Genomic DNA, 112,880 nt, shown 5'->3' on the forward strand with positions numbered 1-112,880 from the left:
CGACGCACGGGCCTACGGCCCGTTGCATGCGAATTACTCCGTAATTCGCATGTGCAGGCACTCCGTGCCTGCACGGAATTCCTCCGGAATTCCAGAACAATTCCTCCGGAATTGTTCACACATCGCTAACGCCGATAATGGATAATCTTAGTGGCAAGCTACCTAAAGCCAAAAGCAGCTGGCTAAAACCAGCACGACTCACTCCGCCCGAGGGCGGAAGCGGTAACCAGTTTCCGCTTACCAAAACAGTCATCCTACCTGCCACTAAAGCAAGCACGGGAAGACTCGTAAAACCTCAATACTAGATATCCACAGGCAATTCAGAAACGCCAACAAGTAAAACTTGCCGCAGCGACAATAAACACCAACAAACCCTCCCCAAGCCCGACGTCAGCAATTCCTCCAACCCCACCAAGCCCGCGTACCCGTACAATCCCCCAACTCCGCCACCTACTTCCCCAGCTCCCCATAACGGCCAACTCAACACGCTGCAAAGAGAGTTGGTGCCCAGGAACAATCCAACCCCACGTGCTGCTCGATACAGGAAAACCTGCCCTAAAAGCTGAAACACCACCCACCTAAAACCCCTTTCAGTCGAGTTGCTCAAAAAGGGATAACCGACCACCCTGACACTGCTATCCAACTTCCCCGCATCCAAGCTTTCTGTGATCCCAACTACTCCCAAAGCTCACCACTTAAAACAAAAACACAACTTTCACCATCGAAGAATGACACCCACCACCTCTAGAAACCCACAACCAATAATGCCAACACGAAACGTCCCACCTCCACACCACCCCTGTTCTCATTCCCCGCTAATCCCAGCACCGTCAAACGCATCCAACCAACACTCCACATAAACGACACAACGCCAATCCATAATCAACCGCACCAACACAACACTTCATAAGCTGCCCACCACTACTTCCCCTAACCCACCACAACGCCCGCCTCAACTCGCCGCTCAGCAGCGGCAGTTGTTCTTACCCACACAGGCGGTTCCTTCACCCGTCCGCCGCGCGCCCACCGCGTGCCAACCTCACGCCCAACTTCGACCGCCGCCCTCACCTATCTCCTCGGCCGGCCTCCCCCGATACGAGCAGTGCACCGAGAACTGCCTAAACCGATAAATCACCCATATGCATACAGCGAACCTTTCACACCTTCTGTGAAGCTGAGAGACAAGTCTGCCCGCATCCACTCCGGGAGTGCTTCGTGGTTCTCTCTGTCTCCGGTGTCCTCCTCCTCGGCATCGTCGCGTTTCTCTTCTTCCGCAAGGACGGCATGAAGCTGTCGCACGCAGCGGTGTGCGCGTTGCTCGGCTTCTACCTCGCCGAATCGGCCATCGCTCCGGGTATCGAAGCCGGCGGTACGACGTTGGCCAACCTGCTCAGCGGCCTGAACATCTGACCTTCGCTTACACGGAAAGAGAGCCTCCATGTCCTGGCTGCCGGCACTCCGTACACATCGACTGACCCGGGCGCTGGGGGCCGCGGCGGACGGGGCCACCGATGTGCTCCAGCCGCTTCTGGTGGTGGCGAGGGGATTGCTGCGGTTGGGCCGTTCGGCGCGTGCCTGGTGGGGTCGTACGCCTTCCGATCGTCGAGGTCCGGCGGTCTTCCTCGGGGCTGCCTGTGCATTGGTCGTCGCGTTGACGCCTTACGGCCCGTGGCTGGCCGTGGGGGCACTGGTCTGTGCGGCTGCCTGGACGGGGCGGGAGGCAGCCGAGGAGGCGCCGACGGGTCCTACCGCGGAGCAGTGCGACCGGTTGCAGGCTCTCTACGACGCGGTGGCGCCGTGCTTCTGCACGGAGGACGATCCGCACCCGCAGCCGCTGTACACGCCGGACGGCACGTGGGAGCAGGCCTTCGTCGCCCACGCTTTCGCTCCGAACGAGCGGTTGGAGCATGTGGAGTTGCGCTATCCGCCGTACTTCCCGGATACCGACGCCGCTGCACGCGGCCGGGTCCAGCAGGTTCTGGCGACGAAAGCCGGCCGCGACCGGGAGTACCGCTTCGACTGGGACGAGGAGCACAACCGGCTGCGGATGACGGTGCGCGAGGCGCTTCCGCACCCTGTCGACGCGCAGCGCTTCGTCACCGCTCCGACGGAGTCGGTTCTCGGTTTCACCGACCCCGAGTCCACCGCGCGGCGGTTGCCCGTCGTCGTGGACGGGCAACCGTGCGAGCTGCCGCCGGTGGTCTGGCGCACCGGTCCGGCGTCGACGGAGTCGCACCTGCTGGTGGTGGGGCCCCCTGGTTCGGGGACGTCGAATCTGCTGCGGTCGCTCGCGCTCCAGGCCCTTGCGCACAGCGATCTGATCGTCGTCGACGGTACGGGTGAGGGCGCGTACTCGTTTCTGAGCGGTCGCCCCGGTGTGCTGGCGGTGGAGACCTCGCCCACGGGTGCGCACACCGCTCTGCAGTGGGCGGCGCACGAGACCTCGCGGCGGTTGCACACGCCTGCGGAGCTCTCGCAGAGCAGGCCGCTGTGGGTGATCGTGGATCGGCCGACGCTGCTCAGTCATCTCGCGCACGACCAGGGGCACTGTGATCCGCAGGACTTGTTGGAGACGCCGCTGCGGCACGGCAGGGCAGCGCGCGTCACGGTGGCGCTGGCGGACCAGCTGCCGGAGGCCGAAGAGGGGTTGAGCGCCACGGTGCGAAGTCGTACGCGGGCAAAGGTCGTGCTGGGACAGGTGGGTTCAATCGACGGCGACCGTATTAATCCTGTTCTCGGCACGGCGCCGGCTCAGCCGGGGCAGGGTCATGTTCGGCTGGGTGACGGGCCGACGCATCGCATCGTCGTTCCCCACACGCCCGACCCGCAGAATCCGGCCACCTCGCCGGCGCTGCGTACGGCTGTGGAGGAGTTGCTTCCCGCCGTACCCGAGCCGGACGCGACTCCTGTGACCAACGTCTGACCGCCTCCTGGCCCGGCACGGTTCACCGGCTCGGGAAGCGGGTCCCCGTTCCTGCTTCCCGAGAGCCCGACTGTGACTGTGATTCCTGCGGCACCGGCGGATCCCGCCGTCGAACTCGCCGCTCCTGAGTTCTGGCAACTCCCGTGGAGTCAGCGGGAGTTGACGTTCGCGGCACTGCGTGAGCGGGAGGGGCCGACTTTTGTGCGGGACGGCTCGGCGGCCGGGGGGTTCTGGGCGGTGGTGCGGCATGCGGACGTCGTCGAGGCGAGCCGCAACCGTGAGGTCTTCCGCAGTGCTCCGGGCGCCACCACTCCCCCGCCGCCGCGGTGGGTGCGATGGGCCTTCGGGGATTCGATGGTCAATCTGGACGACCCGGAGCACGCCGTGCTGCGCCGTGTGGTGGCGCGGTCCTTCACTCCGAGGCTGCTTGCGCGGGCCGAGGAGGACGTGCGGAGCACCGCGGTTGCGCTGGTCGATGCGGTGCGGCGGGAGCGGCCGAGCGACTTCGTGAGCTCGCTCGCCGGGCCGATGCCGTTCACGGTGATCTGCTCGATGATGGGTGTTCCGGTGGAGTTGAGGCCCAGGATCCTGGCGCTGGTGGAGGTGGCTGCCCGCTCGGCCGGGGAGCGCCGGGGGCTGCGGCGGTGGGCGCGGGTTCCGGGGCAGGGGCTGCGGGCGCTGGCTTCGTTGCAGCGCATCATGGTGGTTCTGGCTCGGGAGCGGCGACGGCGGCCGGCCGACGATCTGATCACCTCGCTGGTGACGGCGGACGTGCGGGGCGAGGCGTTGACGGGGCGCCAACTGGGCGCTTATTTCTCGTTGTTGCTGGTGGCAGGGGTGGAGACGACGCGCAATGCGCTGGCGCACGGTCTGTGTCTGCTGACCGACCATCCGGAGCAGCGGGAGCGGCTGTGGGCCGATCCGGAGGGGATGCTCGACGGGGCGGTGGAGGAGATCATCCGGTGCAGTGCGCCGATCACGCAGTTCCGCAGGACGGTGGCGCGGCCGTACACGCTTGGTGGTGTGCGGCTCGGGGCGGGTGACCGGGTGGCGTTGTTCTACTGCTCGGCCAATCGCGACGAGCGTGTCTTCGAGCGGCCGGAGCGGTTCGACATCGGCCGCTCGCCCAATCCGCATCTGGGTTTCGGGGGTGGTGGCGCGCACTACTGTCTGGGTGCGCATCTGGCGCGGCAGGAGATGCGGGCGCTGTTGGGTGAGTTGGTGCGCCGGCTGCCGGAGGTGCGGTCCACGGCGGAGCCGCGGCTGGGTTCGGCGTCCTTCGACCACCGGGTGGTGGGGTTGCCGTTCACCTTCTAGGCGGGGGTGCTTCCGGGTGGTCGGTTTCGGGTGGGCTGGTCAGACGACCAGGCCCGGGGGCGTTGCGGTGGTGGCGGTGCCGCCGCCTGCGACGAGGCGGGAGGCGGCGGCGAGGCGGGAGGCGGCTTCGACGGCCTGGGCGCCGGAGACGGTGAACGGCAGGCGTACGTAGCCCTCGAACGCCCCGTCGATTCCGAAGCGGGGGCCGGAGGGGACTCGTACGCCGAGGCGTTCGCCGACTTCGGCGATGCGTGAGCCGGACAGGCCTCCGGTGCGCGCCCACAGGGTCAGTCCGCCGTGGGGGACGGTGAACTCCCACTGCGGCAGTTGTTCGCGGACGGCGGTGACCAGTGCGTCGCGGTGGCCGCGGGCGCGGGTGCGGCAGACGTCGACGGCGTGGTGCCATTCGCCGGAGCGGAGCAGGTGGGTGAGTGCCAGTTGTTCCAGTACGGGGCTACCGAGGTCGGCGGATCCGCGGGCGACGGCGAGGCGGCGGATGAGGTCGGGGGCGGCGCGGACCCAGCCGAGGCGCATTCCGGCCCAGACCGCTTTGCTGGCGGAGCCGAGGGTGATCACGGAGGAGCCGGCGGGGTCGAAGGCCGCGACCGGGCTGGGCATGGCGGTGGCGGTGGGTTCGTCCAGGGCGAGGTCGACCATGGTTTCGTCGACGACCAGGAGGGTGCCGGCGGTGCGTGCGGCGGTGACCAGTTCGCGTCGTTGGCCGGTGTCGGCGAGGGCGCCGGTGGGGTTGTGGAAGTCGGCCATGACGTAGGCGAGTTGGGGGGCTGCGGCGCGCAGGGTGCGTTGCCAGGCGGGGAGGTCCCAGCCGGTGTGGTCGGCGGCCATGGGTACCGGGACGAGGCGGGCGCCGGCTTCGCGCATGAGCTGGAGGATGTTGGCGTACGAGGGGTGTTCGACGGCGATGCGTTCGCCGCGGGCGGCGAGGAGTCCGCAGATGGCGGAGACCGCTCCCATGGCGCCGGTGGTGACCATGATCTGTTCGGGCATGGTGGGTACGCCGCGTGCGGTGTAGTGGTCGGCGAGTGCTTGGCGCAGTACGGGCAGTCCTGCGGGGTAGTCGCCGTGGGTGCGGGCGTAGGGCGGGAGTTCGGTGAGGGCGGCGGCGAAGGCGCGGCTGAGCCAGGGTTCGGGGGCCGGGAGGGCTGCGCCGCCGAGGTCGATCATGGTGTCGGTGGCTTCGGGCGGGAGGGGGTCGAGGCCGCGGGTGGGTACGGGGTTGCCGGCGGGGACGGTGGTCCAGCTGCCGGCGCCGCGTCGGGATTCGAGGAAGCCGTCGGAGCGCAGTGCGGCGTAGCCGGCGGCGACTGTCGTGCGGCTGACGCCGAGGGCGGTGGCGAGTTCGCGTTCGGCGGGCAGGCGGGTGGCGACGGGGACGCGGCCTTCCAGTACCAGGAGGCGGATTCCGTCGGCGAGGTGGCGGTAGCCGGGGGTGCCGGTGCGTTCGGGGCGTTGGGAGTGGAGCAGTCGTACGAGTTGTGCGGCGCCCACGCGCGCGGTCCATGCAGACACTGCCGACTCCGCCTCTCGCGTTGACCGGCCTGGTCATCGGCCCGGGTTCACCAGGGTGTCATGGGTGGTGGCGGGGCGACGAGGCGGCGAGGGGCGGGGCCGGTCGGGGTGGCGGTGGGGGGCGGGGCCATAATGCGGCGGTGACAAGTGCGGTGCATCCCTTCCTGGACGTTGCTCCTTTGGCTTTCGCTCATCGTGGCGGCGATGTCGGGGGCTTGGAGAACACGCTGTGTTCCTTTCGGCATGCGGTGGGCCTGGGCTACCGCTATCTGGAGACGGACGTCCATCTGACGGCTGACGGGCGACTGGTGGCGCTGCACGACGCCACGTTGGACCGGGTGACCGACGGCAGTGGCCGGATCGCGGAGCTGACCTGGGAGCAGGTGCGGCGGGCGCGGGTGGGCGGACGGGAGCCGGTGCCGCTGCTCGGGGAGTTGTTGGAGGCGTTTCCCGGGGCGCGGTGGAATCTGGATGTGAAGTCGGAGGCGGCTCTGGTCCCGCTGCTGGCGGAGTTGGAGCGGCTTCAGGCGTGGGATCGGGTGTGTGTCGGCTCGTTCGACGAGGGTCGGGTGGCGCGGGCGCAGGCCATGGCGGGTCCTCGGTTGGCGACGTCGTTGGGGTCGCGGGGTGTGCTGGGGCTGCGGTTGCGTTCGTGGGGGCTGCCCGGGGCGGTGCGGCGCAGTGCGGTGTGTGTGCAGGTTCCGGTGCGGCACGGCGGGGTGCGGGTGGTGGACCGCCGGTTCGTGGCGGCGGCGCACGAGTTGGGGCTGCAGGTGCACGTGTGGACGGTGAACGATCCGGGGCTGATGCGGCGGCTGTTGGATCTGGGGGTCGATGGCATCATGACTGACCGCACGGAGGATCTTCGTGCGGTGCTTCGGGAGCGGGGGGCCTGGAGTGGCTGACGCCTTCGCCCCGGGATGTGCGGCACGAGGAGGGGACCGCGGGTGGATGCGCAGTCGGTGGGTCTGAGCGGACCGCAGAGCGATGCGGCGGAGCGCAGGCGTGAGCAGCGGGGCTGGTACTTCTACGACTGGGCGAACTCGGTCTTCTCCACGAGTGTGCTGACGGTCTTCCTCGGTCCGTATCTGACGGAGGTCGCGAAGGCGGCGGCGGACGAGAACGGCTATGTGTACCCGTTGGGCATTCCGGTGCGGGACGGGTCGTTCTTCGCGTACGCGGTGTCGGCGTCGGTGCTGCTGTCGGTGCTGGTGATGCCGTTGGCGGGGGCGGTGGCGGATCGCACCGGCCGCAAGAAGCCGATACTGGCGGTGTCGGCGTACGTGGGTGCGGGTGCGACGACGGCGATGTTCTTCCTGGAGGGGGACCGCTATCTGCTGGGCGGTTTCCTGCTGGTGGTGGCGAACGTGGCGTTCGCGGTGGGGATGGTGGTCTACAACGCGTTCCTGCCTCAGATCGCGTTGCCGCACGAGCGGGACGCGGTGTCCTCGCGGGGTTGGGCGTTCGGGTACGCGGCGGGTGCGCTGGTGCTGGTGGTGAATCTGGGGCTGTTCCTGGGGCACGAGTCGTTGGGTGTGTCGGAGGGGACCGCGGTGCGGATCTGTCTGGCTTCGGCGGGCCTGTGGTGGGGGATCTTCACGCTGGTGCCGCTGCGGCGGTTGCTGGAGAGGCCCGGTGCGGGCGGGGGAAAGGCCCCGGCGGGGCGGCGGGCGTCGTGGGGGCAGGGCTGGCGGCAGTTGGGGAGCACGGTGCGGGAGCTACGGCGCTACCCGTTGACGCTGCTGTTCCTGGCCGCGTTCCTGCTGTACAACGACGGTATTCAGACGGTGATCACGCAGGCGTCGGTGTTCGGCTCGGAGGAGCTGGGCATGGACCAGACGACGTTGATCGGCGCGATCCTGCTGGTGCAGGTGCTGGCGGTGGCGGGGGCGCTGCTGCTGGGGCGGTTGGCGGAGGTCTTCGGTGCGAAGCGCACGATTCTCGGTTCGCTGGTGGCGTGGACGGTGACGGTGGGTGCGGGGTATTTCCTGCCGTCCGGGGAGCCGCTGTGGTTCTTCGCGCTGGCGGCTGCGATCGGAATGGTGCTGGGCGGCAGTCAGGCCCTGTCGCGTTCGTTGTTCGCGCAGCTGGTGCCGGCGGGCAAGGAGGCGGAGTACTTCGCGCTGTACGAGGTCAGCGATCGGGGTACGAGCTGGTTGGGTCCGCTGCTGTTCGGTGTGGTGTACCAGCTGACCGGTAGCTACCGGGACGCGATCATCTCGCTGATCGTCTTCTTCGTGCTGGGTTTTGTCCTGCTGCTCAAGGTCCCGGTGGGTCGGGCGATGCGGGCGGTGGGCAACACTCCTCCGGCCCGGATTTAGGCGTGGGCCGCCGGGGGCGGTAGTGTACGCCTCTGGTCCGTCGGCTGGACCCGTTACTGCAGCGCTCTCTTCAGCAACTCAGGGCGACATATCTTGATTGATGTGACGAAACGGGCGTCGACGGGTACAAGTATGGCGGCACGACGGGCGACGTTTCTCCCGAACGGGAATCATCACCGCCGACCGGACGTTGACCGGATGACGACGACAGCGACATCTGTCCTGTGGGCGACAAGCCCGGGAGGCACTATTCATGAGTGAGCGAGCTCTGCGCGGCACGCGACTCGTGGTGACCAGCTACGAGACGGACCGCGGTATCGATCTGGCCCCGCGCCAGGCGGTGGAGTACGCATGCGAGAACGGCCATCGCTTCGAGATGCCGTTCTCCGTCGAGGCCGAGATTCCGGCCGAGTGGGAGTGCAAGGTATGCGGCATTCAGGCCCTGCTGGTGGACGGCGAGGGCCCTGAGGAGAAGAAGACCAAGCCGGCGCGTACGCACTGGGACATGCTCATGGAGCGGCGTACGCGTGAGGAGTTGGAAGAGGTGCTGGCCGAGAGGCTGGCAGTGCTTCGCTCCGGCGCGATGAACATCGCGGTGCATCCGCGCGACAGCCGCAAGAGCGCCTAGGCCCCAGGGGCCGCAGCCCTGTTGAGGTGTGAGGCAGTCAGCCCGCCGACCCGGTGAGATCCGGGTAGGCGGGCTGACTGCTGTGTGTCGGGCGGGCTGACTGCTGTGTGCACTGCGCCGGGTGCTCCCTGCGGGTGCTGCGCGGGCCGGAGGGCCGGACGCCGCCTGCGGGGCTGTGGGTGGGCGAGCGGCTCGGGCGGGTGCGGGCGTGCCGGGAGGGGCGCGGGCAGGCAGGCGGCCCCTGGGCGCAGCGTGATCGCGAAGAGACGCGCGGTGGGTGGGGCGCGGTCTGTCAGGGGCGGGTCGGGCCGTGGGCGGCGGGGCCGTCGCCGTCCTCGGGTTTGCCCCCGGGCTCGTCCTCGCGGATGACCTCGCCGGGCACGACCTTGCCGTCCGGGCGGTGGATGCGCACCTGCTCCTGGGCGCTGCGTGCCTGCTGGACGGCGTCCGCCAGGCCACCGCCGCCGAAGCTGCGGCCCGCGGCGCGGCGGATCAGCGCGGCGGTCGGCGGGAAGATGCACAGCAGGCCCAGTGCGTCGGAGGCCAGGCCGGGGAGCATCAGCAGCAGGCCGCCGAGCATGGCGAGGCCGTTGCCGCCGCCCTTGCGGCGGTTCTCGCCGTCGGCGGCGGCGCCGGTGGAGCCGGGTTGCAGCGTCTCGGCGAGGTTGTGCCAGGCCCTGCGGCCGGCGCGTTTGATGACCACCGCGCCCAGTACGAACCCGGCTGCCAGCACCAGCACAACACCGAACAGGCCGATGGGGCCCGCGAGTTGTATCAGCAGCCAGACTTCCAGCACCGCCCAGGCGGCCACCAGCAGCGGCAGGAACCGGCGAACGCCCCGGGGGCGGGGGTTGGCGCCGGAGGAGGCTCCCCGGGGTGCCCGGGGCGTGTCGGACTGCTCACGCGGTCTCTCGTACGGAGTGGGATCGCCTGTCGTCATGAATCAATTGTGCCTGCGTCCGAGCAGTCGGTTGACTCGGGAGGTCACGCCCCAGGCGGGAACCCGCCACAGTGCCTCGAAGACGATGTCCTTGCTCATCTTGCTGTCGCCGCGTTCGCGTTCGACGAAGGTGATGGGCACCTCCACGACCTGGAAGCCCTGGCGCACCGCGCGGTGGGCGAGGTCGACCTGGAAGCAGTAGCCCTGGGAGGCGACCTCGGCGAGGTCCAGGCCCTCCAGGGTGTGGGTGCGGAAGGCGCGGTAGCCGCCGGTGACGTCGCGCACGGAGACGCCGAGGAAGGCGCGGCAGTAGGCGCTGCCGCCGCGGGAGAGGAACTCGCGGGACTTGGGCCAGTTCACCACGCGTCCCCCGGGCACCCAGCGCGAGCCGAGCACGAGGTCGGCGTTGCCGAGCGCGGTGAGCAGACGGGGCAGTTCCTCCGGCTGGTGGGAGCCGTCGGCGTCCATCTCGACCAGGACGTCGTATCCGTTGTCCTTGCCCCAGGCGAATCCGGCGAGGTACGCGGCGCCCAGGCCCTCCTTGCCCTTGCGGTGCAGCACGTGGACGTGGTCGTCGGCCGCGGCCAGCTCGTCGGCGAGCTTGCCGGTGCCGTCGGGGCTGTTGTCGTCGGCGACCAGGATGTGCGCCTCGGGCACGGCCTTGCGCACCCGTCGCACGATGGGTTCGACGTTGTCGGCCTCGTTGTAGGTCGGGATGATCACGAGGACCTTGCCGATCGGCCCCTGCGGCCTGGCTCCGGCGTTCGTCACTGCTGCTGCCCCTTCTCTTGCGTACGTCCGCGTCGACCTGCTGCCACGGCGGCGGCGCAGGAGAGGAGGCCGATGAAGGCCGTGATCCACTCCGGTGCCGGGCCCACGCGGTCGGCGACGGTGATGTCGTCGCGCAGCGGAAGGCTTGCGGTCAGAACGTCCTGGGTGAACTCTTCGGTGCGCTGCTCGATTGTGCCGTCGGGCGCGACGATCGCGCTGATGCCGCTGGGCGCGGCGGTGACGATGGCCCGTCCGTGCTCCATGGCGCGGAGTCGGGACATGGCCAGCTGCTGCTCGGGCTGGCCGGTGTTGCCGTAGGTGGCGTTGTTGGTCTGGATGACCAGCGCCCGTGCTCCGGAGGTGACGGTGTCGCGGACGATCTCGTCGTAGGCCACCTCGAAGCAGATGACGTCGCCGAGCCGGGCGGGGCCGACCTGCAGCACGCCGCTGCCCTCGCCGGGCCAGAAGTCCCGGGGCACCCGGTCGAGCCGGGTGATGATCTTGCTGAGCTGCTCGCGGTAGGGGACGTACTCGCCGAACGGCACGGGGTGCTGCTTGGTGTACGAGGCACCGGGCCCGGTCGCGGGGTCCCAGACGATGCCCTGGTTCTCGACGTACCCCTCCTTGGTGGGGTGGTCGACGAGCGCGCCGACGAGTATCGGTACGCCGACTGCCTTGGCGGCCCGGTCGATCGCCTCACGCGCCTCGCTGAAGCGGTGCGGGTCGAGGTCGGAGGCGTTCTCCGGCCAGATGACGAGGTCGGGTTGTTCCGCCCGGCCGGCCTCGATGTCCTCGGCCAGTTGGACGGTGGGTTCGACGTGGTTGTTGAGGATCATCATGGGGCGCCCGAGGAAGTCCATGCCGGGTTGCTGGACGTTGCCCTGGACGACGGCGATCTCGACGGTGTCGTCGGCGGCCGTGGGGATCGGCACCAGGAGTCCGCAGGCGCCCACGACGAGCGCGGCCGCGGCGGGCGGTGCGGCGGTGCGCAGTGCCTTCGGACCGGGCTGACGGGCGGCGCCCTCGCGTGCGCGCCACAGGGCCAGGCCCGCGGCGGCGAGCAGTGCGCCGCTCAGTGCGACGGCGAAGGTGACCAGCGGGGCGCCGCCGAGAGCGGCGAGCGGGGTGAACGGCGAGCCGGTGTTGGCGAACGCCAGGCGGCCCCAGGGGAACCCGCCGAGCGGTATCCGGTCCCTGGCCCACTCCTCGGCGACCCACAGGCAGGCGGCCCACAGGGGCCGGGCGGGCAGCCGGGAGGTGAGGGCGAGGCCGACGGCCAGGGCGGTCAGGAAGAGCGCCTGGAGCAGGGAGAGGCCGATGACGGCGTCCCAGCCGATGACGTGCAGCCACTTCAGCAGGCCGAGGAAGAAGGCGAGGCCGAACACCAGGCCGGTCCAGGCCGCTTGGCGCAGTCCGCGGCCGTGGGTGAGCAGGCTCAGGGCCGCGACGGCGAGCAGCGAGAGCGGCCACAGGTCGTAGGGCGGGAAGGCCGCTGCCAGGGCGAGACCGGCCAGGACGGCGGCCAGGGTGCGGGGTGCGCCGGTGCGGCAGCGCCCGGCGAAGCGGGCGGCGCGGCTCCGGTTCGGAGCGCGCGGAGGCCCTTCGGCGGGGGGTGTGTCCTCGCCGGACGCGTCGGCGACGGCCGGGGGCTGGCGGTGGCCGTTGTCGGCGGTGGTGTCGGGGCCCGGTGGCACGGTCTTCCTTGCAGGTCGGTGAGCTGGTGAATAGCGACCGTACAACGAGGCGGCCCGTGCTGGGATCCGGGTGCCGTAACGACTGGGTGGAGGGTGGCGCGCCGAGAGCGCGGGAGAGGACTGCGGATCGGGGCCCGGTGCCCTTCGGGCCGACCTGGGACCCGCTGGCTGCGGGTCGACCGAGAGCCGTTGTCTACTGAGCGTCCGGGCCCCACCCGGGTCGCACCTGCCGACCGCTCGAAACGCTCCGCCCCCGGCCGTGGGCGCTGGACCTGGCTTTCTGTGGCGGTGTGCTGGTACCTCGCACCCCACGTTGGCCCAGCGGCGTGCGACGACTGCGCGGAGATTTCGCGGTCGGACGTCCTGTGGTGGACTCGCCGAACCTATCGGGCATCGACTGGCGTCTGTCAACACCCGTGTGAGCTGCGGCGTTTCGGCGAACCAGCAGGTCAGTGCCGAGTGGGTGGGGCGCAGGGGCTCGGCGTGGCGGCCATCGTTCGGCGTATCCGCCGGGCTGCGATCACTCGTTCGGCCGCCGGTGGACGGTTCTGCCGGCGACGACGGTGCGCAGGCAGAGGGGCAGTTCGCGGCCGGGGGTGAGGTCGGGCAGACCCGGGGTGCCGGACCTGGGGTCGGTGGACCAGTTGGCGACACGGGTGTCGGGGGTCTGGACGATCAGTTCGCCGACCTGCCACAGGGCGTAGTCGGCGGGTGCCCCGGGGACGAGGACGCCGGCGTCGTCCCGTCCCACGGCCCTCCAGCCGCCCCGGGTGTGGGCGGTGAAGGCGCCGCGCACGGAGATCCGGTGTTCGGGCGTGCGGTGGAACGCGGCGGCGCGGATGGTGCCCCAGGGGTCGAGCGGGGTGACGGGGCTGTCGGAGCCGAAGGCCAGCGGGACACCGGCGCGCTGCATGGCGGCGTAGGGGTTGAGTCCGCGGGCGCGGTCGCCGAGCCGGGTGGCGTACATGCCGTCCTCGCCGCCCCAGTGGGCGTCGAAGGCGGGCTGCACGGAGGCGGTGAGGGCGAGTTCGGCGAAGGCGGCGACGGCGGTGTCGTCGAGCATCTCGGCGTGTTCCACGCGGTGGCGCAGGGCGCGTACGCGTTCGAGGCCGGTTCGCCGCGCGGCTTCCCGTACGCCGTGCACGACGGTGTCCAGGGCGGCGTCGCCGATGGCGTGGAAGCCTGCCTGGACGCCTGCCTCGGTGCACAGGGCGACGTGGGTGGCGACCTCGTCCGCGGTGAGGTGGGCGGTGCCGGTGTGGTCGTGGTCGCTGTAGGGGGCGCGCAGGTGGGCGGTGTGCGAGCCGAGCGAGCCGTCGGCGAAGAGGTCGCCGGCGGCGCCGTGCGCGCCGAGGTCGGCGAGGCGGTCCAACTGGTCGGCCGCGGTGAGGAGTTCGCCCCAGTAGCCGACGACGCGGGGGGTGGTTCCCGCCGCGGCGAGGGCGAGGAGCGCGGTGAGGTCGTCCTCGCCGGAGATCTGCGGGCCTGCGCATTCGTGAAGGGTTCCGATGCCGAGTTCGGCGGCGCGGCGCAGGGTGGCGCGCTGGGCGTCGGCGCGCTGGGCGGGGCTGACGGAGTCCAGGGCGAGGGCGCGTACGCGGTGGTGCGCGTCGCCGGTCAGCGGGCCTTCGGGGTGGTGTCCGCTCTCTTCGGGGAGGCGGCCGGCCATGGTGCGCAGTGCGGTGGTGGCGAGGGCGGAGTGGACGTCGACCCGGCTGAGGTAGAGGGGTCGTCCGCCGGTGGCGCGGTCGAGTTCGGCGCGGGAGGGGGGCCGCTGCTCGGGCCAGGCGGTGGCGTCCCAGCCGTGGCCGAGGAGGATGCGGTGGTCGGGGTGGGCGTCGGCGTACTGCCGGACGCGGCCGAGGGCGGCGTCCAGGGTGGGGGCGTCGCCGAGGTCGAGGCCGGTGAGGGCGAGACCGGTGGCGGTGGTGTGCACATGTGCGTCCGTGAACGCCGGGGTGACCAGCGCCCCGTCGAGGTGCTCGACCTCGTCGACGCCGTCGGCGAAGGAGTCCGCCGCGCCCTCGGAGCCGACCCAGGCGATGCGGTCGCCGCGCACCACCATGGCGGTGGCGAACGGGTCGGCGGGGCTGTGCACCTCGCCGCCGCGCAGCAGGAGGGTTCGGGTGTCGCTGACGGGGGTGGTGTCGCTCATGGGGACAGTCTCCCGCCTGCGGCGCGCGCGGCGTTGCGCGGGTGGGGTGCGGGAGGCGTGCGGGATGCGTGCGGGAGGGGCGGAGTGCGGCGCCGGTTGGCGGGTGCAGCCTGTCGGTGGCCGTAAGGGCGGGGCTCGCGGCCGGTCGTTGCCGGGTGTCGCGGGGTCACAGGTGCGGTGGGGTCACAGGCGGCACGGGCTCACAGGCGCGGTGGGCGGGCCTCGTAGGGGGTGGAGAGGACGACGGTGGTGCGGGTGGAGACGCCCGCCACCGAGCGCACCCGGGCGAGGAGCAGTTCGAGCTCGGTGGGGGTGGCGACGCGCACCTTGAGGATGTAGTTCTCGTCGCCGGCGACGCTGTGGCAGGCCTCGATCTCCTCGATGCCGGCGAGCCGTTCGGCGATGTCGTCGGGGGCGCTGGGGTCGAAGGGCTTGACCGAGATGAACGCGGTCATGGCCAGCCCGACGGACTCGGCGTCGATCAGGGCGGTGTAGCCCTTGATGACGCCGCGCTGCTCCAGTCGCCGTACGCGCTGGTGCACTGCCGAGGTGGACAGGCCGGTGGCCTTGCCCAGGTCGGTGTAGCTCATCCGCCCGTCCTTGACGAGCAGTTCCACAATTTCTCGATCCAGCTGCTCCACAGCAGCAAAACCTACTGCGCCCGGGGCCGTCCGGCACACTCAGGGTGACGGGGGGACACACGTCAGCTGCGGCGCCGCTCATCGCGTGTGACGAAGGACACACGCAGGGTCCGGACAGCGGGCGCCCCGCGCGGGTTACCGGGGTGGGGCGACGGGAAGTGCTTCGGTTGGCCGGGCCGGGTGCCCGGTTCGGGAACCCAGAGGGGGAGCACATGCGTACGACGAAGTCGTCCCGGTCCGACGCCGCGGCAGTCGCCGAGCTGGTCGCGGACGTCGAGGAGGCTCACGAACTGCTGGAGATCTACCGGGTGTTGTGCCCGGAGTGCGGCCAGCGGATAGGTCTGCTGGCGGACGAGGAGCAGCTGCCGGAGCACGCGCTGCTGCCCACCGCCCGCGAGCCGTTCGGGATGACGGTGTGCCGGGCCTCGGGTACGGCCGCGGCCCGGGCCGAGACGAGCGACGAGCGGGAGGTCGCCGAGCAGGACGCGGGGGTGCTGCTGACGCTGCCGGCCGGGCTCGACTGGCGCACGCAGCCGTTCTCGCACGCGGGGCCGGTGGTGCCCGCGCAGTCGCGGCGCGGCTGAGCGACAGGCCGGGTGCTGCGCGGCCCGGCCGCGGGTCGCGGGTCGCCGGTGGCACGGTGCCGGGGTGTCGGCGCTCGCGTGGGTGCGGACTTCGCGCACGGCTGTGCGGGGTGCGGCAGGGCCCGGGTGGATACGAAGTGTTCGGTCGGTGAAGCTCGGAGCGGTGGGGCCGACCGGGGTCGGCGCGGGCGGCTCGGACTCCGCCCGACGCGCTCCCGGAACGCGGTGACACACCCGGCCGGCCGGGTCGCCGCCAGGGGTTGAGTCGCCGTCACGGACGCGAGCGCGAACCCGGGCCGTCGCCCGAGCGGCTGACGGGGCACTGGCCGCACGAACGGGGCGGCGGGCACCGATCAGTGCCGCACCGCCCCTGTCGCGTCTCTCAGCGGCTTTCGGGGCCCGCCAGGTGGCGGGCGATGACCATCCGCTGGATCTGGTTGGTGCCCTCGACGATCTGGAGCACCTTCGCCTCGCGCATGAGGCGTTCGGCGGGGAAGTCGAGCGTGTAGCCGTAGCCGCCCAGGAGTTGGACGGCGTCGGTGGTGACACGCATCGCGGCGTCCGTGCAGAACAGCTTGGCCATGGCGGCCTGTCGGGAGAACGGCTCGCCCTGGTCGCGCAGTCGTGCGGCCGCGAGGTAGAGGGCGCGGCCCGCCTCGATCTGGGTGGCCATGTCGGCCAGCATGAAGCGCAGCCCCTGGAAGTCGGCGACGGGGCGGCCGAACTGGTGGCGCTGCGCGGTGTAGGCGAGTGCCTCGTCGAGCGCGGCCTGGGCGACGCCGATTGCGCAGGCGGCGATGCCGAGCCGGCCGGAGTCCAGGGCCGCGAGCGCGATGGAGAAGCCCTGCCCCTCCTCCCCCAGGCGGCGGCTGTCGGGCACGCGCACACCGTCGAAGTTGAGCTGGGCGGTCGGCGAGCCCTTCATGCCCATCTTGCGCTCGGGGGCGGCGGCGCTCAGCCCCTCGGCGTCACCGGGGACCAGGAAGGCGGTGATGCCACGGGGGCCGGGCTCACCGGTCCTGGCGAGCACGGTGTAGAAGTCGGCGACCCCGCCGTGGGTGATCCAGGACTTGGTGCCGTCGACGACCCAGTCCTCGCCGTCGCGCACGGCCCGGGTGCGCAGGGAGGCGGCGTCGGAGCCGGAGGCCGGTTCGGAGAGGCAGTACGCGCCGAGCAGGCCGCCGCCGAGCATGTCGGGCAGCAGGCTCTTGCGTTGTTCCTCGCTGCCGAAGCCGGCGAGAGCGTGGCAGGCCAGAGTGTGGACGCTGACGCCCAGTCCGACCGTCAGACGGCCGGCGGCGAGCTCCTCCAGCACCTGGAGGTACACCTCGTAGGGCTGTTCGCCGCCGCCGTGTTCGGCGGGGTAGGGGAGGCCGAGCAGACCGGTGCGCGACATGAGGGCGAAGCTCTCGCGCGGGAAGCGGCCGGCTTCCTCCTCCTCGGCGGCGGGTGGTTTGATCTCCCGCTCCACCAGATCGCGGACGAGCTTGAGCAGATCCCTGGCTTCGTCGGTGGGCAGTCGGCGTTCCACCGGCTGAGGACCGTGGTCGGGCATGGTCGGGCTTCCTCCCTGTGGGGCGGAGTGGACGGGCGGTACGGGCCGGGTGGGCCCGGGACGCCCGGTGGTCGGGCAACCGGTCGCGCGTTCGGGTCGGCGAACGGGCGACCGGTGCCGTGTGGCCCGTGGAGTATGCCCGATGCGAGGACGGGGCGTCACCGCATCGGCTGGAAGCCGCCGGTGCCCCCGTCCGCGCGGCGGAGCGGGGGCCTTCCGGCGGGCCGCCCGTACGGGGTGCGCGGGCCGCGGGTGCGCGCGCTGTGGTCGTGCGGGCCGCGCGTGCGCGGGGGTGCGCGGGCTGCGGTCGTGCGTCAGAGGACGATCACGGAGCGCAGGACGTCGCCGCGGTGCATCCGGTCGAACGCGGCCTCCACGTCGTCCAGGCCGATGCGTTCGGTGACGAAGGAGGCGAGGTCCAGACGGCCCTGCTGGTGCAGATCGATCAGCATCGGGAAGTCGCGGGAGGGCAGGCAGTCGCCGTACCAGGAGGACTTGAGCGCGCCTCCGCGGCCGAAGACGTCCAGCAGCGGCAGTTCGAGCTTCATCTCGGGGGTGGGCACACCGACGAGGACGACCGTGCCGGCCAGGTCCCTTGCGTAGAAGGCCTGTTCGTAGGTCTCGGGGCGGCCGACGGCCTCGATGACGACGTCCGCGCCGAAGCCTCCGGTGGCCTCCCGGATCGCCTCGACGGGGTCGGTGGCGGTGGCGTCCACGGTGTGGGTGGCGCCGAAGGTGCGGGCGGTCTCCAGCTTCCGGGGGTCCACGTCGACCGCGATGATCCGGGCCGCTCCGGCCAGGCGCGCTCCGGCCACGGCCGCGTCGCCGACTCCGCCGCAGCCGATCACCGCGACGCTGTCGCCCCGGCCGACCTGCCCGGTGTTGATGGCGGCGCCGATGCCGGCCATCACGCCGCAACCGAGCAGACCGGCGACGGCCGGGTCCACGTCCGGGTCGACCTTGGTGCACTGCCCCGCGGCGACCAGCGTCTTCTCGGCGAAGGCGCCGATGCCCAGTGCCGGGGAGAGCGGCGTCCCGTCGGTCAGGGTCATGGGCTGCCGGGCGTTGTGGGTGTCGAAGCAGTACCAGGGGCGGCCCCGCTCGCAGGCGCGGCAACGGCCGCACACAGCACGCCAGTTGAGGATCACGACGTCGCCGGGGGCGACCTCGGTGACCCCCTCGCCCACCGACTCCACGACACCGGACGCCTCGTGGCCGAGCAGGAACGGGAACTCGTCGTTGATCCCGCCCTGCTTGTAGTGGAGGTCGGTGTGGCAGACGCCGCACGCCTTGATGTCGACCACCGCCTCGCCGGGCCCCGGGTCGGGCACGACGATGGTCTCCACCCGCACCGGCTCGTTCTTGCCCGGCGCCACCACGGCTCGTACTTCCTGCGTCATCAGCGCTCCTCGTCCAGGGTCCCGGTCACCGGCCCACTGCGACGAGAAGACCCAGGTCACGGCGTGGCCGGCACAGCCCTCCCAGGCTCTCACGAACGTCGCGGGCGCGGGCGGGCGTTGCGGCACCCGGCAGGGGGCCGGGTGCCGCGCGGAAGCCCGCCGGTACGCCGGTGCGGGCGGGTCCGCTGCGCGGTGCGGCGGACGGGCCGACGAGGTGGACGGGGAGGGACGGTGAAGCGGGACGGGGCGGCGGGGCGGTGAGGCTCAGCCGGCCTCGCGCACCGCCGAGACGGCCTTGCGGGCTGCCACCAGGACCGGGTCCCACACGGGCGAGAAGGGCGGCGCGTAGCCGAGGTCGAGCATGGTCATCTGCTCGACGGTCATACCGGCGGTCAGCGCCACCGCCGCGATGTCGACCCGCTTGCCCGCGCCCTCGCGTCCGACGATCTGCGCGCCCAGCAGACGGCCGGTACGGCGTTCGGCGAGCAGTTTGACGCGCATGGGGGCGGCGCCGGGGTAGTAGCCGGCGCGGCTGGTGGCCTCGACGGTCACGGTGACCCAGCGCAACCCGGCGGCCCGGGCCTGCGCCTCCAGCAGCCCGGTGCGGCCGATCTCCAGCTCGCACACCTTGCTGACCGCGGTTCCGACCACGCCGGGGAAGGTGGCGTAGTCGCCCCCGATGTTGCGACCGACGACCTGTCCCTGCTTGTTGGCGTGGGTGCCGAGCGGGATGTGCCGGTGGGCGCCGGTGATTCGGTCCAGCACCTCGACGCAGTCGCCGGCGGCCCAGATGTTGTCGTGTCCTCGCACCCGCATGGCCAGGTCGGTCAGCACTCCCCCGCTGTCGCCCAGCGGCAGGCCGGCGTCCCGGGCGAGGTCGGTGAGCGGCTGCACGCCCATGCCGAGGACGACCAGTTCGGCCTCGTGGCGGTCGGTCTCGGTGGTGACGGCACGTACCCGGCCCTGTGCGTCGGTCTCCAGCGCGGTGACGGCCGAGCCGAGGGCGGTGGCCACCTCCATGCGGTTCAGTGCTTCGCGGACGTGGGCGCCCATGTCCGGGTCGAGGGTGGTCATGGGCTCCTCGGCCCGGTCGACGAGGGTGACGCGGTAGCCGTGCCGCAGCAGGGCCTCGGCCATCTCCACCCCGATGTAGCCGGCTCCCACGACCACGGCGCTCGGCTGCTCGTCGGCGCGGCGCCGGTCCAGCGCGGCGAGGTCGGCCAGGAGGCGTTCGCCGTCGCCCAGGGTCTGTACGGCGTGCACGCCCTCGGCGTCGATGCCGGGCAGCGGCGGCCGGATGGGCCGGGCGCCGGTGGCCAGGACGAGTTCGTCGTAGCCGGTCCACTCCTCCCGGCCGCTGTCGCGTTCGCGGGTGCGCACCCGCGAGCCCTCCACGTCCAGCGTGGTGACCTCGGTGCGGGTGCGCACGTCGACACCGCGTTCCCGGTGTTCCTGCGGGCTGCGGGCCACCAGTTCGTCGCGGTCGGTGACGTCGCCGGCGACCCAGTACGGGATGCCGCAGGCGGAGTAGGAGGTGTGGTCACCGCGTTCGAAGGCGACGATCTCCAACTCCTCGGGCGGGCACAGCCGTCGGGCCTGGGACGCGGCGGACATGCCGGCGGCGTCGCCCCCGACCACCACCATTCTTCTGGGGCTCGTGGTCCTGCCGGGACGGCTCATCCGCGGTTCCTCTCGGGTGGTGGTGCCGGTCGCACCTGGTCCGCCGACCGTACCCGGGCGCTCGTGCGGTCGGCGGCGCCGCGGGAGGGCGGCCGGGGCGCAGGGGCGTACGGGCCTGCGGGCGACGCGAGTTGACGCTCCGGCGGCGCGGCGCGGCAGTTCGTGCGGCACGTGCGGTGGGCTCGGTGGGCTCGGAGTGGGCCGCTCGCGTTGGGCCCCGCCGTGAACGGGACGGTCCGGCCGGTGCGCGGTCCGCCGGCGCGGTGCAGTGCCGGGACGCGGGACGCGGGACGCTGCCCGCGGGGGCCGAGGGCCGCGGCGGTAGCGTCTGGCGGTGCGGGCCGCCGAGGTTGTCGGCGGGCCTGTTTCAGAGACGACGAGGGAGCGGGTGGCGATGGCGGCGCGGGCGTATGTGAACGAGCAGCAGGTCAGCTGTGTCTTCTGCCGGTTCGACCGATTCGACCGGCGCGAGATAAAGCTCAACACCACGGGCATGTCGTTCATGGGGTTGGACTGGGCGAACAAGGCGGCCACCGGGCTGGTGTGCGCGCAGTGCGGCTACATCCAGATGTTCCTGGACCCGGCGATCCGTTACGAGGACGCCTGAGCCGGGCCGGGAAGCGGTACGGCGCGGGGTTGCGGAGTCGGTACGGCCGCGGCGGCGCGGGAGCGGTGCGCGGGAACGGCGGCACGAAGCCGGTTCCGCCTCGCACGTCTGTGCCCTCTTCGGCGGTGTGAGCCCTGCCCAAGACCCTTTGGCGGTACCCGCGTTGAGCCGGTGCGACTACTGCGGGTGAGTGGAGCGACACAGGTGTCGTACGCTGCTCGTCTGCAGCAGGGGGATCACTTTTCCGCGCTCCACAGGAGGATCAGCACCATGTCACGACGGGGTACTTCGGGTATCGCAGTCGCCGCCGCGCTCACCGCCGTTCTGCTCTCGGCCTGCGGAGGCGGTGAGGACGGGTCGAGCGGGTCCGCCGACAAGGGCGCCGACGCCGGGGGCCGCTCCGCCGAGGAGCTGGTCAAGGCCGTGAACAAGGAGATGGGCGCGACCTCCTTCCGTGCCAAGGGCAGCAGCACCGCGTTCGACGGCGGGCAGCAGGAGATGTGGGTGGACCCGGAGCAGGGTCTGCGCATCCGGGTGTCGGCACCGGAGTTGGCGACGACCGACATGTTCTGCTCGGAGGGCACGCTCTACACCAGCACCGCCCTGGTCTCCGCCCAGTTGGCGCAGAAGGGCCAGAAGGTCCAGGTGCCCAAGGACCTGGAGGACAAGTACGTCACCACCACCGCCGGCGGCAGCTGCAACCGGCTGTACGAGATCTTCCCCGGTGCGAAGCTGGACGAGAAGCTGAACGACGAAGTCGGCGGCAGGGCCACCACCGCTCTGGTGGCCGAGTCCCAGGGCAACAAGGACGTGTACCAGGTCGCGGCGAAGGGCAAGGCGCTGGTGCTGCGCATGGACTCCGAGCACGGAGACCGCAAGAGCACCACGCGCTACGACTCCTTCGGCGAGGAGCTGCGCATCACCATGCCGCAGAAGGACTCGGTGATCGCGATGAAGGAGTTCCAGGACGCGGTGAAGTGACCCTCCCCGTACGGCACTTCGGGGCGCCCCGGCTTTCGGGGCGCCCCGAAGTGTGCGGCGGCGGATGCGCGGGTTCACCGCGCGGCGCGGGCGGCGGGTGTGGCGCGGTGCCGGATCAGCGCAGTCGGAGGGTGACCTTGCCGGTGGCGCGACGCTCGTCGAGCAGGGCCAGGGCGTCCGCGGCCTCGTCGAGGCTGTGGCGGGGGCCGGCCGGCGGGACGATCTCACCGGACTCCAGCAGTGGCAGCAGCTCCTGCCACTGTGCGCGCAGGTAGTCGGGACGGGCCAGCCAGAACGCGCCCCAACCGACCCCGACCACCGAGATGTTGTTCAGCAGCAGTCGGTTGACCTTGACGGTGGGAATCTCGCCGCCGGTGAAGCCGACGACCAGCAGCCGTCCCTCGGGGGCGAGGCTGCGCAGCGAGTCGGTGAAGCGGTCGCCGCCGACCGGGTCGACGACGATGTCCACTCCCCTGCCGCCGGTCGACTCGGCGACACGGGCCCGGAATCCGTCCGCGAGTACGGTCTCGTGCGCCCCCGCGGCCCGCGCCGCCTCGGCCTTGGCATCGGTGGAGACGACGGCGATGACATGGGCGCCGAGTGCGCGGGCGAGCTGCACGGCGGCGGTGCCGACTCCCCCGGCGGCACCGTGCACCAGTACGGTCTCCCCCGCGCGCAGACCCCCGCGGCGGGTGAGGGCGAAGTGCACGGTGAGGTAGTTCATCGGCAGCCCGGCGGCGGCAGTGAAGGAGAGCCGGTCCGGCAGCGGGAAGACGGCTCGGCTGTCGACGGCGACCAGTTCGGCGAAGCCGCCGAACCCGGGGAAGGCGGCCACCCGGTCGCCTGCGCTCAGTCCGCTGTCCTCGGGGGCGCTGCGCACCACTCCGGCGACCTCGGAGCCGGGGCTGAACGGGGGCTCGGGCCGCAGCTGGTACTCGCCGCGCGTCAACAGCACGTCGGGGTAGGCGACTCCGGCCTCGTGGACCTCGATCAGGACCTGGCCGGGTCCGGCCTGCGGGTCGTCGACCTCGGCGACCGCGACGGACCGGGGGCCGTCCAGCGTGGACACCTGTACTGCGCGCATGGGCGGTTCTCCTCTGGTGGGTGTGGACGCGGGCTGGGCCGGCGGAGGGCTGTGGGACGGTCGTGGGGATGCGGGTGGGCTGTGGCGAGTGTGCCGAAGTGCGGGCGGGCTGTCAGCGGTAGGTGCGCAGGGCCTGCTGCTCGCCGCTGAGATGGGCGTGGTCGTTGAGGGCGAGCAGGGTGGCGCCGGAGCGTCCGATGAGCACCGTGGTCACGGCGGCGTTGAGCATCACACGGTTGACGGCCACCACCGCGGGGGCGGGCAGCGACAGCAGTCGTCCGCACAGTGCGGCCAGCACCCCGCCCGAGGTGACGACGATGGCGTCGCGTGCGGCCGGTGCACGGTGGGCATCGGGGTCGGCGACGGCGTCGGCCGGGGCGGTGACGAGGGCGGCGGTGAGGTCCGCCAGGGCTTCGCCCGCGCCCTGGCTGAACCGCTGCCAGCCGTCCTCGTCCGCTGCCGGCGCGTCTGCCTCGATCCACCGCAACAGCGCCGCGTCCAGCAGCTGTTGGACCTCGCGCGAGCTGCTCGGAGCGGCACTGTGCGCACGCTCGCGCGCGGCGCCCCCGGTGGTCGCGGAGCTGCCGGGGCTCTCGACGGCCGCAGAGCCGTGACGGTCGAGCAGGCGCAGGTGGTCGTACTCGTTCCACCGGGCGTCGGTGCGCAGTGCGCTGCCGAAGTTGCCTGCACGGGCGAGGAGTTCGGCGGTCTCGCGCTGCCTGCGCAGGGTGCCGCAGACCAGCAGGGGGTCGCGCGGCGCCCGGCGAGCCAGCTCGCGCCCGACCACGGCGGCCTGGACCCGGCCGGTGTCCGAGAGCGCGTCGTAGTCCTGCGCGCCGAAGGACGCCTGGCCATGGCGCACGAGGTGGATGACGGGCATTGCCTGGTGCCTTTCACGAGGTTGCGGTTGGCCTCCGGCCCGCGTCAGCTCCTGCGCGCGGAACCGGACTTCGCCGAGCGGATGCTCGAACGGCAGCGGTGGTGAAGGTAGTTGACGGCGAGCCACAGATGCCGGAAGGCCGGGTTGCGGGTCTGCCCGTGGTGGTAGCGGTGGTAGATCTGCTGGGCGATACCGGCGAGCCGGAACATGCCGAACACCTCGTAGAAGACCCAGTTCTCCACCGGCAGGCCGGTGCCGCGGCGGTAGCGCTCCACCAGTTCGGCGCGGGTCAGCATGCCCGGGAGGTGGCTGGGCTGGCGCCGGGTGGAGCGGGCCATCCGGTCGTCGTCCGCCTGCACCCAGTACGCCAGCGCGCTGCCGAGCTCCATCAACGGGTCGCCCACCGTGGCCAGTTCCCAGTCCAGTACGCCGACGACCTCCAGGGTGTCGGGATCCAGGACGAGATTGTCCAGGCGCCAGTCGTTGTGGATGACGCGGGCGGCGACGTCCTCGGGGCGGTTGGCGGCGAGCCAGCGCGAGACGCCGGCGAAGCTCGGGGTGTTCCAGGTGCGTGCGCGGGCGTACCGCCGGGTCCAGCCCTCGACCTGGCGCTCGACGTAGCCCGGGCCTCGGCCGAGGTCCGCGAGGGCGGTGTCGGCGGGATCGACCCGGTGGAGTTCGATCAAGGTGTCGACAAAGCGCTCGGACAGTGCGCGGGCCCGGGCGGGGCCGAGGTCCAGGCCCGCGGGCGGGTTGCGCCGCAGCACGACGCCCTGCACCCGGTCCATCACGTAGAACTCGTCGCCGATGACCTCCGGGTCCCGGCACAGCGCCCGTACGTTCGGCACCTTCCCGAAGACGGGGCGCAGCGCCTGCTGGACCCGGTACTCGCGCGCCATGTCGTGCGCGGTGGAGGATCTGCCGCCTCTCGGCGGGCGACGCAGGATCAGTTCGGTGTCCGGGTAGCGCAGCAGATACGTCAGGTTGGACGCGCCGCCGGAGAACTGGGTGACGGTGGGGCTTCCGCTCACCTGCGGCAGGCGCTCCGCCAGCCAGGCGGAGACGCGGTCGGTGTCGAAGGCGTCCTCGGCCCGTACCTGTCCGAGTCCCTCGCTCATCGCGCCGTCCCGCGCGGGGCGTCGGGGGCGGTGCCGCCCGTCGCGGCGGCCCGGCCGGCGGCGGTGACGTCCTCACGCACGCCGGCCTCGGGGCCGGTGTGCTCGGGGCCGGTGTGCTCGGGGCCGGCAGGGGCCGGGGCGTCGGGGGCGGCCGCGTTGCCAGCGGGGGCGGGCTGCGCTGCCTCTGCCTCAAGGTCCTGGGCGTCGAGTTTGGCCTTGGTGCGCAGCCACTGGCGGCCGATGCGGCGGTCCGCCAGCGCGGGCAGCAGTCGTTTGACGGCCACGGCGATCCGGCCCTCGCGGTGGGTGTTGATCAGGAAGCGGCCCTTGGCCACGGCCCGCACGGCGCGGTCGGCGAGCTGCTCCGGGGTGAGCGAACCGTGCCGGATGAGGTGGTCGGCGAGCCGGGCGAGCACCGGATCGGGGCTGCGGAGACCGGAGTTGAGCCGGGTCGGCACGAAGCCGGGACAGATCACGCTGGTACGGATGTGCCAGGGCGCCAGCTCGTGCCGCAGCGTCTCGCTGAGGGAGATCACGGCGGCCTTGGAGACGTTGTAGGACGACATTCCGGGCAGGTTCATCAGTCCGGCGAGCGAGGCGACGTTGACCAGGTGCCCACTGCCCTGCTCCTTGAGGAGCGGGATGAAGGTGCGGCAGCCGAGAACCGTGCCGTGCAGGTTGATGTCGAGGATCCAGTCCCAGTCCTCCTGTTCGATCCGCTCCAGCCGGCCGGCCGCGGCCACCCCGGCGTTGTTGACCAGCACGTCCAGGCCGCCCCAGTTCGTCTCGCACCAGGTGCGCGCCCGGCGCCAGTCCTCGGGGTCGGTGACGTCCAGCTTCAGGTGTTCGGCGCCGCCCGGATCCTCGGGCGGCAGCAGGTCGCCGACGAGGACGCGGTGCCCGTCGGCGAGGTAGCGCGCGACGAGCGCACGGCCGAGGCCGCTCGAACCGCCGGTGATCAGGACGCGCAGGCTCATCGGTTCTCCTTCTCGGCGGCGTCGCGGTGGGCGCGCAGTTCGGTGCGGGCGACGACGCCGAGGTGGACCTCGTCGGGGCCGTCGGCCAGGCGCAGCGCGCGGGCGCTCGCCAGCGCGGCGGCGAGCGGGAAGTCGTCCGAGAGGCCGGCGCCGCCGTGGAGCTGGATCGCCATGTCGATGACTTCGCAGGCCATCGCCGGTACGGCCGCCTTGACCTGGGAGAGCGCGTCGTAGGCACCGAGCGGGCCGGATCGGTCGAGCAGCCAGGCGGTGTGCAGCACGTGCAGCCTGGCCTGGTTGACGGCGATCCGCGCTCGGGCGATGCGTTCGCGGTTGCCGCCCAGGTTGGAGAGCGGTTTGCCGAACGCGGTACGGGTGACGGCGCGTTCGCAGGCGAGCTCCAGGGCGCGCTCGGCCAGACCGATCAGCCGCATGCAGTGGTGGATGCGGCCGGGGCCGAGCCTGCCCTGGGCGATCTCGAAGCCCCGGCCGGGCCCGGCGATGATCGCGTCGGCGGGCAGCACGACGTCTGTGAAGGAGACCTCGCCGTGGCCGTAGGGCTCGTCGAGGTAGCCGAGGACGGGGAGCATCCGCTCGACGGCGAAACCGGGGGTGTCGGTGGGGACGATGACCATGGTGTGGCGCGAGTGCCGGTCGGCGTCGGGGTCGGTGACGCCCATGAAGATGACGAAGCGGCAGTCGGGGTGCCCGACCCCGGTGCTCCACCACTTGCGGCCGTTGAGCACCACCCGGTCTCCGTCCAGGACGGCGGTGGCGGCCATGTTGGTGGCGTCGGAGGAGGCGACGTCGGGTTCGGTCATGCAGAAGGCCGAGCGGATGCGGCCCTCCAGGAGCGGCTCCAGCCAGCGGGAGCGCTGCGCCTGGCTGCCGTACTGGTGGAGGACCTCGGCGTTGCCGGTGTCGGGGGCGTTGCAGTTGAAGACCTCGGGAGCGAGGAAGGAGCGGCCCATCTCCTCGGCGAGCGGGGCGTACTCCAGGCAGGTCAGTCCGGCGCCGTGCTCCTCGTCGGGCAGGAAGAGGTTCCACAGGCCGGCGGCCCTGGCCGTGGCGGTGAGTTCCTCGACCACCGGGAGCCGGGTCCACGGATCGGGCAGTGCGCGCAGCGCCGCGTGGTACTCGGCCTCGCGCGGCTGGATCTCGGTCCGGATGAAGTCGCGGACGCGCGCCTGGTAGTCGCGTGCCCGGGGGGAGAGTGCGAAGTCCACGGTGAGTCGGCCCGTCTCGCTCGGCGGTCGGTCGTCGGTCGGTCGGCAGTCGTCCGGTCGCCGCCCGGACGGTGGTTCGGCGGCGCGGAGTACGGAGGCTAGTGGCTTGTTGAGCAATGCTCAATAGTGTGGACGGGATCGTTCCGCCGGGACAGGGGCGGGGAGAGCCACAGCGGGCGGGAACCGGCGCGGGGCGAGGGGAGGGCTGCGGGGCGGGTCGGTCGGGGCCGTGGGCGGACGCGGCCGGATTCAGGCGGAGGTGGCGCGGGAGAGGTCCAGGACCCGGTCGAGGTTCGCCACCAGGAAGTCGATCAACTCCTCGGCGGGGACGACCTCCTCGGTGCTCTCCACGGCCATCTCCTCGGCCATCGCCAGCCAGCCGCGGACGGCCAGCGAGGTCAGCGCCGTGGGCCGCTCCTGCTCCGCGGCGGCCAGCACCCGTTCGGCGATCGTCCTGCGGTGTCCCTCGAAGACCTTCAGCACCAGCGGGTCGCCGCCGGCCGCGACCCGTACCAGCGCCACGTAGTTGGTGCGCCGGCGCTGGACGAAGCTGACGAAGCCGGTCACGATGCCGCGCACCCGCTCCCGGGAAGTGCCGGTCTCCGGGGCCTTGGCGTGCTTGAGCAGTCGGCGCCCGGCGGCCTCGACGACCGCGTAGTAGTAGTCGCGCTTGGTCGGGAAGTAGCGGAAGAGCAGACCTCGGGAGATGCCCGCCTCGGCCGCGACCTCGTCGATCGACAGCTCGTGGATCGGTCGGTCCACCAGCAGCCGCAGACCGATGCCGATCAGCTGCCTGCGGCGTTCGTCGGCGCTCAGGCGGGTGCGGGTGCGGGCGGGCTCTGCGGGCATGGTGGCGAGCCTATTTTCGGCCGTTCACACGCGGCAACCCCGTACGGCGGCCCCGGCCCGCAGGACGGCCGCGACGCGGACGACCCCGGCCGTCGTACGGGTCGGGGTCGCCGTACGGGCCGGGGTCGCGCGCGAGTGGGACCGGTGGTTCACGCGGCCAGGCCGACCGCCTCCACCGCGGGGGTGCGCAGCGCTCTGCGGGCGGTGAGCAGGCTGGTGGCGAAGGTGGCCAAGGACGCCGTCGCGGCGACGGCCAGCCAGATTCCCGGTCCCTGGCCCGGCATGACCGCGTCCGTGCGGACCAGGCTGAACGGCACGATCCCGGCGAACGCGGCCAGGGTGCCGCACAGCAGCCCGATCACGGTGAGCACGCCGCTCTCCAGCGCGACGGCCGCCAGCACCTGGCGCGAGGTGGCGCCCGCCAGGCGTTGCTGTCCGAACTGCGCCGCGCGGTAGGTGGTGGCGGCGTACAGGGTGTTGATCAGCAGGACGCAGGCGAAGACCGCGATGATGCCGACCACCACGAGGTTGAGCGTCTCCATGTTCTTGTCGTCCACCGAGCGGGTCAGCCCGGTCGCGGCGATCGCGCCGTTCTCGATGGACTGCATGTGGAGCGTGGCCACCGAGATGCCGGTGAACAGCGTCAACGGCACGGTCACACCGGCGAGTTCGGCCGCGCGGCTCCGCATGTCGCGCACGACGAGGTAGCCGCAGCCGCCGGGCAGCGCGGACAGCGGACGGGTCAGCAGCCGCAGGAGTGCGCCGGTCGCGGCGGGCGCGAAGACCGCGAGGCCGACGGAGAGGAGGATCGCACCGTAGGCGGGGGCTGCCATCAGCGCGGGCTCGGTGGCGTCCATGGCGAAGGTGGCGCCGACCCCGGCCGTACCGGCGACCAGCGCCGCCAGGCCCGCGAACCTCCGCGCCCGGCCGCCCCGGCGCACCCGGCCGGCGGCGAGGTTGCGGGCGCGGCGCACCGACAGGCACGCGGCGCCCACCGCGGCGAGCAGCGTGACCGCGGCTCCCGAGGACATCGCCACCGGGCCGAAGGCGTACGGCACCTGCTCGGCGACCTGTCCGCTGTCCCGGAACATCTCCAGCAGCAGTCGTCCGCCGAGCACGGCGGGCGCGACCGCGATCACCACGGCGACCGTCGCGACCAGTGCCGCCTCCCCCACCACCATCCGGGAGATCTGCGCGGGGGTGGCGCCGGTGCTGCGCAACAGGGCGATCTCCTCGCCGCGTTGACGCACGTTCACGGTCAGGGTGGAGGCGATCGCGAAGAAGACCAGCAGGGTGCCGTAGCCGCCGACGACCGCCGCCGCGGTGGTGAGCGTGTTCGAGCTGACCTCGTCCACCTCCGCACCGGCGGCGGTGTCGTGGAGCGAGTTGAACATCATGATGATCATGGCGCCGAGCACGCTGGAGAGCAGCGTGGCGGCCAGCCTGCCGGGGCGGTGGCGCAGCGAGTGGAACGCGACGGTGAGCACGGGTCAGCCCTCCGTTCGCGGCAGTGCGCCGGCGAGCGGGTCGCCGAGGTGGGTGAGGCGTTCGGCGACCGCGTCCGGAGTGGGCCGGCCCATCTCCCCCGCCAGGCTGCCGTCGGCCAGGAACTGCACCGAGTCGGCGCAGGAGGCGGCGACCGGGTCGTGGGTGACCATGACGACGGTCCGACCGTGCACGGTGGCCGCCTCCCGCAGCAGCGCCAGCACCTCGCGGGCGCTGCGGGTGTCCAGGGCGCCGGTCGGCTCGTCGGCGAAGATCACCGCGGGGTCGGTGACCAACGCCCGGGCGATGGCGACGCGTTGGCGCTGTCCGCCGGAGAGCTGGTCGGGCCGGTGGCCGAGACGGTCAGCGAGGCCGACCAGCGCCAGGGTCTCCCGCACCCGTTCGCGGTCGACCCGGCGGCCCGCGAGCTTGAGCGGCAGCACGGTGTTCTGCGCGACCGTCAGGGTCGGCAGCAGGTTGTACTGCTGGAAGACGAAGCCGATGCGCTGCCTGCGGAAGAGCGTCAGCTCCGTTTCGCTGCCGCCGGTCATCTCCTCGCCGTCGACGCGGACGATGCCGTGGTCGGGCGCGGTCAGCCCCGCCGCGCACTGCAGGAGCGTGGACTTGCCCGAACCGGAGGGGCCCATGACGGCGGTGAAGCTGCCGGCACGCAGGCTCAGGCTGACGTCGCGAAGGGCGGTGACGGCGTTCTCGCGGGTGCCGTAGACCTTCCCCACCTTCACCAGGCGCAGCGCGTCGCGCTGGGCGCCGCCCGGCTCGGGCAGCGGGTGTTCCGAGCGGCGCCCACGTCCGCGGTTCCTGATGCTCACCATCGTCCTCACACTCCTGACGGGCGCTCTCTGCGCCTGTTGAGGACGCTATGCACGGAGGCGGGCGAGCACAGTGGCCGTGCCACCCGAAGCGGGGGTGTACCTGTCAACACCTTCGGGGTGAGGCGGGCCACCCCCGTGCGCCGGGCCACCGCTGCCGGCCGGGTGCGGCGGTGCACGGACGAGGCGGCGCGCAGCGGGCGCGGCGGCGTACCGGGCTTGCGGTGCGGCTCTGCGCCGTCCAGGTCATCTGCGCTTCACCCCGGTGCCGCCCTCTGTTGCCCCGCGCCGTGTTCGATGACAATTCCCGTGCTTGCGGCCCGTGTTGGCCGCCGTCTTCGTCTTCTTCCGGAGGATTGCCCATGGCGCACAGCGACTCCGCACCTTCGTCCGACTCCTCGACCTCTTCGGTCCCGTCCACCCCTTCGGCCTCCTCCGCCGCGGGGACCGCGCGGCGTGCCCTGCTGCGGGGCTCGCTCGCGGCCGGCGCCGCCCTCGCGCTGCCGATCGGGCTCGCCGGTTCCGCTCCCGCGCAGGCACGGGCGGGTCGTCCCGCCGCGCGGTGGGGCGTACAGGTGGGAGACGTGACCGACTCGTCCGGTCTGGTGTGGGTCCGCTCGGACCGCCCCGCACGGGTCACGGTCGAGACCTCGGCGACCGAGTCCTTCCGGCGGGTGCGGCGCTGGCGCGGGCCGGTGGTGGGCCCGGGCACCGACTTCACCGGGCGCACCTCGCTCTCCGGGCTGCCCCCGGGCGAGCAGATCCACTACCGCGTCACGCTGAGCGATCCGGACGACCCGCGCCGCAGCGGAAGGCCCGTCGAGGGGACGTTCCGCACCGCTCCCGACCGGCGGCGCCAGGATGTGCGCTTCCTGTGGTCGGGGGACGTGGCCGGGCAGGGCTGGGGCATCAACCCCGACCGCGGCGGGTTCACGATCTTCGAGGAGATGCGCCGGACCGACCCGGACTTCTTTCTGCACAGCGGTGACACGATCTACGCCGACGGCCCGCTGGAACCGACGGTCGAGCTGCCGGAGGGCGGTCTGTGGCGGAACGTGACGACCGAGGAGAAGTCCAAGGTCGCCGAGACCCTCGCCGAGTTCCGGGGCAACTTCCGCTACAACCTGATGGACCACAACCTGCGGCGCTTCAACGCACAGGTGCCCATGATCGCGCAGTGGGACGACCACGAGGTGACCAACAACTGGTACCCCGGGGAGATCCTCGAGGACGAGCGGTACGCCGAGAAGCGGGTCGACGTGCTCGCGGCGCGGGCCCGGCGCGCGTTCTCCGAGTACTTCCCGATCGAGACGCTGCCGGCGGCCGACCCGGAGGGGCGTGTCTACCGGGTGGTGCGGCACGGGCCGCTGCTGGACGTCTTCGTGCTGGACCTGCGCACCTACCGCAACGCCAACTCCCCCGGCAGGCAGGTGAACGAGCGCCGCGGCGTACTGGGCGAGCGCCAACTGCGCTGGCTGAAGAAGGAGTTGGCGCGCTCGCGGGCGATGTGGAAGGTGATCGCCTGCGACATGCCGCTGGGGCTGGTGGTGACCGACGGCGACCAGGACTACGAGGCCGTCGCGCAGGGCGATCCCGGCCGACCGCTCGGCCGCGAGCTCCAGTTCGCGGAGGTGTTGCGGCACATCAAGCACCGGCGGATCACCGGCACCGTGTGGCTGACCGCGGACGTGCACTACACCTCGGCCCAGCACTACGACCCGTCCCGGGCGGCCTTCCCGGACTTCGAACCGTTCTGGGAGTTCGTCACCGGACCGCTGCACGCGGGCGGTTTCCCCGCGCTCGAACTCGACGGAACCTTCGGGCCCTCGCAACCGTTTGTGAAGGCACCAACGGAAGCCAATGTGCCTCCCTCACAAGGCGGTCAGTTCTATGGGCAGGTCGACATCGACGGACAGTCGGGCGCACTTACCGTGCGCCTGCGCGAGCAGGGCGGCGAGGTGCTCTTCACCAAGGTGCTCCGGCCCGGGCTCGTCGGGCAGTAGTGTGCGCCGCGGGCGGCGGCCCGGCGGGCACCGCGGAAGACCGGTCGCCCTTAACGCATCGGTCACGACGCCTTGTCGGCCGCGCAACAGCCGCGCGCGAGAGTGGCCCGATGGCTGACGCATCTTCCGAGCACACCGCCGGCGGCGGACCGCATTCCCTCGGCGAGCGGCCGGTGTCCGGTTCCGCGCGCCGCGCCGGGCGCCTCGCGGCGCTCTGTGCCGGGGCGGCGCTCTGCGCCGTGGGAGCGGGGTTCGCTGCCGCGGGAGCGGGAGTCGCGGGGCGGCAGACGGCGGTCCTGGCCGTGCTCGCGTCGGTGGCGCTCGCCTCGGCGGGGGCGTGGGCATTCCCGGCCGCGCTCGTGCGCACCGCCTCGGCGGCAGGTCGCCCGCACCGGACGCGAAGGGCCTTGGGCCCGGGAGACGACAACACGAAGGAGACGACGGGTAGAGCGATGGGCACCAGCACATCGGAGGGCGGATCGGAGCGCCGCGCCGGGAAGCGCGAGCAGGGCGGGGAGCAGGAGAGTGAGGGCGGGCCACCGTCCGCGCTGTGGCGAATGCGTACGACCGTGGTCGAGGAGCCCGGTGCGCTCGCCTCGCTCTGCACGGCCCTGGCCGCGCTCGAGGTGGACATCCTGGCGCTCCAGACCCACCCGTTGGGCGGCGCGACGGTGGACGAGTTCCTGTTGCGGGCCCCGGGCGGGGTGGACGGGGCCGCGCTGTCGGCGGCGGTCGAGGGCGCGGGCGGCAGCAGCACCTGGCTGGAGCGCGCCCACACCCACGATCTGGTCGACACCCCCACCCGGGTTCTGCGGATGGCCACCCGCACCGCGCTGGACTCCTCCGAACTGCCGCGCGCGCTGCGGGACTTGCTCGGCCGGTGCCGCATCAGGTCGCTGCCGCAGGAGGCGGACGGGGGCGCCCCGGCACAGCGGACCGGTGACGTCTGCGGTCCCGCCGCGCCGCCGACGGCCTCGTTCCAGGAGACCGTGCTGCGGCTGCCCGACCCGGCGGGCGGGACCCTGGTCGTCGAACGCCCCCATCTGCCGTTCACCCCGACCGAGTTCGCACGCGCCAGGGCTCTGGTGGAGCTGGAGGCCCGGCTCGGCCGCCGGATGCCGCGCCGCCGGGACGCCGTCGAGCTGCCCGAGGGCAGCACCATCACGGTGCGCCGGGCGGACACCGAGGACGTGGCCGCGGCCAGTGCGATGCACCGGCGCTGCTCGGACCGGACCCTGCACAGCAGGTACCACGGTCCGGCCGGGGACGCGGACCGCTATCTGCGGCATCTGCTCTCGCCCCGGCTCGGCCGCACGCTCGCGGTCGAGACCGCCGCAGGGCATCTGGTCGCGCTGGGGCATCTGCTGTGGGACGGCGAGGAGACCGAGGTCGCCCTGATCGTCGAGGACGAGTGGCAGGGTCGCGGGATCGGCGCCGAACTGCTGCGCAGGCTCACCGCGTTGGCCGTCGAGGCGCGCAGCGAGAGCATCTACGCCGTCACCCGGGCGGGCAACACGGCGATGATCGCCGCGATGCGCGGCCTCGGCCTCCCGCTGGACTATCAGTTCGAGGAGGGCACCGTGGTCATCAGCGCACCGCTCGCTCCGGCTGCCGTGCCGGCGCAGCCTTCGCGCTGAGCGCCCGGTCCAGGTCGGCCCACAGGTCCTCCACGTCCTCCAGCCCGACGGACATCCGCAGCAGCCGCTCGCTGATGCCGCCGCTGCGGCGGTCCGCCTCCTCGACGATGCGGTGGCTGATGGAGGCCGGGTGCTGGATGAGTGTGTCGACGCTGCCCAGGCTCACCGCCGGGGTGATCAGGTCCACGCCGCCGATCACCCCGTGCGGGTCGCCCACGACCTCGAAGGCGACCATCGCACCGCCGATGCGCGGATAGTGCACCCGGCTCACCCGGGGATCCTCGGAGAGCCGGCGCGCGAGTTCGGCCGCCGAGGCGGACTGCGCCCGTACCCGTACCGGCAGGGTGGCCAGGCCGCGCAGCAGCAGATAGCCGGCCAGCGGGTGGAGCACGCCGCCGGTGGCGAAGCGGATCTGCCGCAGCCCCCGGGCCATTTCCTCGTCGCAGGCGACGACGCCGCCGAGCACGTCGCCGTGCCCGCCCAGGTACTTGGTGGCGCTGTGCAGCACCAGCCGCACGCCGCTCTCGGCGGGGCGCTGGAGCACGGGGGTGGCGAAGGTGTTGTCGGCGAGGATCGGCACCGAACCGCAGGAGTGCGCGACGGCTCGCAGGTCCACTTCGGCCAGGGTGGGGTTGGCCGGGGTCTCCACCATCACCAGACCGGTGTCGGGCCGGATGGCGGAGGCGATGCCGGCCGGGTCGGTCCAGGTGACCTCAGTGCCCAGCAGCCCGCTGCCGAGCAGGTGGTCGCTGCACCCGTACAGCGGCCGTACGGCGACCACGTGGCGCAGTCCGGCGGAGGCGCGCACCAGCAGTACGGCGCTGAGGGCTGCCATCCCGCTGGCGAAGGCGACAGCGGACTCGGTGCCCTCCAGCCGGGCGAGGGCGTCCTCGAAACGCGCCACGGTCGGGTTGTCCAGCCGGGCGTAGACGGGCGGCCCCTCGGGCCTGGCCCCGGTCGCGGCGAACTCGTCGATACGGGCGGCCTCTCCTCTGCTGTCGCGGGAGGGGTAGGTCGTCGACAGGTCGAGCGGAGCGGCGTGCAGACCGAGAGCCGCGAGGTCCTCGCGACCGGCGTGCACGGCCTCGGTGGCCAGCGAACGCGATGGTGTGTCCATGAGTGGATGCTGAATGACGATCGGCCGCAGGGCGTCAATCGCCGTGCTACGTTCGGCCGATGTCGGATTCTGTCGCCCTGGATCCGGTCGATCTGGAGATTTTGCGGATTCTCCAGAACGACGCCCGGACCACCTACCGCGATCTGGCCTCCGCGGTCGGGGTCGCTCCCTCCACCTGCCTGGACCGGGTGGCGCGGCTGCGCCGCAGCGGGGTGATCCTCGGCCACGCGCTGCGGCTGGACCCCAGCAGACTCGGCCGGCGGCTGGAGGCACTGCTCTCGGTGCAGGTGCGTCCGCACCGGCGGGAGCTGATCGGGCCGTTCGTGGAGCGGGTCCGGAAACTGCCGGAGTCGCGGGCGCTCTTCCATCTGACCGGGCCGGACGACTACCTGGTGCACGTGGCGGTCGCGGACGCGGCCGATCTCCAGCGGCTGGTGCTCGACGAGTTCACCTCGGTCAAGGAGGTCGCCCGGGTGGAGACCCGGCTCATCTTCCAACAGTGGTCCTGCGGCCCGCTGTTGCCGCCCGGTGCGACGCACCAGCCCCGCCCCGGTGACGCGTCCGCGTAAGTTGACCAGACCGCTGACGCGCATGGGGCCCGAGGGGCAGGATGGGCACATGTCGCAGAAGACGGAGACCCCACACCACGCTCCCCTGCCGCGCGAGTTGGCCGACCGGTTCGTCAGCCGTGCCCTCGCGCTCGAACCGGTGGAGGCCACCTTCCTGGGCGTCCACGAGCACGAGCACCGGCTCCCGGACTACTCGCCGGACGGACTGGCCGAGCGGGCGGCGCTCGCCCGCGAGACGCTGCGCGCACTGGAGGACTCCGAGGCCGCGCCCGGCGCGGACGCGCCCGACGAGCGCCGCTGCGCCCGGCTGCTGCGCGAGCGGCTCACCGCACATCTCGCCCTCTTCGACGGCGGTGAGCGGCTGCGCGCGGTCAGCAACCTCTCCTCGCCGGCCCACGCCGTGCGCACCACGTTCACCGTGATGCCCAGCAGCACGGAGGAGGACTGGGCGACCATCGCCACCAGGCTGCGGGCCGTACCGGCGGCACTCGAGGGCTACCGCGAGTCGCTGGCCGAGGGGCTGCGGCAGGGCAGGCACGCCGGGCCGCGCCAAGTCTCCACCGTGCTGGGGCAGTTCGGCCAGTGGGTGGGACCGGGCCCCGGGCACAGCTGGTTCGACGGCTTCGTCGCCGACGGGCCCCGTGCGCTGCAGAGCGAACTGGCGGGCGCGGCGCGGGAGGCGACCGGGGCGTACGCGCAGCTCTCGGACTGGCTGCGGGAGACCTACGCACCGGCGGTCGAGGGCTCCCCCGAGGTCGCCGGACGCGAGCGCTACGCACTGTGGTCCCGCTACTGGAACGGGGCGGAACTCGATCTGGACGAGGCGTACGAGTACGGCTGGTCGGAGTTCCACCGCATCCACGCCGAGATGCTGGCCGAAGCCGGCAAGATCCTCCCCGACGCGCACAACCCGTGGGACGTGCTGCGCCATCTGGACACCCACGGCGAGGCCGTGGAGGGCGTCACCGAGGTGCGGGCCTGGCTCCAGGGGCTGATGGACGAGGCGATCGACTCCCTGGACGGCACCCACTTCGAACTCGCCCCGCCGCTGCGGCGGGTGGAGTCGATGATCGCCCCGGCCGGCAGCGCTGCGGCCCCGTACTACACCATGCCCTCGCTGGACTTCTCCCGCCCCGGCCGCACCTGGCTGCCGACCATGGGCGAAACACGCTTCCCCGCGTACGACCTGGTGACGACCTGGTACCACGAGGGCGTCCCCGGGCACCATCTGCAACTGGCGCAGTGGGTGCACGTGGCCGACCGGCTCTCGCACTACCAGACGACGCTCGGCGGAATCGGCGCCAACATGGAGGGCTGGGCGCTGTACGCCGAACGCCTCATGGACGAGCTGGGTTTCCTGCACAACGCCGAGCGCAGACTCGGCTACCTGGACGCGCAGATGATGCGCTCGGTGCGGGTGATCGTCGACATCGGCATGCATCTGGGCCTCGAGATCCCGGGCCACTCCCCCTTCCACCCCGGCGAGCGGTGGACCGCGGCGCTCGCGCAGGAGTTCTTCGCGCTGCACAGCGGACGTCCGCCGGCCTTCGTCGAGAGCGAGCTGGTGCGCTACCTCGGTCAGCCGGGGCAGGCCATCGGCTACAAGCTCGGAGAACGCGCCTGGCTGCGCGGCCGGGACGCGGCCCGCAAGGCGCGCGGCGCGGACTTCGACCTCAAGTCCTGGCACATGGCGGCCCTTTCGCTCGGCTCACTGGGCCTGGACGATCTGGAGGAGGAGCTGGCAGCGCTCTGACCCCCGAGCCCCGTCGGGGCGGGCCGGAAACGGCCCCGCCCCGACGCGGCACACCGGCCTGCGCCGGGGACAGCACGGAGCGCCGCACCCCGCACGAACGCGAGACGGACGCCGGTGTCCGCGCACGCGGCACGCGGCACGCGGCACGCGGCACGCGGCACGCGGCACGCGGCACGGCCAACTGCCGTACCGCGTGGGCGGTTTCGGCCCGGTCAGCCGTCGGCGGTGCCGCGGTGGCGCAGCCGGGAGCCGTCCCTGCGTTTGAGCACCTCGAGCTGCGCGGGGATGCGCATGCGCAGGTCGGGCACATGGCTGACGATGCCCACGCTGCGGTCCCGCTCCCGCAGCGTGTCGAGGACGTCCAGCACCTCGTCCAGGGTCTGCTCGTCCAGACTGCCGAAACCCTCGTCGATGAAGAGGGTGTCCAGCCGTGTGCCACCCGCCTCCTGCGCCACGACGTCGGCCAGGCCCAGGGCCAGCGCGAGCGAGGCGAAGAAGGTCTCGCCCCCGGAGAGCGTCCCGGTGTCGCGCTCGCGGCCGGACCAGGAGTCCACGACGTGCAGGCCCAGACCCGAACGGGCGCCCCGCCCCACCCGCTCGTCGCTGTGCACCAGCTCGAACCGCCCGTCCGACATCCGCCGCAGCCGGTCGCTGGCGGCGGCGGCCACCTGCTCGAGCCGTGCGGCCAGCACATAGGACTCCAACCGCATCCGGCGGGCGTTGTCGACGGAGGTGCCTGCGGCCAGCCCGGCGAGCCCCACGACCAGATCCGCACGCTCGCGCCCCGGCGCCGACTTCCGCGCGCCCGCGGTGGCTTCGGACCCGAGCCGGTCGAGCGCCAGGCACCGCGACCGGGCCAGCGCGTGAGCGGTCTCGGCCGCCCGCAGGCCGGACCGCGCCGCGGCCAGCAACTGCTCGGCCTCGGCGAGCTCCGCCTCGGGGTCGGTGTGCGGGTCCTGCGCGGCGGCACGCATCTCGGGGTCGGCGAACGCGTCGGCGAGCGCCTGCTCCTCGGCCTGCCAACTGTCCAGCGCACGCTGGAGTTCGCGCTGCCCCGCGGCGTCGAGCGCGGCCTCGAACGCCGACCGGGGGGAGTCGAAGCCGGCCATCCAGGCGGCGTCGGCGAGCGCGGCGTCCGCCTCCTTGCCCCGCTGTGCGGTGCCGGCGGCTTCCTTGGCGGCTTCGGCCGCCTCGCCCAGCCGCTCGGCGAGGGCTTCCAGCCGACGGGCGGTCGCGCCGACGGTCTCCTCGCCGTCGCGCAGCCGGTCGACCTCCCGACGCAGCCCCTCCCGCTCGCTGAGCAGCGCCTCCCGCTCGGCGGTGAGGGAGGCGATACGGCCTCCGAGCTCACGGCCCGCGGCAAGCCTGCGCTCGTGCTCACCCTCTGCCCGGCTCAGCTCCTCCCGGACCATCGGTGCGGTGCCCGCGGTGCGCCGGGCCTCGCCCAACTCGGCGGTCAGCTCGGAGAACTCGGCGGCCAGCGTCCCGGCGTGGCCGTCGGCCGCGTCCGCGGCGGCGCGCTCCTGCCTGCGCCGCACCTCCGCCAGCTCCCGCTCGCACTGCTCGCGCCGCTGCTCGGCGGCGCGGCTCTGCGCGAGTGCGGCCTCCTCCTGCGCGCTGTCGACCTGGCCGGCGGCGGGCACGGCGGGCCTGGGATGGTCCGTGCTGCCGCAGACCGTGCACGGCTCCCCCGAGGCCAGCTGCGCGGCCAACTCCGCGGCGATGCCCCGCAGTCGGCGCTCACGGCGGTCCAACCAGCGCTCCTGGGCACCGACCGCCTCCTCGCGCGCGGTCAGCACCCGCTCCTGCGCCGACTCCACCTCCCGCCCGAGGCCGTCCCGCAGCCGGGCGGCCTCCAGTCTGGCGCCGACCTGCTCCTGGCGCGCCGCCAACTGCTCGGCCGCGGTGGCCGCGCCGTACGCCGTGTCCAGCCGCCGCTGCGTGTCCTCGCGCAGTGCGGGCCAGCGCGCCAGCCAGCTCTCGGCATCGGCCAAGGCGGCTTCGCTGCCGCGCACTTCGGCATCCAGGCGGTCCAGCTCCCGGCCGATCTGCGCGCCGCGCTCCTCCGCGCGGCGCGCACCGAGCAGCTCCCCGAACCGCTCGGCGGTGCGCTGCCTGCGCTCGGCGAGCTGGGCCGCGGAGCACTCGGCGAGCTCGGGGGGAAGCACGCTGCGGGCGGCGGCCTCCCGGTGCAGGGCTGCGCGGTGGTCGGCCGCCGCCCGCTCGCGCAGCGCGTGGGCCGGGGCGATCTGCTCCGCGGCTCTGGCCAGACCGAGCCGCTGCCGGGCGTGCTCACGCTCGGGCTCGGCCCGCCGCAGCTCCTCGGCGCGCTCCAGGAGCCGCGCACGGGCGCGCCGGTGCTCCGCGCGACGGGCGCGCTCCGAGTGGGTCCGCTGGGCGCTCTCGTACCGCTGCCCGGCGATACCGACCGCCTCGGCGCACACGGCGAGGCGCTGGGCGGCGTACTCTCTAACCTGCGCCGCCCAGACCAACACGGCCTCGGGAAGGCCGACTTCGCCCGGCGCGCTCTCAGGGAAGGCGGGCAGCGCGTCCTCGGGGCCGGTGTCCTGCTGCTCGTGCACTGCCTCGCGCATCCGGTGGGCGAGGGCAAGAAGGTGCTCGTCGCCCGCGCGCACCGCACTCTGCGCGCTGCCGCGCAGCTCGGCGAGGCGGCGCTCCAGCGCGGCGAAGCGCCCGGTGTCGAAGAGCCGGCCGAGCAGCGCGGCCCGCTCCTCGGCGCCCGCCCGCAGAAACCGGGCGAAGTCGCCCTGCGGCAGCAGCACCACCTGGCAGAACTGCTCGCGGCTCATCCCGAGGAGGGCGCCGATCTCCTCGCCGATCTCCTGGTGCGAGCGGCTGCGCGCCTGCCACCGGTCGGCGGCGGGGTCCCACTCGCGCAGGAGGGTGACGGCCTTCTCCATGGTGGTGCCGCTGCCCCGCCGCTTGGGGCGCGGCTGCTCGGGGCGTCTGGTCAGCTCCAACCGGCGCCCGGCGACGGTGAGTTCGAGGACCACCTCGGTGGCGGTGCCCGGCGCGGCGTGGTCGCTGCGCAGCCAGGCCCGGCCGCGCGACTGGCGGGAGCCGGGGACTCCGCCGTAGAGCGCGTAGCAGACCGCGTCGAGCACGGAGGTCTTGCCGGCGCCGGTCGCTCCGTGCAGCAGGAAGATGCCGGCCTGCGAGAGCGCGTCGAAGTCCACGTGCTGAGTGCCGGCGAACGGCCCGAAGGCGGTCACGGTCATCCGGTGCAGCCTCAACGTGCCACCTCGCTCGTGCTCTCCCGGACCCGTACGTCCTCCAGCGCGGACACCAGCACCGCGCCCTCGGCCTCGCTCGGGCCCCGGCCGCCGCGCACATGGGCGACGAACTCCTCGGTGATCAGCCGGTCGTCCCGACCGCGCAGCCGCGAGGCGTAGCTCTCGGCGTCCGCCTCTCCGGACCGCTCGGGAGCGAAGACCAGGCTGAGCACGTGCGGGAAGCGCTCCGCCAGCCGCGCCATCGGCTCCGCGGGCCGCTCGGCATCGGTCAGGGTGACCTCCAGCCAGGACTCGGTGTGCCGCTCCAGCTCGGGATCGACGAGCAACTCCTCCAGCTGCCCGGCGAGTCGGGCGACGGCCCTCGGGCGCGGCACGTCCAGACGTCTGGCGGCCAACTCGCCGGCCGGCCCGAGGTCGATCAGCCACATGCTCTTGCGGTGCGCGGCCTCGGAGAAGGAGTAGGCGAGCGGCGAGCCGGAGTAGCGGACGCGTTCGGCGATGGTCTGGCAGCCGTGCAGGTGGCCGAGCGCGGCGTAGTCCACCCCGTCGAACACCTCGGCCGGCACCGAGGCGACACCGCCCACGGTGATGTCGCGCTCGCTCTCGCTGGCCCGACCACCGGCGACGAAAGCGTGCGCCAGCACCACCGAACGCGCCCCCGGGCGGGTGGCCAGATCGGCGCGGACGCGGTCCATCGCCGCGGTGAGCACGGCGGTGTGGCCGCCTCTGCCGGCGCTCAACCGGTCGCGGACCAGGGCTGGTTCGAGGTACGGCAGTCCGTAGCAGGCGACTTCGCCGTGCGCGTCGTGCAGGACGACCGGGGTGCCGCAGCCCTCGGGGTCGGTGCGCAGATGGATGCCGGCTCTCCCGAGCAGGCCCGCGCCCACCCCGAGTCTGCGGGCGGAGTCGTGGTTGCCGGAGATCATGATCGTCGGCACCTCCAACTCGCCCAGGCGGTGCAGGACTTCGTCGAAGAGGTCGACGGCGGGCAGCGGCGGGACCGCCCGGTCGTAGACGTCTCCGGCGACGAGCACCGCGTCCACCTGCTCGCGCCGCACCGTCTCCACCAGGTGGTCCAGGAACGCCCGTTGGGCGTCGAGCAGGCTCACGCGGTGGAAGGAACGGCCCAGATGCCAGTCGGAGGTGTGCAGCAGACGCATGGTGCCCGACCCTAAGCCCGACCACTGACAACGGGGTCGCGAGCGCCCGTTGCGGCCTCGCCCGTCGCCCGTCGCCGGGCGGCACGGGCGGGACCGGTGCGGGAGACCGGCGTGGGAAGCAGCTGTGCGGGGTCGGTCGGCTCCTTCGCGGGACGCAGCACCCACTCCGGGACGAGCGGTCAGCCGTCTCCGTACACCTCGCCGCCGAGCTCGGTACGGGCGGTCCCCGCGGTGGCGTCGGCGAGCCAGCCCCTGAAGGCGTCCAACTGCGCCTCGGGGAGGCCGAGTTCGATGGTGACCTCCGCGCCGTACCGGACCTCGCGCACCGCGCGGCCGGTCGCCCGCAGTTCGTTCTCCAGTCGGCCGGCCCGCTTGTGGTCGACGGTGACGGTCAGCAGACGGTACCTGCGGCGCACGACGGTCCCGACGACGTCCAGCGTCTCGCCCACGGCGCCGCCGTAGGCACGGATCAGCCCGCCCGCGCCGAGCTTGGTGCCGCCGAACCAGCGGCTGACCACGGCGATCGTGAACCGCATCTCACGTCGCAGCAGCATCTGCAGCATCGGCAGGCCGGCGGTTCCGCCCGGTTCGCCGTCGTCACCGGACTTCTGCAGCCCCGCGTCGGCGCCCAGGACGTAGGCGTAGCAGTGGTGACTGGCGCCGGGGTGCTCGGCACGCACCCGCTCGAGGAAGGCGCGGGCCTGCTCCTCGGTGGTGACGGGCGCCAGGGCACACAGGAAACGGGAGCCCCGCACCTCGGTCTCGTGCTCGCCGGGTCCGGCCACCGTGACGTACTGCTCCTGCATTCGGCCACCCTATGCCGAGCCGTACGGCGCCACCGCGCCGGTTGCGGGGCGGCGGTGGCGTCCGACCTGGCCGGACCGACGCACCTCGGCGGACAGTGGGGAATACCGTCCGCGGCACGGGTGTTGGCGCCCGTATGACCTCTTCCGACCAGACCGAGCAGCAGCCCACCGGATCCGCGGGACCGCCCGGGGCGGGGAGCCGGCAGGTCCAGGAGCCGACGGCCGCGCAGGTGGACGCGGCAGCGCGGCGGATCCTCACCTCCGCGGGAGACACCTGGGCGGTCGTCGGCCTGTCCAACAACACCGCGCGGGCGGCGTACGGCGTGGCGCAGGTGCTGCGGCGCTTCGGCAAGCGCGTGGTGCCGGTGCACCCCTCCGCCGAGACGGTGCAGGGAGAGCCCGGCTACGCGTCGTTGGCCGAGGTGCCCTTCCCGGTCGACGTGGTGGACGTTTTCGTCAACTCCTCGCTCGCCGGACAGGTGGCCGACGAGGCGGTCGGCATCGGCGCGAAGGCCGTCTGGTTCCAGCTCGGCGTGGTCGACACCCGGGCGTACGACCGAACGGTGGAGGCCGGAGTGGAGATGGTGATGGATCGCTGCCCCGCCATCGAGATACCCCGGCTGGGCTGAGGCGCCCGTTCCCTGCGTTCACGCGGACCGCCCGAAGCTCCGTCGCGACAATGGAGCACGGACTCGGCACGGGCACCGTTCGCGGGCGGTGGGTCAGAAGTGGCGCAGTGCCGGCAGCAGCAGCGCGACGCCGTGCAGCCCCGCCAGGACGAGGATCAGGATGCGCAGGCTCCTCGGGTTCACGCTTCGGGCTCCTCCTCGGAGGGCGAGGCGGATCCGGCGGGATCCGGGGCGAGTTGACCGGTCGGGCGGATCAGGCGTCCGCCGCGGTCTCGGCGGTGTTCGCGGTGCCGTCCGGGCTCGTGCCGTCGGTGCGGTCGGCGGTGATCCGCGCCTCCTCGGCGGCGGTGAGCCCGGCCAGCGCGATCAGCTGCTGCGGGGTGACGCCCTCGGGCACCGGCACCGGCGCGGGGGTGCGCAGCGGCGGCTGCCACCCGTCCTCGGGGTTCCAGCGGCGCACGACCCGTGCGGGCGTGCCGGCGACGACCGCGTGGTCGGGCACCTCGCCGCGCACCACGCTGCCGGCACCGACCACGACGTTGCGGCCCAGACGCGCGCCGGGCAGCACCACGGCGCCGTGGCCCAGCCAGCAGCCCGGCCCGATCGTCACGGGCGCGGTGCGCGGCCACTGCTTGCCGACGGGCACGGCGGGGTCGTCGTAGGAGTGGTTGGTCGAGGTGACGTAGCAGTGCGGGCCGAAGAAGACGTCGTCGCCGATGTTGACCGCGGTGTCGGCGATGACGTGGCTGCCGCGGCCGAGCACCACGCCGTTGCCGATCGAGAGGATGGTGTCGGGCCCGAGCTCAAGGTCGGGCATCATGCCCGCGGTCAGGGTCACTTCGGCGCCGATGACGCAGTGGTCGCCGATCTCGATCCAGGGAGCCCCGAAGATCGTCCCCTGGGGGAAGGCGAGCCTGGTTCCGGGTCCGAGCCTCCGGAAGGCGTACGGGCCGGGGTGTTCGGCGGTCAGGGCGCCGGCCCGCTGGGCCCAGCGCCAGGCGCGGTGGATGCCGCGGGAGGCGAGTGAGGTGAGCGGTTTCGGCCAGGCTGCCATCCGGCCACCGTAGTCCGGTGCGCCGCGCAACGACCTGCCGGAGCGCTGTGATCTTCGCCAAAGGGCTCACGTACCGTTCGCTCTGGCGCGACGATGCGCCGGCGACGGGGGCGGACACCGCCCGGACCAAGGGAGCGAACGGCAGATGACGCACAAGCCGCTGATCAGGGCCGTGGGAGACCGGCGACCGACGATCGCGGACGGGGCCTTCCTCGCCCCGACCGCCACCGTGGTGGGCGCCGTGACCCTGGGCGAGGGCGCGAGTGTCTGGTACGGGGCGGTGCTCCGCGCGGACTTCGAGCCGATCGAGGTCGGCGCGGACAGCAACATCCAGGACAACTGCGTAATCCACACCGACCCTGGTTACGGGGCGCGGGTGGGCGAGCGCGTCTCAGTGGGTCACGGAGCGGTGCTGCACGGTTGCGTCGTGGAGGACGACTCGCTGGTCGGGATGGGGGCGACGGTGCTCAACGGCGCCCGGATCGGGGCGGGTTCGCTGGTCGCCGCGCAGGCTCTGGTGCCGCAGGGGATGGAGGTGCCGCCCAACTCGCTGGTCGCGGGGGTGCCCGCCAAGGTGCGCCGCGAGCTCACCGAGGAGGAGCGGGCCGGGCTGGTCCTCAACGCCGAGGCGTACACCGGTCTGGCCGCCGCCCATCGCGACGACGCCCGCGAGGTGGAGCGCTGAGCGACCTCGTCCGGTCGCGCGGGTCCGACCGCGGCCGGGCCCGCGCGGGCTCCCACCGAGCGGCGGAGGCCGCGCGGCGGGTACGTACCGCGCGGCGGTGCGCCGGGTGCACGGCCCGGCCGACGTGCCGCGCCGCGCCCTCGAAGTGCGCTCAGCGGTTGGGGCGCAGGGTCCAGACGATGCTCATCTGCCCGGTCACGGCACCGTCCTCGCGCGTGATGTCGATCTCCACGGCGAATTCGGGCCGTTCGCCCTCGTCGAGTTCGGCGACCACGTCGGCGACCGGGCGGCCGAGCTTCGCGGTCGCGGTCACCGGGCCCATCGCCAGCTTCTGGTAGCTGATCTCGGCCCGCACCGCGAGCGGCACGGCACGGCCGAGCTGGTCGGCGAAGGCGCTCATCACGATCGCGCCGCTCGCCGACTCGGCGAGGGTGAACATGGCGCCGGCGTGCGGTCCGCCCACGTGGTTGTGGTAGGCGCTCTGGTCGGGCATCCGCACCACGGCACGATCCGCGCCGGTCTCGAGGAACTCGAGGTTGAGGGTGGCGGTCATGGGGACCGAGGCCAGCATCAGGTCGCCGATCGACGGCGCGTTCTCAGACATGACCCCGACATTACCAGCCGGTAGCTTCGGGACGGACGGACTCCCCGACAAGCCCCGCACCCCTCTCCTCACCCGCCCCGCCGCGACCCGGCACCGGTCGGCTGAGCCGCCGCACCACGCACCCGACCCGCGGACCGAACCTCGGCACGGCGCTGCGGCGGCTCAGCCCACCGTGAAGGCGCCGCTCGGCGGCTCCGGCGAGCGGGCGGGCGCCTCGTCCTCGCGCACCGGCTCGGCACCCCGCATCAGTTTCCGCAACGCCTCGCCGTGCACCACCCGTGCCGGGAAGGCGTCCGCCGCCGTGCTGCGGGCGAGGCCGGCCAGCGGCAACTCCCGTCGGGACGCCAGCAGTACGGCGTTCCCGTACCGCCGGCCGCGCAGCACCGAGGGCTCGGCGATCACTGCCAGATGGTCGAACTCGGTGGCGAAGGTGGCGAGTTGGGAGCCCAGGAAGCGGAACGGCGCGGCGTCGGCCAGATTCGCGGCGTACACACCGCCGGGCCGGAGCACCCGTGCGGCGGCCCGCACCCAGGGCAGCGTGGTGAGGCTTCCGGGCACTCTCGCGCCGCTGAACACATCCGCCACCAGCAGGTCCACCGAGGCCGCGGCCGTCCGCCCGATGGCCTCGCGCGCGTCCGCCACGGTGACCTCCACTGCGCACCCGGAGGGCAGCGGCAGATACTCGGCGACCAGTGCGCTCAGCGCCGCGTCCGCCTCGACCACGGTCTGCCGCGCACCGGCCCGGGTCCGGGCCGCGTAGCGGGCGAGCGTCATCGCCCCGCCGCCCAGGTGCAGCAGATCCAGCGGGCCGCCCGGGAGTTGGTCCAGTACGTGCGCGAGCCTGCGCACGTACTCGAACTCCAGATGCGACGGGTCGTCGAGGTCGACGTAGGACTGGGGCGCGCCGTCGACGGTCAGCAGCCACGCACGCGGACGGTCGACGTCCGGCAGCAGCTTGGCGACACCCAGGTCGACGGCCCGGGTGAGGGGGATTCGCATGTCCACTCCCCCATTGTCGGCCTCCGGCACGGCCCGTCCGGCCGGGGGGCGCGGGCACCTTGTGCGCAACGCTCCGTCCACCGCCGTGTCACCTTGGTCAGCTACCCTCCACCGGTGCACGCCCCTCCCTCCCCCGTCGCCGAAATGCCGGCCCCGTCCGGCGAACCGCCGCCCGCGCGCGGTCGGCTCACCGCCCGCGTACGCCTGGCGCTGCTGGGGGCACTGCTCGCGGCAGCGGCACTGGCCGCGGTCGTTCTCGAACCGCAGCAGTTGCTCACCGCCGAGCGGTGGCAGGGCGCGGGAGCCGTCGAGGCGCTGCTGTTCACCTGCCTCTACGGCGCCGCCGCGGCGGCATTCGTACCGCGCCCCCTGATGGGGCTGGTGGCGGGAGCGGTGTTCGGCATCCCGGTGGGCGTGGCGGTCGCGCTCGGCGGAACGGTGCTCGGCGCCGCCCTGTGTCTGGTGGTCGGCCGCGGGCTCGGTCAACGCGCGGTGCGCCCCTTCATCGAACGGGCCGACTGGCTGCGCACCAGCGACCGCTATCTGGAGCGGCACGGCTTCCGTACGATCCTCGCACTGCGGCTGCTGCCCGGAATTCCGTTCGCGCCGTCGAACTACGTCGTGGTCCTCTCCCGGCTGCCCTGGACGGTCTACCTCGCGGCCAGCGCCCTGGGCAGCCTGCCGCAGATCCTGCTGTACGCCTGGGCAGGGGACCGCGCGACCGAACCCCTCAGCACGGGCCAGCTCGCACTCGCGGGCGTCGTCATGGTCGCCGCCCTGGGCATCGCCCCGCTCGTCCGACGCCGCGTCACCAGGACGCTCGCCGCACACCGGGCTCCCGAGCGCGGTGCCGAGCGCTGAGTCGGCCGCCGCGCGCCGGGCGGCACCCGCTCCGAAGTTCCGTCCGTTGTCAGTCCACGATCACAGGGGCGAGCAGACTCCGCCATGACCTGGTTCCAATCCCTCATCCTCGGACTCGTCCAGGGACTCACCGAGTTCCTTCCGGTCTCCTCCAGCGCCCACGTACGCCTGACCGCGGTGGTCGCCGGCTGGCCCGACCCGGGCGCCGCCTTCACCGCGGTCGCCCAGATCGGCACCGAGATCGCGATCGTCATCTACTTCCGCAAGGACATCGCCCGGATCCTGGTGGCCTGGCTGCGCTCGATCACCGACAGGTCCGCACGCGACAACCAGGACGCACGCATCGGCTGGCTCGTGATCCTCGGGTCGATTCCCATCGCGGTGCTGGGCGTGACCTTCAAGGACCACATCGAGGGCCCTTTCCGCGATCTGCGGCTGATCGCGCTCAGCTTCATCGTGCTCGGCATCGCCCTCGGCGTGGCCGACCACCTCGCCACGCGCGCGGAGCGCGGCGGGCGCCACCGTGCGGTCAGTCCGCGCAAGAGCCTCGACCAGCTCACCGTCCGCGACGGCCTCCTCTACGGCGTCTGGCAGGCGCTCGCTCTGGTGCCGGGCGTCTCCCGGGCGGGAGCCACCATGACCGGCGGCCTCTTCCTCGGCTACGACCGCGCGGCGGCGGCCCGTTACTCCTTCCTGCTGGCGATTCCGGCGGTACTGGGATCGGGCGCGTACGAGCTCCGGGAGATCGGCGGCGAGGGCGGCCAGGTCGCCTGGGGCCCGACGATCTTCGCCACGGTGGTGGGCGGACTCGTGGGGTACGCGGTCATCGCCTGGTTCATGAACTGGATCTCCACCCGCAGCTTCATGCCGTTCGTCTGGTACCGGATCGCCGTCGGCCTCGCGCTGCTGGCGCTGGTCGGCCTCGGCGTGCTGGACCCGCTGGCTGGCGCGGAGCACCTCGACGAGGCCGACTGACCACCGCGTACGACACGCTGCGACGACCACGGGGCGGCACGGGACACCGAAAGGTCCGCGCCGCCCCGTCGCACGTCTCCTGCCGACGCGCACACCACATACGTAACCCATGGGTTACGCTTTCGGTGTGGCGGAGAACATGGCGGCAGCACAGCACGGCGAACCGATACCCGGGGACGAGGACCGTCTCAGTCCGGCGGCGGACGCCATCGCCGACCCCGTGCGCCGGGAGATCCTGGCCCTGCTGCGGTCCGGACCGATGACGGCGGGCACCATCGCGGCACGTTTCACCATCAGCCGCCCGGCCGTCAGCCGCCATCTGCGCGTACTGCGGACCGGCGGGCTGGTCGACGTCGAGGAGGACGGCCGACGTCGCCGCTACCGGCTGCGGCCGGACGGCTTCGTCAGGCTCGCGGACTGGATCGGCGGGTTCGGCCCGACCGCGCCCGCCGACTCAGCTCACACCGATGACACCGCTGCCGTGCTTCCGGGCTGGGCCGCCCGCCTCGCGGCCCTGGACACCGAGGTCCGCCGGACCCGTCGCGAACGCGGTTCGCCGCACGGCGCCGAAGAGCCCGCGCACCGGGCCGTCGAGAGCGCCGCACCCACCGCGACCCCCATCACCACAGCGCCCACCGAGACCACCGGCACCACAGCGCCCACCGAGACCACCGGCACCACCGAGGAGATCGCATGAACCGCACCCCCGAGCCCACCGGTCGGCTGCTGCCCACCGCCACCGGCTACGACCTCGTACTGACCCGCAGCTACCGGGCGCCGGTCGAGGACGTGTGGGCGAGCGTCACCGAACCGGAGCGCACCGCCCGCTGGTTCGGCACCTGGCGCGGCGAGGCAGCTCCCGGCAGGACCGTCGAGGTGCAGATGGCGTACGAGGAGTCGGCGCCCTGGTGCACGATGCGCATCGACGTCTGCGAACCGCCCCACCGCCTGCTGCTCGCCACGGTCGGAGAGGAGGGCGACGACTGGCTCATGGAGGTGGAGCTCTCCGAGACGGACGGCACCACCGAGCTGCGGCTCGTCCACCACCTAGCGACCACCGACGCGGTGGACTCCGCGGGCCCGGGCTGGGAGTACTACCTCGACATGCTCACCGCTTCCCGCGACGGCGCGCCCCAGCCGTCCTTCGACGACTACTTCCCCTCCCAGCAGGCGTACTACCGCGCCCTGCGCGCCTGACGCCCCGTACTGACGCTGCGGCGGCGCAGCGTCAGGAGGCGTCCAGCAGCACGCCGGCGACGATCTGCTCGCACAGGCGGTGCGTCTCCAGCGCCTCGGCCGCGTTGCCCGGGCCGCCTCGGCGCACCTCGTCCAGAAACGCCAGAACGCACTGCTCGATGCCCCGTTGGCGGGCCACCGGCTCCCAGTCGCCGCGGCGGCGCACACTGGGCTGGCCCTTGTGGTCGACGATCTCCGCGAGGTTGCGGACCTCGCGCTTGGTGTCCTGCCCGGAGACCTCGAGGACCTCCTCGGCGGAACCGGAGAGCCTGTTCATGATGCCGAGCGCCGTGAAGCCTTCGCCGGAGAGCTGGAGGACCACGTGGTGCAGCAGCCCGTCGACCTGCCGGGCGTGGACGTCCACCCGGTCGTGGGCACCCGGCGCCAGGAAGAGCAGTGTGTCCACGACGTGGATGAAGTCGTCGAAGACCATGGTGCGGGGGTCCTCGGGCAGCGAGACCCGGTGCTTCTGGAGCACGATCAGGTCCCGCGCGTGGTCCAGGCACTGGGCGTAGCCGGGGGCGTGGCGCCGGTTGAAGCCGACCGTGAGCGGCAGCGAGCGGCTCTGCGCGAGTCGCACCAGACGCTCGGACTCGGCCAGGGAGTAGGCCAGCGGCTTGTCGACGAAAGTCGGCACCCCGGCCTCCAGAAGCCCGGTCACCAACTCGGGGTGCGCCTCGGTGGAGGCGTGCACGAACGCTGCGTCCAGACCGGATTCCAGCAGGGAGTCGAGGTCGGCGTGACGGTGCTCCCGCGGGATCCGATAGGTCTCGCCGACCTCCTGCAGGACGGCCGGTGTGCGGGTGAACAGCCGCGGTTGAAGGCCGGGTTGGGCGGTGAGCACCGGCAGATAGGCCTTGCGTGCGATGTCCCCGAGTCCGATCACGCCGATTCTCAACTGCCGCACCTCGCTGCTTGGTTGTGGTCGTTCATGGTTCTTCGTGGACGTCGTCGGCGCGCTGTGGACGTATGTGCGCTGTCCGGGGCGGGGCCCGCCCGCGGTCCGTCGCGGCGGGGCCGCGGGCCGCGCCGGGCCGGCCGCCGTCGCGCCGACGAGGCAGTGGCGGCCGCACCGTCGCGCTCCGGCAGGATACGTCGTCGTCGCGCTCCACGAAGCGGCCCGCGACACCGGGCACTTCAGCCCTGCGCCGCGCCACCGGCTTCCAGTGCCCGCTCCAACCGGTCGGCGTCGGCCCGCAGATCGGCTGCGTACCGGTCGGTGCGCAGCGCGCGCAGTGCGGAGCGGGTGCGGACGAGCTCCCGCCGGGCGGCGGCCGTCTCGCCCAGGCGTGCGTACGCGCCCGCGAGGCTCAGATGGAGGCGGGGGTAGAAGGAGCGCACCTCCCGCAACTCCCGCTGGGCGACGGCCCGTTGCTCGGCGGCGGAGGCCGCGTCGGGGTGGCCGGCGGGGGCTTCGCCGTCGGCGGGTGCGCCTGCTCCGAGGGTGTCGGCCTCGGCGAGTGCCCGCAGGTCCCAGACGAGGCCGACGTCCGGCTCATCCTGGGTCTGGGCGAGGTAGTGGGCGACGGTGGAGCGGTGCAGCGCGGAGGAGCCGGCGTACAGCTCCGTCCACAGCTCGGCGAGCCGGCGGCGCGCCTCCTCGCGGTCGCCGCCGCGATGGAGGATCACCGCCTGCCCGATGCGGGTGCGCACCGCCTCCGCCGACTCGCGTCGCTCACCCATGGGACCTCCCGCATCGCCCGGCCGCCGTGCTCGGCACCCGACGCTAGCGCCGCCCCTGCCCGATCCCCTTCAGGCGCTCCCTACCGGCGGGGGAAGCCGCCGGAAGGCCGCCGACGGTCGCCCGCAGCGGCCGACCCGCCGCCCGCCCGACGCCCGGGACCGGTCCGGGGCTCAGCCGCCGAGCTGCGGGAGACGCCAGTCGATGGCCGGGTGCCCCTGCTGCTCCACGGCCTCGTTGATCTGGGTGAACGGCTTGGACCCGAAGAAACGCCTGGCGGAGAGCGGTGAGGGGTGGGCGCCCTCCACCACGATGTGCCGCTCCCGGTCGATCAGCGGCAGCTTCTTCTTGGCGTAGTTGCCCCAGAGCACGAAGACGGCCGGGTCCGGCCGCTGCGAGACCGCGCGGATCACCGCGTCGGTGAACTTCTCCCAGCCCTTGTTCTTGTGGGAGTTGGCCTCTCCCGAGCGCACCGTCAGCACCGCGTTGAGCAGCAGCACGCCCTGCTCTGCCCAGGGCATCAGATAGCCGTTGTCCGGGACCGGGTGGCCGAGCTCGTCCTGCATCTCCTTGAAGATGTTCCGCAGGGAGGGCGGGGTCCGCACACCGGGACGCACCGAGAAGCACAGGCCGTGCCCCTGGCCCTCGCCGTGGTACGGGTCCTGGCCCAGAACGAGCACGCGCACGTCCTGGTAGGCGGTGGCCGCCAACGCGGCGAAGACCTCCTCGCGCGGCGGGAACACCGGCCCGGCGGCCCGCTCCTCCTCGACGAACTCGGTCAGCTCCTTGAAGTAGGGCGCCTCCAGCTCCTGTCCGAGTACGTCCTGCCAGGAACCGGGCAGCATGTCGAGCACGGGAGACCTCCGCTTTCGGGATTGGGCTGTCCTCGATCCGAGGACCCCTCAGAAACTACCCGGCGCCACTGACAGCGCACGCAGGGCCCGGACGGCCGGTTCCCGGACGCCCGAGCGTCCGAGAACCGTGCGTCCGGTGCCCGGTCCCCTACCAGCTGCCCTTTCGGTGCAGCTCCCAGGCGCGCATCAGTGTCGAGGTGTCGATCGCCCACTCGACGCCCGCGATGTCCTCCTTGGCGGCGAGGTAGACCCGGCCCTGCCACAGCGGGAGCAGCCGGACGTCCTTCGCGAGGATCTTCTGCGCCTCCCGGAGGTCCCTGGCGGCGGTGCCGCGGTCGGTCTCCTGGCGCGAGGAGGGCAGGATGCTGCCGGTCAACTCGGCGTCCTCGTACGGGATGCCCAGCACGTTGTTCTCGCCGACGAACGGGCCGATGTAGTTGTCCGCGTCAGGGAAGTCGGGGAACCAGCCGCGTCCGAAGACCGGGTACTCGCCCCTGCGGTGTGCCTTCTGGAACGACTCCCACTCCTGTCCGCGCACCTTCACCCGGAAGAGTTCGGAGTCGTTCAACTGCCGCTGGATCTCCTCGAATTCGGCTTTCATCGTGGCGCCGTAGCGGTCGGTGGTGTACCAGAGCGTGAACTCGACGGGCTCGTCGATGCCGGCTTCGGTCAGCAGCTTCTCGGCCTTCGCCCGGCTCGGGGCGCCGAATCTGTCGAAGAAGGCGCTGGTGTGGCCGGTGATGCCGCTGGGGACCATCGAGTACAGCGGTTCGGTGGTGCGCCGATAGACCTTGCGCACCAGTGCGCCGCGGTCCAGCAGCTGCGCCATCGCCTCGCGGACCGCCGGATCGGAGACCGCCTCGTCCTGCGGGTTGAACGCCAGATAGCGGATCTCGGTGCCGACGACCTCGTCCAGCCGGATGCCGGAGCCGGCCGTCCCGTCCTTGAGGCCGGTGATCTGTTCGGGCGTCAACCCCCGGTAGACGAGGTCGATCTCGTCGTCGCGAAGGGCCTTCACCAGTCCGTCGGACTTCTTGAAGTAGTGGATCTCGACCGTGTCGTTCTTCAGCTCCGCGGAGCCCCGGTAGCTGTCGTTGCGCTCCAGTCGCGCGAGTGTGCCCGGTTCGTACTCGGCCAGGCGGTACGGGCCCGAGCCCGTCAGTTCGGTGCCCCGGCGCAGCCGCTCGAGGGGGTAGTGCTCCGGGTCGACGAGGGAGCCGGCGGGCGTGGTGAGAATCAGCGGGAAGGTGGCGTCGGACCGCTTGAGGTGGAAGATCACGGTGCGGTCGCCGCTGGTCTCGACCTCGTCGATGCTCTCCAGCAGCGGTGCCGGCCCCTTGGCGGAGTCGATCTGCCGGATGCGGTCGAAGGAGTGCTTGACCGCCTCGGCGTCCAGGGCGTTGCCCGAGCTGAACTTCAGGCCCTCCTGGAGGGTGCAGCGGTAGACCTGGCTCTTGCGGTCGGTGAACTCGCACTTCTCGGCGGCGTCCGCCTCGGGGGCGCCGCTGGACTTGGGTATGTGCATCAGCGACTGGAAGGTGTTGCGGTAGAGCTCCCAGGAGCCGTCCCAGGCGTCCGCGGGGTCGAGCGAGGAGGGTTGGCTCGTGGTGCCCACTCGCACCGGCCCACCGTCCTCGCCGTCCGAGTCGGAGAGCGTGCCGCAACCCGCCAGCAGCGCGGCGACCGACATCAGGGAAACCACCAACACACCTCTGGGACGCCTTGTCCGGCCGACCACGTGCACGCTCCTCACATCAACGGGCCACAACTTCGGTAAAGCAAGGGGAGTGGGGGGAAGTTGCCGACCGTGGGAGCAGGTCCGGCCGTACGCGGGCGCGGGGACGTTTCGGCAGGTCGGCGAGCCAACAGGAGGTGGAAGCCGTACCGCAGCCCCCACCCGCGCTGAATCGACTGCTCAACCATGGTGTGTTTGACGGCCGATGTCCATGCCCGCGGCTCCCCGGATGGCCCGCCGCACGCTCCGGGGAGCCCTTGTGCGTCAGGCGACTCCGGCGTTCAGGAAGAGCCCGCCGTCGATGACGAGCGTCTGACCGGTGATCCAGCCCGAGTCCTCGGAGGTCAGGAAGGCCACCGCGCCGCCGATGTCCTGCGGCACTCCGAGGCGGCCGAGCGGGTAGCCGGTCTGCGCCTCCTCCTCGCGGCCCTCGTAGAGCGCCGCCGCGAACTTGGTCTTCACCACCGCGGGGGCGATCGCGTTGACCCGCACCCCGGGCGCCATCTCGTGGGCGAGCTGCAGCGTGAGGTTGATCATCGCCGCCTTGCTGATGCCGTACGGGCCGACGAAGGGCGAGGCCGAGATCCCCGCGACCGAGGCGACGTTGACGATCGTCCCGCCGTTGTCGCGCTGCCAGGCGGCCCACGTCTTCTGGGCGAAGCCGAGGGCGGAGATCACGTTGGTCTCGAAGACCTTGCGGGCCACTCCGAGGTCGGCGTCGGCGATCGGGCCGAACACCGGGTTCGTACCGGCGTTGTTGACCAGGTGGTCGATACGGCCGTACTCGGAGATCACGTGCTCGACCGCGCGCGCCTGGTGCTCCTCGTCGTGCGCCTTGCCCGCGACGTAGGTGGCGCGGTCGGCGCCGAGTTCGGCCACGGCCTCCTTCAGCGGTTCCTCGTTGCGCCCGGTCAGGCACACCCGGTCCCCGCGGGCCACCAGGGCCCGTGCGATGCCGTAGCCGATGCCCCGGCTGGCGCCGGTGACCAGTGCGACCCTGCCGCTGTCCTTGCTGCTCATGCTCTGTCCGTCCTCCTCGTGCTCGCTGGGCGCCCTGGTCAGTCGAGTGGCCCGCCGGCCACGTACAGCACCTGGCCCGAGACGAAGCCCGCACGCTCGTTGGTGAAGTAGGCGACGGCGTCCGCGATGTCCTCGGGCCGGCCCACGCGCTGGACCGGGATCTGGGTGGCGGCGGCGGCCTGGAAGTCCTCGAAGCCCATGCCGACCCGGGCGGCCGTGGCCGCGGTCATGTCGGTGGCGATGAAGCCCGGGGCGACCGCGTTGGCGGTGATGCCGAACTTGCCCAGTTCCTTGGCGAGCGTCTTGGTGAAGCCCTGGAGACCGGCCTTGGCGGCGGCGTAGTTGGCCTGGCCGCGGTTGCCCAGCGCCGAGCTGGAGGAGAGGTTGACGATACGGCCGAAGCCGGCGTCGACCATGTGCGCCTGCGTGGCCCTGGACATCAGGAACGCGCCGCGCAGATGCACGTTCATGACGGTGTCCCAGTCGGACTCGCTCATCTTGAACAGCAGGTTGTCGCGCAGGACTCCGGCGTTGTTCACCAGTATCGAGGGGGCGCCGAGCTCCGCCGCGACCCTCGCGACGCCCGCCTCCACCTGCTCGGCGTCCGAGACGTCGCAGCCGACGGCCAGCGCACGGCCGCCCGCCGCGGTGATCTGCTCGACGGTCTCCGCGCAGGCGCCCTCGTCCAGGTCGAGGACGGCCACCGCACGTCCCTCCTCGGCCAGCCGTACGGCAGTGGCCGCACCGATTCCCCGCGCCGCGCCCGTCACTATCGCGACGCGCTGCTCAGTGGTCGACATGCTGCTTCTCCTCGCCCTCGATTGGTGAGCAACCGCTTAGTAGCCACCGGAACGTGACGCTAGAAGGCGGCCACCGTGCTGTCAACGCCCATCCGGGCCACTCAGCGCACCAGCGTCTCCAGCAGCCGCCGCACCTCGGCCGCGGGGTCGACCGTCAGGCCCAGATGCACCGGCCCGGCCCGCAGCACGGTGCTGCGCGGGGCGACCAGCCAGCGAAAGCGCCGCCCCGGCTCGTCACCGGCGGCCTGCCCGGCCGCCGCGCCGCCCTCGGAGACGCAGACGAAGGCGCCGAGCGCGGCCCGGACGCCGACCACGTCCGCCGACGGGTCCAGTGCCCGCAGCCGCTCCTCGTCCAGATGCACCAGGGTCGCCAGGAACGAACGGGGCCGGCAGTAGAGGACCACCCCCGCGTTCATCTGCTCGCCCCGCTCCACCCGGGGAACCACCCGCAGCAGCGCGTACTCGAAGACCGCCCGCTCCGTCAGCCCGTTCACGCCCGGCCGCCCTTCGACTCGCCGCTCTCGGGCCCCCGGCGCTCATCCGATCCGGGCGGGTCCCCGGTGCGGCCGGTCAGCCAGCCGGGCGCCCGAGAGGGTCCGTCCGCGCTGCGCTCGCCGATGGTGATCCGCTCCCCCAGCCCCTCCAACCGGGCCGCCAGAGTGCGCACATGGGCCGCGCGCACCTCCTCCACCGAGTCGAAGCCCGGCTCCTCGCACAGCCACTCCCCCGGCACGTCGGCCACGCACTCGCGCAGCACCTCCTCGGTGACACGCGGCCCCAACTCCTGCTGCGCCGCCCCGATGTCGGGGCCGAAGGAGGCCAGCACATGGTCGGAGGCGTCGTAGGGGCGCAGCGCGGCCTTCGCCGCGGTCTGCCAGTTGTGCTGCCAGATCATGCTGGCACCGTGGTCGATCAGCCACAGATCGCCGTGCCAGACAAGCAGGTTGGGGTTGCGCCAGGAGCGGTCGACGTTGTTGATCAGCGCGTCGAACCAGACGATCCGCCCCGACTCCCGTGCCGAGACCGCGTACGCGAGCGGGTCGTAGCCGATGGAACCCGGCAGGAAGTCCATGCCGAAGTTGGCGCCGCCGCTCGCCTTCAGCAACTCCTGCACCTCCTGGTCCGGTTCACCGAGCCCGATGACCGGGTCCAGCTCCATCCGCACCACGTCCGGCACCCGCAGGCCCAGCCGCCGGGCGATCCCGGCGCTGATCACCTCGGCGACCAGCGTCCTGCGCCCCTGCCCCGCCCCGCTGAACTTCATGACGTACGTGCCCAGATCGTCCGCCTCGACCAGACCGGGCAGCGAACCGCCCTCTCTCAGAGGCGTGACGTAGCGGGTCGCGGTGACCTCTTTCAACACTTTCCCAGGCCCTCAATCTGTTCAGCCCTACGATCCACGGACGACAGCTCCGAGGTGTGATGGCAGGAATCATCGGCCGACAACCCTGAGGGGAATCAGGGGAGTTCCGGCCGGCGAGCCGACCCCTGGCTCCCCGAACAGACCGTCGACGGCGCCGCACCCCTTACTGCCGGCTTCCGGCGTGAAGTGAGCATAGTAACCGAGGGTAATTGGCGGCGACGAGTGGCAGAGCCCGGGGACCGCGTCACGACGGGCCGGCGCCCCGGGATCCAGGCGTTCCAAAGTCGCAGGAGCCGACCAGGGCAGTTACGAAAGGTCGAAGGGGGCGGGAAAGTGGCCTTCCCAGATTTGACGGGATACCTGTTCGGGGTAGGGCAGAGTCTTCGACTCGGCATCCAGGACTCGGGTGAGGTGCTCGCCGGGCCGGTGGGGGGACCAGCCCGGGTCGCCGGTGGTGACGAATCGGACCCATGCCTCCCGGAGTTCGCGGGAGACCGCGACGGCCTCGGGCGTGGGCTCCTCCCCGATGAGCTGAGTGCCGACGTGGCTGCCCAGCGTGCCGAACGCCAGGGGCACGTCGAGGCTGTGGCAGGCGCCGAGGATGCCGCCGAGGACCGGCGTCACCCAGCACAGTTCGAACAGGTAGGAGGTGCCGCCGGCCGAGGCGTTCGCCTCGGCCAACTTCTGTGACGGCATGCGGAAGAGGGCGTCGGAGTACACCGTCTCCACCAGCTCCTCCGGGCCCGCCTGCGGGAACGCGGCACGGTAGGCCCGCGCGCCGTCCGGTTGGGGGGCGAGCAGTTCCAGGGCTGCGCGGGCATCCTCCTCGGTGAAGGTGCCGTACCGCCCGCCCATCACGCTGAAGTACCGGAACTCGTCCCGGGTGTGGCCGACGAGCAGTTCGGTCCCGCTCGCGCGCCCGCCGGTCAGCGCGGGCCAGGGCGTCTCCGGGAGGACCTCGCCGTCGACGACGGGGCACAGCGCGGTGCCGGTCTCCGTGAGGCGCCCCCAGCTCTCCCGGTGCGCCTGGAGGCCGGCGTTGAAGGAGGTGAGCTCGGCGGCCAGCTGCCACGGGTCGATGTCGCGCAGGGCCTCAGCGGTGGGGGCTGCCGCGCCGAGCCGGTCCGTGAACGCGGCGGTGGCCCGACGTGCCAGCGCGGGGGTGCTGTACAGCCCCGGCACCGAATGGGCGATCGCCCGCCGGAAGAGTCCGCGTGCGGACTCCATCGTCAACAGGGCGGCGACCGAGCCCGCCCCGGCGGAGAGCCCGCCCACGGTGACCCGGCCGGGGTCGCCTCCGAAGGCGGCGATGTTGCGCTGCACCCACTCCAGTGCCGCGATCTGGTCGAGGAATCCGCGGTTGGGCGGTGCATCGTCGAGGAACGCGAATCCCTCGGCGCCCACGCGGCAGTTGATTGTCACCACCACGATTCCCGCCTCGGCCAGTGCTGCCGGGTCGTACATCGGGTCGCTCGAAGCCGCCGCGAGGTAGCCGCCCACGGGTATCCACACCAACACCGGCAGCCCCGCCGCGCCGGGATCCGGGGTTCCGACGTCGAGCGTCAACCAGTCGGTGCCTTGAGGGGACACATCGATCGGCAGGGACAGCGGCACCAGCGGGCCGAACTCGACCGCCTGCCTCGTCCCCTGCCAGCTGTGCGGCGGCGCCGGCGCGGCGAACCGGAGCGCCCCGACCGGGGGCTGGGCGTAGGGGATGCCGCGGAACACCGCGTGCCCCTGGCGCCTGCGCCCCTGCACCACGCCCTCCGCGGTCCGCACCTTTGGCTCTTCGGACATGACGAGTCCTCTCCTCGCGATCGGGCAGTGCGTCCAAGCCGCTCCAGGGCAGTGCGCAGGCCGGCACTCCTGCGCCAGTCCTTGAACGGTTCACCTCCGCTCGCACGGCGGTTGCGGTGTCCTTGCCCGCCCCGAAGTCGCCGGACGGCGCAGAGAGGCGGCACGGTGCGGTGCTTGTCGTCGGCGGGCGGCGCCCTGCCCCTGGCCCGGACATCTGCCGGTCGTTCAACGCCACAGGCGGTGACCACGCTTCGAGGACAGCCTCGAGCACCGTGCTGCACACACGGAGTTCCCCCTACCCGCGAGGCGGGCAGGGGGAACTCGGACGAGGTCGGGTGCCGTTCCGGCAGTCGAGGAGAACCGTGTGCTCCAGTGACACCGGCCTCTCGCGCCTGCGGCTCAGTGTCGGCCCCGGGCGGAGCTGGAAGCCCCGCTGAACAGTCGGGCCACAGCCCGGAACGGCAGCGTGACGACCGTGGCGATCGCCCCTCCGACAGTCCGGAGCACATCTGCGATTGCCTTCAACACGGTGAACCTCCGTTCTCCAACGCAACTGCGCCAGATCTGGCTTGCCGCTGCACGGCCGGTCGTTGAGCGCATGCCCGACGACCGGACGAGGAAACACAGCCGGGAGCCGCACCGACCTCATGGGGCGGATCCCGCACGCTCCGCTGTCGGTGGGCGCCCAGCCTTCGCGCCTCCGGCCGGGGTTCACGCCGGATCGGAAACGCTCCGGCCCCTCGGCAGCACGACACAGTCCGATCCCTGATTGCCGGTCACGTCTGCAATCTCGGGCGCACGTGTCTGTGCACCGCCCGCGCGCAGCGACTCGTCGCGCGTCGGACACTGCGCCGCAGTGCGCCGTGCGCGGCATCGTCCGCCTGGGCGGCAGCAAGGACGGGCTGAGCCGGCCCGCGTACCGCTCGTGCTCCCGTGGCGGGGCCCGGGGCTCAGTCCGCGTGCTTGTGCTGCTCGCTGTCCGCGGCTCCGACGAGGCCGTTGAGGGCCGCGGTGACGCCGGCCTGGAAACGGCTGGTGGCGTTCAGCTCTTCCATGATCTCGGCGATGTGCCGTCGTACGGTGCGCAGCGACATGCCCAGGCGGCGGGCGACGGTCTCGTCCTTGAGGCCGGTGGCCAGGAGGCGCAGGATCGTCTCGTCCACCTGTCGGGAGACCTGTTCGAGGCCTTCGCTGGCGGCGTCCGCGAACGGGGTGGCGGTGTCCCAGGTCTGCTCGAAGACGTCACAGAGGTAGCCGACGGTGTCGGGCTCGCGTATGACGACGGCGCCCCAGGATTCGTCCTGCAACGGGATGTAGGCGCTTGTGCGGTCGAAGACGATGAGTCGGCCGAACAGTGCGTGGGCGGTGCGGTACTGACCGCCGAGGGCGGAGGCCGCGGCCACGTAGGCCTGGCTCGGAGCGTTGAATCGGGCCGTGTGGTGGTAGAGGGTGCGTATGCTGACGCCGCGTTCCAGGAGGCGGCTGTCGCGGGCGATCGCTTCCTCCATCGCCTCCGGTACGCGGTAGCCGCCGCCGGGCTGGGAGCTGATCATCTCGGTCCGGCACTCGTCGGAGGCCCTGTTCAGGCTGGCGCGCACCTCCTCCAGGCTGTTGATCACCTCGAAGGCGCGGGCGTCCGGGGGGCGGTGCTCTTCGTAGGAGGGCCAGAAGCCGGCCAACTCCTCCTCGTAGAGGGCCAGTTGGTCCTGGTGCCGGCGGATGCGGGCCTCGTGGGGAGCGGCCCGCCGGGCCAGAGCCGTCTCCGGAGCCCGGGCGAATCCGACGGCGGGATCGTCGGGTGAGCGGTAGACGAGGTGCGCATCGAGGAGGCGCTGAATGCTGTCGGTCACTTCTTCGCGGGAAGCCTCTAACTCCGCCATCGCGACGTCGGTGCGCAACGAGCGATTTCGCAGGACCCAGGTGTAGACCCTCACGTCGATCTCCTTCAACCGCGCCCCTCGGGAAGAGATCTGACCCATATCCCACATTTGTTTCTCTGACACCTTACTGCCACGCAACTTGCTGATGGGTTGTCGACCTGGAGCAGACGCAACTCGTGAACCACTCTAAATGGTGCGCCCACGCGATCGATCACGGGCGTTTCCCCCGCAGCCTCCGTAGGAAGCCATACATGACACGTTCGACGCTCCGCCGCTGGACCACGGTTGTCGCTCCCGCCGCCCTGGCAGTCGTCCTGTCCCTCTGCGCGCCGACCTCGTCCGTCGCCGCACCGCAGCCGAGCCCGGGCGCGGCCCAGGCGTCGCCTCCGGAAACGCAGACGGCGACGGCGGTACGGGGCGACAACGCCTGCGACGACGACAGCTCGTGGGGCGGACGCTGAGCCTTCTCGGGCGACGCTGACCCGCGTTCGCCCGCGGACGGTGGATCTCCCGGGATCCGGCTCCCGCGCTCCGTTCCCCGTTCACGGCTGTCCCTCGAGTTCGGAATGGGTGGTGCGCCATGTCCTCGCAGTTCGGACCGTCGGATCCGGTACGCCGTTCCCGCGCCGGCTCCCGCGTCGGCGCACAGTCCGCCGCACCCACCGGCTCCTCGGCTCGGCCGCCTCTGCGCCGAACTCCCTGCGGCCCGTCCCGGGATGACGGGTGAACCCGCTGAGCGGTACGACCCCGCCCCGGCGCCCGCCCGGTTCGAGTGACCGCGGTGCCGGGCCGGCGACGGAGCGCCCCGGAGCGTCGCCGGGGAACCCGGCCGCCCGCGCGCTGATGACGTCCGCCGCCCTCGCCCCGAAGGCCGTTCCCCCGCAACGGGCCGGTCCACCGGCGGCTGCCCGTCGAAGGGCACCGCAGCGGGCCGGCAGAGCTCCGCTGCTCAAGGCCCGGCGCCCCCGGTTCGCACTCCCGGCCGGCCCTCCCGCGCGTACCGATCGCGGGCGTGCGGCGCTGCACGGACGCGCCGGCCCGCGTCCCCGAGCGACGCCGACTCCCGCCGCGCGGCGGTGACGGATCACCACCCTCTGCGCCAACGCAGCTCTCTCCACTGGAGGTTGGATTGCCCGGGCTTGGATTCGACGTACTCGGCGAGGTGCGCGCCTATCGGGACGGGACGGAGCTGCCGCGGCTCGGGGCGCCGCAGCAGCAGAGCACCTTGCTGGTGCTGCTGCTGCTCGCGGGCCACGCCGTCTCGATGAGCCAGCTCGTCCGGGCGCTGTGGGGCGAGGAGCCCCCCGCCGCTGCCGTGCGCAGCATCCGGACCCACATCTGGCGGCTGCGCGGACTCCTGGGCAGCGACGGTGCGCCCGCCCGCGAACTCGTCTCCGTCGGTGACGGCTACCGCCTGGACATCGACGCATCGGCCGTGGACGCCAACCGCGCGGAGTCGGCGCTGAAGAAGGCGGCGCGGCTGCGGCTGGCCGGACAGTCGGACGCGGCGGGCGACACTCTCGACGAGGCGCTGCAACTGTGGCGGGGCGACCCGCTCGCCGGGGTGCCGGGCCCCTTCGCCGAGCGACAGCGCGATCGGCTCTCCGAACTGCGTCTGACGATGGTCGAGGAGCACCTGGAGCTCGACATCGCCCGTGGCCGCCACCAGATGACCATCCTGCGACTGCGGGAGCTGGCCGACGCGTACCCGCTGCGCGAACGGCTGCACGGCCTGCTGATGCGGGCGCTGTACGCCGCCGGACGTCAGGCGGACGCGCTGGCGGTCTTCGGCGCGACCCGCACCCTGCTGGTGGAGGAGTACGGTCTCGAACCCGGGCCCCAGCTGACGGAGCTCCACCAGCGCATCCTGCAGGGAGATCTGCGTCTGGCCACGGTCACCGAGACGGCCGCGCCGGTTCCGCCCGGTCCCGACCGCCTCGTCCCGGCGCAGTTGCCGCCCGATCTGCCCGACTTCACCGGACGCAGGTCCGAGGTCGACGAACTGTGCGAGCTGCTGACGCGAAGTCCCGGCAGCGCGCCGCCCGTTGTCTCCCTGACGGGTATGAGCGGTATGGGCAAGAGCGCGCTGGCGGTGCACGTGGCTCACCGGGTTCGAGAGGCCTACCCGGACGGACAGCTCTTCTGCGGTCTGCGGGGCACCGGCGACCGTCCCGCTCGCAGCGGTGAGGTGCTGGCGGGGTTCCTGTCCGCGCTGGGAGTGGACGCGGTACCGGCCGGAACTGCGGCGCGCTGCCGGATGTTCCGCTCGCTGCTCGACGGCCGGAAGATGCTGCTGGTGCTGGACGACGCGCGCGATGCCGACCAGGTGCGGGACCTTCTGCCCGGCTCGCCGAGCTGCGCCGTGCTCGTCACCCACCGCGCGCGGCTGGCCGGGCTGCCTCTCAGCCGCCAACTGGGCCTTCGCGCCTTCGGTCCGCACGACTCGTTGGAACTGCTCGGCCGCACCCTCGGACGGCAGCGGATCGACCGGGAGCCCGCACAGGCCTCGCTCCTCGCCGACGCCTGCGGAGGGCTGCCGCTGGCGCTGCGCATCCTGGCGAGCCGATTGGCGGCCCGTCCTGACTGGCCGCTGGCCGCGATGGGCGAGCGCCTCGGCGACGAGCGGCGCACCGTCGCGGAACTGCAGGTGGGCGGGCTCGCGGTGCGCGGCGCACTGGAACCGGGCTACCGGCGGCTGCCTCCCGTACAGGCCCGCGCTCTGCGGTTGCTCGCGACGGGCACGAGCGAGCGGATCACGGTCTCCGCCGCCGCAGCCGTACTCCACGCGGACCGGTTCGAGGCGGAGGACGTGCTCGAAGCGCTCGTGGACGCGGCCCTGTTGGAAACCTCGACGCCCGGCAGCTACACCATGCACCCCCTGGTGCGCTGCTTCGCCCGCCATCACGCCCGGGCGGAGGCCGCTGCCAAGCTCCGCACCGCGCCCGCCGTCTCCCCCGCCTCGCGCCGGGCCGGGCTCGCCACGATTCTGCCGAAGTGACGCCGGTACGCGGCGCGTTGTTCGCCGGCCCGGGTCGCCTGCGGGCAACCGCCGGCGCGGCGGGGCCGACCGGTGCCGCCGGTCCCGGTGACGGCACGTCGGCCCCGTCGGCGACGGCGCGGCGAGATCAGCGGACGTCCTTCTCCTGGTACGCCGCGGCCTGGGTTCGGTAGGCCTCCGCGTAGCGTCCGTCCGCGGCCATCAGCTCGGTGTGGGTGCCCTGCTCGGTGACGCGCCCGCCGTCCAGGACCACGATGTGGTCGGCACCGCGCACGGTGGAGAAGCGGTGGGAGACCAGCAGGGTGGTGCGGCCCGGGTCCGCGCGCGCCTGCCGCATGAACACCTCGTACAGCTCGTGCTCGGCCAGCGGGTCGAGCGCGGCCGTCGGCTCGTCCAGGACGAGCAGCAGCGGGTGGCGGCGCATCAGTGCACGGGCCAGCGCCAGGCGTTGCCACTGGCCCTGGGAGAGCTCCACTCCCCCGTAGACGGTGCCGAGTTGGGTGTCGGGCCCGTCGGGCAGCCGGTCGACGATCGCGTCGGCCCCTGCCTCGTGGATCGCGCGCTCGACCTCCTCCCGGTCGTCCATCGCGTCCGGCTCGCCGATGCCGACGGTGTGCCGGACCGGCAGCTGGAAGCGGACGAAGTCCTGGAACGCTCCGGTGAGGCGTCGGCGCCAGGCCGTGGTGTCCAGTTCGTCCAGCGGCACGCCGTCGACCGTGATCCTTCCGGCGGTGGGCGCGTACATCCCGCTCAGCAGCTTGACCAGGGTGGACTTGCCGGCGCCGTTGACTCCGACCACGGCGATCACGGATCCGGGACGGAGCGTCAGGTCCACCCCGGACAGGGCCGGCTCCGGTGCGCCGGGGTAGGTGAAGTCGAGGTCGTGCACGCGGATGCCCTGCTTCAGCGCGCCGGGTGCGGTGCGGGTGCCGGTGGGCTGCCGCAGACGGGCGTGGGCCAGCAGCCACAGGTAGTGGTCGGTGGTGTGGCCTGCCTCGGCGACCCGGGAGAAGCCGTCCACGGTGCCGCGGATCTGGGACCGCAGCTGGGTGCCCAGTGTGATGACCAGCATCAGGTCGCCGAGGGAGGCCGCGTCCTCGGAGACCAGCCGGGCGGTCAGGACCAGGGCGGCGATGAAGCCGGCCGCATAGCAGACCCAGCCGGTGAGCTGCCAGACGATCGCGCCGAGCCGGGCCCTGAGAACGGCGTTGGTCACCCGGGTGCGGGCGCGGTGGGCGGTCTCGTCGAGTACGGTCCCGGCCCCGGTCAGGTAGATCTCCTTGCCCGACTCGGGCGCCAGGAACATGCGGTGGACACGGTCCTCCAGGCGCTGGTCCTCGGCCGTGGCGGCACGGGCGGCCGCGAGGCTCTGCCGGGCCCGTTTGGCCGCCCACAGCGGCGGGAGCGCGAGCAGCGCCAGCACGGCGAGGGCAGGGTGGACACCGGCCAGCAGCCACACCGACAGCCCGGCGCTGATCACGCCGATCACGGTGTCGGACAGGGACCAGCAGGAGCCGGCCAGCGCGGGGGTGTGGCGGCGCAGCATTTCGAGGCGGTTGAGGTAGTCGGGACGTTCGAGGTGCTCGAGGGTGGGGATGGCGGCGGTGGCGGTGAGGATCTCCCGGTTCACCTCCAGGTCCACCCGGTCGGTGAGGTCGTGCTGGTAGTTGTACCGAACCCTGTTGCCGGCGGCGGCGGTGACGTGGGCGACCACCCCGATCAGCACGGCCGGGGCCAGGGCGCCGAGCAGCTGCCCGCCGGCGCTCTGCGCCGAGTCGACAACCCAGCGCTGGCTCAGGCCCGTTGCCGCGACCGCGCCCGTCTGCGCGAGTGCGAGACCGACGACGACGGTCACCACGAGGGGGTCGATGCGCCAGGACAGGGCGAAGGTGTGGCGTGCGGTGCGCAGGGTTCCGGCCCCGGGGACCGCCGCGCCCGGTGAACTCCCGGCGCTCATCGTGGGGCTCCCTTCCGACCGGACCGGTGACCGGACCGGTGCTCGGTGGGTTGATCGGCGCGGCGCTCGGTGGGGTGGTCAGCGCGGTGATCGGTGGGACCACCGGTACGGCGGCGGGTGTCGGTGAAGCGGGCGGCCTGGAGTGCGAAGAGGCGGGCGTACTCACCGCCGGCGTCCAGCAGTTGGCGGTGGGTGCCCTGCTCGGTGACCCGTCCGGCTTCCAGCAGGGCTATCCGGTCCGCCTGCCGCACCGTCGAGAGGCGGTGCGAGATGAGCACCACCGTCGCTCCGCCGACCTCGGCGACGACCTGGCGGTGGAAACGGGCCTCCGCCTGGACGTCGAGGTGGGCCGTCGGCTCGTCCAGGACCAGCAGGTCCCGTCCGTGCTCGACGGCGAAGACCGCGCGCGCGATGGCGACGCGCTGCCACTGGCCGCCGGAGAGGTCGGTGCCCCGCTCGCGGTCGGCGCTGAGCACGGTGTCGTAGCCGTGCGGCCACTGCGCGGCGAGGCTGTCGACGCCGGCGCGGCGTGCGGCGGCCCGGATCCCCTCCTCGTCGTGACGGTGTTCGGGCGCCGAGAGGGCGATGTTGTCGGCGAGGGAGAGCGGGTAGCGGTTGAAGTCCTGGAAGACGACGGCGACGCGTTTGCGCCACGCCGACGCCCCGGCCTCGTCCAGCGGCCGTCCGTCCACCCGCAGCCGTCCGTCGGTCGGACGGTAGAGGCCGGCGATCAGTTTGATCAGTGTGGTCTTGCCGACGCCGTTGTGGCCGACCAGCGCGAGGACTTCGCCGGGGCGGACGGTCAGGTCGAGACCGTCGATGACCGGGTGCCGGCTGCCGGGGTAGGCGAAGACGAGACCCTCGGCGCTCAGCGTCGCGGGGCCGGCCGCACCCGCGACGGCCGGTTCGGCAGGCGGGACGTCGGTGACGTTGGACGCGGTGTTCTCGCGATGGGCGGTGTTCAGCCGCTCCATCGCCCGGACCGCGCCGAGGCCGTACTCGATGTCGAATGCTTCGCGCCCCATGGAGGCGATCTGGAAGACGCCCCACGCGGCGACGATCACGGCCATCAGATCGCTGACCGGAAGGGTTCCGCGAGCGGCGGCCAGCCCCGGCAGGAGCAGCGCCGAGCCGGCGGCGACCGCGGCCAGCAGAGCGATCCAGCCCTGCTGGCGCAGGATCCCCCGGCGGGCCGACCAGATCGTCTGCGCCCAGTCCAGCACTTCGCGCGTGCGCCGGCGGACCACCCACTCGTGCAGGCCGAAGAGCCGGATCTCCTTGGCGGCCGGCCCGGTCGAGGCCACGTCGCTCCAGTACTCCGCCCGGCGGCGCATGCCCTCGCGCTCGTCGCGCACCTCGGCCAGATGGACCCACCAGCGGCGGATCAGCGCACGGTTGACCAGGCAGACCAGGAGCAGAGCGGCGGCCAGCCACACGGAGAAGGACACGGCGATCACGGCGGCCGAGCCCAGCGCACCCAGGAAGCGGAAGCACAGGCGGAGTTGGCCGACCGCCGCGGTTCCCGGCGATCTGACCCGGCCCTCGCCGACGTCGGAGGCACGAGCGGCGTCGTCGGCGAAGACCGGGTCCTCCAGATGCGCCATGCTCGACGGCGCCATGGCCAACCGGCGGACCCTGCGCCGCATGCGCGCGTCGACGCGTCCGGCCGTGTACTGCTCCAGGGTCCTGCCCACCGAGGTGAGGACCTCGTCGGCCACCAGCAGCACGGAGATGGCGACCAGCGGCCCCGCCACCGCCGAAGCGCTCCCGCTTCCGGTGGCGGCGCCGGTCAGCCCGGCCACCAGCCAGCCGGTGGCCATCGCGGTGAGGGCGGGCACCGCGGCCGTCCACAGATGGACCAGGATCAGCAGCGCGCTGACGCCGCGTTCGGCGGCGGACAGCCGCAGCAGGTCGAGTCGGTCGCTGAGCAGCGAGCGCTGCGCCCGCCACCGGGGCGTACGCCGGGTCGCGGTCTTCGCGGGGCCGGGAAGCCGGGCCGCAGGGGGGTTGCCGGTGCTCATCTGTCGCGGTCCTCCCGGTGCGCGACGCACAGATCCGCCACCGCGCGCAGGGGCCACGGTCCGAGCAGATCGTCCGGGTTGGGACCGGAGAATCCCCGCAGTGCGAGGCGCTGCACCACTGCCGGTGCGAGGACGGCGGTGCCTCCCTGCTGCGCGTAGGAGAGGTCCAGGTCGACGGGGGCGCCGGCGATCGCTGCGGATACGGCCTCCGCCAGCGCCCGGTCTGCTGCTCGGCGGCCGGTGGTGCGACTGTCGGCTCCACGGCGGTCGGCGGCGGAGGCGGCGGAGGCGGATGTGCGGCTTTCGGTGGTGGTGGGCTGCTCGGCAGCGGCGGCGGACGCCGGTAGTGGTGACGACCCGTCGAGCCAGCTGAACTCGTGCGGGCAGACGAGGTCCACCTCCTCGCGCAGAGCGCCGAGGACGCGGTGGCGCACTTCCGGTTCTGCGCTCGGCCTGCCGACGAGCCGGGCGATGAGCACGCGTTCACCCGTGGGGCGTTCCTCGACGCCGACCGAGGCGGCCTCGACGCCTTCGACCGTGCGGATGAGCGTCGCCAGTTTGGCCGTGTTCACCCAGCTGTGATCGATGTGCACCCAGCCCTCCGGGTACTGGGCGACCGGCAGTGCGAACCGTTCGACCACCTCCGCGACCGTCGCCCGCGCCAGCTCGGGTTCGTCGGCCAGCGCGATGAGGAACTGCTCCATCCCGGTCAGCATGCTCCGAATCCGAGGTCGCTCGACGACAGTCCGGTGCGCGATGAGGTCCAGGACCGCTTCGCCGCCGCGCGGAAAGCTCCTCAGGCTGAGGTCCGCGTACTCGTCGCGCCACAGACATTCGAGTTCTTCGATCTCGGTGGGACGGGCGGGGCCGGCGGTCTTGCGCAGCTCCTTCTCGAAGCGGCTGCTGAAGTTCACGACGGTGCCGAGCCGGATCGAGTGGCCCCGGCGCGCCTCCACCCGTGCCTTGAGGTCCCGGAAGTGCAGATAGGAGTAGCGTGCGCGCCTCGCGCCCACCAGGGTGCGGTTCTCGGTCTCGGCCATCAGCTCGGCGATGGTGGCGTCCCCTCTCGGGTGCACGGAGACCAGCGCCTCCTGGAAGAAGCAGCCGACCGAGCGCTCGAAGCCGCGAAAGCGGTTGGAGAAGTTCGTCTTGAAGACGGTCCTGGGGTTTCCGGACAGCGCGGCGACGGCGATCGAGAACGTTGCCGAGAGCGCCGAGGAAACGCTCGACCTCGATTCCCGGCGCATCCTCTGCAGGGCCAGCAGCAGCCGGGAGGAGTGAAGGCAGGTCCTCAGGTAGTGACTGCCGACTTCGGCGTGCGAACCGGCGATGAAGCGAAAGCGGGGGAACTGCGCGGCCGGCGCGGAGGAGAGCACGTCCTCGCAGTGCCGCAGGGCGCTGCCGTTCCGGGCGTCCCACGATCCCGAGTGCTGCTCCCGTGCGAGCGCGGCCGGTTGCAGGCTCGCCGTGTCCCGCTCGGGGGTGCTCGGCGGAGCGTCGGCGGACGGGGGCAGTCCGAGGTACCTCTCCAGGTCGGCTCGCATCACCGGGAGGCTCACTCCGTCCGCCGAGATGTGGTTCAGCAGCAGGACGAGAGTCTTCGCGCGGTTGTTCTCCACCGTGAACCCCACCCGCAGCGGCAGGTCCACCGACTGGACCATCGGTGGGCCGAAGAGGGCGTGGAAGACCGCGTCGACGTCCTCCGGTTCGTTTCCCTCCCGCCGAAACGGAACCGGATTCTCGAACCGCTCCAGCACCGACTGGAAGGGGATGCCGTCCTGGCCGGTCGGATAGACCGTGCGCAACGCCTCGTGACGGTGCATCAGTTCTCGCACGGCCGGTACGACCGCACTTTCCGGCACGCCTTTCCCCGGTACGCGCACGGTGAACTGAATCTTGGCGCTGTCGACGACCGGGAGCGGGAGGTGGTACTGGTACCAGTACGGCTCCTGGGACCACATGAGGGGCGCCCGGGTCTCTTCGACACGGGGCGTGGTCCGCGGTTCACCGCTCCTTGGGACGTGCCGCTGGGTCATGACGATCCTTTCGGCGACCGGACCGAGCCGGCGCACCGCTCGTTTCGAGATCGGCGCAGCTGCCGGCGCCGGCCGGCGCGGATGTCCGCCGCAGGCGGTGCCGGCCGGGTCACAGCAGCTTCACGCCGCGGTCGAGGAGACACAGCGCACCGTTGGCGGTCCACAGGCGGTCGTTGGAGTAGTTCAGCGCGGCCGAGCGCAGATCCCGCAGCGTCCGCTCCAGCGGCACGGGCGAGTCCGCGCTGTACCCGACAGTCAGGCCGGCGAGCTGCACCATGCGGTCGACCGCCCGGTAAGTGAGCTCCGAGGCAGCCGCCTTCAGGGAGTTGAGGTGGATCTGCACCTCGGCGGCGTCCGGTCGCGAACCCCGGGCGCGCACCTGCTCCACCTCTGCGCGCACTCCGCCGAGGTACCCGCTGACCAGCTCCAGATCGAGCCTGATCCGACCGAGCCGCTCGCGCACCAGGGAGGAGGAGAGGCGCTCGCGCTGCTCTCTGCCGAGCCAGCGCACCAGGGCGGAGAAGGAGGAACGGGCGGCACCGAGCCAGCAGGCGCTCCAGGCCAGGTGCCCCACCGGGACCATGCTGTCCAGGGCGACCTCCCGGAAGCCTCCGGACGGCCCGACGACCTGGTCCGGGGGCACCGCGCCGGAGAGTCTCAACGCGCCGCTGGCCGTGCCCCGCATGCCGAGGGTGTTCCATCCCCCGGTCGCCTCGACCGTGAGCGCGGCGCGGTCCGCGTAGACCAGGCTGACCTCGTGCTCGCCCGCGTCGGCACTCTCGCGCATGGTGACGAGGAACCCGTCTGCGTGCTGCCCGCCGGTGACCACCGGGGCCTCTCGGCCGAGCAGGAGTTCCTCCCCCGCGCCGCGTTCCAGGGCGTCCGCGGCCGAGAGCAGATGGCCCCCGGTCGCCGTGCCGGTCGTGACGGACGCCAGGTACACCTCGCCCGCAGCCACCCGCGGCAGCAGCTCCGCGGCCAGGCGCGGGCCGGCGTGCCGCACCAGCACATCGACCTGCTGGCAGTGCATCGCCCAGATCATCGCCGTGGACAGGCAGCCTCCGGCGAGGCGCTCGGCCGTGCGGACCAGGTCGGCCAGATCGCCGCCCGCGCCGCCGTACCGGCGTGGCACCAGCAGGCCGAGTTGGCCGGCGCTGCGCAGCGCCGCGAGGTTCTCCACCGGGAAACGCGCGTTGCGGTCGACCTCCGCGGCGTTGGCGGCCAGCAGGGCGACGAGCGCGTCCGGGACGTCGGGCGCCGCGCTGTCGCGGACGCCGGGGGCGGAAGGGGTGCGGTGGTCAGACACGGGGAGCCACTTCCTCCGAACTCACGGCCAGACGACGGGCGCTGCGGACACGAGCGCCCTCGACGACGACCTCGACCGGACCGGGGTGGCTCAGAAAGCCGAGCAGGCTCGCGGTCGGGCCGTAGGCGCCGGTGTTGGGGACGGCGAGCAGCTGACCCGGCCGCGGGTCGACCAGGCGAGCCGAGGCGTTGAGCACGTCCAGCGGTGTGCAGAGCGGGCCGACCAGTGTCACCGCCCGCTCCTCGCCGCCGTCGCTCGCGCCGACGGCGGCGGGCTGGGCACGGGGCGACATCAGCCGGCCGAGGCCGGACATCCCGCCGAGCACGTTGACCCCGGCGTCCAGCACCACGAAGGTCCGGCCGCCGGAGGTCTTGACGTCGAGGACCGTGGTGAGCAGGGTGCCGGCGGTGGCCGTCAGATAGCGGCCCGATTCGAAGAGGATGCGCGGCCCGCCCCGGTGCCGGCCCGGGAACGCGGCTTCCAGTTCGCCCTCCAGGCCCGCCGCGAGGTCCGGATGGCGGGCCAGCGTGCCCGGCCGCGCCATGGGCGCCGGGAACCCCCCGCCCAGCGCGAGCAGTTGCGGGGCGAGATCCGCCGCGTCGCACACGTCCCGGACGGCGGCCAGGGCGTTGCGGAACTCCTGGAGCAGCGCGGCGGGGTCCTCGACGTTGCTGGCGCTGAAGGTGTGGGTGCCGACGGGCCGGGCTCGGCCGCGAGGCCGCAGCAGTGCGGCGATCTCCTGCCGGTTGGCCACGTCGGTGCCGAACGCGGTGGGTCGTCCGGTCATGCGCAGCGAGCCGCGGGCGCTGCCGCGAGGGGTGTTGAGCCGCACCAGGTACTCCGCGTCCACACCTGCCCGGCCGCAGGCGTCGGCGAGTCGGTCCCGGTCGGCCGGCGACTCCACCGAGAAGCAGCGCACTCGGGCGGACAGGGCCTGGGCCAGCTGCCGCGGGTCCTTGCCCGGGCCGGTGTACATGATCCGGTCCGGCGGGCAGCCGGCGGCCAGGGCGGCGGCGAGTTCGCCGGAGGAGCTGACCTCCGCGCCGGCGCCGCCGGCCAGGAGCCGGGCGACGACCTCCGGGTGCGGATTGGCCTTTAGCGAGTACAACAGGCCGCCGTCGGCGGGCAGATCGGCGGTGAGGGACTCTGCGGCCGAGGCCACCGCGTCCAGCTCGTAGACGTACGCGGGGGTGCCGTACTGCCGTGCGATCCGGGTGAGCAGGGAGGCCCTGTCGGCGTCGTCGGGGCGGCTCATCGCGCCCGCCCCGGCGAGCGCAGCGCCTCGCGGTCCACCTTGCCGTGTGCCGTGCGGGGCAGCTCCGCCAGTACGACGCAGCGGTCCGGTGCCCGCGCGGCGCCGAGTCGTTCCACCAGGGCACGCAGCACCTCGCCCGCCGCGAGATCGGTGGCCGCCCACACGGTCAGCACGCCGGCCGCGTCGGGCGGGGCCGCGGCCGCCGACCGCACCCCGGGGACGTCGAGCAGGGCCGTCTCCAGCTCCAGGGTGCTCATCCGCCAGCCACGGTGTTTGAAGATGTCGTCGCTCCTGCCGAGGAACCAGAGCCGCCCGTCCGGGTCCATCCGGCCGGTGTCGCCCGTGTGGACAGCCGTGCCGTCGCCGTCCGGGGAGGGGCCGAAGCGGCGTGCGGTCTCCTCGGGGGCGTTGCGGTATCCGGCCATGACGTGCGGGCCGGCCGACACGATCTGTCCCACGGTGCCCGGCGGTTGCGGGCGACCGCGGTCGTCCACGACGAACAGCCGGGTGCCCGGCAGGGCCCGGCCGACGGTGCCCGGATGTGTCAGGTCCTCGTCGGGGTCGGCCACCGTGATGCGCTTGCACTCGGTCATCCCGTACATGCACACCAGGGAGCTTCCGGGAAACGCGGCACGGACCCGAGCGGCGTCCGCACCGACGAGCGCCGCTCCCGTGTTGGTCAGCAGCCGGACCCGGGTGGGGCGCGGATCGCGCTGGGCGAGCCTGGCCAGTACGGCACCGTAGGCGGGTACCAGGGGCAGCACGCTGGCGCCCGCCTCGCGCAGCCTGGCGGGCTCGTCGGCCGACAACTCCCCCGGCGGCAGCACCAGTTCGGCGCCGGCCAGCGCGCAGAGGAAGAACTGGTGGAGCCCGTAGTCGAAGGAGAGCGGCAGGCGGTTCCAGACCACGTCGTGCGGCTGGTAGCCGAGGCGCTCGGCGATGGCGCGGGCGGCGAAGACCACCGCACGGTGCGGGCAGACGATGCCCTTGGGGCGTCCGGTGGAGCCCGAGGTGTAGAGCAGCAGCGCCTCCGCCTCTCCGCGGACTCGCCGGGGCGCCCGGGTCGGGGGACGACCGCCGTCGCACAGCAGAGCGGAGCTGCGGACCGCGGTGCTCCCCGCGGCGGGCGGGGCCGGCACGTCGTCGTCGACCGCCACGAGCACCGGCCGGGCGTCGCTCAGCAGATGGGAGAGTTCGAAGTCGCTGCTGCCCGGCCGCGCCGGCACCAGGGAGCAGCCGGCTCGCAGTACGCCGAAGAGCAGCGCGGCGAACTCCCGGCCCGGCCGCAGCAGCGAGAGCACCCTGGCGCCGGGCTCGACGCCGCGCTCGGCGAGCCGGTCGGCGACCGTCCGACTGGCCGCGGACAGACGGCTCCAGGTCCAGGATCCGGTGGCGTCGCGCACCGCGGGGCGCGAGCCGTGCAGCTCGGCGGCCCGGTCGAGCAGGTCGACGAGGTCGGCGGGTTCGGTCGGGGCCGCAGCTGCGGCGGGAGCGGGGCCGGTCACCACTCGCCGTCACCGCCGAACCCGGCCGTAGGGTGCTGGGGGCGGCCGGGCAGAGCGTTGATCGGCACGGCACCGGCGTTCGCCGGAACGACCGCAACGGCACCGACGACTTCCGTGAATTCCCGGGAGGCGGCCCGTACGCCTTCTGCTCGGAAGGAGAACAGCCCGCTTCGGAATTCCGGCGGGTATTCGGAATGCACCGACATCCTGGCCTTCTCCACCGCGCACTCCGAAATCACAGCCGGGCTCATCACTCTCGCACCTCGGAATTCGGACGGGTACGCGTCTCGCATTCCACGCGGACGCGTCGCGAATTCTCGGGCGGGACCGTCGGTCTCTCCTTCCGCCACAATCTAGGGCCGGCGGATATACGTCCGATCTTCGATCGATCAGCGTCTGGGACACAGTCCGCACCTCCACCCCGGAGCCGTCGCCGCCGGCTGTCGAGCGAGTGCGGCACACGGGGTGCGGGCCTGGGCAGGAGGCGGCTCGACGCGACGGTTCCGCGGCCTCGCCCGGGGTCCCGCGCGACCCGTGGGGCCGCCCGGCCCGTCGGTGCCGACCCGCGGCCGGCCCGCCGGGCAGCGGGTCGGCGGCGCAGACCTCGGCGTACGGAGGGCTCCGCCCGCGTTGACCCCCGGGGCGAACCGGCAGGCGCGTTCGGAAGCGCGGGCGGACAACATCCCCACGGAGCACGGGTGTTGACGGGGCTTCGGCCGCACCGCCGCAGCATCCGCCGACGGGGCGGCAGCCGGCCGGGGTCCGTTCCCGGCCCGGAGCCGCGCACCGTGTCCCGGTGGGTGGTGCGGCACCGGTGGTGCGGTGCGGCGCCGGAGGCCGTCCGCGCTGCCCCGCGCCCGACCCGTACGACGGGCCGCGCGGCGCCGACCGTCGTACGGACCCCACGGCCTCGTACGGACGCCGGCCCTCGTACGGCAGGAGCCGGACCGAACGGATCCGGGCGGCGTTCCGACCCGACACGCAGGGCTTTGCCCGTCGTCGGCCGGCGCGGGCGACAGGAATGTGCGCCCTTTGCCCCGGCGTCCTCGCGGGCGTCTCGGGCACTGGAACAATGGAACGGGTTCTGCGACGATTCGAGTCGCCACCGGAATGCGAAGGGCTTATCCATGGACAGGCGCGAAATCGCCGATGTCGTGCGCGCACGAATCGGTGAACTGCTCGACGACGCCCGCGACATCGAAGACGGGGACATCCTCGCCCACCACGGTCTCAACTCGCTGCTCAGCGTGGAGCTGACGCTCCGCATCGAGGAGGAATTCGACATCGCCTTCGAGGACGACGAGCTGAGCTTCGAGAACTTCGAGACGTTGCGGAGCATCACCGACCTGGTGGCCGGGAAGGTGAGCGTTCGTGGCTGAGCAGGAGAACGCGACGGGTGGCGGAGCGGGGTTCTTCGACCACCTCGACGGGCTGGTCGCCTCGGCCGAGCTGGTGGTCGACCGGCCGAAGGGTTCGCGTCACCCGCGCGTTCCCGAGGCCGTCTACCCGGTCGACTACGGATACCTCGACGGGACCACCGGCGGCGACGGCGACGGGGTCGACGTCTTCGCGGGCAGCACGCCGCAGGCCGGTGTGGTCGGGGTCTTCGTGACCGCCGACCCGATCAAGCGCGACGTGGAGGTGAAGATTCTGCTGGGCTGCTCCCCCGCGGAGATCGAGCAGGTGCAGCACCTGCTCAACGACGTACTGGAGATCGGCGGCCTGCTGGTGCCCCGCCGGTAGCCCGGAAGGCCCGGAGACTCGGAGCGTCCGGTCACCGGAAAAGCCCGCCCCTGCAGACGCGCGGTGGGGCTACGGGTGGGGCAGGAGACCGAGTGCGCGGTGGTCGCAGTCGGCGGGGCAGCCCAGGAAGCACAGCCGCACCGTGCCTGCCGGAGCCCCGAAGTCCTGGCCGTCGCCGACGCGCAGACCGTGCTCGCGCCGCAGATGCTCCACCGGCTCCCGGACGTCCAGTCGCAGCAGCACGCTGGCGCCGCCGTGCGGCCGGTGGCCGGAGAGGGCCGAGGCGTGGGCCGTGAGTGCGGCCACCGTTCGGCAGCGCTCCAACAGCCGCCGGAATCCCCCGTCCTCGGCGAAGCGGGACCAGGCCCGCTGCCAGACCGTGGGCGGGGCGGCGGCGCGCAGATGCGCCTCGATCTGCGGCGGGACCGTGTCACCGTGCAGCCACCCCAGCCGGGCCCACGGTCCGGCGGCCTTGGTCATCGATCCGGCGACGAAGGCCCCCGGCACCCGCAGTGCGTCCGCGGTCGCCCCGGTGGTGAAGAACCGGTACGTCTCGTTCTGCACCAGGACCCCGCCGTCGGCGACGAACTCGGCCAGGCGGTCGGCGGTCGCACGGTCCAGGCTCCAGCCGTCGGGGTTGCGCCACGGCGAGGTGATCCACAGCAGATGTTCGCGGGCCGGGCGGGCGATCCGCAGCGCCTCCTCCAACTCGGCCCGCAGCACCCGGGCCCCGCACCGCTCGAAGGCGGTGACCACGCCGAGATAGCTGGGCCTCTCCACCACGACCGTGCGTCCCAGCAGCGCGAACGGCGCCACCAGCGGCCGGATTCCGGAGGTGACGAGCGGGCCGCCCTCCGCCCCGGGCAGTTCGAGCACCGCGCCCAGTGCGGCCCGCAGCCCGGGGTCTCCCCGCCAGGGCGGCCGGGTGTCCCAGCCCGGCTCACCGGCCGCCCGGTGGAGGCAGCGTCGCCACAGTTGCGCCAGGTCCTCGGGCCACCGGTGTGCGGCCCCGGTCACGTCGTGCATCACAGCCCCGAACGGTCCCAGTCCAGCGCGCCGAGCCCCAGCGCGGACCTGAAGCGGGCGATCTGCGCGGTGGCCCGGACGGTGGCGGCGTGCCGTCCGGCCCGCCGTATCACCGGCAGTTCGAACGGCAGCCGTGTGCGGAGCGCCGCGTCCTGCTCGTCGACGGCCGCGCGGGCGAGCTCCGCGTCGGCCGCGGTGGCCCGGTAGGAGAGCGGCAGGGTGCGCAGCGCCGCCGCCACGGGGTGGTCCGAGGAGGCGATGAGCACATGCAGGTGCTCACGCTCGGGCACCGACTTCATCCCGTCCAGGCAGCAGTGGCACACCAGCATCGCCTGCAGGGCCTTGGCGCACGCCTCGACGCACAGGTCCCAGGCGCCGGTGTCGTGTGCCGCCCCGATGTCGTCCAGCGTGGGATCGACCGAACGGGCGTACCGCCAGGCCGCGTTGGCGCCGTGGGTCGCGAGCCACGGGCCGTCGATCCCGTCGCCGGAGGAGAGAACAGTCATGACTGCAACCTTTCGCGCACCGCGTCCGGGTCGGCGGTCAAGTCGAGTTGGGCACGTCGGAGAGCGTCCAGCAGCCGGCCCGGCGGGTGTTCTTCCAGCACTCGGGCGAGAGGGCCCTCGGTCTCCAACCACTCGGTGAACAGACGGTCGTGCCGATTGGTCAGATAGCTGCGCCCGGCCAGCTCGGTGCGACGCAGGCCCTCGGCAGGGCGTACGCGGACCGCCTCCAGCACATCGGACGGCGTGCGACCGAGCAGTGCCAGCAGTGCGGCGCCGCCGTCGGCGGGCACGCCCGGTTCGGGCAGTGGCAGCCCGAGTCGGTGGGCGCGCGCGGGCAGCCACTTCTCCCCCGTGGTCACCTCGCCCGCGGCCCGGCAGCGCACCTCCAGCACCCCGCGCGCCGCGCGGTTCCACAGATAGCCGCACGCCTGCGCGCTCCAGACGTCCGCCCCGTCCCGGGCGGCACGGTCGGCGAGCAGTGCGGCGGCGGCCTCCGTCAGGGCCCGGTCGAAGGCCTGCCGCACCATCGCGGGCAGCAGCACCCGTACCTCCTCCTCGGTGAACACCGCACCGGTCCCGGCGCCCAGCGGGGCGGCGTGCACCCAGCGGCAGAGCCAGCGCCGCTGCGCCCCGCGCACCGCGGGCTCCAGCGCGATCCGGCCGAACGGCCCCCGGGCGACCGGGACTTCACTGAGCCGGGCCACCTCCTGGGCGGGCCAACTGGCGGGGAACAGCTCCACGTCCACCGCGGTCTCGCCCACATGGCGCAGCCGGGGCCCGACGGGCTCCTCCAGTCCGTCGACCAGGATGTGCACATCCACGTCGCTGCGGGCGTTGCCGAAGCCGGAGGCGAGCGAGCCGACGAGGTAGCGCGGTCCGTCCGCCCTCTCCCGGTCCAGGAGCGCGGTGACCGCGTCGGTGGTCAGCCCGACGGTCGCGAGTGCCTCGTCGGCGGCGGGCGGGCGCAGCGCTGCGGAGCCGGTCATCGCGCTGCCTCCCCCGCGTCGCGGACCACCGCTCGCGGCAGCGCGCCCCACACCGTGGAGACGAAGACCGAGGAGCCGTAGGTCAGCGTCCGGTGGCCGGCCGACCAGCGCAGCCCGCCCTCCGGTGTGTCCGCGCCCGCCGCTTCCCCGACCGGCGGCGGGGAGGTGGCGGTGCCTGCGGAGGCGGCGGCATCCGCGGGGTCATCGGTGTCCGCGGGGGCGCCGGGGCCTGTGGGACCTGCGGGATCCGCGGACGGCGGGAGCGGATCGCCCGGCCAGCGGTCGGCCGCGTCCGCGCCCTGTTGGTGGAGGGTACGGGCCAGTTCGAGGGGGACGAGCCGCACACAGCGCCACGGCGCGGGCCGACGGGACAGCGCGGGTGCCGCGACCACGCGCGGGCGGGTGGGCAGCGCGTAGAAGGCGAGTGCGCCGAGGACCGCGCCGACGCGGGAGGGCAGCGAGGCGGTGTGCGCACCGGCCTGCCCGAAGGCCCGGCCGGTGGTGCGCAGTACGCGGACCGGAGCGGTGCGCGCCATCAGCCCGGTGGCGACCACCGGTCCGGCGGTGCGCCGGGGGCCCGCCCCGATCAGGCGCTCCAGGGCCGTGCGCTGGGCGGCGTCGGTGCGGGTGATCTCCAGGACGACGCGTGCGATGTCCGCCAGATGACCGTCCAGCACGACGGCGCGGGCGTCGGCCGCCAGTGCGTCGATCTCGGCCGGCCCGAGGCTGCGGGCGGCGACCCAGAGGTCGTTGACGTCCTTGACGGTGATGTGCACGTCTCCGCCGCTGTTGCCCAGCATCGGTCGCAGGTTCGCCACCCGCGGCAACGGGTGCAGGCCCGGTCGGGTCGGCTCGGGCAGCGGCAGCAGTCCGCAGTGCCCGGTGGAGTAGCCGGGGCCGAAGTGGATGTCGACGGCGGCGAACCCGTTCGGGCCGGTGAGCTTGTACTGCCCGTAGGGCGCTCCGTCCAGGGTCCGTTTGATCCACGGCAGTTCGCCGTGGTCGGTGCGGTAGCCGTGCCGCCGCAGCCGGTCGGCGAGGGCCATCGCCCGGTCGGCTCCGCCGACGCAGACGTCCGCGTCGCGCAGTTCGCGCAGCGTGGACCGCGGGTAGTCGATCCGGCTGGAGAGGCCCTTGATGCCCCACACCGGGATGTCGAGTTCGGTGCCCAGCCGGTCGAGAAGCGCGGTCGCCGCGTCCAGGGCTGCGGCGCGCCGGATCCGCTCCTGGACGAACGGCTCCAATTCGCGGGCGAGTTGGTCGCCGCCGTCCGCGGTCGCGAGGTGGTCCGCGGCGATGAGCACGATCCGGTTGCGCCGGATCACGTCGGCGACGCGGTCCAGCGGGCGCTCCCCGCGGGCCACCAGTGCGTCGATCCGCTCAAGTGTCTCCGCGACGGGCGCCGCCGGGGCGAGGGCTCCCAGTTGCAGCTCCGGATACGCGGCCGGGGCACGGGTGTTGGGCATGGTGGTCTCCTGGCAGGGGTCGGGCCTCCGGCAGCGCCTGCTTGGCCGGATCGGGACGGGCGGGCAGGGCTGCGGTGGACATAATCGGGGGATGGTCGCTCAACCGGCCCGCGGAGCGGGAGAAGCAGTCGAACCGGCGCAACTGGTGGTCAGGGACGCCCGGTTGACCGATCGCACGGAGCCGGTGGACATCCTGGTGCGCGAGGGGCGGTTCGCCCGGATCGGTGGCCGCGCCGGGGGCGGCGCACCGGCCGCCGCCCATGTCATCGAGGCCGACGGGCGGTTGGTGGTGCCCCCGTTCGTCGACACCCACATGCATCTGGACTCCGCGCTCACCCTGGATCCGGCCGACCCCAACCGCTCGGGAACGCTGCGGGAGGGGATCGAGGTCTGGGGACGGAGCAAGGCCCGGCTGACGGGCCGCCGGATCCACCGCAACGCGCGCGAGGTGCTGCGCTGGATGATCGCGGCCGGCACCCTGCACGTGCGCTGCCACGTGGACATCAGCCCCGGCGCCCCGGACGCGCTGAGCGCCCTGATCGACCTGCGGGAGGAGGCCCGCGGCGTCTGCGACGTGCAGCTGGTGGCCTTCCCCCAGGACGGGCTGCTGCGCGAGCCCGGCCAGCGCGAGGCGCTGCGCGCCGCCATGGCCCGGGGGTGCGACGTGGTCGGCGGGATCCCGCACTACGAGCGCACGCCCCGGGACGCGGAGCGGCACGTCAGGGAGATCTTCGACGTGGCCCAGGAGTTCGACGCCGACGTGGACCCGCACTGCGACGAGACCGACGATCCGGGTTCCCGTCTGGCCGAGGCGGTGGCCCGCGAGACGCTCGCCCGCGGCCGGCAGGGCCGGGTCTCGCTCGGGCACTGCACCGCCATGGCCGCCTACTCCCCGGACACCCTGGCGTCGGCGACCGCCCTGCTCGCCCGCGCCGGCATCGCGGTGGTGGCCAACCCGATGGTCAACGCGGTGCTCCAGGGACGCGGCGACCCGCCGCCGGTGCGCCGCGGCATGGCGCCCGTGGCGCAGCTGCTGGAGGCCGGCGTCACGGTGGCGTTCGGGCAGGACTCGGTGCTGGACGCCTGGCTTCCGCTGGGCACCGGGGACATGCTCGCCGTCGCTCAGACGGGCGCGCTTTTCGGCCACCTCACCGGGTACGAGCAGCTGGCCGGAGCGCTCGACCTGGTGACCGGAGCGGGCGCCCGGACGATGCGGCTGGGCGAGCGCTACGGCATCGTCGAGGGCCGCCCCGCCGACTTCGTGCTGCTGGACGCCTGCGACCCGGTGGAGGCGCTGCGGCTGCTGCCCGCCCGGCTGCACGTGGTGCGGCACGGCCGTGAGGTCGCCCGTACCAGCAGCCCGCGCGGCGAGCTGGTCGGCGGCTTCGCGCCCGGTGCGGTGGACCTCGGCCGTCACCGGTAGTCCCGCGCGGCCGTCGCTCGGGCGGCTCGGGCAACGGCGCCGCCCGGCCAGGCGCCGTCGAGTTCCCAGGCCGCGTCGAAGACCCGTACCTGGTGCTCCAGGCTGCGCCGGTAGAGCCGCTCCAGCGCGGCCCGTTCGGCGGCGCTGCCCTCGGCCGCCGCCTCCTCCACCACGCGGGCGTGCGCCGCGCACATCTGCGTACGGGTGCGGCGGGTGTACATGTCCGCCCAGCGGCGGTAGGCGGGCGGGCCGGGTATCGCACTGTCCGCGAACCGCTCCCCGATCACCTCGGTGAACAGCGAGCACGGATACACGGAGGCGGCGATCTGGGCGAAGGTGCCCTCGTAGCCCACCCGCACCAGGTGGTTGAGGTATCCCTCGCGCGCCGGGGAGCAGGTCCAGCGGTCGGCGGCGAGCTCCGCGGCGAAGCCGAGCTCCTCGACCAGGGAGCGCTTCTCGCCGAGTTCGCCGACCGTGGACAGATCGTCCAGGACGTGGGCGGCGGCCTTGGCCCACTCGTGCCCGACGGGGGCCTTGGCGATCCCCAGGGCGAGGGTGCGGTTGAACTCGGCGACGTGCGGGCCGTCGTCGAGCTGGAAGAAGGCGAAGCGCTCCGGGCTCAGTGTGCCCGCCGCCATCGCCTCGATCCACGGGTGGTGGCGGTACGCCTCCCAGACGTCGGCGCACTGCCGTCGGCACTCCTGGAGGAAACTCACGGGTGCTCCTTCCATCGTCCGAAGCGGAATCCGGCGTGCAGCGTCTGCTGCTCCGCCGTCGGTCGGGCGCTCCCGTGCTGGTCGGCGGCGAGCAGGTCGACGAGCAGTTCGGCCGAGCCGGGGCCGGCGATGTAGCCCTCGCCGCCGTGTCCGAAGCAGCCGTAGAGACCCGGTGCCAGACGGTCGACGACGGGGACGCGGTCGGGCAGGAAGGGCCGCAAACCACCGCGCTGAGCGGTGATCCTCAGCCGGGCCGTCCCCGGCACCAGTGCGTCGGCGCGGTGCAGGATGCGCGTCGCGAGATCCTCCGGCTCCGCCTCGTCGTGCGGGTACCAGGAACCGCCGAGGACCAGGGCGCCGTCCGGCGCCTGGTGGGCCAGGAGCGCCACCGAGCGCGGCACCCCGATGACCGACTCGGCCAGGATCCGTTCGAGGGTGAACGGTGCGGGCTCGGTGACGATCACCCGCCCGTTCACCGGGGTGAGCGGCACGTGCAGCCCGAGCGGGGCGAGCAGGGACCGGGCGCCGGTGCCGGCGGCGATCACGACGCGGGGCGCCGTCAGCCGTTCGCCGTCGGCGCGTACGAGGGCCCATCCCGCCGCGCCCGCCTCCTGGAGCCTCAACGGCCCCAGTCCCAGGCGCAGTTGTGCGCCGGCGCCGGTGGCCTCGGCCAGCAGCGCGCCGAGGACCGCCGCCGGTTCGATGCGTCGGCCCTCGGAGAGCAGCAGGCCCGACTCGGCCAGTGGGCCCAGAGCGGGTTCCAGCGCGCGCAGTTCCTCCCCGGTGAGCGTGGCTGCGTCCGGGAAGGTCCGCGGTGCGGCGCCGGAGCCTGCCGCACCGGGGGCGGAGAGCACGAGCGTGCCGGCGGGTTCGGCGTCCCAGGGCATCCCGGTGCGTTCCGCGAGCTCGGTGTAGAGGGCCAGGCTGCGCCGGAACAGCGGCCGCAGCCCGGGCGAGGGCGGTACGAGCTGGCCCTGCGCGCCGAGCGAGGCCCCGGCACCGGCCGTTCCGGAGTCCAGCAGGGTGACGGCCGCTCCCCGGCGCGCGAGCAGCCAAGCCGTGGAGAGCCCGACGACTCCCGCGCCGAGGACCGCCACGTCGCAGCCGAGCGGGGTCACCACGGCGGGCCTTCGGCGGTCGGCCCGACCGGATGCAGCTCGACCGGATGGCGGCCGGCCCCGACGTCCGCGGCGCCGCGTTCGATGGCGAGCGAGACGGCGGCGTGCGCGGTGCGCGCGGCGCGGGTGAGCGGCATGCCCTGGGCGAGGAACGCGGTGAGCAGCGCGGAGTGTGCGCAGCCGGCGCCGTGGTCGCAGCCGGAGACGCGTCGGGGTCCGGTGATCTCGTGATGCCGTTCGCCGTCGAAGAGCAGGTCGCCCGCGCCGGTGGGGAACGCGTCGGTGATGATCGCGGCGCGCGCTCCGAGTTCGACGATCGCCTCGGCCAGCTTCCTCGGGTCGCTCTCCTCCTCCAGCAGCGTCAGCCGCCGTGCTTCGGCCAGGTTCGGGGTCGCCACCCAGGTCAGCGGCAGCAAGCCCTCGCGCACCGCGGTGACCGCGTCCTCCTCGCCGCCCAGTGCGGAGCCGGCCGCGCTGATCATCACCGGGTCGAGGACGACCGGAACCTCGTCCAGCCAGACCAGGCGGTCCACCAGCAGCCAGACCAGTTCGGCGCTCCAGGTGGTGCCGATCTTCACCGCGTCCGTGCCGATGTCCTCGAGCACCGCCCGGAGTTGGTGGCCGACCATCCCGGTGTCGATCGACGCGGTGGCGGTCACTCCCGTGGTGTTCTGCGCCGTGACTCCGACGAGCGCGCTGGCGCCGTAGACGCCGGCCCGGGCGAACGCCTTGAGGTCGCCTTGGATGCCCGCCCCGCCGCCGGAGTCGGAGGAGCCGATGGTCAGGCAGCGGACGCGCGGTCCGGTCGGTGTGCCGCTCATGCCGGCGCCCCCGTCCTGGCCGCGTCCGACCCGGCAGCCCCGGTACCGGCCGCCTCTGTCACGGCCCGGCACACCTCCGCGGGGTCGCCGGTGTGCTCCAGGAGCCGTACGGGGGCGATGCCCGGCAGTCCGGCGACCAGCGCCGCGCACTCGGTGTCCGGTTCCACCAGGACGACGGTGGGGCGGCCGAGCGCGGAGGCCCAGCCGAGTTCGACATGGGTGCCCGGGGAGGCGGGCCGGCCGGGGAAGGCCACGAACACCGAGCACTCCCGCATCCATTCCCAGTCGCGCCGGGTGCACTCGCGGTCGCTGACCAGGCCCGCGCCCCAGTCCTCGGTGCGGTGGGCGCTCAGGACCCGCCATCCCCTTTCCTCGAACGCGTCGATCAGGCTGGTGTAGCGGGCCCGGTCCGCTTCGCGGAGCCGTCCGGTGACCGGGTCGATCAGCCCCTTGAAGGGGCCGCCCAGGAAGACGGTCGGGTGCGCGGATTCCGGTTCAGACTGCGGCATCGGTCTCCTCCAGTGAGGACGGGGCCGCTTCCAGCACGGGGAAACGGCGGTGCATCAGACGGCGGTAGAGCGGCGGCAGCGAATCGGCCAGGCCGGCGGCGGGCTCTGCGGCGAGCGCCCGCCGGTGCAGCTCGAAGAGGGTCACCACGTGCGCCCAGTAGGCGGGCAGGCCCAGTGCCGCGATCCCGTCGGATTCCAGCCGCAGTGCTCCCGTGCGCAGGCCCTCCTCGACCTCCAGTACGCGGGCGAGGTGGGGCCGGTGGTCCCCCTCTGGGAGCGGGGGCATGCGGTCGGTGGACGGGCGGCCGAGTGCGTCCTCCTCCATCAGGCGCACGGCACCGGCCACGTCGGGGCGGTAGAGGTGCAGCGACCCGGCGACGTGGGTGTAGGTCCCCACCGGCACCCGCAGCTGCCGTGCCATCACCTCCTGGAGGAAGGTGAAGGAGAAGACGTCGCTGACCATGCCGCGGTAGGCGTCGTTGGCGCGCATGTAGGCGACGGCGTGCAGGCTGCCCTCGCGCAGCAGGAACTGCAGGGCGAGGGTGCAGGCGACGTCCGGGTTGGCCGGGACGAGCAGTTCGCGCGGTTCGAATATCTGGATGACGGCGCGTTTGGTGTCCGGGTCCTGACGGATCGTCTCCGCCACCGAGGCCCACTGGTCGAGTGCGCCGGCGCCGTGGCGGAAGATCCGCGGCCCGTAGGCGGTGCCGGTCAGACGCCTGCCGTCGGCGGAGTACCGGGCGACGCTCGGCGCGTAGTGCGCGAGCAGGGCCAGGTCGTCGCGCCCCGAGAGGTACCAGAGGGCCTCGGCGAAGTTGAAGACCAGATTGGTGCGCCTGGCCGGGTGCGTGACCAGGCGGCGCAGCGGGTCGTCGAGGGTGAAGGCGACACCGAGGACTTCCTGACTGTCGTGTCCGCGGGGCGCGTTGCGGAACTGCGGCCGGTGGAGCAGCTCGTCCAGGTGGTGCAGATAGGCGTCCTGGAGCCCCGGGAAGCTGTTCACAGCAGGTCCTCGGGGAAGGAGGAGAACATGTCGCGGTGGTTGCCGGTGGCCACGCGGTCGCAGCCGCACTTCTCGGCGGGGTCGTCGCCGCGGGTGGCCAGTCCGGCCTCGATGATGCGCTCGAAGCTCTCGCGGCCGTCGGCTATCGCCTGCCGGGAGCGGGCGCGGAAGACGTCGGGGTCCTGCTCGGACTCGTTCTTCATGTCGTGGTAGGAGTCGATCGCGACGGCTATCGCGGCGTAGTGCCGGTGGCGCAGCCGCGCCAGGGTGAACTCCGGGTCCAGGGTCTGCCCGACCAGCCGGACTCCCAGCTTCTCCATCAGGTTCAGCTCGGCGTCCGTCTCGATCCGGGCGAAGCCGTAGAAGTTGAAGTACACGCCGCTCTCGTGCACGGCCGTGCCGGTCTCCCGCGCCCCGCGGATGAGGAGCGAGCGCAGCACGGGGCAGAAGGCCGGGACGACATGGGCGTTGCTGAAGCGGCCGTTGCCGGTCGGCATGCTGACGCTGGGGCCGGAGAAGCTGATCAGGTCGTGCGGGATGACGAGGTCGCCGCCGCGCACCGACTTGTCGACCCCGCCGACGACGTAGGTGCCGATCTGGTGGTCCACCTCCAGCGCGTCGAAGGCGCTCTGGTTGGCCTCGTAGGGGATTTCCCAGCTCGGCGTGCGCCGGCCGGGGAAGCGTCCGTAGAGGAAGTGGGTCTCCACCCCGTGCAGGGTGCCGCTGAAAATGCGGTCCACCGGGCCCTGGGGGGTGACGACCCGGTTGCGTCGGAACTCCTTCTCCCGGATCAGGTTCTCGGCACGCAGCACGACTCCGAGCTTCATACCGCGCTCACCGCCCCGGCGGGGGCGGTGGAGGGGGCCGGCGACGCGAGGCCGCGGGCGAAGTCCAGGAAGTCGTCGACCCAGCCGCCGGCGGGGTGGACGTAGCGGTGGAACCGCAGCGACCCCACCACGGAGTCGAGGACGTCGGCGGTCAGTGAGGGCGGCGGGGCGCCGAGGAAGTCGAGCAGTTCGAAGCGCCGTCGGTCGGCGGCCTCTTCCAGGTATGCGCGCAGCACGGCGGCTGCCTCCTTGTCCTCGAGTGGGTGGGCGTCCGATCGGCCGGGGCCCGCGGGCCGGTCCGGCTCGCAGATCAGCTCGATCAGTACGTGGGCCGGAGCCCGGGTGAGCACCGAGCCGCCCAGCCGCTCGACCGCTCCGGGTGCCAGGAATCGTTTCTCGGGGCGGTTGGAGGGGTGTGTGCCGGCCGCCTCGGCGAGGTGCCGGGCCGACAGTCGGGGCCGGTGCTCGCCCAGCGACTCCGTCCGGATGCCCACCGAGCGCGGTCCGCCGACCATCTGCCAGTTCTCCGCGCGCTCCACCAGCAGGACGTCGTCGTTGGAGATCAGTGCGCCGCCGCTGCGGACCATGGACAGCGCGGCGGTGGTCTTCCCGGCCATCTTCTCGCCCGTCAGGATGATGCCGGTGCCGGCCAGTTGGACCGCCGCGCCGTGCAGCGGGACGGCGCCCGCCCCGATCGCCACCGCCCGGCTGAGGGTGCGGGCATAACGCAGCCCGATCACCGGCAGCCACCGGGCCTCGGCGCAGCGCACGGTGATCCGGCGGGCCGCCCGGTCGAAGTGCGTGCGGTGCGCGGCGGTGCCGTCCGGTTCGGCCTCCGCCGGGCCCTCGACGGGCCCTCGGACCAGGTCCAGCTGCCAGTGGCGCTCCCCGGCCGGGGGCGGGTGCCCGGGGCCGGGCAGCGGCGGGAAGAAGGGCGCGGCCAGCTCCTCCAGCGAGGCCACCGTGTCCGGTTCTCCCGTGACGGTCAGCGTGATGCCGGCCGCCGGTACGGCCAGCGGACGGGCCGTCGAGCTCTTGGTCGTCATCGCAGTGCTTTCAGGATCGCGAGGCCCTCGGCCTCGAAGGCGGGATCGTCGGTGCGCCGTGCCGCGGTGAGCGTGCTCAGTGCGCAGGAGAGGCGGGCGAAGTCGAGCAGTACCGGGTCGGGCGGTCCCGGGTCCGTGCCGCGCTCGCCCCGGTAGGCGGCGGTGAACGCGGCACGGCCGGCCGGGAGCGCGGCCAGTTCCCGGTCCCACAGCCGCTGCAGATCGGTCTCGAACGGGCCGAGCGCGGCCCGTTCGAAGTCGAAGACGACCTCGCGGCCCCCGGCTCCGCGGGCGACGTTGCGCAACGAGTAGTCGCCGTGCAGCAGCACCCGCGGGGCTCCCGTCGCACGTCGGTCGGCCTCCCGCGCCAGCTCGTTCGGGGCCCCTTTCGCCGGTGTCTCCGGCCGGTCGCGGACCAGTGCGTACAGGTCCGGCGCCTGGCCGGCGAGCGCCTCCCACTGCGTTTCGAGCTGCTCCTCGCAGGAGGCCGGTTGCGGTGTCGACGCGGTGCCGGTCGGCGGGACGATGTCGGGCGGCGGGACGGTGTCGTGCACGGCGGCCAGCAGTCGTCCCGCGGTTGCGGCGGAGTCGGCGGTGTGCCGCAGCGGGTGGAGGTCCTCCCAGCCGAAGACCGCGTACGCGCCGAGCCCCGCGGCCGTCCCGCCGTCCAGCAGACGTGTGCTGTGCCCGGGACCGACCGCCGGGGCGACCAGCCGTTCGGTGGCGGCCCGGTCGTTGCGCGCGTACAGCTTCACGAAGACCTCGCGCCCCAGGGCCGTGCCGCGGAACCAGGCGTTCGCCGACCGCTCCTTGAAGCCCGCGGCCCGTACCTGGGTCAGATGGTCCGCCCCGGCCCGGGCCGCCAGCCGATCGGCCACCTGCTGCGGCAACAGATCGACCGGCGCCCCGTCCAGGACCGCGCCGCTCCCGGACGGCTCACTCACTTCGGCTTGCCGATCCAGGTGCACAGGTAGTCCATGTGCACCAGACGCTTGTCGGTCGGCACGGTGGGCTGCTGCGGGAACTCCTGCTTGGGCGCGACGTCCTTGGGGCAGTACGGGTCGCGGACGAACAGCGAGCGCTTGCCGGTCTCGTGCGCGTGGTGCAGGTAGGAGCGCCCGGCACAGCCTCCGCGGCAGGCCTGCAGCAGCTCGCACCCCGCGCAGCCCTCCAGCAGCTCCGGGTTGGCGTTGCGGCGGCGGAAGGAGGCGAACTGCGGGGACCGGATGATGTCGTACAGGTCGTCGACCCGCAGGTCGCCCACCTTGTAGTCGTGCAGGTACACGCAGGGCGAGACCGGTATGCGTCCGTCCGGGGTGATGGAGTGGATGCGGAACGAAGTCCGGCCGCAGGGGCAGCCCTTGGCGTTCTGGTAGTCCGTCACCGCTGCGATCGGCGGCTCGCCGAGGTCGACCGGTGAGCAGTGCTTCATCAGGAAGGAGAAGCCCTCGTAGTACTGCTCCGCGGGCAGCAGCGAGTCCATGTGCTTGGACTCGACGGGCTTGATGGGGTTGATCCGGATGTGCGCGTCGTACTCGACCGCCAGCTCCAGCAGGCCCTCCAGATGGGCCTGGGTGAAGTTCCAGTTCATCGCGCACATGATGATCGAGTGGTCGAGGCCGTACTCCTTGGCCAGTTCGAGGGTGCGGATCGCCTGCTTGTAGATCTTCGCGCCGCGGTTGGCGTTGTGTTCGCCCTCGAACGGGGAGTCGAAGCTGATGTCGAGGTCGTTGAGGCGCCGCCAGCTCGCGTTGTGGTCCCGCTCCAGATGCAGGGCCGTGATGCCGGAGGTGGTGAGTCCGACGATGATGCCGGCGTCGGTCAGGCCGTCGATGATCCGCGGCAGCATGGTGTTCTTGGGGTTCGGCCCGTTGGTGAAGAGCGGTTCGTTGCCGCCCAGGTTCACCGTTTCGACTCCGTTCAACGCCAGTTGCTCGACGATGCGGTCGACGATCTCCGGGGTGAAGTCCATGCCCTTCTCACGGGCGGACATCGAGTAGCAGTGGGTGCAGCGGTAGGGGCAGTCGTTGCCGAGCGTCCAGCCGATGTTCTTGATGTCGATCGGGCACTCCTCCGCCTCCTCGTGCTCGATCGGGCCCACCGGCCTGGTGAAGTGCTCTTTGGCGTCGACCACTTCGAGCGGCAGCGACTTGCGCTTCCAGGGGAGTTCGACCTGGGGACTCTGCTCTTCGGACACGGTGACCACGGCCTTTCCGTAGGTGGGGGTGAACGGGAGGAGCGGGGGGCGGAATGGATCAGCGGGTCAGCACAGGAAGGGGTTGTCGTCCGCGTCGTAGACGAGCCCGACCTTGCGGTACGCCTCCTTCACGCGTGTGTCGAACGCCCGGTAGCGCGGGGCGGTGCGGACGAGTTCCGCCTCGATCAGCTCGCGGGTCTCCGCTTCGAGGTGCTCGGTGGCGGTGGGACCGGCGGCGACGTCGAGCAGCAGCCGGAAGAGGTCCAGGTCCGTCCGGCGCAGATCGATGGAGAGGCCGTGCATCAGGGCGAGTTCGGCGTCGTCCAGGGCCTTGGGGGCCGAGAGCGGGTCGATGGCCTTGTCGTAGACCGCCGCGTGCTCCTTCTGCCAGCGCTTGAGCGCGCCGTAGACGCACCGCACGCGGGGGTCCAGCACGTCGTAGCGGGTGTTGCCGAGCGCGTCCTGGTCGATCTGCAGACCGCCGCGCCTGGTCAGCGTCCTGGTGAAGTTGGTGCCGGCCGCGGCGTACATCTCGGTGAAGATGCCCTTGGAGATCGTCCACGTGTAGCGGCGCATCGCGGCGTAGTTGTCCTCGAGTTCCGCCAGCGTGGTGCGGTCGTCGAAGAGGATGTGCCCGGCCTGGACGTAGATGCCGTGCGCGCGGAAACGGTCCAGGGCGGCGTAGTTCTGCTCCACGGTGGCCCGTTTGGCCATGCGGCGCAGGGCGGACTGCGAGAAGTTCTCGATGCCGCAGGAGAAGGAGAAGAACCCGGCCCGCGCGAGTTCCCGGACCACGTCCTCCTCGGCGCGGTCGGCGCGTATCGAGCCGCGCAGCCTCGGGCTCACTCCGCGGGCCTCGAACTCGTCGGCGAGTTCGGCGCACCAGGCGGCGTCCCGCGGCGGCTCGACCAGCGAATCGTCGATGACCTTGAAGTACCGGGCGCCGGCTTCCCACAGCTGCTCGATCTCGTCGGCGACGTCCCGGATGCTGCGCTGACGCCAGTTCGAGCCGCCGCCGACCCGCTCGAAGGCGATGATGGAGCAGAAAGTACAGGTGGCCTGGCATCCGCGGGCCGTCTGCAGATGGACCAGGCTGCGCCGCGCGATCGTCAGGTCGAGGGTGTCGCGGTGCGGGTGCGGCAGCTGCGAGAAGGGGAGCTTGGGAGCGGGCTCGAAGTTGTGCCGCAGCGCCCCGTCCTCCTCGCGGAAGCTCAGGCCGGGGATGCTCTCCAGCCGGGGCGTGCCGGTGTGCACGTGCTCCGCGAGCATGCGCATCGGCAGCTCGCCCTCGCCGCGCACCACGGCGTCGAAGCCGGCCTCCAGGAACTCCGTGGCGTGGAAGGTGGGGCCGTAGCCCCCGGCCACGGTCAGCGGCCGGACCCCGGCCCGCTGCACCAGATGCATGGCCTCGATGGCGCGCATCATGTTGCTGCGGTAGCAGGCGAAACCCACCAGGGAGGGGCGAGCTTCGACGATGCGCCGGGCCAGCGCCTCCACGTCGATCCCCTGCAACCACCCGTCGACGAGCTCGACCCGGTGCCCCTCCTGACGCAGGTAGGCGGCGAGGTATCCGAGACCGAGGTTCTCCTCCGCGGTACGGTGCGTGACCGGCGAGGGCGTGGCCAGCACTATGCGGACCTGGCCGTTCCGTCTGCTCATGGCGTTCAGGATCACCGCCGGCGATCTCTGCCCGGTCGGCGTCGGATCGCCGCCGGATGCCGTCGCCCCGATGCCTCGGTGTCCGCACGCCTGCGTCCCGCCACGCCGAGCGCGGAAGGATCACTCGGCGCGCACGGTCCCGGCCGGGCCGCCGGGGCCCGGCGACCGCCGGCTCAGCGGCGCCGGGCCGTGACACTCCCCCGACGAGCGTCAGTCACGGCTCACTTCGCGTTCTTGCCGTCCTCGGCGAGGGTGTGTGCGACGAGCGCGTTGGCGTGGCCGTGGCCCAGCCCGTGCTCGGTCTTGAGCCAGGCGACGAGTTCCATGTGCTTGGACAGCGGCGAGCTGCGGATCAGCTCCTTCCACTCGCCGATCGGTCGGCCGTACTTCTTCTCGATCGAGGGGAAGTAGCTGGCGGGGCCCTTCACTTGTTCGGCCATGGTCCTCGTTCCATCCGTTCGTGCTCGGTGACCGCGGGGGTCGGGGGTGCTCGGTGGGTCGGGTGCTCGGTGGTCGTGCCGGTGCTCAGCTGCGGGCGGCACGGTGCTCACGGACGTGCCGGGGATCGTCTGCCGACAGCCGGAGGGCGACCGGACGTGACGGTCCGCGCCATGTGCTGCCGTCCCGGAGAACAGCCCGAGAACCAGAAGGTTCGGCACAGAAGAACTGGACGGTACAGTACGCATCGCGGAACTGGACTGTCCAGTACTGATTCGGGAGACGGAATGACACCGAGCGAAACCGGCCGGTCCGCCCTCAAGCGGCGGCAGATCACGGAGGCGGCGACCAGCGCGTTCCTGAGCAAGGGCTACGCCGGCACCAGCATGGACGACATCGCGAAGCTGGCCGCGGTCTCCAAGCAGACCGTCTACAAGCACTTCTCCGACAAGGAGAAGCTGTTCGCCGAGATCGTGCTGGCCACCACCGACCGGATCGACGGCATGCTCGAACTGGTGGGCCGGGTCCCGGCCGACGCCGATGCCCTGGAAGAGAGCCTGACCGGTCTCGCCCGCCGGTTCCTCTCCGCGCTCACCCAGCCCCAGGTCCTTCAGCTGCGGCGCCTGGTCATCGCCAACGCGGACGCCTTCCCCGAACTGGGCGCCGACTGGTACCAGCAGGGGTTCGAGCGGGTCCTCACCACTCTGGCGGCCACCTTCGAGGACCTCACCGAGCGGGGACTGCTGCGCTGCGAGGACCCGCTCCTGGCCGCCCACCACTTCTCCGGGCTGCTGCTGTGGATCCCCGTGAACAAGGCCATGTTCCACGGCAGTCTCCAGGACAGCGAGGCCGACCTCGACCGCTGTGCCGCCGCCGGCGTACGCGCCTTCCTCGCCGCCTACCGCTGACCGGCGCCGGCGGACCCGGGCGGGCCCACCCGCTGCCGCCGCCCCGCTTCGCGCCGGGCGCCCGCGCCGGAACGGCGGGCCGCGGCGCCCCCGTTGACGAGGACGCCGCGGCCCGCCGGGCGGGTCACGCCTTGCGCTGCATACTGCTGCGGGCCGGGTTCGCCTGCTGCTCCGCCTTGGGGTCCTTCTCGCCCTGCTTGGCCCGTACGCCCTCCTCGATCCGGGCGCCGACGTCCGGGTCGATGTTGCGCCAGTAGGTGAAGGCGCGCACCAGTACGGGTTCGGTGACGCCGTTCAGCAGGTGCCCGACGACGTTGTCCACCAGCCGTTCGCGCGCCGCGTCGTCGAGCACCTCCCGCACCATCGTCCCGGCCTGTCCCCAGTCGTCGTCCTCGGCGTGCGAGACGTAGGCGGTACGAGTGATCTCACCGTCGGCGTGCCAGCTGGGAGGGTTGCCGTGGCGGTCGGTGTCTGCGGCCGGGCCTCCCTTGCTGTTGGGCGCGTACACGGGGTCGGAGGTCAGCCGGTAGGCCATCGCCCCGTCCTTGGAGTAGGTGTTCACCGGGGCCACCGGGGCGTTGACCGGCAGCTGCTGGTAGTTGCCGCCGATCCGGTAGCGGTGCGAGTCCGCGTAGGAGAAGAGCCGCGCCAGCAGCATCCGGTCCGGGCTCGGGCCGATCCCGGGGACGAGGTTGTTGGGCTGGAACGCGGCCTGCTCGATCTGGGCGTGGTTGTCGGTGGGGTTGCGGTCGAGCGTCATCGTGCCGACCTCGTGCAGCGGGTAGTCCCCGTGCGGCCACACCTTGGTCAGGTCGAACGGGTTGAACCGGTAGCCGGGCGCGTCGTCGTAGGGCATCAGCTGCACGTACAGCGTCCAGCTCGGGTACTCGCCGTCGCGGATGTGCTCGAAGAGATCACGGGTGTGGTAGTCCGTGTCGGCCGAGGCCATCTGGTCGGCCTCGTGCTGGGTGAAGTGCTCGATGCCCTGGTCGGTCTTGAAGTGGTACTTGACCCAGAACCGCTCGCCCGAGGCGTTGATCCACATGTACGTGTGCGAGGTGTAGCCGTTCATGTGGCGCCAGGTGCGCGGGATGCCGCGGTCCCCCATCAGCCAGGTGACCTGGTGCGCCGTCTCCGGGGAGAGCGTCCAGAAGTCCCACTGCATGTCGTGGTCGCGCAGGTTGTTGTCGGCGCGGCGCTTCTGGGAGCGGATGAAGTGCTGGAACTTCATCGGGTCCTTGACGAAGAACACCGGAGTGTTGTTGCCGACCATGTCGTAGTTGCCCTCGCTGGTGTAGAACTTCACCGCGAAGCCGCGCGGGTCGCGCCAGGTGTCCGGGCTCCCGCGCTCCCCCGCCACGGTGGAGAAGCGCGCCACCAGCTCCGTCGTGGTGCCGGGCTGGAAGAGGGCCGCCCGCGTGTAGGCGCTGACGTCGCCGGTCACCCGGAAGTTGCCGAACGCGCCGCTGCCCTTGGCGTGCGGCTGGCGCTCGGGGATGCGCTCCCGGTTGAACTGGGCCATCTGCTCGATGAGATAGGCGTCCTGGAGCAGGATGGGGCCGCCTGCGCCGACGGTGAGTGAGTGTTCGTCGCTCTCGACGGGCGCGCCCGCGTCGGTCGTCGTCGGGGTGTGCTGACTCTTCGCCATCGACGCTGTCTCCTTCGACTGGTGAGTGGTCTGCGCGCGGTCGTCCGCCCGGCTGCCGGGCGGTACGGCCGTCGCGGCTGGTTCGGTGCGGCGGGGCCGTGCCGGAAGTGCCGGCCCCGCCGAGCCGAACGCGGTACCGGAACGGGTCCTGTTCCGGGTTCTGCGGCAAGGCTCCCGCTCGCACCGGAGTCCTGCTGTGCGCCGCGCCGACCCCGGGCCGGCACGCACCCGCCGCCCGGGTGCGTGCCGCGGCGACGAACCGCGGTGCGACCCGCCCGGCGAATGTCGCTCACAGGGCGGGTTCGGGACGGCCGCCACCGTGCGGCGGTGTCCGAACGTGCCCGATCCGAGACTGCGGCCCGGGCCCGCTCGCCGCGACCGCAGGCCGGCACCGCTCGACCGGTCGGGTGCTCCCGCGCCGAACCGCTCGCCGCGGCGCGGTTCCGGGGTGCGCGGCGGTCGGCGGTGTGCCTGCGTCCGGCGCCCGCCCCGCGCAGCGCCGGACCCGTCCTCGGCCCGTACGGCCCGCCCTTCGGCCCGCGCGCACGGACCGTCGCCCGCGGGCACGGCCGCGCCGACCTGCCCGGCGTACGGCGCCGCCGCTACCCGGCGTGCCGGGCGGGGGCCGACCGCAGGACCGTCCGGGCGAGAAGGAGGGCCACCAGTGTCAGCCCGCCCAGCGCCGCCGCCGTGCCGGGGTGGCCGCCGAGCGCGAGGCCCACGCCTCCGAGGCCCGCGCCGAGGAAGACGCCGAGGCTCATCCCGGCGGCGTTGACGCTGAGCGCCGTACCGCGCAGCGAGCCGCAGCGGCGTACGAGCAGCGTGGTGACGCAGGCGGCCACGACCGCGTGCCCGACGCCGACCAGTGCGGTCAGCACGAGAGCGGGGATCAGCGAGCCGGTGAAAAAGACGCCGACCACCGCGGCCGTGGCGACCAGCAGGGCCAGCGCCATCAGCGGCTCGGCGCGGACCCGCTGCCGCTCGGCGCTGAGCAGCCGCCCGGCGCACAGGTTCCCGAGGAAGAACGAGGTGCCGCTGAGAGTCCACACCAGCGCGAACATCCCGGGCCCCAGGCCGAATCTCTCGTCGTAGAAGGCGGCCAGATAGGCGAGGTACCCCATGAAGGCGGCGGTCCGCAGCATCGCGATCAGCAGCAGCGGGACCACCCCCGGCAGAGCGCCCAGCAACCGGAAGGACTCCAGATATCCGGGCCGCTCCGCGCGGGGCGCGCTCTGTGCGTCGGCGGCGCCGCGGCGGCGTCCACGCAGCAGGAAGTACAGGGCGAGGGCGCAGCAGATCGCGGCGATCGCCCACAGGTCGCCCTGCCAGCCCCACAGCAGCGCGGGCAGGGCCACCAGCGGCGCCGCGAGCAGAGCGGTCAGCGACTGCGTCGCGGTGACGAGGGTCGCCGCGCGGCCGGCGGCGGCGTCGTTGTCGAAGCGGTCGGCGGCTGCCGCGGTGAGCGCGGGGTTGAGCACCGCGGTGGCCGCGCCCACGAGCAGACAGAACGCCGCCAGGAGCAGCATGCCGCCGCCGGCGCCCAACGCGGCGGCCACTGCCAGTACGAGGAGCCCGCCGGCCGCCGCGTGGTCCCTTCGCACCCGGTCGATCAGCGGCGCGAGCGCGGTGCCGACGGCCAGGGCCGCGAGCCCGCCGAGGCCGCGGAGTTGGCCGAGCGAGGCGACGTCGCCGCCGGCCGTGTCGGCGATCGGCACGAGGAAGGTGCTGTAGATGGTGAAGGGCACCAGCCCGACCGCCGAGGCGAGCATGAACGGCCACAGCAGCCGCGTCATCCTCAGGTCCCCCGGCACCTCGGCGGCGGGCGGCTCGGGGGTGGCGGGCTGCTCGGCGGCGCCGGGTTCCGGCGCCCGGAGGTGGGCTCCCGGCTCGGGGGTCCTGGCGCTCATGACGCCTCCGACCGGTAGCGGTAGAGCGCGGTGGCGTCGGCGCTGAACTGGGAGAAGGGGAAGGGTTCGGCGGACAGCGCGGTCACCCCGGCGCCCAGGAAGGCCCGGGCGACGGCGCTGCCGCTCTGGGCGTACACCACCAGGGGCAGGCCCTGTTTGCGGCAGTGCTCCAGGATGCGGTCGAAGCTCCCGTTGCTCAGTGCCATTCCGGTCGCCACCACGGCGTCCGCCTCGGCGAGCACCTGCGTCATGTCGTCGGTGACGGGATCGCCCCACTGAGTGGTGGTCAGGTTGAAGTCGCAGGGCAGCGGGACGCCGCCGCGCCCGCGTATCGCCTCGACCAGCGGGTTGACGACGCCGATCAGTGCGACGCGCGACCCCGGGGCGATGTCCAGGAGCCCGGCGACGGCCGCGTCCCTGGCCCGTGCCCGTGCCTCGGGCGCACCCGCGGGCAGCACGACGGCCTCGGCGGTCGGTGCGTCGCGGTGCGGCTGCACCCGTCCGAGGTAGGCGTCGAGGGCGGCCAGGCGCACCGGTTCGCTCTCGTGCCGGACGAGGTCGTCGAGGCTGCGCCCGGAGGCGTCGGCGCAGAAGTCGGGCGTGAGCTCGCCGGTTTCGAACGCACAGGCGCCGAAGGCGTCGCCGGACCTCAGCAGCAGGTAGTGGTTCCGGTAGGTGACCGCGCTGCCGGCGAGCCGGGTGGTGTGGTGGAGCCAGAAGGCGCTGGTGACGTCCAGCTCCCGGGGCCGGGGACCGTGGGCGCCGTCGAGTACGGCGTCGGTCAGCTCGGACACGGAGTGCGGGGGCGAGGGGGACATGTCGGTTCCTTCGAAGGGGTGGTGACGGAGGTGGCGGCGTACGGGGCGTGGACGCCGCCCGCACGGGGGGTGCCGGGCCGTGGGACTGCCGACCGTGGGACTGCCAAGGGGGCGACGCTACGCCTTTTCGGGCACCGGCTCGGGGCGGCCGGACAGCCGGGCACGGTCACGCGGAGGCCAGTCCATCGCCGACCAGGGATGCCGCAACTCCTCGTGCCCGGCGGCCTCGTGGGGACGCATCGAACCCACCCCCACGGCGTCGGCGTGGCGGGCGTAGGCGGTGTCGACGTAGCGGTGCCCGGTGTCCGCGGCGAGGAAGACGTACGTGCCCTCGGCCGCGCGCTCGCGCTCCCAGAGCGTGGCGAGGTAGGCCGCCCCCGCCGAAAGGCCGGCGAAGATGCCGGAGACGCGCAGGAGTTCGACGGCGCCGGACATCGCGTAGTCGAAGTTGACCCAGTGGATGCGGTCGTAGAGCTCGTGCCGGACGTTGTGGAAGGGGATGGAGCTGCCGATGCCGGCGATGATCATGTCGGGGTCCGACACATGCTCGGCGCCGAAGGTGACGCTGCCGAACGGCTGCACCCCGACAAGCCTCACCTGCCGCCCCGCCTGCCGCAGACAGTCGGCGACGGCGCCGGTGGACGCGCCGGTTCCGACCCCGCCGACGAGTGTCAACGGCCCCTCGGGAACCTCCTTGCGGACGAGGTCGGCGACGTCCCGATAGCCGAGGTAGTGGATCGAGTCGTGGTACTGCCGCATCCAGTGGAAGTGCGGGTTCTCCCGCAGCAGTTCACCGATCCGCTCCACACGCAGGTTCTGGTCCAGGCGCAGGTTCCGGGAGGGCCGGACCTGCTCCAGGGTGGCGCCGAGGATCTCCAGCTGGACTCTGAGGGTGCGGTCGACCGTCGTCGATCCGACGATGTGGCAGCGCAGGCCGTAACGGTGGCAGGCGAGGGCGAGCGCGTGGGCGTAGATGCCGCTGGAGCTGTCCACGAGGGTGTCGCCGGGCTGCACCCGGCCGGTGGCCAGCAAATGGCGCACCGCGCCGAGCGCCGCGTACAGCTTCATCGTCTCGAAGCGCAGACAGATCGCGCCCGGCGGCACCGAGACGACGTCCGGTTCCTTCATGGCCTCGGCTATGTGCTCATGCATGTGCGGCCTCCCGGTCGGGCTGTGCGTGTCGGACGAACCTGAACAGCAGCGTCTGGCCTCCGCCGTCCTCCCCGGGCTCGCGGTGGACGACCTCGGGCCGAAAACCGCGGTCCGCTCCGTGCCCGACGATGCGCCGCAGATCCGCCTCGTCGGTCATCGCCAGGTGGATCTCGCCCTCGGGCGCGAGCAGTTCGCGGTCGGCGATCTGGTCGAAGAAGCGCGTGACGATCTCGGCGCCGACGGCGAGGCCGCGGACCACGGTCGGGTCGTCCCCGGGGCGCGGGTCGGCCGCGGGAGGGTTGAAGGTGACGGCGTCCAGGGAGCGGGAGCTCGGGAACTCCTCGAAGAGATGGCCGACCAGCGGGCGCACCACCGTGTCCGACCGACCCCCGAGGAGGCGCCGGCAGTGCGCGGCGGTCGTCGCGACGCTGTCCGGGTGGATGTCGCACGCCCAGACCTCCCGCGCCCCGAGCGCGCCGGCGATCACGGCCTCGACGCCGAGGCCGACCCCCATCGCGGCGTACGACCGGCCGGCGACGGCGATCGTGCCGTTCAGCAGCCGGTCGTGCAGGACGCGGCCGGTCCGATCCGGCGCGAAGACGCCCGGAGGCACCGTGAAGTCCCAGCCGTTGTAGCCGTACGTCCGCGTGGTGTGGATGGCGCGGGCCTGGCCGCCCCGCCCGGGGGCACCGCGCGGCGGCGGCGCCTCGGGCAGCGATCTCAGCAGGGCGCGGACGTCGTCCTGCGACGCCGCGGGCCGGTGGGTCATCGAGGTCTCCGTGATCGGGTGCGGGGTGTGAAGGCTGGTGGGACGCGGGGCGCGGGGCGGGACCTGCCGCCGGTGGGCGCGAGCGGTGGCGCCGGACGACTCGGGCACCGGCCGGCGCACGGCGGCACGGCCTCGTTCGGCGGTGGTCGTCGGGCCCGGAGCGGGACTCAGCATCCGGCTCCGGTCGGGGCGGCGGGCCGGGACGGGCGTGCGCCTCGGCCGCGTCGTGCGCCTCGGCCGCGTCGTGCGCCGGCCGGGCCTCGGGGCGAGGCGCCGAGCCGTTTCGCGCGGCGGTCGTGGCCGGTGGTCATGCTGCTCCCGAGCGGTTCGCGTGGACGTGCCCGGGGCCGTGTCCGCCGAACGAGAGTGTGGGCCCGAGCCCGAGCAGCATCCATCAGATGAAAATGATTGTCAATGCAATCCGGTCGCCGCACCGGCGGCTCCGGGCCGGCCGGCCTCCTCCAACTCCCCCGCGCGCCAACGCCGTTGGCCGGGAGCCGAACCCTCGTCCTCCTGCCCCGGCGGCAGACCGAAGCGCGCCCCGCGCACACGGCGCCGGCACCGTACGGTCCACCGCCGCCGCGCCCGGGCAAGATCCACGTGGCAGCGGCCCGCGGGCGCCGCGACACTCGGAGAGGACCAGCCGTCGGCGACGGGGCGAGCGATGACCACTGTCGAAGAGACCGTCCGGATCGCGGTGCCGGTGCGCACCGCCTACGACCAGTGGACCCGGTTCGGGATGTTTCCCCGCTTCATGCCCTCGGTGAAGAGGGTGGAGCAGGCCAGGCCGTCGCTCATGCGCTGGACGGTGGGCCTGGGACCGCTGCACCACTCGTTCACGACCGAGATCGTGGAGCAGCAGCCGGACACCCTGGTGCAGTGGCGGAGCCTGGACGGTCGGCACCGCGGCGAGGTGACGTTCCACGCGCTGGCCCCGGACCGTGCCGCCGTCACCGCGCGGTTGCAGGTCCTGCGGCCGGGCTTCGCGTTCCTCGCCTCAGACGCCCTCGGACTCCTCCGGCGCCTGATGCGGGCCGAGCTGACGCACTTCAAGGAGTTCGTCGAGAACCGGGGCCGGGAGGTCGAGGGCTGGCGCGGGACGATTCGCGACGGGCGGGTCTGCCCGGTGGACACCACCCCGCCGTGGAGCAGCGTGCCCCGGTGGCCGGTGGGCTGAACGAGCGGTGGGCCGTACGAGCGGTACGAGAGCGGAGGTCGCTGTGACGCACAGGCCGGCGGGCGAGGAGCCCGAAGAGGAACTCTCGGTGACCGCGCCCAAGAAGTGGGCGGCGGGTGTGCCCGCGGTCGCGCACGCCCTGGAGTACTCCCTGGAGGAGACCTCCGCGCGCCGCACCGGGCTGACACTTCTCAACATGAACCAGGTCGACGGGATCGACTGCCCCGGCTGCGCCTGGGCCGACCCCGCGCCCGGCCGCCGGCACCTCAACGAGTACTGCGAGAACGGCGCCAAGCACATCAACGACGAGGCCACGACCCGGCGGATCACCACGGACTTCTTCCGCGAGCATTCGATCCCGGAGCTGGCCGAACGCTCCGACCTCTGGCTCAACCAACAGGGCCGGCTCACCGAGCCGATGGTCAAACGCCCCGGTTCGCAGCACTACGAGCCCATCGAGTGGGACGACGCCCTGGACCTGATCGCCGACGAGCTGAAGTCGGCGGCCTCCCCCGACGAGGCCGTCTTCTACACCTCGGGCCGGGTGAGCAACGAGGCCGCCTTCGTCCTCCAGCTGCTCGCTCGCGCACACGGCACCAACAACCTGCCGGACTGCAGCAACATGTGCCACGAGTCCAGCGGTTTCGCGCTGCACGAGACGCTCGGCACCGGCAAGGGGACGGTGAGCCTGGAAGACCTGCACCAGGCCGACCTGATCTTCCTCGTCGGGCAGAACCCCGGCAGCAACCACCCGCGCCAGCTCTCCGCGCTGGAGGAGGCCAAGCGCAACGGGGCCCGCGTCGTCGCGGTCAACCCCCTGCCGGAGGCGGGTCTGCTGAGGTTCAGGAACCCGCAGAAGGCACGCGGTGTGATCGGTCGCGGCGTACCGATCGCCGACCGGTTCCTGCAGATCCGCAGCGGCGGCGACCTCGCCCTCTTCCAGGGGCTGAACCGGCTGCTACTGGAGGCCGAGGACGCACGGCCCGGCGGCGTGCTGGACCACGACTTCATCCGCTCGCACACCCACGGCTTCGAGGAGTTCTCGCGTCACGCCCGGTCCGTCGAGTGGGAGGACATCCTGCGGGCGACCGGGCTCACGCGCGCCGAGATCGAGCTGGTGCGCAACGACGTGCTGCACAGCGAACGGGTCGTCGTCTGCTGGGCGATGGGCATCACCCAGCACAAGCACGGCGTCCCGACGATCAGGGAGATCGTCAACTTCCTGCTGCTGCGCGGGAATCTCGGCAGGGTCGGCACGGGCGCCTGTCCGGTCCGCGGCCACAGCAACGTGCAGGGCGACCGCACCATGGGCATCTGGGAGCAGATGCCCGACTCCTTCCTCGACGCGCTGCGCGAGGAGTTCGGCTTCGAGCCGCCGCGGGAGCACGGGCTCGACTCGGTCGACTCGATCAGGGCCATGCACGAGGGACGGGTCAGGGTCTTCCTCGGAGTGGCGGGCAACTTCGTGATGGCGGCTCCGGACACGGAGTTCACCGTGGCGGCGATGCGCAGATGCCGTCTGACGGCGCACGTCTCGACCAAGCTCAACAGATCGCACACGGTCTGCGGCGAGACCGCGCTGATCCTGCCGACCCTGGGCCGCACCGAGGTCGACGTACAGTCCGGCGGCGAGCAGTTCGTCACCGTGGAGAACTCGATGAGCGAGGTGCACACCTCGCACGGACGGCTGGAGCCGGCGTCGAGTCGGCTGCTCAGCGAGGTCGCCATTCTGTGCCGGCTGGCGCGCCGCACCGTGGGCGGTCGGGTCGACATCCCCTGGGAGCGGTTCGAGGCCGACTACGGATCGATCCGGGACCGCATCGCTCGCATCGTTCCGGGGTTCCGGGACTTCAACCGGCGAGTGGTCCGCCCCGGCGGCATCCTGCTGCCCAACCCGGTCAACGAAGGAGTCTTCGTGACCTCGGTGGGCAAGGCGCTGTTCACCCGCAACGCCTGGGAGATGCCGCAGGCCCCGCCCGGACACCTGCTGCTGCAGACGCTTCGCTCGCACGACCAGTGGAACACGGTCCCGTACGCGAACAACGACCGCTACCGGGGCATCCACGGGAGCCGCAGGGTGGTTCTGGTCAGTGCGCACGACATCGCCGAACTCGGCCTGACCGAGAATCAGTTGGTCGATCTGGTCGGCGTGTGGGACGGCGGGGAGGAGCGCCGCGCGGAGGACTTCCGCGTCGTCCCCTACCCGACGAGCCGGGGCTGCGCGGCGGCGTACTACCCCGAGACCCAGGTGCTGGTGCCGCTGGGCAGCGTGGCGGACATCAGCAATCAGCCCACGTCGAAGTCGCTGGTGGTCCGCCTGGAACCCGCACCCGCACGCACACGAGCGGGCACCGCGAGGGCCGCGGGGACGGGGTCGGCGTCGGGAGCGGCGTCGGCTTCGGAAGCGGGGGCGGGCTGACGGGGCCGCGGGCGCCCGAAGCGAGGCCCGGCCGGCCGTCCTCAACGAGCAGGCGCGACTCCGCGACGGCCACCTCGTCCACCCTCCGGGCCCGGGGCGCCCCGACGCACGCCAGGGCGAGAGGTGGGCGGCGACTCGGGACGGGACGCGGGAAGCCCGTCGCCGTCCGCCAGGTCTGATCATCGTCTTCCGTACCGGGATACGTGCAGATACCCTCCACCGTGGGGCAGTTGGCCGTCCACGAACTCCCCTGTGTGGGTCTCCCGTCAGTGCTCCGCGAGAACAGCAGGAGGGCGAGTTCGTGGTGCCGAATTCCTCCGTGTCGACAACGCCCGGTCCCGGCCGCGGCAAGGACCGCGGCCGGTTCGACTGGGCGGCGCTGCGCGCCGATCTGCGGGGCGCCGTCCCCGACGCGTCGCTCGCCCTGCTGATCACGGTGTTGATCTACTGGCTGCTCTACGTCCGTGTGGAGAACGGCAGTTCGGCGACGATCAAGATCATGCCGATGCTGGCGGACGCCGACGAGTTCTGGATGTACTGGATGTGCCAGGCGTTCGGCTGGTCGGCGATGCTGTGGGCGTACGCCACGGTGGTCTTCGGGCTGCTGCGCTCGGGGCCGAGGCCGCGTCTGCGCCGGCTCTCCGCGGCGCGGCTGGAGAAGTGGCACCGCACCACCAGCCTGACCACCATCGGGCTGATGTTCATGCACGCGCTGTTCTTCTTCCTGGAGCAGATACGCACCAACCGGGACCAGTGGTCGACCGGGCGCAGCGTGTGGACCGCCTTCGTCGACGTGTTCGTGCCGGGCGGTTACGCCACCGGCACCGGCCGGGTCGCCATCCTGGTGGGCCTGTTGGCCCTCTATCTGGCCATCCCCCTGGGGCTCGCCTTCTACCTCCGCCACCGCACCGGCTCCCGCGCGTGGCTGGCGCTGCACCGCTTCGCCATCGTCGTCTACATACTGAGCGCCTGGCACACGCTGCTCTACACCACGCAGGGCTGGTTCGACGGACCGTTCCGCACCATGCTCTGGGTGCTCCAGATCCCCATCGCGCTGTTGCTCCTCGCCCGCTTGGCGGCGCCGGCCCGTCGCAGTGAACGCCTCACCGCCCGCGGAGCGCGCACCCGCGAGAGCGCACTGCCGCTCAGTGCCCGGTGGCTGGGCCGGGCCGCGGTGGTCGCCGTGCTGCTCGCCCTGGTGGCGGTGGTCGTCAGCGGGGTGGACGGCGGACGTTCACCGCAGGACGCGCCGCTGGCGCCCTGGCCCGAGAAGTGGGTGCTGTGGGTCGGGCTGGCGCTCTTCGTCCTCGCTGCCGCGGTCGCGGTGGTCCGCGTCCGCCGCCGCTCGGAGGACGCAGCCGCCTCCAGGGCGAACGGGCCCGCCGGCCCTGGCTGAGCACGGCGCGGACACGTGCCCGGGCCCCGGGTGCGCCGGGCGGGGGACGTCAACCGACGGGCAGACGCGGGGAGTTGGCGCCCGCTTCGACGGCCTCACGCCGAGCGCCCCGGTCCCCGGCTTCGGCCACCTCGGACGGGCGCGATCGCTAGATTGTGCGGTGCGCCGGGGAGTTGGACGCTCCTGCACATCCACGGCGCGGCACCACCGGACTCCCCCGCGACGCAACGTCCCTGTCCCCCCACGAAAGAGACGTCCATGCGTATCCACCGAAGTCTGCGCTCCACCCGCCGTTCGCTCGCCGCGCTGGGCGTTGCCGTCCTCACCGCGGCAGCCGCGGCCCTGAGCCTGGCTCCCACCTCCGCCCAGGCGCTGCCCACCGCCGACAAACAGGCCGTACTGGACTACCTGCACTCCGTCCGGGGGTCGGGAATCGTCTCGGGCCAGCACAACAAGGAACCGGCCAACCAGCCCTCGCAGTACACCAAGCAGGTGCACGACATCACCGGCGAGTACCCCGGCCTGTGGGGCGGCGACCTGATGTTCCGCGAACAGGACGCACGGGACCGGCAGTTGGTGATCGACCAGGCGAAGACGGAGTGGGCCAACGGCTCGCTGGTCGCCCTGTCCTGGCACGCCTGCCCGCCCACCGGGCCGTCCACCTGCGAGTTCGAGGGCGGGGTGAAGTCCGACATCACCCCGCAGGAGTTCCGCGACATCGTCACGGACGGCACCGAGCTCAACGCGACCTGGAAGAGCCGCCTGGACGAGATCGCGCCCTACCTCGAGCAGCTCCAGGACGACGGAATCCCGGCGCTCTTCCGGCCCTTCCACGAGATGAACGAGTCGTGGAACTGGTGGGGCGAGCAGCCCGGCGAGGACGGCGGCGCCCGGCTCTTCCAGCTCACCCGCGACTACCTCGAGGACACCAGGGGACTCGACAACCTGGTCTGGGTGTGGAACGTCCAGGACAACCCCGACGGCGGCTGGGACAGCTACTACCCCGGTGACGACTACGCCGACGTCGTCTCGCTCGACGTCTGGTACAAGGGCCACCCCAGCGACGCGGACTACCGCCAACTGCGGGACATAGCCGGCGACAAGCCGATCGCGCTCGCCGAGATGGGCAGGGTTCCGGACGCCCAGCTGCTGGAGAGCCAGACGGAGTGGACCTACTTCATGGTGTGGTCGGAGCAGTTGCGCGAGGACAACACCGACGAGGAGATCCAGGCCGCCTACTACCACTCCCGCACGCTCAACCAGGGCGAGCTGGCGATGGACTCCGCAGCCGGCCGACGCTGAGCAACCGGCCTCTCGCGTCCCGGCTCCGCCGACCGGCTGCCCCACCGGGCCCCGGCAGCGGAGCCGGGGCGAACCGAACCTGCCGTTGCGGTGCGCCGAACGGAGCGCCGGCGCGGCGCGTCCGTGGAGAGCACCGGTGGGACGCGCCCGCGGAGACCGGTGGGGCGCGTCCGGCGTCCGCGCCCGGTCGGCCGCAGTTCGACGGACCCCGAGCCGATCGGCCGCTACCGTCGCCGCGGAGCGGAGCGGGCCCTTCGGCGGCCGCCCCCTCCCTTGGCCTTCTTCCGCTTCGCGGCCCCACGGCCGACCTCCCGCAGGACGCGGGCGACGAGAGTCAGAGCACGCAGGGCTGGCATCGCATCGCCCTCTTCCTGTGACGGGGTGCGCCCTCGCGGGACGCCCGGGCTGCCGGTACTGCTCGCCACCACTGTCCGGCGCGCCCGCACACGGCGCCACAGCTGCCGAGTCGAACGAGTGGCCCCTCGCCGCCGACCGCGAGCAGCACGTCCTGCGGCGAGCACCTCCCTCCGTGGGAACACCCAGGGGCAGGCGCGCCCACGGAGCAGGTACGCCCCGGCGGCGGCACACCCCGGGCGGGTCGGTCCGCCCGCGGGCCCGTCCGTCCGTGGACGCGTCCGTCCGCGGGCCCGTCCGCCCGTGGACGCGTCCGTCCGCGGGCCCGTCCGCCCGTGGGCGCGGGCAGACGCACGCACGTCCGGCAGCGCACACGTTGAACGCGCGGGCGCCGCGGCGCGTACTGGAGGTCACGGAGTCCGGGCGCCCCCGACGGCTCCGTACCGCCCGGGGTCGGCGGGCCGGCCGCAGTGGCGGTGTCGCCGATCCGGTTCCCGAGCAGGAAGGACCACCCATGTCCGCAGCAAGGGCCAGCCGTCGCGCCGTGCTCACCGCCGCCGGAGCCGCCGGCCTCACCACCGCGCTCGCCGCCTGCGGCGGTTCCGAGGACAAGGGCGCAGACGGTTCGAGCGATTCCGAGGACCGGTCCGCCGAGGGCAAGGAGTCGCCCGAGGACGGTGAAGAGGGCGGCGGTGAAGAGGGCGGCGGCGGAAAGGAGTTGGCCAGGACCGACGACATCCAGCCCGGCGAGGGCAAGGTGTTCCGCGAGGAGAAGGTCGTGGTGGTGCAGCCGACGGAGGGCGAGTTCAAGGCGTACTCGGCCGAGTGCACCCACAAGGGGTGCCTGGTGAGCTCAGTCAAGGACGGCTCGATCAACTGCGCCTGCCACCAGAGCGCGTTCTCCGTGGCGGACGGCAGCGTCACGGGCGGACCCGCCCGCGAGCCGCTGCCGGAGGCGCGCATCAACGTCGAGGGCGGCAGCATCAGGCTCGGTTGAGACCGCGGCGCCGGGTGCGCCGGGCGCCAACCGGCCGCGCGTCACCGCCGGTTCGCGCCCGGCGCACCGGTGCGCAGCCGTGCGCCGCCGGCCCGTCGCCGCCCGCCTGCGCGACGGCGTGCGACACCGTACGGCGGCGCGGCGCCTCCGGTTGGCTGCACCGCGGCACGACGCCGCACCCGGGCTCGTACGCGCACACCGTCACGGTGCGCGTCCGCAGCCGCGCCGCCGCCGCGCCGTCGGGCGCTCAGCCGTAGCGGCGGGCCGGCCCCGGACGCACCGCCTCAGCCACGGCGTCGGCGAGGGCGTCGATGCGCGCGTCCGCCAGACCCGAGACGGTCAGCCGGACCGCGGGCGGGGAGGAGAGCCGGAACCGGGCGCCGGGCGCGACCGCCCAACCGGCCAGCAGCAGCCTGCTGACCACGGCGCTCTCCTCGGGCACCGGCACCCACACGTTCATCCCACTGCGCCCCTGCGCCCGTACTCCCTGCCGCGCCAGCCGGTCCAGCAGCCGCCCCCGGCTCCGGTCGTACGCGGCGCCGACTGCGGCGGGGTCGACGGCGCCGGCGCGCCACAGCTCGCTGACGGTCGTCTGGAGGAGGTGGCTCACCCAGCCCGGGCCGAGCCGCTGGCGGCCCCGGACCCGGTCGAGGGTGACCTCGTCGCCGGTCAGTACGGCGAGCCGCAGGTCCGGTCCGTACGCCTTGGCGGTGGAGCGCACCAGCGCCCAGTGCCTGGTGGCTCCGGCGAGCAGCTGCGGCGGGGCGGCGACGATGCCGTGCCCGTGGTCGTCCTCGATCAGCAGCGTTTCGGGGCGGGCTGCGAGCAGTGGGCGCAGCTCCTTCGCGCGGTCGGCGGACAGCGCCGCGCCGGTGGGGTTCTGCGCCCGGGTGGTGACCAGCAGGGCCCTCGCCCCGCGTTCGAGCGCGCCCGCCACCGACGCCGGCAGCGGGCCGTCGTCGTCGAGCGCGACGGGCACCGGACGCAGCCCGAGGGAGGGGACCAGGTCGAGCAGGCTTCCCCACCCGGGGTCCTCGAGAGCGACCGCGTCACCGGGACGCAGATGGGCGGCGAGCACGCGCTCGATCGCGTCGGAGGCGCCCGAGGTCGCGGCGAGGGGCCCGGGCGGTACGCCGTCGCGCAGCAGCTGCTCGCGCGCCAGAGTCTCGAACTCCTCGGCGAGGGAGGGCCCGCCGTACAACGGGGCGCCGGCGCCGTACCGGGGCGCCGCGGCGGCGAGCGCGGCCCGGAGCGAGGGCAGCAGGGCCGGGTCGGGGTTGCCCTGCGAGACGTCCGCCACTCCCTGCGGCACCTGCACGCCCAGCGTCTCGCGCGGCGTGGTGGCGGGCCGCTCGCGGATGCGGCTGCCGCGTCGTCCGGCGGTCTCGATCACTCCGCGCTCGCGCAGAGTGCGGTACGCGGCGGCCACCGTGTTGGGGTTCACGCCGAGCTGAGCGGCCAACTGCCTGATGGGCGGGAGCAGTTGCCCCGGCGCCAGCTCCCCCGAGCCGAGTTCGCCCTCCACGCTGAGGGCGATCTCGGCTGCGTTCGTTCCTTCGATCATCTATCCTCCTCACACAAACAACATTATGCACTAATACAGAATCGAGGCACGCCGTGGGCACCGACTACCCGACGACCGAACGCAACGTCCCCACCCGCAACCCCGGCCGGGCCCACTACGACCGCGCGACCGTGCACGCGATACTCGACAGCGGCTTCCTGTGCCATCTGGGATTCGTGCGCGACGGCGCACCCGTCGTACTGCCCACCATGTACGTGCGCCACGGCGAGCAGATCTACCTCCACGGCTCCACCGGATCGCGGCCGATGCTCGCCGGCCGCGGCGACGAGGGCCTGCCGGTGTGCGTCACCGTGACCCACGTCGACGCACTGGTGCTGGCCCGCTCAGCAATGCACCACTCGCTCAACTACCGCTCGGTGATGGTCCACGGCACCGCCCGCACGGTCACCGACACCGACCACAAGGCGGCCATGCTGGACGCCCTCGTCGAACGCGTCGCCCCCGGCAGGTCGCAGGACATCCGGCGGGCCGACGCGCGTGAACTCGCGGCCACCGCGCTGCTCCGCGTGGATCTGGCCGAGGTCTCCGCGAAGGTGCGCGAGGGCGGCCCCAACGACGACGAGGAGGACCTCGGACTGCCGCACTGGAGCGGCATCGTGCCGGTGCGCACCGTCCACGGCGCACCGGAGCCCGCGGCCGATCTGGACCCCTCGATCCCCGTGCCCGCCTACCTCGGCGACCTCGACCGCACGCTACGAACCGCCGCTGCCGGGCGGTGAGTCGGTCGGCCCCGTCCGGCCCGCGGAACCCGCCCGCCCCGCAGCGTCCAGCGGCGCCCGCGGGCCGCCCCGGCCGGGCGGTTCCGCGGGCCCGGACCGGCCGGCGGGTTTCGGGCGCCGCCCGCCACCACCCCGGGCGACGGGCTCCGCGGCGGCCTGCAGGGGCGTCGTGCGCTGCGCGATCAGCGCGCCGGTGAGCACCAGCGCACCGCCCAGGACCTGGATCGCGCCCAGCCGCTCCCCCAGCAGGAACCAGGCCAGCACCGTGGCGACGACCGCCTCCAGACAGGCGACCACCCCGGCGACCTGCGGGGAGAGCCGGCGGATGGAGAGCACCCCGGTCAGATAGGCCAGCACGGTCGCCACCAGGACCGTCCAGGCCGCGAGCACGTATCCCGGCACCTCGAAGCCGTCCATCGCCGCGTACCGGCCGAGCACCGCCCACTCCATGTCCCACGGCCGGGCCAGGACGGTCAGGAGCAGCGCACCGACGAGCAGGCCGTAGGCGATCACCCCGGCCGGCTCGGGCGGCGGCCGGTGGTCGCCGGCGCTGCCGTGGTCGGAGAGCACGAGGTATCCGACCTGGCAGCAGGCGGCGGCGAGTGCGAGTGCGACGCCGAGCGCGTCGAAGCCGAGCCCCGCCCACAGTTCGACGACGCAGGCCAGGCCCGCCACCGCGATGACGACGCCGACGGCCGCCTCGCGGCTCACCGGGCGGCGCTGCACGAACCGCACCCAACCCAGCACCAGGGCGGGAGCCAGATACTCGATCAACAGCGCCACTCCCACCGGGATGCGCGCGATGGCGGCGAAGTAGCACGCCTGCACCCCGGCGACGCCCAGCATGCCGAACCCCAGCAGCAGCGCCGGGCGTTCGCGCACCAGGCGGCGGTGGCGCCAGGCGAGCGGAAGCAGCACCAGGGCCGCGCCCGCGGCCCGCAGCCAGGCCACCTGGAGCGGAGCGAGACCGGCCTCGATGAGCGGTTTGGCCATCACCCCGGAACCGCCGAAGGCGAGGGCGGACACCAGCGCGAGGGTCAGGCCCAGCCTGCGTACGGGCGCGGCTGCGCGGTCGGGGGCGTGCATCCGCACATCATGCCGCCCGGACGACATGAGTGTCGAGGCGTTGACACCTGTCCCACCGGCTCCAGCCGACCCGACGAACCGTCAACTGCCTTCCCCCGAACGTGATTTGATCCCACCCGCGGATCGATCGGCGAAACCGCCGTACCCCTCCCGCACGTCCTGGGAGCTGACCGCCACCGCCGAACCGGCCGAGGAGTCCGATGGCCACCACCCGTACAGGTCCGCGCGTCTGCGTCTGGATGGTGGCGCTGCCCGCGCCCGGGGGACGTGAGTACGTCTACCGCGTGTACGCACCGCCGGACGCGCTGCCGGGCGACGTGTTCTGGTCCGCCTTCCACTGCCACGACGGCAGCCAGGACGCCGGTCGTCTGCCACGGGTGTCCGACGCGTTCGACGCCGCCGAGATCTGGCGCCTGGACTGACCCGGGACGATCGTCGACGGCCGAGTCCCGGGGCCGGGCACGACGCCGACCGGCAGCGCCCGCCGCTCGTATGCTCGCCCCATGAGGATCCACTTCGTCGACACCTTCACCGATCGCCCCTTCTCCGGGAACCCCGCCGCCGTGGTCCTGCTGGAGGACGGCTTCCCTCCCGACGAACGTCTCCAGCGTCTCGCCTCGCAGCTGAACCTCTCCGAGACCGCCTACGCCCGCCCGCTCCCGCCGGGCGCCGAGGCCGACTGGGCGCTGCGCTGGTTCACACCGGCCGCCGAGGTACGGCTGTGCGGTCACGCCACTCTCGCCACCGCGCACGTGCTGCGCATCTCCGGCAGGCTCGCCGGCGAGGTCCGATTCGCCACCCTCAGCGGCGTGTTGACGGCCACCGGGGAGACCGAGGGGCCTCTCACGCTCGACTTCCCCACCGCTCCGCTCACGCCCGTGCAGGACCTGGCGGGCGCCAGCGAGGCACTGGGCGGCACCCGGATCCGCTCCGCCTGGCGCACCGGCCCCGACGTGGGGGACCTGCTGCTGGAGGTCGAGGACGAGCGCGCCGTGCGCAGCGTCAGCCCCGCCCCGGGGAGGCTGGCGGGCCTCTCCGACCGCGGAGTGATCGTCACCGCGCGGGCGGCCGACGCGTCCTCAGCCTACGACTACGTCTCCCGCTGCTTCTACCCGGACGTCGGTGTCGGCGAGGACCCGGTCACCGGCAGCGCCCACACCGCCCTCGCGCCGTTCTGGTCACCGCGCCTGGGGTCGGAGCAACTGGTCGGGTACCAGGCGTCCGCACGCGGCGGGATCGTGCACACCACGGTGCGCGGGGAACGGACGCTGCTCGGCGGTGACGCGGTCGCGGTGATGGACGCGGAGCTGCGCGTACCCCTGTGACGCCGGCCGGGCGCAGGAGCCCCCGCGACCGCCGGGGCGCCGCGCAAGGCGGGAGGCGGGAGGCGCCGCGTCAGGCGGGAGGCGGGCGCCGCGTCAGGCCGTCGGCAGCCAGCCGACCCTGCCCGCCAGCAGCGCGTAGCCGATGAAGGCGACGATGTCGATCAGGGCGTGCGCCGCCACCAGCGGTCCGACGCGGCCCCAACGCCGGTACAGCCAGACGAAGATGACGCCCATGACCATGTTGCCGATCATGCCGCCGATGCCCTGGTAGAGGTGGTACAGACCCCGAAGCCCCGAGCTCGCCGCCATGGACGCCATCGGGCTCCAGCCGAGCTGGTCCAGCCGCCGCAGCAGATAGCCGATCACGATCACCTCCTCGACGACGGAGTTCTCCGTCGCCGAGAGGATCAGCACCGGGAACTTCCACCAGACCTCGGGAAGCGACTCGGGCACCACCGTCAGGTTGAACCCCGCCTGCTGCGCCCCGAGATAGAGCAGCAGCCCGCTGCCGCCGATGCCCGCGGCCACCACCGCCCCACGCCCCAGGTCGAACCAGGGGCGGCGGAAGTCGAATCCGATCGCACCCATGCCGGCCCGCTCACGCAGCAGCAGATGCCCGACGAGCAGGACGGGGACCAGCGCGGTCGCGATCCCGAACAACTGCCAACCGAGGTCGAGCCAGGGCCGGTCGGGCGCCATCGAGCGGTTGAGGTTCGCCGCCTGGTCGCCCAGCCCTCCCGGCCTGGTCAGCGAACCGGTGAAGCTGATGAGCGCGGAGATCGCGCTCGCGCCCAGGGAGAGCCCCAGGACGAGCAGCGTCTCGTTGCGCACCATCCGCGGCGACAGCGCGTCCTGCGGCAGCAACTGCCCCTGACCGTACGGCTCTCGCGCAGGCAGTGACCGCACGCGGACCTCCCGTTCCTCTGTGTTCCGCCCGTCCGCCGGGGCACCCGCACCGACAACGGCCGCTCGGGTGCCCCGGCTCAGCAGATCACAGCCTGCCGTACGGCAGCGTCCCGGCCCACGGCGGGCCCGCGCCGCCTGCGCCCACCGACAGCGGCCGACGGCGGCGCGGGCGGCTCAGGACCAGGGGCCGGGCGGCCAGGAGTGCACCGGCTCCCCCGCGCGCGCCAGCTCGCCGTATCTGCGCACGGTCGCGGCGAGCGCCTTCTCCCGGTCCAACCCGCTCTCCCTGGCCCGGTGATAGGCGGCCACCTGCCAGGACGCGCCGTTCGTACGGCGTTCGCAGCGCGCCTCGATGACACCGAGGTAGCGGTCCCGGTCGGCGGGCTCCACACCCCAGGCGTCCAGTCCGGACGCGGCCATCGGCAGCAGCTCCTCCAGCACCAGCCGATCCACCGGCACCTGGCCCGAGCCGGCGCCGCGCCCGGACCGCGGCCAGGTCAGCCGTGCGTCGATGCCGTACCGGCAGGCCAGTTCGAAGTTGGACTCGGCCGTCTCGAAGGGCATCCGGGACCACAGCGGACGTCCCTCGTCGGCGAGTGCGCGGACCAGGCCGTAGTAGAAGGCGGTGTTGGCCATCACATCGGTCACGGTCGGCCCGGCCGGCAACACCCTGTTCTCCACCCGCAGATGGGGCACCGAGTCCACCACTCCGTAGACCGGCCGGTTCCACCGGTAGACGGTCCCGTTGTGCAGCACCATCTCCGACAGCTCCGGCACCTCGCCCCGCTCCAGCGTCTCCAGCGGGTCCTCCTCGGCGATGCCGGGCAGCAGCGCCGGGAAGTAGCGCAGGTTCTCCTCGAAAAGGTCCTTCGGCCCCTCGATCCACCGCTCTCCGAACCAGGTGCGGGGCCGTACCCCCTGTGCCGCGAACTCCGGGGGCCGGGGATCGGCCGCCTGGAGGAAGAGCGGTATCCGGGACTCCCGCCACAGCTCGCGGCCGAACACGAACGGCGAGTTGGCGGCAAGTGCCACCTGCACGGCGGCCATCGCCTGCGCCGCGTTCCACACGTCCGCGAACCGCCCCGGCGTCACCTGCAGATGCAGTTGCACGGAGGTGCACGCGGCCTCGGGGGCGATGGAGTCGCAGACGTGCTGCAGCCTCTCCACGCCCTCGATGTCCAGCTCGATCTCCTCCCCCCGGG

At 72.8% G+C, this 112,880-nt stretch carries 99 protein-coding genes (1 of these 99 running past the window's edge); 33 read left to right on the top strand and 66 right to left on the bottom strand.

Annotated features, from left to right (window positions below; all coding sequences use genetic code 11):
* Positions 1-1,215 precede the first annotated feature (1,215 nt).
* The 3 genes from MTQ01_RS23410 (at position 1,216) to MTQ01_RS23420 (ending at position 4,240) form a co-directional block, all read left to right on the top strand.
* Entirely contained in the window at positions 1,216-1,410 is a 195-nt protein-coding gene (locus MTQ01_RS23410; RefSeq protein ID WP_211043470.1) for a hypothetical protein, read from the top strand.
* Positions 1,411-1,438: 28 nt separating this feature from the next.
* A complete protein-coding gene (locus MTQ01_RS23415) occupies positions 1,439-2,923 on the top strand; it encodes a hypothetical protein (protein WP_247492857.1) in 1,485 nt (494 codons plus the stop codon).
* 72 nt (positions 2,924-2,995) lie between these two features.
* Entirely contained in the window at positions 2,996-4,240 is a 1,245-nt protein-coding gene (locus tag MTQ01_RS23420; RefSeq protein ID WP_247492858.1) for a cytochrome P450, read from the top strand.
* A 39-nt stretch (positions 4,241-4,279) separates the two neighbouring features.
* Here MTQ01_RS23420 and MTQ01_RS23425 read toward each other — a convergent pair whose 3' ends face one another.
* Positions 4,280-5,770, bottom strand: a complete 1,491-nt coding sequence (locus MTQ01_RS23425; protein WP_247492859.1) for a PLP-dependent aminotransferase family protein — start codon at positions 5,768-5,770, stop codon at positions 4,280-4,282.
* A 140-nt stretch (positions 5,771-5,910) separates the two neighbouring features.
* On the opposite strand from MTQ01_RS23425, the gene MTQ01_RS23430 reads away from it, so the two are divergent.
* The 3 genes from MTQ01_RS23430 to MTQ01_RS23440 all read left to right on the top strand — a co-directional run bounded on the left by MTQ01_RS23430 (position 5,911) and on the right by MTQ01_RS23440 (position 8,719).
* A complete protein-coding gene (locus MTQ01_RS23430; RefSeq protein ID WP_247492860.1) occupies positions 5,911-6,675 on the top strand; it encodes a glycerophosphodiester phosphodiesterase in 765 nt (254 codons plus the stop codon).
* A gap of 42 nt (positions 6,676-6,717) precedes the next feature.
* On the top strand, positions 6,718-8,091 hold the full coding sequence (locus tag MTQ01_RS23435; RefSeq protein WP_247492861.1) for an MFS transporter: 1,374 nt from the start codon (positions 6,718-6,720) through the stop codon (positions 8,089-8,091).
* Positions 8,092-8,344: 253 nt separating this feature from the next.
* On the top strand, positions 8,345-8,719 hold the full coding sequence (locus MTQ01_RS23440) for an RNA polymerase-binding protein RbpA (protein ID WP_211043787.1): 375 nt from the start codon (positions 8,345-8,347) through the stop codon (positions 8,717-8,719).
* A gap of 292 nt (positions 8,720-9,011) precedes the next feature.
* Here the strand turns inward: MTQ01_RS23440 and fxsA are convergent, their stop codons facing one another.
* The 5 genes from fxsA to MTQ01_RS23465 all read right to left on the bottom strand — a co-directional run bounded on the left by fxsA (position 9,012) and on the right by MTQ01_RS23465 (position 14,920).
* On the bottom strand, positions 9,012-9,659 hold the full coding sequence (gene fxsA / locus MTQ01_RS23445) for an FxsA family membrane protein (protein WP_247492862.1): 648 nt from the start codon (positions 9,657-9,659) through the stop codon (positions 9,012-9,014).
* A gap of 3 nt (positions 9,660-9,662) precedes the next feature.
* Positions 9,663-10,430, bottom strand: coding sequence for a polyprenol monophosphomannose synthase (locus MTQ01_RS23450; protein ID WP_247492863.1), 768 nt, complete (start codon positions 10,428-10,430; stop codon positions 9,663-9,665).
* Positions 10,427-12,124 (bottom strand): apolipoprotein N-acyltransferase, encoded by a 1,698-nt coding sequence (gene lnt, locus MTQ01_RS23455; protein WP_247492864.1) that lies wholly within the window; start codon positions 12,122-12,124, stop codon positions 10,427-10,429. The genes MTQ01_RS23450 and lnt overlap by 4 nt, the downstream gene beginning before the upstream one ends.
* A 520-nt stretch (positions 12,125-12,644) precedes the next feature.
* Positions 12,645-14,279 carry an amidohydrolase gene (locus tag MTQ01_RS23460; protein ID WP_247492865.1) on the bottom strand — a complete coding sequence of 545 codons (1,635 nt, stop codon included), beginning with the start codon at positions 14,277-14,279 and terminating at the stop codon, positions 12,645-12,647.
* A gap of 200 nt (positions 14,280-14,479) precedes the next feature.
* On the bottom strand, positions 14,480-14,920 hold the full coding sequence (locus MTQ01_RS23465; RefSeq protein ID WP_211041304.1) for an Lrp/AsnC family transcriptional regulator: 441 nt from the start codon (positions 14,918-14,920) through the stop codon (positions 14,480-14,482).
* A gap of 212 nt (positions 14,921-15,132) precedes the next feature.
* Here MTQ01_RS23465 and MTQ01_RS23470 point away from each other — a divergent pair, with 212 nt between their 5' ends.
* A complete protein-coding gene (locus tag MTQ01_RS23470) occupies positions 15,133-15,504 on the top strand; it encodes a hypothetical protein (RefSeq protein WP_247492866.1) in 372 nt (123 codons plus the stop codon).
* Positions 15,505-15,886: 382 nt separating this feature from the next.
* On the opposite strand, the gene MTQ01_RS23475 is transcribed toward MTQ01_RS23470, so the two are convergent.
* From MTQ01_RS23475 to MTQ01_RS23485, 3 genes are all read right to left on the bottom strand, one after another.
* Complete coding sequence (locus MTQ01_RS23475) at positions 15,887-17,059, bottom strand: acyl-CoA dehydrogenase (protein WP_247492867.1); 1,173 nt, start codon at positions 17,057-17,059, stop codon at positions 15,887-15,889.
* Positions 17,060-17,373: 314 nt separating this feature from the next.
* Complete coding sequence (locus tag MTQ01_RS23480) at positions 17,374-18,459, bottom strand: S-(hydroxymethyl)mycothiol dehydrogenase (protein WP_247492868.1); 1,086 nt, start codon at positions 18,457-18,459, stop codon at positions 17,374-17,376.
* 264 nt (positions 18,460-18,723) lie between these two features.
* Positions 18,724-20,139, bottom strand: coding sequence for an FAD-dependent oxidoreductase (locus MTQ01_RS23485; protein WP_247492869.1), 1,416 nt, complete (start codon positions 20,137-20,139; stop codon positions 18,724-18,726).
* Between the two features lie 394 nt (positions 20,140-20,533).
* Here MTQ01_RS23485 and MTQ01_RS23490 point away from each other — a divergent pair, with 394 nt between their 5' ends.
* Both MTQ01_RS23490 and MTQ01_RS23495 read left to right on the top strand, forming a co-directional pair.
* On the top strand, positions 20,534-20,746 hold the full coding sequence (locus MTQ01_RS23490; RefSeq protein WP_247492870.1) for a hypothetical protein: 213 nt from the start codon (positions 20,534-20,536) through the stop codon (positions 20,744-20,746).
* Between the two features lie 270 nt (positions 20,747-21,016).
* On the top strand, positions 21,017-21,727 hold the full coding sequence (locus tag MTQ01_RS23495; protein ID WP_247492871.1) for a hypothetical protein: 711 nt from the start codon (positions 21,017-21,019) through the stop codon (positions 21,725-21,727).
* Positions 21,728-21,842: 115 nt separating this feature from the next.
* Here MTQ01_RS23495 and MTQ01_RS23500 read toward each other — a convergent pair whose 3' ends face one another.
* The 8 genes from MTQ01_RS23500 to MTQ01_RS23535 all read right to left on the bottom strand — a co-directional run bounded on the left by MTQ01_RS23500 (position 21,843) and on the right by MTQ01_RS23535 (position 30,179).
* Positions 21,843-22,811: an NADPH:quinone oxidoreductase family protein gene (locus MTQ01_RS23500; RefSeq protein WP_247492872.1), complete on the bottom strand. Its 969-nt coding sequence runs from the start codon at positions 22,809-22,811 to the stop codon at positions 21,843-21,845.
* Positions 22,812-22,923: 112 nt separating this feature from the next.
* Positions 22,924-23,691, bottom strand: coding sequence for a histidine phosphatase family protein (locus MTQ01_RS23505; protein WP_247492873.1), 768 nt, complete (start codon positions 23,689-23,691; stop codon positions 22,924-22,926).
* A 44-nt stretch (positions 23,692-23,735) separates the two neighbouring features.
* Positions 23,736-24,809 (bottom strand): phosphotransferase family protein, encoded by a 1,074-nt coding sequence (locus tag MTQ01_RS23510; RefSeq protein WP_247492874.1) that lies wholly within the window; start codon positions 24,807-24,809, stop codon positions 23,736-23,738.
* On the bottom strand, positions 24,806-25,786 hold the full coding sequence (locus MTQ01_RS23515; protein ID WP_247492875.1) for an SDR family NAD(P)-dependent oxidoreductase: 981 nt from the start codon (positions 25,784-25,786) through the stop codon (positions 24,806-24,808). Before MTQ01_RS23515 ends, MTQ01_RS23510 begins: the two co-directional genes overlap by 4 nt.
* Entirely contained in the window at positions 25,783-27,012 is a 1,230-nt protein-coding gene (locus tag MTQ01_RS23520) for an acyl-CoA dehydrogenase family protein (RefSeq protein ID WP_247492956.1), read from the bottom strand. Before MTQ01_RS23520 ends, MTQ01_RS23515 begins: the two co-directional genes overlap by 4 nt.
* A gap of 249 nt (positions 27,013-27,261) precedes the next feature.
* The gene (locus MTQ01_RS23525; protein WP_247492876.1) at positions 27,262-27,861 is read right to left on the bottom strand and encodes a TetR/AcrR family transcriptional regulator; all 600 of its coding nucleotides are present in this window, start codon (positions 27,859-27,861) and stop codon (positions 27,262-27,264) included.
* 149 nt (positions 27,862-28,010) lie between these two features.
* Positions 28,011-29,348 (bottom strand): ABC transporter permease, encoded by a 1,338-nt coding sequence (locus MTQ01_RS23530; RefSeq protein ID WP_247492877.1) that lies wholly within the window; start codon positions 29,346-29,348, stop codon positions 28,011-28,013.
* Positions 29,349-29,351: 3 nt separating this feature from the next.
* The gene (locus tag MTQ01_RS23535; RefSeq protein ID WP_247492878.1) at positions 29,352-30,179 is read right to left on the bottom strand and encodes an ABC transporter ATP-binding protein; all 828 of its coding nucleotides are present in this window, start codon (positions 30,177-30,179) and stop codon (positions 29,352-29,354) included.
* A gap of 359 nt (positions 30,180-30,538) precedes the next feature.
* Between MTQ01_RS23535 and MTQ01_RS23540 the strand changes: the two genes are divergently transcribed.
* Positions 30,539-32,179: an alkaline phosphatase gene (locus MTQ01_RS23540; protein ID WP_247492879.1), complete on the top strand. Its 1,641-nt coding sequence runs from the start codon at positions 30,539-30,541 to the stop codon at positions 32,177-32,179.
* A 110-nt stretch (positions 32,180-32,289) separates the two neighbouring features.
* On the top strand, positions 32,290-33,816 hold the full coding sequence (locus MTQ01_RS23545; protein WP_374207848.1) for a GNAT family N-acetyltransferase: 1,527 nt from the start codon (positions 32,290-32,292) through the stop codon (positions 33,814-33,816).
* Here MTQ01_RS23545 and MTQ01_RS23550 read toward each other — a convergent pair.
* Positions 33,767-34,933 (bottom strand): PLP-dependent aspartate aminotransferase family protein, encoded by a 1,167-nt coding sequence (locus MTQ01_RS23550; protein WP_247492881.1) that lies wholly within the window; start codon positions 34,931-34,933, stop codon positions 33,767-33,769. The two genes, MTQ01_RS23545 and MTQ01_RS23550, sit on opposite strands and share 50 nt — an antisense overlap.
* 59 nt (positions 34,934-34,992) lie before the next feature.
* On the opposite strand from MTQ01_RS23550, the gene MTQ01_RS23555 reads away from it, so the two are divergent.
* Complete coding sequence (locus MTQ01_RS23555; protein WP_247492882.1) at positions 34,993-35,502, top strand: Lrp/AsnC family transcriptional regulator; 510 nt, start codon at positions 34,993-34,995, stop codon at positions 35,500-35,502.
* 49 nt (positions 35,503-35,551) lie between these two features.
* Positions 35,552-37,255 (top strand): DUF885 domain-containing protein, encoded by a 1,704-nt coding sequence (locus MTQ01_RS23560; protein WP_247492883.1) that lies wholly within the window; start codon positions 35,552-35,554, stop codon positions 37,253-37,255.
* A 212-nt stretch (positions 37,256-37,467) separates the two neighbouring features.
* Here MTQ01_RS23560 and MTQ01_RS23565 read toward each other — a convergent pair whose 3' ends face one another.
* From MTQ01_RS23565 to MTQ01_RS23575, 3 genes are all read right to left on the bottom strand, one after another.
* On the bottom strand, positions 37,468-40,494 hold the full coding sequence (locus tag MTQ01_RS23565) for an AAA family ATPase (RefSeq protein ID WP_247492884.1): 3,027 nt from the start codon (positions 40,492-40,494) through the stop codon (positions 37,468-37,470).
* Between the two features lie 11 nt (positions 40,495-40,505).
* Positions 40,506-41,669, bottom strand: coding sequence for an exonuclease SbcCD subunit D (locus MTQ01_RS23570; RefSeq protein ID WP_247492885.1), 1,164 nt, complete (start codon positions 41,667-41,669; stop codon positions 40,506-40,508).
* Between the two features lie 179 nt (positions 41,670-41,848).
* Positions 41,849-42,475, bottom strand: coding sequence for a YigZ family protein (locus MTQ01_RS23575; RefSeq protein WP_247492886.1), 627 nt, complete (start codon positions 42,473-42,475; stop codon positions 41,849-41,851).
* A 134-nt stretch (positions 42,476-42,609) separates the two neighbouring features.
* Between MTQ01_RS23575 and MTQ01_RS23580 the strand changes: the two genes are divergently transcribed.
* On the top strand, positions 42,610-43,104 hold the full coding sequence (locus MTQ01_RS23580) for a CoA-binding protein (protein ID WP_247492887.1): 495 nt from the start codon (positions 42,610-42,612) through the stop codon (positions 43,102-43,104).
* A gap of 253 nt (positions 43,105-43,357) precedes the next feature.
* On the opposite strand, the gene MTQ01_RS23585 is transcribed toward MTQ01_RS23580, so the two are convergent.
* Positions 43,358-44,158 (bottom strand): DapH/DapD/GlmU-related protein, encoded by an 801-nt coding sequence (locus MTQ01_RS23585; RefSeq protein ID WP_247492888.1) that lies wholly within the window; start codon positions 44,156-44,158, stop codon positions 43,358-43,360.
* A gap of 145 nt (positions 44,159-44,303) precedes the next feature.
* Here MTQ01_RS23585 and MTQ01_RS23590 point away from each other — a divergent pair, with 145 nt between their 5' ends.
* Positions 44,304-44,843 carry a gamma carbonic anhydrase family protein gene (locus MTQ01_RS23590; protein ID WP_247492889.1) on the top strand — a complete coding sequence of 180 codons (540 nt, stop codon included), beginning with the start codon at positions 44,304-44,306 and terminating at the stop codon, positions 44,841-44,843.
* Positions 44,844-44,994: 151 nt separating this feature from the next.
* Here the strand turns inward: MTQ01_RS23590 and MTQ01_RS23595 are convergent, their stop codons facing one another.
* Together MTQ01_RS23595 and MTQ01_RS23600 are read right to left on the bottom strand one after the other, a co-directional pair.
* Entirely contained in the window at positions 44,995-45,447 is a 453-nt protein-coding gene (locus MTQ01_RS23595; RefSeq protein WP_247492890.1) for a DUF4442 domain-containing protein, read from the bottom strand.
* A gap of 162 nt (positions 45,448-45,609) precedes the next feature.
* A complete protein-coding gene (locus MTQ01_RS23600) occupies positions 45,610-46,446 on the bottom strand; it encodes a spermidine synthase (RefSeq protein WP_247492957.1) in 837 nt (278 codons plus the stop codon).
* A gap of 114 nt (positions 46,447-46,560) precedes the next feature.
* Here MTQ01_RS23600 and MTQ01_RS23605 point away from each other — a divergent pair, with 114 nt between their 5' ends.
* The 4 genes from MTQ01_RS23605 to MTQ01_RS23620 all read left to right on the top strand — a co-directional run bounded on the left by MTQ01_RS23605 (position 46,561) and on the right by MTQ01_RS23620 (position 49,479).
* Positions 46,561-47,307, top strand: a complete 747-nt coding sequence (locus MTQ01_RS23605) for a TVP38/TMEM64 family protein (protein WP_247492891.1) — start codon at positions 46,561-46,563, stop codon at positions 47,305-47,307.
* 84 nt (positions 47,308-47,391) lie between these two features.
* On the top strand, positions 47,392-48,282 hold the full coding sequence (locus MTQ01_RS23610; RefSeq protein ID WP_247492892.1) for an undecaprenyl-diphosphate phosphatase: 891 nt from the start codon (positions 47,392-47,394) through the stop codon (positions 48,280-48,282).
* Positions 48,283-48,391: 109 nt separating this feature from the next.
* Positions 48,392-48,979 (top strand): metalloregulator ArsR/SmtB family transcription factor, encoded by a 588-nt coding sequence (locus MTQ01_RS23615; RefSeq protein WP_247492893.1) that lies wholly within the window; start codon positions 48,392-48,394, stop codon positions 48,977-48,979.
* Positions 48,976-49,479 (top strand): SRPBCC family protein, encoded by a 504-nt coding sequence (locus tag MTQ01_RS23620; RefSeq protein WP_247492894.1) that lies wholly within the window; start codon positions 48,976-48,978, stop codon positions 49,477-49,479. Before MTQ01_RS23615 ends, MTQ01_RS23620 begins: the two co-directional genes overlap by 4 nt.
* Before the next feature lie 31 nt (positions 49,480-49,510).
* On the opposite strand, the gene MTQ01_RS23625 is transcribed toward MTQ01_RS23620, so the two are convergent.
* The 11 genes from MTQ01_RS23625 to MTQ01_RS23670 form a co-directional block, all read right to left on the bottom strand.
* Complete coding sequence (locus MTQ01_RS23625; RefSeq protein WP_247492895.1) at positions 49,511-50,416, bottom strand: Gfo/Idh/MocA family protein; 906 nt, start codon at positions 50,414-50,416, stop codon at positions 49,511-49,513.
* 239 nt (positions 50,417-50,655) lie between these two features.
* The gene (locus tag MTQ01_RS23630; protein ID WP_247492896.1) at positions 50,656-51,201 is read right to left on the bottom strand and encodes a hypothetical protein; all 546 of its coding nucleotides are present in this window, start codon (positions 51,199-51,201) and stop codon (positions 50,656-50,658) included.
* A 171-nt stretch (positions 51,202-51,372) separates the two neighbouring features.
* Positions 51,373-52,044 (bottom strand): uracil-DNA glycosylase, encoded by a 672-nt coding sequence (locus MTQ01_RS23635; protein ID WP_247492958.1) that lies wholly within the window; start codon positions 52,042-52,044, stop codon positions 51,373-51,375.
* 157 nt (positions 52,045-52,201) lie between these two features.
* Positions 52,202-53,743 carry an ABC transporter substrate-binding protein gene (locus MTQ01_RS23640; RefSeq protein ID WP_247492959.1) on the bottom strand — a complete coding sequence of 514 codons (1,542 nt, stop codon included), beginning with the start codon at positions 53,741-53,743 and terminating at the stop codon, positions 52,202-52,204.
* A gap of 309 nt (positions 53,744-54,052) precedes the next feature.
* On the bottom strand, positions 54,053-54,808 hold the full coding sequence (locus MTQ01_RS23645) for an SDR family oxidoreductase (RefSeq protein ID WP_247492897.1): 756 nt from the start codon (positions 54,806-54,808) through the stop codon (positions 54,053-54,055).
* A gap of 38 nt (positions 54,809-54,846) precedes the next feature.
* Entirely contained in the window at positions 54,847-55,608 is a 762-nt protein-coding gene (gene fabG, locus MTQ01_RS23650; RefSeq protein ID WP_247492898.1) for a 3-oxoacyl-ACP reductase FabG, read from the bottom strand.
* A 101-nt stretch (positions 55,609-55,709) separates the two neighbouring features.
* A complete protein-coding gene (locus MTQ01_RS23655) occupies positions 55,710-56,093 on the bottom strand; it encodes a DUF3037 domain-containing protein (protein ID WP_247492960.1) in 384 nt (127 codons plus the stop codon).
* Between the two features lie 5 nt (positions 56,094-56,098).
* Positions 56,099-56,971, bottom strand: coding sequence for a HipA family kinase (locus MTQ01_RS23660; RefSeq protein WP_247492899.1), 873 nt, complete (start codon positions 56,969-56,971; stop codon positions 56,099-56,101).
* 306 nt (positions 56,972-57,277) lie between these two features.
* A complete protein-coding gene (locus MTQ01_RS23665; protein ID WP_247492900.1) occupies positions 57,278-58,768 on the bottom strand; it encodes a carboxylesterase/lipase family protein in 1,491 nt (496 codons plus the stop codon).
* 399 nt (positions 58,769-59,167) lie between these two features.
* Positions 59,168-59,296 carry an LPFR motif small protein gene (locus MTQ01_RS25050; protein WP_308294437.1) on the bottom strand — a complete coding sequence of 43 codons (129 nt, stop codon included), beginning with the start codon at positions 59,294-59,296 and terminating at the stop codon, positions 59,168-59,170.
* 422 nt (positions 59,297-59,718) lie between these two features.
* Positions 59,719-60,702 carry a helix-turn-helix transcriptional regulator gene (locus tag MTQ01_RS23670; RefSeq protein ID WP_247492901.1) on the bottom strand — a complete coding sequence of 328 codons (984 nt, stop codon included), beginning with the start codon at positions 60,700-60,702 and terminating at the stop codon, positions 59,719-59,721.
* 197 nt (positions 60,703-60,899) lie between these two features.
* Between MTQ01_RS23670 and MTQ01_RS23675 the strand changes: the two genes are divergently transcribed.
* Together MTQ01_RS23675 and MTQ01_RS23680 are read left to right on the top strand one after the other, a co-directional pair.
* Positions 60,900-61,109 (top strand): hypothetical protein, encoded by a 210-nt coding sequence (locus MTQ01_RS23675; protein ID WP_247492902.1) that lies wholly within the window; start codon positions 60,900-60,902, stop codon positions 61,107-61,109.
* 668 nt (positions 61,110-61,777) lie between these two features.
* A complete protein-coding gene (locus MTQ01_RS23680; protein WP_247492903.1) occupies positions 61,778-63,646 on the top strand; it encodes an AfsR/SARP family transcriptional regulator in 1,869 nt (622 codons plus the stop codon).
* A 127-nt stretch (positions 63,647-63,773) separates the two neighbouring features.
* Here MTQ01_RS23680 and MTQ01_RS23685 read toward each other — a convergent pair whose 3' ends face one another.
* The 7 genes from MTQ01_RS23685 to MTQ01_RS23715 all read right to left on the bottom strand — a co-directional run bounded on the left by MTQ01_RS23685 (position 63,774) and on the right by MTQ01_RS23715 (position 73,977).
* Positions 63,774-65,603: an ABC transporter ATP-binding protein gene (locus MTQ01_RS23685; RefSeq protein WP_247492904.1), complete on the bottom strand. Its 1,830-nt coding sequence runs from the start codon at positions 65,601-65,603 to the stop codon at positions 63,774-63,776.
* On the bottom strand, positions 65,600-67,624 hold the full coding sequence (locus MTQ01_RS23690) for an ABC transporter ATP-binding protein (protein WP_247492905.1): 2,025 nt from the start codon (positions 67,622-67,624) through the stop codon (positions 65,600-65,602). Before MTQ01_RS23690 ends, MTQ01_RS23685 begins: the two co-directional genes overlap by 4 nt.
* Positions 67,621-69,660 carry a condensation domain-containing protein gene (locus MTQ01_RS23695; RefSeq protein WP_247492906.1) on the bottom strand — a complete coding sequence of 680 codons (2,040 nt, stop codon included), beginning with the start codon at positions 69,658-69,660 and terminating at the stop codon, positions 67,621-67,623. Before MTQ01_RS23695 ends, MTQ01_RS23690 begins: the two co-directional genes overlap by 4 nt.
* 109 nt (positions 69,661-69,769) lie before the next feature.
* On the bottom strand, positions 69,770-70,966 hold the full coding sequence (locus MTQ01_RS23700) for an acyl-CoA dehydrogenase family protein (protein ID WP_247492907.1): 1,197 nt from the start codon (positions 70,964-70,966) through the stop codon (positions 69,770-69,772).
* Complete coding sequence (locus tag MTQ01_RS23705; RefSeq protein WP_247492908.1) at positions 70,959-72,221, bottom strand: type III PLP-dependent enzyme; 1,263 nt, start codon at positions 72,219-72,221, stop codon at positions 70,959-70,961. Before MTQ01_RS23705 ends, MTQ01_RS23700 begins: the two co-directional genes overlap by 8 nt.
* Entirely contained in the window at positions 72,218-73,729 is a 1,512-nt protein-coding gene (locus tag MTQ01_RS23710) for a class I adenylate-forming enzyme family protein (protein ID WP_247492909.1), read from the bottom strand. Before MTQ01_RS23710 ends, MTQ01_RS23705 begins: the two co-directional genes overlap by 4 nt.
* Positions 73,723-73,977 (bottom strand): hypothetical protein, encoded by a 255-nt coding sequence (locus MTQ01_RS23715; protein ID WP_247492910.1) that lies wholly within the window; start codon positions 73,975-73,977, stop codon positions 73,723-73,725. The genes MTQ01_RS23710 and MTQ01_RS23715 overlap by 7 nt, the downstream gene beginning before the upstream one ends.
* 876 nt (positions 73,978-74,853) lie before the next feature.
* On the opposite strand from MTQ01_RS23715, the gene MTQ01_RS23720 reads away from it, so the two are divergent.
* Both MTQ01_RS23720 and MTQ01_RS23725 read left to right on the top strand, forming a co-directional pair.
* Positions 74,854-75,105: an acyl carrier protein gene (locus tag MTQ01_RS23720; protein ID WP_247492911.1), complete on the top strand. Its 252-nt coding sequence runs from the start codon at positions 74,854-74,856 to the stop codon at positions 75,103-75,105.
* On the top strand, positions 75,098-75,469 hold the full coding sequence (locus tag MTQ01_RS23725) for an inorganic diphosphatase (RefSeq protein ID WP_247492912.1): 372 nt from the start codon (positions 75,098-75,100) through the stop codon (positions 75,467-75,469). The genes MTQ01_RS23720 and MTQ01_RS23725 overlap by 8 nt, the downstream gene beginning before the upstream one ends.
* Before the next feature lie 69 nt (positions 75,470-75,538).
* Here the strand turns inward: MTQ01_RS23725 and MTQ01_RS23730 are convergent, their stop codons facing one another.
* The 4 genes from MTQ01_RS23730 to MTQ01_RS23745 are packed head-to-tail and all read right to left on the bottom strand — an operon-like array spanning position 75,539 to position 79,453.
* Positions 75,539-76,486: a pyridoxal phosphate-dependent aminotransferase gene (locus tag MTQ01_RS23730; protein ID WP_247492913.1), complete on the bottom strand. Its 948-nt coding sequence runs from the start codon at positions 76,484-76,486 to the stop codon at positions 75,539-75,541.
* Between the two features lie 8 nt (positions 76,487-76,494).
* Positions 76,495-77,001, bottom strand: a complete 507-nt coding sequence (locus MTQ01_RS23735) for a hypothetical protein (protein WP_247492914.1) — start codon at positions 76,999-77,001, stop codon at positions 76,495-76,497.
* Positions 76,998-77,987 carry a hypothetical protein gene (locus MTQ01_RS23740; RefSeq protein ID WP_247492915.1) on the bottom strand — a complete coding sequence of 330 codons (990 nt, stop codon included), beginning with the start codon at positions 77,985-77,987 and terminating at the stop codon, positions 76,998-77,000. The genes MTQ01_RS23735 and MTQ01_RS23740 overlap by 4 nt, the downstream gene beginning before the upstream one ends.
* The gene (locus tag MTQ01_RS23745) at positions 77,984-79,453 is read right to left on the bottom strand and encodes a nucleotidyltransferase family protein (protein WP_247492916.1); all 1,470 of its coding nucleotides are present in this window, start codon (positions 79,451-79,453) and stop codon (positions 77,984-77,986) included. The genes MTQ01_RS23740 and MTQ01_RS23745 overlap by 4 nt, the downstream gene beginning before the upstream one ends.
* A 91-nt stretch (positions 79,454-79,544) precedes the next feature.
* Here MTQ01_RS23745 and MTQ01_RS23750 point away from each other — a divergent pair, with 91 nt between their 5' ends.
* Positions 79,545-80,876, top strand: coding sequence for an amidohydrolase family protein (locus MTQ01_RS23750; RefSeq protein ID WP_247492917.1), 1,332 nt, complete (start codon positions 79,545-79,547; stop codon positions 80,874-80,876).
* Here the strand turns inward: MTQ01_RS23750 and MTQ01_RS23755 are convergent.
* The 11 genes from MTQ01_RS23755 to MTQ01_RS23805 all read right to left on the bottom strand — a co-directional run bounded on the left by MTQ01_RS23755 (position 80,867) and on the right by MTQ01_RS23805 (position 91,212).
* Positions 80,867-81,592 carry a hypothetical protein gene (locus tag MTQ01_RS23755; protein ID WP_247492918.1) on the bottom strand — a complete coding sequence of 242 codons (726 nt, stop codon included), beginning with the start codon at positions 81,590-81,592 and terminating at the stop codon, positions 80,867-80,869. The two genes, MTQ01_RS23750 and MTQ01_RS23755, sit on opposite strands and share 10 nt — an antisense overlap.
* Entirely contained in the window at positions 81,589-82,713 is a 1,125-nt protein-coding gene (locus MTQ01_RS23760; protein WP_247492919.1) for an FAD-dependent oxidoreductase, read from the bottom strand. The genes MTQ01_RS23755 and MTQ01_RS23760 overlap by 4 nt, the downstream gene beginning before the upstream one ends.
* On the bottom strand, positions 82,707-83,531 hold the full coding sequence (thiD, locus tag MTQ01_RS23765; protein ID WP_247492920.1) for a bifunctional hydroxymethylpyrimidine kinase/phosphomethylpyrimidine kinase: 825 nt from the start codon (positions 83,529-83,531) through the stop codon (positions 82,707-82,709). The genes MTQ01_RS23760 and thiD overlap by 7 nt, the downstream gene beginning before the upstream one ends.
* On the bottom strand, positions 83,528-84,040 hold the full coding sequence (locus MTQ01_RS23770; RefSeq protein ID WP_247492921.1) for a nucleoside 2-deoxyribosyltransferase: 513 nt from the start codon (positions 84,038-84,040) through the stop codon (positions 83,528-83,530). The genes thiD and MTQ01_RS23770 overlap by 4 nt, the downstream gene beginning before the upstream one ends.
* Positions 84,027-85,043, bottom strand: a complete 1,017-nt coding sequence (locus tag MTQ01_RS23775) for a thymidylate synthase (protein WP_247492922.1) — start codon at positions 85,041-85,043, stop codon at positions 84,027-84,029. The genes MTQ01_RS23770 and MTQ01_RS23775 overlap by 14 nt, the downstream gene beginning before the upstream one ends.
* Positions 85,040-85,870, bottom strand: coding sequence for a hypothetical protein (locus MTQ01_RS23780; RefSeq protein ID WP_247492923.1), 831 nt, complete (start codon positions 85,868-85,870; stop codon positions 85,040-85,042). The genes MTQ01_RS23775 and MTQ01_RS23780 overlap by 4 nt, the downstream gene beginning before the upstream one ends.
* A complete protein-coding gene (locus MTQ01_RS23785) occupies positions 85,867-86,916 on the bottom strand; it encodes a hypothetical protein (protein WP_247492924.1) in 1,050 nt (349 codons plus the stop codon). The genes MTQ01_RS23780 and MTQ01_RS23785 overlap by 4 nt, the downstream gene beginning before the upstream one ends.
* Positions 86,913-87,860, bottom strand: a complete 948-nt coding sequence (locus MTQ01_RS23790) for an aminoglycoside phosphotransferase family protein (RefSeq protein WP_247492925.1) — start codon at positions 87,858-87,860, stop codon at positions 86,913-86,915. The genes MTQ01_RS23785 and MTQ01_RS23790 overlap by 4 nt, the downstream gene beginning before the upstream one ends.
* On the bottom strand, positions 87,857-89,122 hold the full coding sequence (locus MTQ01_RS23795; protein WP_247492926.1) for a radical SAM/SPASM domain-containing protein: 1,266 nt from the start codon (positions 89,120-89,122) through the stop codon (positions 87,857-87,859). The genes MTQ01_RS23790 and MTQ01_RS23795 overlap by 4 nt, the downstream gene beginning before the upstream one ends.
* Positions 89,123-89,179: 57 nt before the next feature.
* Positions 89,180-90,772: a B12-binding domain-containing radical SAM protein gene (locus tag MTQ01_RS23800; protein ID WP_247492927.1), complete on the bottom strand. Its 1,593-nt coding sequence runs from the start codon at positions 90,770-90,772 to the stop codon at positions 89,180-89,182.
* 221 nt (positions 90,773-90,993) lie between these two features.
* A complete protein-coding gene (locus MTQ01_RS23805) occupies positions 90,994-91,212 on the bottom strand; it encodes a DUF4287 domain-containing protein (RefSeq protein ID WP_247492928.1) in 219 nt (72 codons plus the stop codon).
* Between the two features lie 285 nt (positions 91,213-91,497).
* On the opposite strand from MTQ01_RS23805, the gene MTQ01_RS23810 reads away from it, so the two are divergent.
* The gene (locus MTQ01_RS23810) at positions 91,498-92,118 is read left to right on the top strand and encodes a TetR/AcrR family transcriptional regulator (RefSeq protein ID WP_247492929.1); all 621 of its coding nucleotides are present in this window, start codon (positions 91,498-91,500) and stop codon (positions 92,116-92,118) included.
* Positions 92,119-92,242: 124 nt separating this feature from the next.
* Here MTQ01_RS23810 and MTQ01_RS23815 read toward each other — a convergent pair whose 3' ends face one another.
* The 5 genes from MTQ01_RS23815 to MTQ01_RS23835 form a co-directional block, all read right to left on the bottom strand.
* Positions 92,243-93,766: a catalase gene (locus MTQ01_RS23815; RefSeq protein ID WP_247492930.1), complete on the bottom strand. Its 1,524-nt coding sequence runs from the start codon at positions 93,764-93,766 to the stop codon at positions 92,243-92,245.
* 602 nt (positions 93,767-94,368) lie between these two features.
* Positions 94,369-95,673: an MFS transporter gene (locus MTQ01_RS23820; RefSeq protein ID WP_247492931.1), complete on the bottom strand. Its 1,305-nt coding sequence runs from the start codon at positions 95,671-95,673 to the stop codon at positions 94,369-94,371.
* Positions 95,670-96,491, bottom strand: a complete 822-nt coding sequence (locus MTQ01_RS23825) for a Rossmann-like domain-containing protein (RefSeq protein ID WP_247492932.1) — start codon at positions 96,489-96,491, stop codon at positions 95,670-95,672. The genes MTQ01_RS23820 and MTQ01_RS23825 overlap by 4 nt, the downstream gene beginning before the upstream one ends.
* 117 nt (positions 96,492-96,608) lie before the next feature.
* A complete protein-coding gene (locus MTQ01_RS23830; protein WP_247492933.1) occupies positions 96,609-97,643 on the bottom strand; it encodes a pyridoxal-phosphate dependent enzyme in 1,035 nt (344 codons plus the stop codon).
* On the bottom strand, positions 97,636-98,412 hold the full coding sequence (locus MTQ01_RS23835; RefSeq protein ID WP_247492934.1) for a methyltransferase: 777 nt from the start codon (positions 98,410-98,412) through the stop codon (positions 97,636-97,638). The genes MTQ01_RS23830 and MTQ01_RS23835 overlap by 8 nt, the downstream gene beginning before the upstream one ends.
* A 664-nt stretch (positions 98,413-99,076) precedes the next feature.
* On the opposite strand from MTQ01_RS23835, the gene MTQ01_RS23840 reads away from it, so the two are divergent.
* The 5 genes from MTQ01_RS23840 (at position 99,077) to MTQ01_RS23860 (ending at position 106,057) form a co-directional block, all read left to right on the top strand.
* Entirely contained in the window at positions 99,077-99,589 is a 513-nt protein-coding gene (locus tag MTQ01_RS23840) for an SRPBCC family protein (protein WP_247492935.1), read from the top strand.
* A gap of 43 nt (positions 99,590-99,632) precedes the next feature.
* Complete coding sequence (locus MTQ01_RS23845; RefSeq protein WP_247492936.1) at positions 99,633-102,008, top strand: FdhF/YdeP family oxidoreductase; 2,376 nt, start codon at positions 99,633-99,635, stop codon at positions 102,006-102,008.
* A 319-nt stretch (positions 102,009-102,327) separates the two neighbouring features.
* Complete coding sequence (locus MTQ01_RS23850) at positions 102,328-103,404, top strand: ferric reductase-like transmembrane domain-containing protein (RefSeq protein WP_247492937.1); 1,077 nt, start codon at positions 102,328-102,330, stop codon at positions 103,402-103,404.
* A 258-nt stretch (positions 103,405-103,662) separates the two neighbouring features.
* Positions 103,663-104,706 carry a glycosyl hydrolase gene (locus MTQ01_RS23855; protein WP_247492938.1) on the top strand — a complete coding sequence of 348 codons (1,044 nt, stop codon included), beginning with the start codon at positions 103,663-103,665 and terminating at the stop codon, positions 104,704-104,706.
* Between the two features lie 868 nt (positions 104,707-105,574).
* The gene (locus tag MTQ01_RS23860; RefSeq protein ID WP_247492939.1) at positions 105,575-106,057 is read left to right on the top strand and encodes a Rieske (2Fe-2S) protein; all 483 of its coding nucleotides are present in this window, start codon (positions 105,575-105,577) and stop codon (positions 106,055-106,057) included.
* 247 nt (positions 106,058-106,304) lie between these two features.
* On the opposite strand, the gene MTQ01_RS23865 is transcribed toward MTQ01_RS23860, so the two are convergent.
* Positions 106,305-107,621 carry an aminotransferase class I/II-fold pyridoxal phosphate-dependent enzyme gene (locus tag MTQ01_RS23865; RefSeq protein ID WP_247492940.1) on the bottom strand — a complete coding sequence of 439 codons (1,317 nt, stop codon included), beginning with the start codon at positions 107,619-107,621 and terminating at the stop codon, positions 106,305-106,307.
* A 53-nt stretch (positions 107,622-107,674) separates the two neighbouring features.
* Here MTQ01_RS23865 and MTQ01_RS23870 point away from each other — a divergent pair, with 53 nt between their 5' ends.
* A complete protein-coding gene (locus MTQ01_RS23870; RefSeq protein WP_247492941.1) occupies positions 107,675-108,361 on the top strand; it encodes a pyridoxamine 5'-phosphate oxidase family protein in 687 nt (228 codons plus the stop codon).
* Here the strand turns inward: MTQ01_RS23870 and MTQ01_RS23875 are convergent.
* Entirely contained in the window at positions 108,335-109,447 is a 1,113-nt protein-coding gene (locus MTQ01_RS23875; protein WP_247492942.1) for a DMT family transporter, read from the bottom strand. The two genes, MTQ01_RS23870 and MTQ01_RS23875, sit on opposite strands and share 27 nt — an antisense overlap.
* Before the next feature lie 200 nt (positions 109,448-109,647).
* Here MTQ01_RS23875 and MTQ01_RS23880 point away from each other — a divergent pair, with 200 nt between their 5' ends.
* Positions 109,648-109,869 (top strand): hypothetical protein, encoded by a 222-nt coding sequence (locus tag MTQ01_RS23880; RefSeq protein ID WP_308294438.1) that lies wholly within the window; start codon positions 109,648-109,650, stop codon positions 109,867-109,869.
* Between the two features lie 81 nt (positions 109,870-109,950).
* On the top strand, positions 109,951-110,772 hold the full coding sequence (locus MTQ01_RS23885; protein WP_247492943.1) for a PhzF family phenazine biosynthesis protein: 822 nt from the start codon (positions 109,951-109,953) through the stop codon (positions 110,770-110,772).
* 93 nt (positions 110,773-110,865) lie between these two features.
* On the opposite strand, the gene MTQ01_RS23890 is transcribed toward MTQ01_RS23885, so the two are convergent.
* Both MTQ01_RS23890 and MTQ01_RS23895 read right to left on the bottom strand, forming a co-directional pair.
* A complete protein-coding gene (locus tag MTQ01_RS23890; RefSeq protein ID WP_247492962.1) occupies positions 110,866-111,606 on the bottom strand; it encodes a CPBP family intramembrane glutamic endopeptidase in 741 nt (246 codons plus the stop codon).
* A gap of 246 nt (positions 111,607-111,852) precedes the next feature.
* Positions 111,853-112,880, bottom strand: the 3' portion of a protein-coding gene (locus tag MTQ01_RS23895) for a glutamate-cysteine ligase family protein (RefSeq protein WP_247492944.1). Its footprint extends 475 nt past the window's final position; 1,028 of the gene's 1,503 nt are visible here — the last part of the coding sequence; its start codon lies off the right edge, out of view — the gene reads right to left on this strand; the stop codon is at positions 111,853-111,855.

Source organism: Streptomyces sp. XM4193 (assembly GCF_023072595.1).
GTDB lineage: Bacteria > Actinomycetota > Actinomycetes > Streptomycetales > Streptomycetaceae > Streptomyces.

What these genes read in the sequence shown, in the direction of transcription:
- MTQ01_RS23475 (WP_247492867.1), bottom strand. Translation starts at nt 17,059, where the DNA reads ATGCCCGACCACGGTCCTCAGCCGGTGGAACGCCGACTGCCCACCGAC.
- fxsA (WP_247492862.1), bottom strand. Translation starts at nt 9,659, where the DNA reads ATGACGACAGGCGATCCCACTCCGTACGAGAGACCGCGTGAGCAGTCC.
- MTQ01_RS23470 (WP_247492866.1), top strand. Translation starts at nt 15,133, where the DNA reads ATGCGTACGACGAAGTCGTCCCGGTCCGACGCCGCGGCAGTCGCCGAG.
- MTQ01_RS23750 (WP_247492917.1), top strand. Translation starts at nt 79,545, where the DNA reads ATGGTCGCTCAACCGGCCCGCGGAGCGGGAGAAGCAGTCGAACCGGCG.
- MTQ01_RS23610 (WP_247492892.1), top strand. Translation starts at nt 47,392, where the DNA reads ATGACCTGGTTCCAATCCCTCATCCTCGGACTCGTCCAGGGACTCACC.
- MTQ01_RS23440 (WP_211043787.1), top strand. Translation starts at nt 8,345, where the DNA reads ATGAGTGAGCGAGCTCTGCGCGGCACGCGACTCGTGGTGACCAGCTAC.
- MTQ01_RS23865 (WP_247492940.1), bottom strand. Translation starts at nt 107,621, where the DNA reads ATGATCGAAGGAACGAACGCAGCCGAGATCGCCCTCAGCGTGGAGGGC.
- MTQ01_RS23565 (WP_247492884.1), bottom strand. Translation starts at nt 40,494, where the DNA reads ATGACCGTGACCGCCTTCGGGCCGTTCGCCGGCACTCAGCACGTGGAC.
- MTQ01_RS23615 (WP_247492893.1), top strand. Translation starts at nt 48,392, where the DNA reads ATGGGTTACGCTTTCGGTGTGGCGGAGAACATGGCGGCAGCACAGCAC.
- MTQ01_RS23705 (WP_247492908.1), bottom strand. Translation starts at nt 72,221, where the DNA reads ATGAGCCGCCCCGACGACGCCGACAGGGCCTCCCTGCTCACCCGGATC.
- MTQ01_RS23735 (WP_247492914.1), bottom strand. Translation starts at nt 77,001, where the DNA reads ATGACTGTTCTCTCCTCCGGCGACGGGATCGACGGCCCGTGGCTCGCG.
- MTQ01_RS23525 (WP_247492876.1), bottom strand. Translation starts at nt 27,861, where the DNA reads ATGCCCGCAGAGCCCGCCCGCACCCGCACCCGCCTGAGCGCCGACGAA.
- MTQ01_RS23480 (WP_247492868.1), bottom strand. Translation starts at nt 18,459, where the DNA reads ATGACGCAGGAAGTACGAGCCGTGGTGGCGCCGGGCAAGAACGAGCCG.
- MTQ01_RS23570 (WP_247492885.1), bottom strand. Translation starts at nt 41,669, where the DNA reads ATGCGTCTGCTGCACACCTCCGACTGGCATCTGGGCCGTTCCTTCCAC.
- MTQ01_RS23780 (WP_247492923.1), bottom strand. Translation starts at nt 85,870, where the DNA reads ATGAAGCTCGGAGTCGTGCTGCGTGCCGAGAACCTGATCCGGGAGAAG.
- MTQ01_RS23675 (WP_247492902.1), top strand. Translation starts at nt 60,900, where the DNA reads ATGACACGTTCGACGCTCCGCCGCTGGACCACGGTTGTCGCTCCCGCC.
- MTQ01_RS23510 (WP_247492874.1), bottom strand. Translation starts at nt 24,809, where the DNA reads ATGAGCGAGGGACTCGGACAGGTACGGGCCGAGGACGCCTTCGACACC.
- MTQ01_RS23885 (WP_247492943.1), top strand. Translation starts at nt 109,951, where the DNA reads ATGAGGATCCACTTCGTCGACACCTTCACCGATCGCCCCTTCTCCGGG.
- MTQ01_RS23890 (WP_247492962.1), bottom strand. Translation starts at nt 111,606, where the DNA reads ATGGTGCGCAACGAGACGCTGCTCGTCCTGGGGCTCTCCCTGGGCGCG.
- MTQ01_RS23560 (WP_247492883.1), top strand. Translation starts at nt 35,552, where the DNA reads ATGTCGCAGAAGACGGAGACCCCACACCACGCTCCCCTGCCGCGCGAG.
- MTQ01_RS23620 (WP_247492894.1), top strand. Translation starts at nt 48,976, where the DNA reads ATGAACCGCACCCCCGAGCCCACCGGTCGGCTGCTGCCCACCGCCACC.
- MTQ01_RS23835 (WP_247492934.1), bottom strand. Translation starts at nt 98,412, where the DNA reads ATGACCCACCGGCCCGCGGCGTCGCAGGACGACGTCCGCGCCCTGCTG.
- MTQ01_RS23540 (WP_247492879.1), top strand. Translation starts at nt 30,539, where the DNA reads ATGGCGCACAGCGACTCCGCACCTTCGTCCGACTCCTCGACCTCTTCG.
- MTQ01_RS23595 (WP_247492890.1), bottom strand. Translation starts at nt 45,447, where the DNA reads ATGTCTGAGAACGCGCCGTCGATCGGCGACCTGATGCTGGCCTCGGTC.
- MTQ01_RS23645 (WP_247492897.1), bottom strand. Translation starts at nt 54,808, where the DNA reads ATGAGCAGCAAGGACAGCGGCAGGGTCGCACTGGTCACCGGCGCCAGC.
- MTQ01_RS23485 (WP_247492869.1), bottom strand. Translation starts at nt 20,139, where the DNA reads ATGAGCCGTCCCGGCAGGACCACGAGCCCCAGAAGAATGGTGGTGGTC.
- MTQ01_RS23715 (WP_247492910.1), bottom strand. Translation starts at nt 73,977, where the DNA reads ATGAGCCCGGCTGTGATTTCGGAGTGCGCGGTGGAGAAGGCCAGGATG.
- MTQ01_RS23880 (WP_308294438.1), top strand. Translation starts at nt 109,648, where the DNA reads ATGGCCACCACCCGTACAGGTCCGCGCGTCTGCGTCTGGATGGTGGCG.
- MTQ01_RS23745 (WP_247492916.1), bottom strand. Translation starts at nt 79,453, where the DNA reads ATGCCCAACACCCGTGCCCCGGCCGCGTATCCGGAGCTGCAACTGGGA.
- MTQ01_RS23805 (WP_247492928.1), bottom strand. Translation starts at nt 91,212, where the DNA reads ATGGCCGAACAAGTGAAGGGCCCCGCCAGCTACTTCCCCTCGATCGAG.
- MTQ01_RS23855 (WP_247492938.1), top strand. Translation starts at nt 103,663, where the DNA reads ATGCGTATCCACCGAAGTCTGCGCTCCACCCGCCGTTCGCTCGCCGCG.
- MTQ01_RS23460 (WP_247492865.1), bottom strand. Translation starts at nt 14,279, where the DNA reads ATGAGCGACACCACCCCCGTCAGCGACACCCGAACCCTCCTGCTGCGC.
- MTQ01_RS23585 (WP_247492888.1), bottom strand. Translation starts at nt 44,158, where the DNA reads ATGGCAGCCTGGCCGAAACCGCTCACCTCACTCGCCTCCCGCGGCATC.
- MTQ01_RS23550 (WP_247492881.1), bottom strand. Translation starts at nt 34,933, where the DNA reads ATGGACACACCATCGCGTTCGCTGGCCACCGAGGCCGTGCACGCCGGT.
- fabG (WP_247492898.1), bottom strand. Translation starts at nt 55,608, where the DNA reads ATGTCGACCACTGAGCAGCGCGTCGCGATAGTGACGGGCGCGGCGCGG.
- MTQ01_RS23695 (WP_247492906.1), bottom strand. Translation starts at nt 69,660, where the DNA reads ATGACCCAGCGGCACGTCCCAAGGAGCGGTGAACCGCGGACCACGCCC.
- MTQ01_RS23685 (WP_247492904.1), bottom strand. Translation starts at nt 65,603, where the DNA reads ATGAGCGCCGGGAGTTCACCGGGCGCGGCGGTCCCCGGGGCCGGAACC.
- MTQ01_RS23600 (WP_247492957.1), bottom strand. Translation starts at nt 46,446, where the DNA reads ATGCGAATCCCCCTCACCCGGGCCGTCGACCTGGGTGTCGCCAAGCTG.
- MTQ01_RS23490 (WP_247492870.1), top strand. Translation starts at nt 20,534, where the DNA reads ATGGCGGCGCGGGCGTATGTGAACGAGCAGCAGGTCAGCTGTGTCTTC.
- MTQ01_RS23820 (WP_247492931.1), bottom strand. Translation starts at nt 95,673, where the DNA reads ATGAGCGCCAGGACCCCCGAGCCGGGAGCCCACCTCCGGGCGCCGGAA.
- MTQ01_RS23785 (WP_247492924.1), bottom strand. Translation starts at nt 86,916, where the DNA reads ATGACGACCAAGAGCTCGACGGCCCGTCCGCTGGCCGTACCGGCGGCC.
- MTQ01_RS23840 (WP_247492935.1), top strand. Translation starts at nt 99,077, where the DNA reads ATGACCACTGTCGAAGAGACCGTCCGGATCGCGGTGCCGGTGCGCACC.
- MTQ01_RS23815 (WP_247492930.1), bottom strand. Translation starts at nt 93,766, where the DNA reads ATGGCGAAGAGTCAGCACACCCCGACGACGACCGACGCGGGCGCGCCC.
- MTQ01_RS23875 (WP_247492942.1), bottom strand. Translation starts at nt 109,447, where the DNA reads ATGCACGCCCCCGACCGCGCAGCCGCGCCCGTACGCAGGCTGGGCCTG.
- MTQ01_RS23495 (WP_247492871.1), top strand. Translation starts at nt 21,017, where the DNA reads ATGTCACGACGGGGTACTTCGGGTATCGCAGTCGCCGCCGCGCTCACC.
- MTQ01_RS23535 (WP_247492878.1), bottom strand. Translation starts at nt 30,179, where the DNA reads ATGGTGAGCATCAGGAACCGCGGACGTGGGCGCCGCTCGGAACACCCG.
- MTQ01_RS23500 (WP_247492872.1), bottom strand. Translation starts at nt 22,811, where the DNA reads ATGCGCGCAGTACAGGTGTCCACGCTGGACGGCCCCCGGTCCGTCGCG.
- MTQ01_RS23825 (WP_247492932.1), bottom strand. Translation starts at nt 96,491, where the DNA reads ATGTCCCCCTCGCCCCCGCACTCCGTGTCCGAGCTGACCGACGCCGTA.
- MTQ01_RS23635 (WP_247492958.1), bottom strand. Translation starts at nt 52,044, where the DNA reads ATGCTGCCCGGTTCCTGGCAGGACGTACTCGGACAGGAGCTGGAGGCG.
- MTQ01_RS23555 (WP_247492882.1), top strand. Translation starts at nt 34,993, where the DNA reads ATGTCGGATTCTGTCGCCCTGGATCCGGTCGATCTGGAGATTTTGCGG.
- MTQ01_RS23545 (WP_374207848.1), top strand. Translation starts at nt 32,290, where the DNA reads ATGGCTGACGCATCTTCCGAGCACACCGCCGGCGGCGGACCGCATTCC.
- MTQ01_RS23580 (WP_247492887.1), top strand. Translation starts at nt 42,610, where the DNA reads ATGACCTCTTCCGACCAGACCGAGCAGCAGCCCACCGGATCCGCGGGA.
- MTQ01_RS23415 (WP_247492857.1), top strand. Translation starts at nt 1,439, where the DNA reads ATGTCCTGGCTGCCGGCACTCCGTACACATCGACTGACCCGGGCGCTG.
- MTQ01_RS23640 (WP_247492959.1), bottom strand. Translation starts at nt 53,743, where the DNA reads ATGTCGGTCGCCGCGCTGCTGGCGGGTTGCGGCACGCTCTCCGACTCG.
- MTQ01_RS23720 (WP_247492911.1), top strand. Translation starts at nt 74,854, where the DNA reads ATGGACAGGCGCGAAATCGCCGATGTCGTGCGCGCACGAATCGGTGAA.
- MTQ01_RS23740 (WP_247492915.1), bottom strand. Translation starts at nt 77,987, where the DNA reads ATGACCGGCTCCGCAGCGCTGCGCCCGCCCGCCGCCGACGAGGCACTC.
- MTQ01_RS23505 (WP_247492873.1), bottom strand. Translation starts at nt 23,691, where the DNA reads ATGCCCGTCATCCACCTCGTGCGCCATGGCCAGGCGTCCTTCGGCGCG.
- MTQ01_RS23515 (WP_247492875.1), bottom strand. Translation starts at nt 25,786, where the DNA reads ATGAGCCTGCGCGTCCTGATCACCGGCGGTTCGAGCGGCCTCGGCCGT.
- MTQ01_RS23770 (WP_247492921.1), bottom strand. Translation starts at nt 84,040, where the DNA reads ATGCCGCAGTCTGAACCGGAATCCGCGCACCCGACCGTCTTCCTGGGC.
- MTQ01_RS23860 (WP_247492939.1), top strand. Translation starts at nt 105,575, where the DNA reads ATGTCCGCAGCAAGGGCCAGCCGTCGCGCCGTGCTCACCGCCGCCGGA.
- MTQ01_RS23575 (WP_247492886.1), bottom strand. Translation starts at nt 42,475, where the DNA reads ATGCAGGAGCAGTACGTCACGGTGGCCGGACCCGGCGAGCACGAGACC.
- MTQ01_RS23810 (WP_247492929.1), top strand. Translation starts at nt 91,498, where the DNA reads ATGACACCGAGCGAAACCGGCCGGTCCGCCCTCAAGCGGCGGCAGATC.
- MTQ01_RS23590 (WP_247492889.1), top strand. Translation starts at nt 44,304, where the DNA reads ATGACGCACAAGCCGCTGATCAGGGCCGTGGGAGACCGGCGACCGACG.
- MTQ01_RS23800 (WP_247492927.1), bottom strand. Translation starts at nt 90,772, where the DNA reads ATGAGCAGACGGAACGGCCAGGTCCGCATAGTGCTGGCCACGCCCTCG.
- MTQ01_RS23665 (WP_247492900.1), bottom strand. Translation starts at nt 58,768, where the DNA reads ATGTCCGAAGAGCCAAAGGTGCGGACCGCGGAGGGCGTGGTGCAGGGG.
- MTQ01_RS23630 (WP_247492896.1), bottom strand. Translation starts at nt 51,201, where the DNA reads ATGGGTGAGCGACGCGAGTCGGCGGAGGCGGTGCGCACCCGCATCGGG.
- MTQ01_RS23690 (WP_247492905.1), bottom strand. Translation starts at nt 67,624, where the DNA reads ATGAGCACCGGCAACCCCCCTGCGGCCCGGCTTCCCGGCCCCGCGAAG.
- thiD (WP_247492920.1), bottom strand. Translation starts at nt 83,531, where the DNA reads ATGAGCGGCACACCGACCGGACCGCGCGTCCGCTGCCTGACCATCGGC.
- MTQ01_RS23830 (WP_247492933.1), bottom strand. Translation starts at nt 97,643, where the DNA reads ATGCATGAGCACATAGCCGAGGCCATGAAGGAACCGGACGTCGTCTCG.